104 protein-coding genes, 4 pseudogenes, 1 riboswitch and 1 other annotated feature (1 of these 110 running past the window's edge) are annotated in these 115,343 nt (G+C 45.3%); of the genes and pseudogenes, 68 read left to right on the top strand and 40 right to left on the bottom strand.

The window, feature by feature from the left end; genetic code table 11:
• The 4 genes in view from addB to BDD39_RS13995 are tightly spaced (at most 29 nt apart) and all read left to right on the top strand, a layout consistent with a single transcriptional unit that may run on beyond the window.
• Positions 1 to 1,634, top strand: partial view of a helicase-exonuclease AddAB subunit AddB gene (gene addB, locus BDD39_RS14010; RefSeq protein ID WP_166911591.1) — the 3' portion only. The gene continues 1,867 nt to the left of window position 1, outside the view; only the last 1,634 of its 3,501 coding nucleotides appear in the window; its start codon lies off the left edge, out of view; it ends in the stop codon at positions 1,632 to 1,634.
• Position 1,635: 1 nt separating this feature from the next.
• Positions 1,636 to 5,370, top strand: coding sequence for a helicase-exonuclease AddAB subunit AddA (addA, locus tag BDD39_RS14005; protein WP_166911589.1), 3,735 nt, complete (start codon positions 1,636 to 1,638; stop codon positions 5,368 to 5,370).
• 29 nt (positions 5,371 to 5,399) lie between these two features.
• Positions 5,400 to 6,581 (top strand): exonuclease SbcCD subunit D, encoded by a 1,182-nt coding sequence (locus tag BDD39_RS14000; RefSeq protein ID WP_166911587.1) that lies wholly within the window; start codon positions 5,400 to 5,402, stop codon positions 6,579 to 6,581.
• Entirely contained in the window at positions 6,578 to 9,925 is a 3,348-nt protein-coding gene (locus tag BDD39_RS13995; RefSeq protein WP_166911585.1) for an AAA family ATPase, read from the top strand. The genes BDD39_RS14000 and BDD39_RS13995 overlap by 4 nt, the downstream gene beginning before the upstream one ends.
• A gap of 50 nt (positions 9,926 to 9,975) precedes the next feature.
• On the opposite strand, the gene BDD39_RS13990 is transcribed toward BDD39_RS13995, so the two are convergent.
• The 7 genes from BDD39_RS13990 to BDD39_RS13960 form a co-directional block, all read right to left on the bottom strand.
• Complete coding sequence (locus tag BDD39_RS13990) at positions 9,976 to 10,197, bottom strand: spore germination protein (protein WP_166911583.1); 222 nt, start codon at positions 10,195 to 10,197, stop codon at positions 9,976 to 9,978.
• Positions 10,197 to 10,616: a spore germination protein GerPE gene (locus BDD39_RS13985; RefSeq protein WP_166911581.1), complete on the bottom strand. Its 420-nt coding sequence runs from the start codon at positions 10,614 to 10,616 to the stop codon at positions 10,197 to 10,199. Before BDD39_RS13985 ends, BDD39_RS13990 begins: the two co-directional genes overlap by 1 nt.
• On the bottom strand, positions 10,616 to 10,801 hold the full coding sequence (locus tag BDD39_RS13980) for a spore gernimation protein GerPD (protein WP_166911580.1): 186 nt from the start codon (positions 10,799 to 10,801) through the stop codon (positions 10,616 to 10,618). Before BDD39_RS13980 ends, BDD39_RS13985 begins: the two co-directional genes overlap by 1 nt.
• A complete protein-coding gene (gerPC, locus tag BDD39_RS13975; RefSeq protein ID WP_166912428.1) occupies positions 10,801 to 11,400 on the bottom strand; it encodes a spore germination protein GerPC in 600 nt (199 codons plus the stop codon). Before gerPC ends, BDD39_RS13980 begins: the two co-directional genes overlap by 1 nt.
• Positions 11,401 to 11,484: 84 nt before the next feature.
• A complete protein-coding gene (locus tag BDD39_RS13970) occupies positions 11,485 to 11,709 on the bottom strand; it encodes a spore germination protein GerPB (RefSeq protein ID WP_166911579.1) in 225 nt (74 codons plus the stop codon).
• Positions 11,710 to 11,723: 14 nt separating this feature from the next.
• On the bottom strand, positions 11,724 to 11,945 hold the full coding sequence (locus BDD39_RS13965; RefSeq protein WP_166911578.1) for a spore germination protein: 222 nt from the start codon (positions 11,943 to 11,945) through the stop codon (positions 11,724 to 11,726).
• 67 nt (positions 11,946 to 12,012) lie between these two features.
• On the bottom strand, positions 12,013 to 12,237 hold the full coding sequence (locus tag BDD39_RS13960; RefSeq protein WP_166911577.1) for a spore germination protein: 225 nt from the start codon (positions 12,235 to 12,237) through the stop codon (positions 12,013 to 12,015).
• A gap of 157 nt (positions 12,238 to 12,394) precedes the next feature.
• On the opposite strand from BDD39_RS13960, the gene BDD39_RS13955 reads away from it, so the two are divergent.
• The 3 genes from BDD39_RS13955 to BDD39_RS13945 all read left to right on the top strand — a co-directional run bounded on the left by BDD39_RS13955 (position 12,395) and on the right by BDD39_RS13945 (position 15,546).
• Positions 12,395 to 12,619, top strand: coding sequence for a spore germination protein (locus BDD39_RS13955; protein ID WP_166911576.1), 225 nt, complete (start codon positions 12,395 to 12,397; stop codon positions 12,617 to 12,619).
• 95 nt (positions 12,620 to 12,714) lie between these two features.
• Positions 12,715 to 14,307: a fatty acid--CoA ligase gene (locus BDD39_RS13950; protein ID WP_166911575.1), complete on the top strand. Its 1,593-nt coding sequence runs from the start codon at positions 12,715 to 12,717 to the stop codon at positions 14,305 to 14,307.
• A gap of 63 nt (positions 14,308 to 14,370) precedes the next feature.
• On the top strand, positions 14,371 to 15,546 hold the full coding sequence (locus tag BDD39_RS13945) for a DUF418 domain-containing protein (protein WP_166911574.1): 1,176 nt from the start codon (positions 14,371 to 14,373) through the stop codon (positions 15,544 to 15,546).
• A gap of 10 nt (positions 15,547 to 15,556) precedes the next feature.
• On the opposite strand, the gene BDD39_RS13940 is transcribed toward BDD39_RS13945, so the two are convergent.
• A complete protein-coding gene (locus BDD39_RS13940; RefSeq protein WP_166911572.1) occupies positions 15,557 to 15,730 on the bottom strand; it encodes a Spo0E family sporulation regulatory protein-aspartic acid phosphatase in 174 nt (57 codons plus the stop codon).
• Between the two features lie 319 nt (positions 15,731 to 16,049).
• Between BDD39_RS13940 and BDD39_RS13935 the strand changes: the two genes are divergently transcribed.
• Entirely contained in the window at positions 16,050 to 16,955 is a 906-nt protein-coding gene (locus BDD39_RS13935; protein WP_166911570.1) for a fumarylacetoacetate hydrolase family protein, read from the top strand.
• A 44-nt stretch (positions 16,956 to 16,999) separates the two neighbouring features.
• Here BDD39_RS13935 and BDD39_RS13930 read toward each other — a convergent pair whose 3' ends face one another.
• The gene (locus BDD39_RS13930) at positions 17,000 to 18,196 is read right to left on the bottom strand and encodes an ornithine--oxo-acid transaminase (protein WP_166911568.1); all 1,197 of its coding nucleotides are present in this window, start codon (positions 18,194 to 18,196) and stop codon (positions 17,000 to 17,002) included.
• Between the two features lie 268 nt (positions 18,197 to 18,464).
• Here BDD39_RS13930 and BDD39_RS13925 point away from each other — a divergent pair, with 268 nt between their 5' ends.
• Together BDD39_RS13925 and BDD39_RS13920 are read left to right on the top strand one after the other, a co-directional pair.
• On the top strand, positions 18,465 to 18,818 hold the full coding sequence (locus BDD39_RS13925; RefSeq protein WP_166911566.1) for a YisL family protein: 354 nt from the start codon (positions 18,465 to 18,467) through the stop codon (positions 18,816 to 18,818).
• 117 nt (positions 18,819 to 18,935) lie between these two features.
• Positions 18,936 to 21,812, top strand: a complete 2,877-nt coding sequence (locus tag BDD39_RS13920; protein WP_166911564.1) for an EAL domain-containing protein — start codon at positions 18,936 to 18,938, stop codon at positions 21,810 to 21,812.
• Positions 21,813 to 21,845: 33 nt separating this feature from the next.
• Here the strand turns inward: BDD39_RS13920 and BDD39_RS13915 are convergent, their stop codons facing one another.
• A complete protein-coding gene (locus BDD39_RS13915) occupies positions 21,846 to 22,394 on the bottom strand; it encodes a DUF2777 domain-containing protein (protein ID WP_166911562.1) in 549 nt (182 codons plus the stop codon).
• 295 nt (positions 22,395 to 22,689) lie between these two features.
• On the opposite strand from BDD39_RS13915, the gene asnB reads away from it, so the two are divergent.
• From asnB to BDD39_RS13900, 3 genes are all read left to right on the top strand, one after another.
• Entirely contained in the window at positions 22,690 to 24,537 is a 1,848-nt protein-coding gene (asnB, locus tag BDD39_RS13910; protein WP_166911560.1) for an asparagine synthase (glutamine-hydrolyzing), read from the top strand.
• 331 nt (positions 24,538 to 24,868) lie between these two features.
• Positions 24,869 to 26,401, top strand: a complete 1,533-nt coding sequence (locus BDD39_RS13905; RefSeq protein ID WP_166911558.1) for an alpha-amylase family glycosyl hydrolase — start codon at positions 24,869 to 24,871, stop codon at positions 26,399 to 26,401.
• Between the two features lie 94 nt (positions 26,402 to 26,495).
• Entirely contained in the window at positions 26,496 to 27,524 is a 1,029-nt protein-coding gene (locus tag BDD39_RS13900; RefSeq protein WP_166911556.1) for a LacI family DNA-binding transcriptional regulator, read from the top strand.
• A 266-nt stretch (positions 27,525 to 27,790) separates the two neighbouring features.
• Here BDD39_RS13900 and BDD39_RS13895 read toward each other — a convergent pair whose 3' ends face one another.
• From BDD39_RS13895 to BDD39_RS13880, 4 genes and pseudogenes are all read right to left on the bottom strand, one after another.
• Positions 27,791 to 29,128 (bottom strand): glucose-6-phosphate isomerase, encoded by a 1,338-nt coding sequence (locus BDD39_RS13895; RefSeq protein WP_166911553.1) that lies wholly within the window; start codon positions 29,126 to 29,128, stop codon positions 27,791 to 27,793.
• 133 nt (positions 29,129 to 29,261) lie between these two features.
• Positions 29,262 to 30,165: pseudogene (gene gnd / locus BDD39_RS13890) on the bottom strand (phosphogluconate dehydrogenase (NAD(+)-dependent, decarboxylating)).
• Between the two features lie 118 nt (positions 30,166 to 30,283).
• Entirely contained in the window at positions 30,284 to 31,741 is a 1,458-nt protein-coding gene (gene zwf, locus BDD39_RS13885) for a glucose-6-phosphate dehydrogenase (RefSeq protein WP_166911551.1), read from the bottom strand.
• A 337-nt stretch (positions 31,742 to 32,078) separates the two neighbouring features.
• Positions 32,079 to 33,245, bottom strand: coding sequence for an iron-containing alcohol dehydrogenase (locus tag BDD39_RS13880; RefSeq protein WP_033011684.1), 1,167 nt, complete (start codon positions 33,243 to 33,245; stop codon positions 32,079 to 32,081).
• Between the two features lie 331 nt (positions 33,246 to 33,576).
• Here BDD39_RS13880 and BDD39_RS13875 point away from each other — a divergent pair, with 331 nt between their 5' ends.
• From BDD39_RS13875 to BDD39_RS13850, 6 genes are all read left to right on the top strand, one after another.
• Positions 33,577 to 33,945, top strand: coding sequence for a winged helix-turn-helix transcriptional regulator (locus tag BDD39_RS13875; RefSeq protein ID WP_166911549.1), 369 nt, complete (start codon positions 33,577 to 33,579; stop codon positions 33,943 to 33,945).
• Positions 33,946 to 34,536: 591 nt separating this feature from the next.
• Positions 34,537 to 35,394: a carbon-nitrogen hydrolase family protein gene (locus BDD39_RS13870; protein ID WP_033024633.1), complete on the top strand. Its 858-nt coding sequence runs from the start codon at positions 34,537 to 34,539 to the stop codon at positions 35,392 to 35,394.
• Between the two features lie 34 nt (positions 35,395 to 35,428).
• Positions 35,429 to 36,103 carry a GNAT family N-acetyltransferase gene (locus BDD39_RS13865; protein WP_033010867.1) on the top strand — a complete coding sequence of 225 codons (675 nt, stop codon included), beginning with the start codon at positions 35,429 to 35,431 and terminating at the stop codon, positions 36,101 to 36,103.
• A 17-nt stretch (positions 36,104 to 36,120) separates the two neighbouring features.
• Complete coding sequence (locus BDD39_RS13860) at positions 36,121 to 36,792, top strand: hypothetical protein (protein WP_033010870.1); 672 nt, start codon at positions 36,121 to 36,123, stop codon at positions 36,790 to 36,792.
• Between the two features lie 200 nt (positions 36,793 to 36,992).
• Positions 36,993 to 37,832 (top strand): polyamine aminopropyltransferase, encoded by an 840-nt coding sequence (speE, locus tag BDD39_RS13855; RefSeq protein WP_033010880.1) that lies wholly within the window; start codon positions 36,993 to 36,995, stop codon positions 37,830 to 37,832.
• A gap of 303 nt (positions 37,833 to 38,135) precedes the next feature.
• Complete coding sequence (locus BDD39_RS13850; RefSeq protein WP_166911547.1) at positions 38,136 to 39,185, top strand: bis-aminopropyl spermidine synthase family protein; 1,050 nt, start codon at positions 38,136 to 38,138, stop codon at positions 39,183 to 39,185.
• Positions 39,186 to 40,024: 839 nt separating this feature from the next.
• Here the strand turns inward: BDD39_RS13850 and hxlB are convergent.
• The 4 genes from hxlB to BDD39_RS13830 form a co-directional block, all read right to left on the bottom strand.
• Positions 40,025 to 40,582: a 6-phospho-3-hexuloisomerase gene (gene hxlB, locus BDD39_RS13845; protein ID WP_033010876.1), complete on the bottom strand. Its 558-nt coding sequence runs from the start codon at positions 40,580 to 40,582 to the stop codon at positions 40,025 to 40,027.
• A 4-nt stretch (positions 40,583 to 40,586) separates the two neighbouring features.
• Positions 40,587 to 41,222 (bottom strand): 3-hexulose-6-phosphate synthase, encoded by a 636-nt coding sequence (gene hxlA, locus BDD39_RS13840; RefSeq protein ID WP_033010879.1) that lies wholly within the window; start codon positions 41,220 to 41,222, stop codon positions 40,587 to 40,589.
• Between the two features lie 476 nt (positions 41,223 to 41,698).
• Positions 41,699 to 42,718 (bottom strand): alcohol dehydrogenase AdhP, encoded by a 1,020-nt coding sequence (gene adhP, locus BDD39_RS13835; protein WP_166911545.1) that lies wholly within the window; start codon positions 42,716 to 42,718, stop codon positions 41,699 to 41,701.
• 448 nt (positions 42,719 to 43,166) lie between these two features.
• Positions 43,167 to 44,030: an SDR family oxidoreductase gene (locus BDD39_RS13830; protein WP_166911543.1), complete on the bottom strand. Its 864-nt coding sequence runs from the start codon at positions 44,028 to 44,030 to the stop codon at positions 43,167 to 43,169.
• Between the two features lie 155 nt (positions 44,031 to 44,185).
• Here BDD39_RS13830 and BDD39_RS13825 point away from each other — a divergent pair, with 155 nt between their 5' ends.
• The 4 genes and pseudogenes from BDD39_RS13825 to BDD39_RS13810 all read left to right on the top strand — a co-directional run bounded on the left by BDD39_RS13825 (position 44,186) and on the right by BDD39_RS13810 (position 46,163).
• Positions 44,186 to 44,500 carry an AbrB/MazE/SpoVT family DNA-binding domain-containing protein gene (locus BDD39_RS13825; RefSeq protein WP_243846039.1) on the top strand — a complete coding sequence of 105 codons (315 nt, stop codon included), beginning with the start codon at positions 44,186 to 44,188 and terminating at the stop codon, positions 44,498 to 44,500.
• Positions 44,488 to 44,652, top strand: coding sequence for a PIN domain-containing protein (locus BDD39_RS16495; protein ID WP_243846038.1), 165 nt, complete (start codon positions 44,488 to 44,490; stop codon positions 44,650 to 44,652). The genes BDD39_RS13825 and BDD39_RS16495 overlap by 13 nt, the downstream gene beginning before the upstream one ends.
• Before the next feature lie 67 nt (positions 44,653 to 44,719).
• A pseudogene (tnpA, locus tag BDD39_RS13815) lies at positions 44,720 to 45,085 on the top strand (IS200/IS605 family transposase).
• A gap of 31 nt (positions 45,086 to 45,116) precedes the next feature.
• Positions 45,117 to 46,163, top strand: a complete 1,047-nt coding sequence (locus BDD39_RS13810) for an RNA-guided endonuclease TnpB family protein (protein WP_166911541.1) — start codon at positions 45,117 to 45,119, stop codon at positions 46,161 to 46,163.
• A 238-nt stretch (positions 46,164 to 46,401) separates the two neighbouring features.
• Here the strand turns inward: BDD39_RS13810 and metH are convergent, their stop codons facing one another.
• The 3 genes from metH to BDD39_RS13795 all read right to left on the bottom strand — a co-directional run bounded on the left by metH (position 46,402) and on the right by BDD39_RS13795 (position 52,597).
• Positions 46,402 to 49,812 (bottom strand): methionine synthase, encoded by a 3,411-nt coding sequence (gene metH / locus BDD39_RS13805; RefSeq protein WP_166911539.1) that lies wholly within the window; start codon positions 49,810 to 49,812, stop codon positions 46,402 to 46,404.
• Positions 49,805 to 51,655 carry a bifunctional homocysteine S-methyltransferase/methylenetetrahydrofolate reductase gene (locus tag BDD39_RS13800; protein ID WP_166911537.1) on the bottom strand — a complete coding sequence of 617 codons (1,851 nt, stop codon included), beginning with the start codon at positions 51,653 to 51,655 and terminating at the stop codon, positions 49,805 to 49,807. The genes metH and BDD39_RS13800 overlap by 8 nt, the downstream gene beginning before the upstream one ends.
• A 76-nt stretch (positions 51,656 to 51,731) precedes the next feature.
• Positions 51,732 to 51,834: riboswitch (SAM riboswitch) on the bottom strand.
• 205 nt (positions 51,835 to 52,039) lie between these two features.
• Positions 52,040 to 52,597, bottom strand: coding sequence for a helix-turn-helix domain-containing protein (locus tag BDD39_RS13795; protein ID WP_166911535.1), 558 nt, complete (start codon positions 52,595 to 52,597; stop codon positions 52,040 to 52,042).
• 125 nt (positions 52,598 to 52,722) lie between these two features.
• On the opposite strand from BDD39_RS13795, the gene BDD39_RS13790 reads away from it, so the two are divergent.
• The gene (locus BDD39_RS13790; RefSeq protein ID WP_166911533.1) at positions 52,723 to 54,231 is read left to right on the top strand and encodes an L-lactate permease; all 1,509 of its coding nucleotides are present in this window, start codon (positions 52,723 to 52,725) and stop codon (positions 54,229 to 54,231) included.
• 82 nt (positions 54,232 to 54,313) lie between these two features.
• Here the strand turns inward: BDD39_RS13790 and BDD39_RS13785 are convergent, their stop codons facing one another.
• Positions 54,314 to 54,805 (bottom strand): YajQ family cyclic di-GMP-binding protein, encoded by a 492-nt coding sequence (locus BDD39_RS13785; RefSeq protein WP_166911531.1) that lies wholly within the window; start codon positions 54,803 to 54,805, stop codon positions 54,314 to 54,316.
• Positions 54,806 to 54,990: 185 nt separating this feature from the next.
• On the opposite strand from BDD39_RS13785, the gene BDD39_RS13780 reads away from it, so the two are divergent.
• The 3 genes from BDD39_RS13780 (at position 54,991) to BDD39_RS13770 (ending at position 58,611) form a co-directional block, all read left to right on the top strand.
• The gene (locus BDD39_RS13780; RefSeq protein ID WP_208404403.1) at positions 54,991 to 55,848 is read left to right on the top strand and encodes a CvfB family protein; all 858 of its coding nucleotides are present in this window, start codon (positions 54,991 to 54,993) and stop codon (positions 55,846 to 55,848) included.
• A 107-nt stretch (positions 55,849 to 55,955) separates the two neighbouring features.
• Entirely contained in the window at positions 55,956 to 56,942 is a 987-nt protein-coding gene (locus BDD39_RS13775; protein ID WP_166911529.1) for a BMP family lipoprotein, read from the top strand.
• A 16-nt stretch (positions 56,943 to 56,958) separates the two neighbouring features.
• The gene (locus BDD39_RS13770; RefSeq protein ID WP_166912421.1) at positions 56,959 to 58,611 is read left to right on the top strand and encodes a methyl-accepting chemotaxis protein; all 1,653 of its coding nucleotides are present in this window, start codon (positions 56,959 to 56,961) and stop codon (positions 58,609 to 58,611) included.
• Positions 58,612 to 58,648: 37 nt separating this feature from the next.
• Here BDD39_RS13770 and BDD39_RS13765 read toward each other — a convergent pair whose 3' ends face one another.
• From BDD39_RS13765 to BDD39_RS13745, 5 genes are all read right to left on the bottom strand, one after another.
• Positions 58,649 to 58,780, bottom strand: a complete 132-nt coding sequence (locus BDD39_RS13765) for a DUF3941 domain-containing protein (RefSeq protein WP_166911527.1) — start codon at positions 58,778 to 58,780, stop codon at positions 58,649 to 58,651.
• Between the two features lie 59 nt (positions 58,781 to 58,839).
• Positions 58,840 to 59,703 (bottom strand): DegV family protein, encoded by an 864-nt coding sequence (locus BDD39_RS13760; protein WP_166911525.1) that lies wholly within the window; start codon positions 59,701 to 59,703, stop codon positions 58,840 to 58,842.
• A 112-nt stretch (positions 59,704 to 59,815) separates the two neighbouring features.
• Complete coding sequence (locus BDD39_RS13755) at positions 59,816 to 60,016, bottom strand: DUF3813 domain-containing protein (RefSeq protein ID WP_166911523.1); 201 nt, start codon at positions 60,014 to 60,016, stop codon at positions 59,816 to 59,818.
• Positions 60,017 to 60,018: 2 nt separating this feature from the next.
• The gene (locus BDD39_RS13750; RefSeq protein WP_166911521.1) at positions 60,019 to 60,171 is read right to left on the bottom strand and encodes a hypothetical protein; all 153 of its coding nucleotides are present in this window, start codon (positions 60,169 to 60,171) and stop codon (positions 60,019 to 60,021) included.
• 88 nt (positions 60,172 to 60,259) lie between these two features.
• A complete protein-coding gene (locus tag BDD39_RS13745) occupies positions 60,260 to 61,066 on the bottom strand; it encodes a Cof-type HAD-IIB family hydrolase (protein WP_166911519.1) in 807 nt (268 codons plus the stop codon).
• Positions 61,067 to 61,228: 162 nt separating this feature from the next.
• Between BDD39_RS13745 and yjfP the strand changes: the two genes are divergently transcribed.
• Positions 61,229 to 61,996, top strand: coding sequence for an esterase (gene yjfP / locus BDD39_RS13740; protein ID WP_166911517.1), 768 nt, complete (start codon positions 61,229 to 61,231; stop codon positions 61,994 to 61,996).
• A gap of 65 nt (positions 61,997 to 62,061) precedes the next feature.
• On the opposite strand, the gene BDD39_RS13735 is transcribed toward yjfP, so the two are convergent.
• From BDD39_RS13735 to BDD39_RS13715, 5 genes are all read right to left on the bottom strand, one after another.
• Positions 62,062 to 62,364 (bottom strand): metal-sulfur cluster assembly factor, encoded by a 303-nt coding sequence (locus BDD39_RS13735; RefSeq protein WP_166912419.1) that lies wholly within the window; start codon positions 62,362 to 62,364, stop codon positions 62,062 to 62,064.
• A gap of 17 nt (positions 62,365 to 62,381) precedes the next feature.
• The gene (locus BDD39_RS13730; protein WP_166911515.1) at positions 62,382 to 63,623 is read right to left on the bottom strand and encodes a hypothetical protein; all 1,242 of its coding nucleotides are present in this window, start codon (positions 63,621 to 63,623) and stop codon (positions 62,382 to 62,384) included.
• 5 nt (positions 63,624 to 63,628) lie between these two features.
• The gene (locus BDD39_RS13725; RefSeq protein WP_166911513.1) at positions 63,629 to 63,838 is read right to left on the bottom strand and encodes a DUF2249 domain-containing protein; all 210 of its coding nucleotides are present in this window, start codon (positions 63,836 to 63,838) and stop codon (positions 63,629 to 63,631) included.
• 5 nt (positions 63,839 to 63,843) lie between these two features.
• Positions 63,844 to 64,077, bottom strand: coding sequence for a DUF2249 domain-containing protein (locus BDD39_RS13720; RefSeq protein WP_081159996.1), 234 nt, complete (start codon positions 64,075 to 64,077; stop codon positions 63,844 to 63,846).
• A 65-nt stretch (positions 64,078 to 64,142) separates the two neighbouring features.
• Positions 64,143 to 64,835, bottom strand: a complete 693-nt coding sequence (locus BDD39_RS13715; RefSeq protein ID WP_166911511.1) for a Crp/Fnr family transcriptional regulator — start codon at positions 64,833 to 64,835, stop codon at positions 64,143 to 64,145.
• Between the two features lie 235 nt (positions 64,836 to 65,070).
• Between BDD39_RS13715 and BDD39_RS13710 the strand changes: the two genes are divergently transcribed.
• Positions 65,071 to 67,434 (top strand): nitric-oxide reductase large subunit, encoded by a 2,364-nt coding sequence (locus BDD39_RS13710; protein WP_166911509.1) that lies wholly within the window; start codon positions 65,071 to 65,073, stop codon positions 67,432 to 67,434.
• Positions 67,435 to 67,500: 66 nt separating this feature from the next.
• On the opposite strand, the gene BDD39_RS13705 is transcribed toward BDD39_RS13710, so the two are convergent.
• Positions 67,501 to 67,656 (bottom strand): hypothetical protein, encoded by a 156-nt coding sequence (locus BDD39_RS13705; RefSeq protein WP_166911507.1) that lies wholly within the window; start codon positions 67,654 to 67,656, stop codon positions 67,501 to 67,503.
• A 129-nt stretch (positions 67,657 to 67,785) separates the two neighbouring features.
• Between BDD39_RS13705 and BDD39_RS13700 the strand changes: the two genes are divergently transcribed.
• The 12 genes from BDD39_RS13700 (at position 67,786) to narI (ending at position 81,136) form a co-directional block, all read left to right on the top strand.
• On the top strand, positions 67,786 to 68,019 hold the full coding sequence (locus BDD39_RS13700) for a DUF2249 domain-containing protein (protein ID WP_166911505.1): 234 nt from the start codon (positions 67,786 to 67,788) through the stop codon (positions 68,017 to 68,019).
• Positions 68,020 to 68,120: 101 nt separating this feature from the next.
• The gene (locus tag BDD39_RS13695) at positions 68,121 to 68,708 is read left to right on the top strand and encodes a molybdenum cofactor guanylyltransferase (protein WP_341801470.1); all 588 of its coding nucleotides are present in this window, start codon (positions 68,121 to 68,123) and stop codon (positions 68,706 to 68,708) included.
• Positions 68,709 to 68,779: 71 nt separating this feature from the next.
• Positions 68,780 to 69,898: a TIGR04053 family radical SAM/SPASM domain-containing protein gene (locus BDD39_RS13690; RefSeq protein WP_166911503.1), complete on the top strand. Its 1,119-nt coding sequence runs from the start codon at positions 68,780 to 68,782 to the stop codon at positions 69,896 to 69,898.
• Positions 69,899 to 70,147: 249 nt separating this feature from the next.
• Positions 70,148 to 71,323 (top strand): MFS transporter, encoded by a 1,176-nt coding sequence (locus BDD39_RS13685; RefSeq protein ID WP_166911501.1) that lies wholly within the window; start codon positions 70,148 to 70,150, stop codon positions 71,321 to 71,323.
• Between the two features lie 297 nt (positions 71,324 to 71,620).
• Positions 71,621 to 71,887, top strand: coding sequence for a hypothetical protein (locus BDD39_RS13680; RefSeq protein ID WP_208404401.1), 267 nt, complete (start codon positions 71,621 to 71,623; stop codon positions 71,885 to 71,887).
• A gap of 114 nt (positions 71,888 to 72,001) precedes the next feature.
• A complete protein-coding gene (locus tag BDD39_RS13675; RefSeq protein ID WP_166907872.1) occupies positions 72,002 to 73,183 on the top strand; it encodes an IS701 family transposase in 1,182 nt (393 codons plus the stop codon).
• Between the two features lie 47 nt (positions 73,184 to 73,230).
• Positions 73,231 to 74,052, top strand: a complete 822-nt coding sequence (locus BDD39_RS13670) for a multicopper oxidase domain-containing protein (protein WP_243846037.1) — start codon at positions 73,231 to 73,233, stop codon at positions 74,050 to 74,052.
• Between the two features lie 211 nt (positions 74,053 to 74,263).
• A complete protein-coding gene (locus BDD39_RS13665; RefSeq protein WP_166911499.1) occupies positions 74,264 to 74,671 on the top strand; it encodes a hemerythrin domain-containing protein in 408 nt (135 codons plus the stop codon).
• Between the two features lie 33 nt (positions 74,672 to 74,704).
• Complete coding sequence (locus BDD39_RS13660; protein ID WP_166911497.1) at positions 74,705 to 78,388, top strand: nitrate reductase subunit alpha; 3,684 nt, start codon at positions 74,705 to 74,707, stop codon at positions 78,386 to 78,388.
• Positions 78,378 to 79,910 (top strand): nitrate reductase subunit beta, encoded by a 1,533-nt coding sequence (gene narH, locus BDD39_RS13655; RefSeq protein WP_166911495.1) that lies wholly within the window; start codon positions 78,378 to 78,380, stop codon positions 79,908 to 79,910. The genes BDD39_RS13660 and narH overlap by 11 nt, the downstream gene beginning before the upstream one ends.
• Positions 79,885 to 80,415, top strand: a complete 531-nt coding sequence (gene narJ, locus BDD39_RS13650; protein WP_166911493.1) for a nitrate reductase molybdenum cofactor assembly chaperone — start codon at positions 79,885 to 79,887, stop codon at positions 80,413 to 80,415. Before narH ends, narJ begins: the two co-directional genes overlap by 26 nt.
• Positions 80,416 to 80,443: 28 nt before the next feature.
• Positions 80,444 to 81,136: a respiratory nitrate reductase subunit gamma gene (gene narI, locus BDD39_RS13645; protein WP_166911491.1), complete on the top strand. Its 693-nt coding sequence runs from the start codon at positions 80,444 to 80,446 to the stop codon at positions 81,134 to 81,136.
• A gap of 38 nt (positions 81,137 to 81,174) precedes the next feature.
• On the opposite strand, the gene BDD39_RS13640 is transcribed toward narI, so the two are convergent.
• Positions 81,175 to 81,885 carry a Crp/Fnr family transcriptional regulator gene (locus BDD39_RS13640; RefSeq protein ID WP_166911489.1) on the bottom strand — a complete coding sequence of 237 codons (711 nt, stop codon included), beginning with the start codon at positions 81,883 to 81,885 and terminating at the stop codon, positions 81,175 to 81,177.
• A 324-nt stretch (positions 81,886 to 82,209) separates the two neighbouring features.
• On the bottom strand, positions 82,210 to 83,376 hold the full coding sequence (locus BDD39_RS13635; protein ID WP_166907797.1) for an IS256 family transposase: 1,167 nt from the start codon (positions 83,374 to 83,376) through the stop codon (positions 82,210 to 82,212).
• 357 nt (positions 83,377 to 83,733) lie between these two features.
• Here BDD39_RS13635 and moaA point away from each other — a divergent pair, with 357 nt between their 5' ends.
• Positions 83,734 to 84,759, top strand: a complete 1,026-nt coding sequence (gene moaA / locus BDD39_RS13630; protein ID WP_166911487.1) for a GTP 3',8-cyclase MoaA — start codon at positions 83,734 to 83,736, stop codon at positions 84,757 to 84,759.
• 47 nt (positions 84,760 to 84,806) lie between these two features.
• Here moaA and ric read toward each other — a convergent pair whose 3' ends face one another.
• Positions 84,807 to 85,532 carry an iron-sulfur cluster repair di-iron protein gene (gene ric, locus BDD39_RS13625; RefSeq protein ID WP_166911485.1) on the bottom strand — a complete coding sequence of 242 codons (726 nt, stop codon included), beginning with the start codon at positions 85,530 to 85,532 and terminating at the stop codon, positions 84,807 to 84,809.
• A 208-nt stretch (positions 85,533 to 85,740) separates the two neighbouring features.
• Between ric and BDD39_RS13620 the strand changes: the two genes are divergently transcribed.
• The 15 genes and pseudogenes from BDD39_RS13620 to clpB all read left to right on the top strand — a co-directional run bounded on the left by BDD39_RS13620 (position 85,741) and on the right by clpB (position 101,528).
• Complete coding sequence (locus tag BDD39_RS13620; protein ID WP_166911483.1) at positions 85,741 to 86,025, top strand: hypothetical protein; 285 nt, start codon at positions 85,741 to 85,743, stop codon at positions 86,023 to 86,025.
• 108 nt (positions 86,026 to 86,133) lie between these two features.
• The gene (locus BDD39_RS13615) at positions 86,134 to 87,393 is read left to right on the top strand and encodes a molybdopterin molybdotransferase MoeA (protein ID WP_166911481.1); all 1,260 of its coding nucleotides are present in this window, start codon (positions 86,134 to 86,136) and stop codon (positions 87,391 to 87,393) included.
• Positions 87,390 to 87,899 (top strand): annotated as a pseudogene (gene mobB, locus BDD39_RS13610) (molybdopterin-guanine dinucleotide biosynthesis protein B). Before BDD39_RS13615 ends, mobB begins: the two are co-directional and overlap by 4 nt.
• The gene (locus tag BDD39_RS13605) at positions 87,896 to 88,366 is read left to right on the top strand and encodes a molybdenum cofactor biosynthesis protein MoaE (protein ID WP_166911479.1); all 471 of its coding nucleotides are present in this window, start codon (positions 87,896 to 87,898) and stop codon (positions 88,364 to 88,366) included. Before mobB ends, BDD39_RS13605 begins: the two are co-directional and overlap by 4 nt.
• Positions 88,363 to 88,593, top strand: a complete 231-nt coding sequence (gene moaD, locus BDD39_RS13600) for a molybdopterin converting factor subunit 1 (protein WP_166911477.1) — start codon at positions 88,363 to 88,365, stop codon at positions 88,591 to 88,593. The genes BDD39_RS13605 and moaD overlap by 4 nt, the downstream gene beginning before the upstream one ends.
• 37 nt (positions 88,594 to 88,630) lie before the next feature.
• Positions 88,631 to 88,763: pseudogene (locus BDD39_RS16490) on the top strand (YwiC-like family protein); the annotation flags it as partial.
• 251 nt (positions 88,764 to 89,014) lie between these two features.
• Positions 89,015 to 90,052: an N-acetyl-gamma-glutamyl-phosphate reductase gene (argC, locus tag BDD39_RS13590; RefSeq protein WP_166911473.1), complete on the top strand. Its 1,038-nt coding sequence runs from the start codon at positions 89,015 to 89,017 to the stop codon at positions 90,050 to 90,052.
• Between the two features lie 16 nt (positions 90,053 to 90,068).
• The gene (gene argJ, locus BDD39_RS13585; protein WP_166911471.1) at positions 90,069 to 91,301 is read left to right on the top strand and encodes a bifunctional ornithine acetyltransferase/N-acetylglutamate synthase; all 1,233 of its coding nucleotides are present in this window, start codon (positions 90,069 to 90,071) and stop codon (positions 91,299 to 91,301) included.
• 15 nt (positions 91,302 to 91,316) lie between these two features.
• On the top strand, positions 91,317 to 92,090 hold the full coding sequence (gene argB, locus BDD39_RS13580; protein ID WP_166911469.1) for an acetylglutamate kinase: 774 nt from the start codon (positions 91,317 to 91,319) through the stop codon (positions 92,088 to 92,090).
• On the top strand, positions 92,090 to 93,250 hold the full coding sequence (locus BDD39_RS13575) for an acetylornithine transaminase (protein ID WP_166911467.1): 1,161 nt from the start codon (positions 92,090 to 92,092) through the stop codon (positions 93,248 to 93,250). The genes argB and BDD39_RS13575 overlap by 1 nt, the downstream gene beginning before the upstream one ends.
• 79 nt (positions 93,251 to 93,329) lie before the next feature.
• Positions 93,330 to 94,397, top strand: coding sequence for a carbamoyl phosphate synthase small subunit (locus tag BDD39_RS13570; RefSeq protein WP_166911465.1), 1,068 nt, complete (start codon positions 93,330 to 93,332; stop codon positions 94,395 to 94,397).
• On the top strand, positions 94,390 to 97,515 hold the full coding sequence (locus BDD39_RS13565) for a carbamoyl phosphate synthase large subunit (RefSeq protein ID WP_166911463.1): 3,126 nt from the start codon (positions 94,390 to 94,392) through the stop codon (positions 97,513 to 97,515). The genes BDD39_RS13570 and BDD39_RS13565 overlap by 8 nt, the downstream gene beginning before the upstream one ends.
• On the top strand, positions 97,512 to 98,450 hold the full coding sequence (gene argF / locus BDD39_RS13560) for an ornithine carbamoyltransferase (RefSeq protein WP_166911461.1): 939 nt from the start codon (positions 97,512 to 97,514) through the stop codon (positions 98,448 to 98,450). The genes BDD39_RS13565 and argF overlap by 4 nt, the downstream gene beginning before the upstream one ends.
• 118 nt (positions 98,451 to 98,568) lie before the next feature.
• A complete protein-coding gene (locus BDD39_RS13555) occupies positions 98,569 to 98,748 on the top strand; it encodes a YjzC family protein (protein WP_166911459.1) in 180 nt (59 codons plus the stop codon).
• A 185-nt stretch (positions 98,749 to 98,933) separates the two neighbouring features.
• Positions 98,934 to 101,528: an ATP-dependent chaperone ClpB gene (clpB, locus tag BDD39_RS13550; protein ID WP_166911457.1), complete on the top strand. Its 2,595-nt coding sequence runs from the start codon at positions 98,934 to 98,936 to the stop codon at positions 101,526 to 101,528.
• Between the two features lie 48 nt (positions 101,529 to 101,576).
• Here clpB and BDD39_RS13545 read toward each other — a convergent pair whose 3' ends face one another.
• Positions 101,577 to 101,765: a YjzD family protein gene (locus BDD39_RS13545; protein WP_017436329.1), complete on the bottom strand. Its 189-nt coding sequence runs from the start codon at positions 101,763 to 101,765 to the stop codon at positions 101,577 to 101,579.
• A gap of 141 nt (positions 101,766 to 101,906) precedes the next feature.
• On the opposite strand from BDD39_RS13545, the gene BDD39_RS13540 reads away from it, so the two are divergent.
• Entirely contained in the window at positions 101,907 to 102,638 is a 732-nt protein-coding gene (locus tag BDD39_RS13540; RefSeq protein ID WP_166911455.1) for an alpha/beta hydrolase family protein, read from the top strand.
• Between the two features lie 80 nt (positions 102,639 to 102,718).
• On the opposite strand, the gene BDD39_RS13535 is transcribed toward BDD39_RS13540, so the two are convergent.
• Positions 102,719 to 102,967, bottom strand: coding sequence for a hypothetical protein (locus BDD39_RS13535; RefSeq protein ID WP_166911453.1), 249 nt, complete (start codon positions 102,965 to 102,967; stop codon positions 102,719 to 102,721).
• 164 nt (positions 102,968 to 103,131) lie between these two features.
• On the opposite strand from BDD39_RS13535, the gene BDD39_RS13530 reads away from it, so the two are divergent.
• The 5 genes from BDD39_RS13530 to BDD39_RS13510 all read left to right on the top strand — a co-directional run bounded on the left by BDD39_RS13530 (position 103,132) and on the right by BDD39_RS13510 (position 107,329).
• Complete coding sequence (locus BDD39_RS13530; protein ID WP_166911451.1) at positions 103,132 to 104,064, top strand: beta-ketoacyl-ACP synthase III; 933 nt, start codon at positions 103,132 to 103,134, stop codon at positions 104,062 to 104,064.
• Positions 104,065 to 104,097: 33 nt separating this feature from the next.
• Complete coding sequence (gene fabF, locus BDD39_RS13525; protein WP_166911449.1) at positions 104,098 to 105,339, top strand: beta-ketoacyl-ACP synthase II; 1,242 nt, start codon at positions 104,098 to 104,100, stop codon at positions 105,337 to 105,339.
• Positions 105,340 to 105,432: 93 nt separating this feature from the next.
• Positions 105,433 to 106,224: a DUF2268 domain-containing putative Zn-dependent protease gene (locus BDD39_RS13520; RefSeq protein ID WP_166911447.1), complete on the top strand. Its 792-nt coding sequence runs from the start codon at positions 105,433 to 105,435 to the stop codon at positions 106,222 to 106,224.
• A 72-nt stretch (positions 106,225 to 106,296) separates the two neighbouring features.
• Positions 106,297 to 106,503, top strand: a complete 207-nt coding sequence (locus BDD39_RS13515; RefSeq protein WP_166911445.1) for a YuzI family membrane protein — start codon at positions 106,297 to 106,299, stop codon at positions 106,501 to 106,503.
• Positions 106,504 to 106,588: 85 nt separating this feature from the next.
• Positions 106,589 to 107,329 (top strand): YjbA family protein, encoded by a 741-nt coding sequence (locus BDD39_RS13510; protein WP_166911443.1) that lies wholly within the window; start codon positions 106,589 to 106,591, stop codon positions 107,327 to 107,329.
• A gap of 146 nt (positions 107,330 to 107,475) precedes the next feature.
• Here BDD39_RS13510 and trpS read toward each other — a convergent pair whose 3' ends face one another.
• Positions 107,476 to 108,462, bottom strand: coding sequence for a tryptophan--tRNA ligase (trpS, locus tag BDD39_RS13505; RefSeq protein WP_166911441.1), 987 nt, complete (start codon positions 108,460 to 108,462; stop codon positions 107,476 to 107,478).
• A 53-nt stretch (positions 108,463 to 108,515) separates the two neighbouring features.
• Positions 108,516 to 108,751, bottom strand: a binding site (T-box leader).
• Between the two features lie 715 nt (positions 108,752 to 109,466).
• On the opposite strand from trpS, the gene BDD39_RS13500 reads away from it, so the two are divergent.
• The 5 genes from BDD39_RS13500 (at position 109,467) to BDD39_RS13480 (ending at position 115,088) form a co-directional block, all read left to right on the top strand.
• A complete protein-coding gene (locus BDD39_RS13500; RefSeq protein ID WP_166911439.1) occupies positions 109,467 to 111,113 on the top strand; it encodes a peptide ABC transporter substrate-binding protein in 1,647 nt (548 codons plus the stop codon).
• 100 nt (positions 111,114 to 111,213) lie between these two features.
• Complete coding sequence (locus BDD39_RS13495; protein ID WP_166911437.1) at positions 111,214 to 112,149, top strand: ABC transporter permease; 936 nt, start codon at positions 111,214 to 111,216, stop codon at positions 112,147 to 112,149.
• 2 nt (positions 112,150 to 112,151) lie between these two features.
• A complete protein-coding gene (locus tag BDD39_RS13490) occupies positions 112,152 to 113,069 on the top strand; it encodes an ABC transporter permease (RefSeq protein ID WP_166911435.1) in 918 nt (305 codons plus the stop codon).
• Between the two features lie 11 nt (positions 113,070 to 113,080).
• Positions 113,081 to 114,148 carry an ABC transporter ATP-binding protein gene (locus BDD39_RS13485; protein ID WP_166911432.1) on the top strand — a complete coding sequence of 356 codons (1,068 nt, stop codon included), beginning with the start codon at positions 113,081 to 113,083 and terminating at the stop codon, positions 114,146 to 114,148.
• Position 114,149: 1 nt separating this feature from the next.
• Positions 114,150 to 115,088, top strand: a complete 939-nt coding sequence (locus tag BDD39_RS13480) for an ABC transporter ATP-binding protein (protein ID WP_166911430.1) — start codon at positions 114,150 to 114,152, stop codon at positions 115,086 to 115,088.
• A gap of 24 nt (positions 115,089 to 115,112) precedes the next feature.
• Here the strand turns inward: BDD39_RS13480 and BDD39_RS13475 are convergent, their stop codons facing one another.
• A complete protein-coding gene (locus tag BDD39_RS13475) occupies positions 115,113 to 115,295 on the bottom strand; it encodes a hypothetical protein (protein ID WP_166911428.1) in 183 nt (60 codons plus the stop codon).
• Positions 115,296 to 115,343 lie beyond the last annotated feature (48 nt).

Raw genomic sequence — 115,343 nt, 5'->3', positions numbered from 1 at the left:
ATGGATTAATCGCTGAAGCGGAACGACAACTATTGCATGAGTTAGGAGCGAAAGTGGCTCCGGGAGGACGAGAGCAATTATTTTATGAACCTTTTTTCATCTATTTGGCATTAACGTGCCCAAGCGAACGCCTATATGTTACTTATCCGCTTGCCAATGAAGAAGGAAAAGCGCTTCCGCCTTCGATCGTCATCAAACAACTGGCTGATTTATTTCCACATTTGCAAAAGCGTGTATGCGGAAACGATCCGCTCGATGCAGCGCTTACGGAACAAGCATCGTTTGTGACCGCGCCACGCGCGACGCAAACTTATCTCGTCGCGCAGCTTCAGGCATGGAAGCGGAATTATTCGATCGCTCCGCTATGGTGGGACGTATACAACTTCTTCATCAGCCACCCAAACTGGAGCAAGCAGGTGCAAAAAGCGGTTTCCGGATTATTTTATACAAATGAAACGGCCCCGTTGAAAAAAGAAATCAGTAAGCGGCTGTATGGCAAAAAAATTCAGGCGAGCGTATCGCGCATGGAACAATTTCAAAAATGCCCGTTTTCCCATTTTGCTTCCCATGGTTTGCGCTTGAAGGAGCGAACCATTTTCCGGCTTGAAGCTCCTGACATCGGCCAGCTGTTCCATTCTGCGCTGAAAATGATATCTGATCGTCTGCGCGAAGCAAACAGCGATTGGCGCCATTTATCCAAACAGCAATGTGAACAGTTGTCCACAGAAGCGGTGGAGCAAATCGCGCCGCTCATTCAGCAACAAGTATTATTCAGTTCGAATCGCTACTACTATGTGAAAAGAAAGCTGAAAAATGTCATTGCCAGAACGGCGCATGTGCTAAGCGAACACGCTAGGGCAAGCGGCTTCGTGCCGGTCGGCCTCGAGCTTGAGTTTGGCCCTAATGGGGTGCTTCCGCCGCTGGCGTTCCGGCTTCCCGATGGCACCGTAATGGAGCTGGTCGGACGAATCGACCGCGTCGATAAGGCGGAAAGTTCAAGAGGGGTTTTATTGCGCGTGATTGACTATAAATCTAGCGCCAAAACGCTTGATTTAACAGAAGTATACTATGGTCTTGCCTTGCAGATGCTTACCTACCTGGATATTGTGCTTACGTATGCGGAACAGCTAGTCGGCCAAGAAGCTTTCCCTGCTGGCATTCTTTATTTCCATGTGCACAATCCGATGATAAAAAGCAATCAATTTCTTCAAGATGAAAAAGAAATTGAGAAAAAGCTACTCGAGCAGTTTAAAATGCGCGGCCTGTTGCTGGAAGATGTGGAGGCCATCCGCTTAATGGATATGCAAATCGAAGTAGGGAAATGGTCACTCGTCGTTCCTGCGCAAATTACAAAAAAAGGTGCGATTCATTCCAAATCATCGGTTGTCAGCGAAACGGATTTCGCCTATTTGCGCCGACATATTCGCCAGCTGTTCCAAATGATCGGCGTTCAAATTGTCGACGGGGTCGTTGACATCGCCCCGTACAAGCTAAAGGAACAAACTCCTTGCGAATTTTGCTCGTTTAAGTCAGTTTGCCAGTTTGACGAATCGTTCCTGGGCAATCATTACCGGCTGTTAACGCCACAAGACCATCAAGCGATCATGAAAAAATTATCGGAAGGGAAGGACTGAAATGAACGTCACGTTTCGCCCGAAGCCGGCAGGAAGCCGTTGGACCGATGAACAGTGGAAGGCGATTGCCGCCGACGGACAGGACATTCTCGTCGCGGCAGCGGCGGGATCTGGAAAGACCGCCGTGCTTGTCGAACGGATCATCCAAAAAATAACGGCGGAAGAAGATCCGATCGATGTAGACCGGCTGCTTGTTGTTACATTTACAAACGCGGCGGCGGCAGAAATGAAAGCAAGAATTGCTGAAGCGCTTGAACGCGAACTGGAGAAACAGCCAAGCTCGCTCCATTTGCGGCGGCAGCTTAGCTTATTGAACCGCGCTTCGATTTCGACGATCCACTCTTTCTGTCTGGACGTGATTCGCAAATATTACTATTTCATTGATTTAGATCCGGTATTCCGCATTGCCGATGATACGGAAATCGAATTGCTGAAAGAGGAAGTGATGGAAGAGCTGCTTGAGGAAGAGTACGGCAAGACCGATAATGAGCTGTTTTTCGATGTGGTAGACCGCTATACAGGAGACCGGAGCGATGCCGAGCTACAGGAAATGATTCTAGCCATCTATGAATTTTCCCGCTCGCATCCGGAACCACATCATTGGCTCGACCAGCTGGTTGCCATGTATGACATCGGGGAAAATGCATCGGTGACAGAGCTCCCATATTATTCTTATTTTAAAAAATATGTAACGATGGAGCTGTCAGCGGCAAAGCGGCTCATTACAAGGGCGCTCCAGTTGGCGAACTTGCCGGGGGGGCCGCTGCCGTACGCGGAAAATTATCGTAGTGATTTGCAGTTGATTCGTCATTTAGAAACATTGTTAGAGCAGTCATGGGACGGGCTGTACGAAGCGCTTCAGGCTTTGTCGTTATCGCGGTTGAATTCGTGCCGCGGCAACGAGTACGATCCGCAATTGATCGAGGAAGCAAAATCATTGCGCGAACAGGCGAAAAAGAAACTGGAGTCGCTGCGCGACAACGTCTTTTCCCTTCGTCCGGCCACATGGCTTCGGCATATGCGCGAGATGAAGCCGATTGTGGAAACGATCGTGCGGTTGGTCAAGCGTTTTGCGGAAATGTTCCAAGCATATAAGCGGGAAAAGGGGATTGTCGATTTTTCCGATTTGGAACATTATTGTTTGCAAATTTTACGCCATCCCGACTCCCCAGATGGACAGTGGCTTCCTTCCGACGCGGCTTTAGATTACCGCGTGCAGTTTGCCGAAGTGCTTGTGGATGAGTATCAAGATACGAATATGGTGCAGGAGGCCATCTTGCAGCTGGTCAAAAAAGGAAGTGAACGCACTGGAAATCTATTTATGGTCGGCGACGTCAAGCAGTCGATTTACCGTTTCCGTTTGGCGGAACCAATGTTATTTTTAAGCAAATATAAACGGTTTACGGCAGATGGCAGTCAAGCTGGGCTGAAAATCGACTTAGCGAATAATTTTCGCAGCCGTGCCGAAGTGCTGCATGGAACGAACTTTATTTTTCAACAAATCATGGATGAAGCGGTAGGCGAGATGGATTATGACGAAGCGGCGCAATTGAAATATGGAGCTACCGATTATCCTGATTATGAACAGGCGGTTCCAGAATTCATCATCGTAGACCGAAACAGCACGGATGGGGAAGAAACGGAAGAACTCAATGCCAGCGATCTGGCGCTGTCGGAGCTGGAAGCGCGTGTGATGGCGAAAAAAATAAAAGAAATTGTTTCTAAACCGTTTTATGTGTATGACCGCAACACCAAACAAATGCGCCGCGCGATGTATCGGGATATTGTCATTTTGCTCCGTTCGATGACAAACGCGCCGCAAATCATCGAACAATTTCGTGCGCAAGGCATTCCGGTGTATGCGGACTTATCTTCCGGCTATTTTCAAGCAACAGAAATATCGATCATGCTATCTCTGTTAAAAGTGATCGATAATCCGTACCAAGATATACCGCTTGCCGCCGTGCTGCGTTCGCCGCTTGTCGGTTTGAATGAAAATGAATTAGCGCTGATTCGCATTGGCGATAAAAAAGGGACGTTTTATGAAGCAATGAAGTCTTTTTTGCATAAACCGGCAGAAAGTGTGGAAGAAGAGATGCTGCAGGAAAAGGTGCGCACGTTTGTCGAACAGTTAAAGCAGTGGCGGACGATGGCGCGGCAGCGTTCGTTGGCCGATGTGATTTGGCAGCTGTATCGGGATACGCAGTTTTACGATTTTGTCGGCGCCTTGCCCGGGGGGAAACAGCGGCAGGCGAATTTGCGCGCCCTTTACGACCGCGCCCGTCAATATGAGACGACGTCATTTCGTGGATTGTTCCGCTTTTTGCGGTTCATCGAGCGCCTGCAAGACCGCGGGGACGATCTGGGCGCGGCACGCACCCTTGGCGAACAAGAAGATGTCGTGCGAATGATGACGATCCATAGCAGCAAAGGTCTTGAGTTTCCGATCGTGTTTGTGGCAGGGCTGGCCCGCCCGTTTCATACACGGGATTTACATGGGCCGTATTTGCTCGATAAAGAGCTTGGCTTTGCCTCGCGTTTTGTGGATCCGAAGCTGCGCATTAGCTATCCGACATTGCCGCAAATGGCGATCCGGGAGAAAAAACGGCTTGACTTTTTGGCGGAAGAAATGCGGATTTTATATGTGGCGTTAACAAGGGCGAAAGAAAAATTGTATTTAGTCGCAGCAGTAAAAGACGCAAAAAAAGAAATAGAAAAATGGAAAAGTATAGCAACAGAAGAAGAGTGGCTCTTGCCTGATGATGTCCGCGCATCTGCTCGCTGTTATTTAGACTGGATTGGAAGAGCGCTTATTCGTCATCGCGATGGAAAGCGGCTGACGGATGTGTCTGGTGTATGCGAAAAAATTGCTTCCCACCCATCCGTCTGGCATATGGAAGTCATTCCGGCGAGCCAGTTAAACGATGAAAATGCGGAAGCGGAACAGATAAATGAACAAATAATGTCTGCGTTGAAAAAAGGAGAGCCTGTCCCGAACATGGGGGAACGGAAAGAGGAAGTCAACCGCCTTCTTTCTTGGCAATACGTGTATGAAAAAGAAACGGCCGTGCGCGCCAAGCAAACGGTATCGGAGTTAAAGCGGCAGCGCGATATTTTCGGGGAAAACGCGGATCGCATGCTGCTTCAGCGCGCTTATTCGCCGATTTTTGAACGTCCGCTGTTTATGCAGGAGAAAAAATTGACACCGGCAGAAAAAGGGACGGCGATGCATGTTGTCATGCAGCACATCGATGTAACAGCACCGATTACCGAAGCGTCCGTCCGTGAGCAAATCGCCAAGCTTGTGCGGATGGAACTTTTGACGCACGAACAGGCGGAAGCGATTGATGTTTCCAGCGTTGTCGCGTTTTTCGCGACAGAAATCGGCAGGCGTTTATGTGCCGCAGACGAAGTGTACCGCGAAGTGCCGTTTAGCTTCGCGCTTCCGGCTAAGGAAATATACGGCGATGGCATTGGGGAAGAAAGACAGGTGCTGGTGCAAGGGGTAATTGACTGCCTGTTTGCCGATAAAAAAGGGCTTGTCTTAATCGACTTTAAAACAGATGCCATCACCAACCGTTTTGCTGGAGGATGGAGCGAAGCAAAGCAGGTAATTTTATCCCGCTACGAAACACAAATGAAAGTATACCGGCGCGCCGTCGAACAAATTTGGCGCACGCGTGTCGATGAATGCTATTTGTATTTATTTGATGGATCGCATCTTCTTTCCATTTAAAGAAAATTGTAAAAAGGGGAGGGGCAGCGATGCGCATTTTGCACACCGCGGACTGGCATTTAGGAAGAACGTTGGAAGGAAGAAGCAGGCTGCCGGAGCAGGAGCAGTTTTTAGATGAACTGGCGGATATCGTCGAGAAAGAAAACATTGATGTCATATTAATGGCAGGCGATGTGTTTGACTCGGTAAACCCCCCAGCGGCGGCGGAACAATTGTTTTACGAAAGCCTTGCTCGCCTTTCCGACAAAGGAAAACGCCCGATAGCGGTGATCGCCGGCAACCATGATCACCCCGAACGCATTAGCGCGGCGCGGACATTGCTCGATGATTACAATATCTTTTTGCTCGGCTGGCCGGATACGTCCGTCTATCGCATTGACGTGCCGGCGTGCGACGAGACGATGCTGCTTGCTCCGCTTGCCTATCCGTCTGAATCCCGCCTGGCGCAATTGCTGTCGAAAGAACATTCCGAAACCGCGCTGCGCGATCGGTATGATGAGCAAATTCGCCAGTTATTTGCCGCTATGGCTGCTTCTTTTACGGAAAAGACGGTTAATATCGCCATGAGCCACCTTTATGTGGCGGGAGGAAGCACATCGGATTCGGAGCGTCCGATCGAAGTTGGCGGCGCTTATACCGTGTCGGCTGCGAGCTTGCCAAAGCAAGCGCAATATGTTGCGCTCGGCCATTTGCACCGGCCGCAAGATGTGAAGCGGGCGGAAACGGCGGCCCGCTACTCAGGGTCCCCGCTTGCCTATAGCTTTTCCGAGGCGGGCTATGCTAAATCGGTAACGATCGTCGATGTAAAGCCGAGAGAAAAAGCCATCGTTTCGGAAATTCCACTTTCTTCTGGAAAGCCGCTTGTACGGTGGAAGGCGACGGACGGGCTTGCGCAAGTATATCGCTGGTGTGAGGAAGGAAAAGACGCGTCGAGTTGGATTGATTTAGAAATCCACCTTTCCGATCTGCTGACAATGGAAGAAATTTACCGTCTGCGCAAGCTGCATCCGGGTTTTGTGCATATTCGTCCGGTTTTCCCAGATAAAGAAGAGCATGTCACCGGTGTAAAACAAGAGCAATTATCATTAGAGGAAATGTTCCGCCGCTTTTATGAACGTCAAACGGGCGGGCATAAACCGGATGACGAGCTTGTCCGCCTCTTTTTAGAGCTGGTGGCGGACGAGGAAGAAGAGGGAGAGGTGGAGGAATGAAGCCAATTTCGTTGACGATCGCGGGGCTGCATAGCTTCCGCGAGAAGCAAACGATCGATTTTCAAACTTTATGCGAAGGCGGCGTTTTCGGCATTTTCGGCCCGACGGGAAGCGGTAAATCGACGATTTTAGATGCGATGACGCTCGCCTTATTTGGCAGTGTCGAACGGGCGCCAAACCACACACAGGGGATTATGAACCATGCCGAAAACGAGCTGTTTGTTTCTTTCACTTTTGAGCTAGAAAATGCCGTTTGCACGAAGCGATATACGGTAGAGCGCAGTTTTAAAAGAGGGGATGAATGGCGGACGAAAAGCGCCATTTGCCGTTTGATCGAGCATGGAGAGGAGCAGGTGGTGCTCGCTGATAAGTTAACGGACGTCAATCAAGCGATCGAGCGGCTGCTTGGGCTGACGATGAAAGATTTCACGCGCGCCGTCGTGCTACCGCAAGGAAAATTTGCCGAATTTTTATCGTTAAAAGGCGCCGAACGGCGGCAAATGTTGCAGCGTCTTTTCCATCTGGAACCGTATGGTGACCGGTTGAATAAAAAGCTAAAAGAAAAGTTGGCTGCGCTTTCGAATGAATGGAGCGAGGTCGCTGCCGAAAAAGCTGGGTTGGGCGATGCGTCCAAAGAAGCGTTGGAACAGGCGAAGCAGCAGTTCCACACGTTGCAGAAGCTGCTGCAAAAGCGGAAAAAAGAGTTGCATGATATGGAGAAAACGGTAGAACGGGCCAAACAGTTATGGACGTGGCAAAAGGAAAAAGAAGAGCTTGAAGCGGAGCTAGCGTACCTTACGGAACAAGAATCATACATTCGCTTGTTAGAAATGAAAAAAGACCGGGCGGAGCAGGCGGAACGGATATGGCCGTATTGGGAACAGTATATACAAGCGCTTCATTTTATCGACAGCGCCGCCGTCAAACAAAAAGAGCTGCAGCAGAAGCTCATGCAGGCGCAAGCGCTTTACGAACAGGCGGTGCGGCGTTATGAGAACATCCGCCAGGCGAAGTTTTCTCAAGAACCTCTTCTGCTTGCAAAAAGGGAGCAACTGACGCAAGCTCAGCAATTGGCACGGCAAATCCGCGCACTAGAAGCGGAAATTAGCGAACTCGAAAAACAAATTCACTTTATCGAATTAGAAGAACAAAAAATAGCAGAACAGCGACGGGAAGCAGAAAAATGGTACGAGCGCGGCTTGGCCAAACAGCAAACGCTAAAAGAAGAGCTGCAAAAGTACACACGTTTGCTCGAGCAAAAAGAACGGATCGAGCAGGCGTATGATGAAAAGCAAAAAATCGAAAGAGCGGCAGACGCACTCCGCGATACGCAGCAACAGCTGACACAAAAGCAGCAGACATGGGAGCAGGCAAACAAAGAATGGGAAAAAAGAAAGCGGTATGCGGAAACAGCAAAAGAGAAATTACATATTTTATTTCAACGCATCGAAAAAACGTATCACCTCGTATGCGAGCGTCAATGGCAGCTAGAAAAGCGCCTATACCGGTATGAACAACAGCTCGAGCAAGAGCGGAAAAAAGTTGAGGAGGCGAAAACGGCGGAATTGGCCGCCATGCTTGCGAAACAGCTCCGTCATGGGGAGCCGTGCCCTGTTTGCGGTTCCTGCGAACACCCGCATCCATATGTACACGCTGTCCCGGTTAGCGAGGAGAACATCGCGATCATCGAACAACATCGCAAACAAGGGCAAGTGGATATGCAAACGCTGCTTTCCCTCAAAGCCCAGCTGGAGCAGCTCGCGCAGTTTGTCAGCAATGAATGGACCTTTGAGCGCCTGGATGTTAGCCAATGGAAGGTAGAAGAGAATGTCGATATTACCGTGGAAGCAAGGGCGCTTCAACAAGACTGCCTGCAATTAAAAGAAGCCGCTCAGCAAACATTGCAGCAATGGCGCAACGCCGACTCGGCGCAGCAGGCAACCAAGCAGGAAATCCAACTGTTGGAAAAAGATATACAACAGCTGCAGAGCGAATGGCAGCACCGTGTGAACGAATATAATCAGCTAGAGACAAACTGGCGGGAAAAATATCCTGACTTTTCCCTGACAGCGATCGATGAACTGCGAAAACAAATGCGCGAGCATGAAGAGATGGTCCGCAATTTGCAAAAGCGGATTGATGACAGCGTTCCGTTTCTTGAAAATAAATTGCGGGAAAAAGAACGGCTGGCAGAGGAAGAACGGAAGCTGGAAACAGAAAAAGTGCGCCTCGTTTCGTTATGCCAAACGAAAAGAAAGCTAATGGAGGACTATCAGCAGCAATTAGTAGAAAAAGCAGGAACCAAACAGATTGAAGAGCAGCTTCGCCAAGTAGCAGAGCAACTGCGCCGTTTACAAGAAGAGGAAGAACAAGCTTATCAGGCATGGAGAGATGCGCAAAAACAATATCAAACATTAGAAGCGGAAGAAAAAGCGGCCGGGCAGTCGCTAGAGGAAGGAAAAGCGCGGTATGAAGAGGCGAAATCACGCTGGCTTCAAGAGTTGCAGAAAACGGCATTTGTCGATGAAAAAGAGGTAAAAGATGCAAAAGTTGCAGAGGAAGTATATGTCGAATGGAAGCAGGCGATCGACAACTATTGGCAGAAGGTGCAACAAGTACAGCATCGCCTCGGGCAGCTGGCGGAAGTGATGCAAGGGGAAACGATTGAGAAGGAACAATGGGAAGAGCTGCAGGCAGTATACACGGAGATCAAGCAGCAAGTGGATGATGCGATGCATCAATTAGGTGCCGCGCAAACGAAAGTAGAGGAGTTGGCGAAAAAACATCAGCGGTTTATCGAATTGGAGAAAAAGCAGGAGCAACTAACTGCGTTGATAGATCGCTATAAACATTTGCAATCGATTTTAAGAGGAAACAGCTTTGTCGAATTTATGGCGGAGGAGCAGCTTATTCAAGTAACAAGAATGGCATCGGAACGGTTGCGCTCGTTAACCAGACAGCGCTATTCGCTCGAAATCGACTCACAAGGGGGGTTTTTGATCCGCGATGACGCCAACGGCGGCGTCAAGCGGCCGGTGACCACTCTGTCAGGAGGAGAAACGTTTTTGACGTCATTGTCGCTTGCTTTGGCGTTATCGGCGCAAATTCAATTGCGCGGAGAATATCCGCTGCGGTTTTTCTTTTTGGATGAAGGATTTGGCACGCTCGATGCCGAGCTTCTTGACACCGTGATTTCTGCACTGGAGAAGCTTCACATGCAGCGGCTTTCCATTGGAGTCATTAGCCATGTGCAGGAAATTCGCGCCCGTTTGCCGAAACGGCTGATTGTCGAGCCGGCAGAGCCGGGCGGACGCGGAACGAGAGTGAGATTAGAAGTCATGTAACTGCTATATACATGCAAAGCCGCCTGCTTTTTTTTGAAACGGCGGCTTTGTTAGTTATTGGCAGCGACATTGCTGTCAAACGCGTCAGGGTCAAACGTGTTTGTTAAACTGATGCCGGTGTTTGTAATGACAAAATCGCCCGTATTGAATCCTCCCGAACCAGCCATTGTTTTGGTTGCTACTTTCGGCGCGATATACAGGCAATCTCCCATTTGGACAACCGCGCCACTGCTGACATTATTAATTTTAATGGGTCCGACGACAGAAGGCATTATTTCTCATCCTTTGGTGAGGTTGTTTGTGTATTTCCCATAGAAGGTGCTGAAGAATTCGGCGCAAGCTGGCGGATATGTTTAATTCTTGCTTCCGCATCAACGGTAGAGGTTGAACCGATATGCACCACACCGGCAGTGGAAGCCGCTAATACACGAATGGAACGGACGGAGATAACGGGAGATTGATGAAGTGTTTGCAGCGAAAGGTTTCGGCGGTCCGATTGAATTTTTGGAATCGGTTTTGTAAAAATAGGAAAGCTGCTTTCACCTTCGTTTCCAAAAAACAGCTCATATTGCCGCTGAACAGCTAAAACGCGAGCACGGGAAGCAATGTTTTGTGAGTCGCCAATCTGTAAAACGGAACTAAAGAGGAGCGTTTCCCCATGAAAGAATTGGACGATCGATGTTCGTTTCATCACTGCCCTCCTCTTTGGATGAGCGGAACGAACGGTCCGATGATTAATGATTCTGGAGGAGTGTCAAAAGCGGACGCGAGATTAATGACATCCGCATCGCCGATTAAAAAAATGGCGGAGCTTGTTACAGCTATTAAATGAATATCGCCAACATGAACATCACGGTTGATCACAATATAATTCATCATTCTCCCCCTTGTTTTGGCAGATGTTTCAGAAACATGTCAATCGATTGTTCAATATCCGCCTTTATTTTTTGAAAAATTTCGTTTACGACGGTCTCATCATTGTCGGATGTAGGAACGTATCCGTTATTCATTTTTTGATGCAAATAAAAACGAATTCGTTCGTCTACTTGTCGGGCAATGTCTTGCAAAATAAAATGCCGATACGTGTCATCAAGACGATGTGCGTACTGTTTTTCGAATCTTTTTATCGTCTCCTTTGCTTCCTTTTCTAAATAAGCATGAACTTTTTCTTGAATGTTGCGGAATAAGACGGGTTCCGGCTTCGGAACGACTGTTTGTTGTGGTTGAACGGCAAAATCTTCGATAGCGTTGCCAACCCCGTTAGGAGTAATGCCGATATTTAACGTTCCTTCCAATGTTTCCACTTTTAATTGATCAAATTTATATTCGATTCGTTCAATAGTAGTGCGTGGTTGCTGTTCCAGTTCTTTTAACTGGTTTTCTAGGAGGAGAAGCCGCTGTTCTAACGTCTGTATTTTTTTGGTTTGCCATGAGACATAGCGCCGTAGCTTTACCAAATAATCATATAGGAACATAATCGTGAACTCATCCTCTCCAAAGTCCCTTCTTATTTCAATATATGGACGACCAGTTGTTGTCATCACCATTTTTATGATTTTCTAGCGTCCTGCTGATTGAAGTGGGACGAGAGGACCGACTGCTTCTCCTACAAGCGGAGCGGTAACGGCCGCCTCTGGAGCAGGTTCCGTGTACCCTCCTGTGTTCATTAATGTAGAAAGCGCTTGGATGCTGCCTGCGCTGCCGATTTGCAGTACGGATGAGTTCGTGACAGAGCCAATTTTCAATTGGTAAATACATATACTTTGATTAATGTAAAAATTCAATTTCTTCTCCTCCTTTAAACGTTGGCTACCACATTTTCATCGGCAATATCCGCGTCATTGACATTTGTATTGCTATAATAGTTGTAAACATGCAGACCATCCCCCGTGTTAAACGAGCCGGCGCCGGCAAAGGTTTTGGCAACGCTTTGGGGCGAAATCGCAAACACGTCTCCAATATGAAACACGCCGCTGCTTGAAATGCTATTTAATTTGACAACTCCGACAAATGCTGGCATAAGGCATGCACCTTTCTTTTATGTCTTACCATTAGTGTATGGGCACAGCAGCAAAAAGGTGAGCGTTCTAGTTGTTTGCCACATTGTTAGAATCGGCGACGTCAGGATCTCCTGTATTTGTAAAACTGACAAACGTGTTGGTTTGTAAAAAATCGCCGTTATTGCTTCCGCCGGAGCCCGTGTTAGATTTTAGCGTGCTTTTCGGGGCAATTTGCAATACATCCCCAAAATTCACGGTACCATCTCCGCTCACAGTCGTAATTTTAATTGGACCGCTAACAAACGAAGGCATACGGCTCCCCCCTTTTGGTCATTGTTTACTGTCAGTGTATGAATAGGAAAGGAAAACGGTTCAATATAGGATGGATGTCCAAGCGAATCTATTTTTTGGTCATATATTAATAACTAAACTACTCTCTATAAGAAAAAAATGAGAAGGAGAATGAGTGATGCCGGCAATGATCATTGGCGGAATTAAAGTAACAAACGTGAGCGGAAATGGCACGGTCAATATGGGAGATGTGCTGCAAATCGCTCCGAAAAGTACAACGAAAACAAATTCGGGGGCAGGAGGAGCAAATTCAGGTGATTTTCTGCAGACGAATACGTTTTGCAGTGTAGTTAATCTATTCGATCCTGATGTGTCAGACGCAGGGGTGAAAGGAAATAATTAGATGGTCATGACGGACAAAGACCATCTTTTTCTTTTGTGAAAAATTATATATACTATAATTGTGAATTTTCTAAAATATAATTAGGAGATGGGAGAATGAATGTACCATTAGTGTTGACGCAGTTTTTAGACAGGGCCGTTTCCTTGTATGGAGACAAAACGGCGATGATTTGTTCCGGACGAAAAGTTACATACAGACAACTAGGCGAGCGCGTAAATCAACTTTCTCACGGCCTAAAACAGTTAGGGGTAGAAAAAGGGGACCGCGTGGCATATTTAGCGCCAAACACGCTTGAAATGCTAGAAGGATTTTACGGCATTTTTCAGCTCGGCGCGATTATGGTGCCGCTGAATACGCGCCTTAAGCCCGACGATTATTTGTTTATTTTAAATCATAGCGAAAGCAAAGTGTTGTTTGTCGATCAAGACTTATACCACTTAATTGTGCCGATTAAAGATCAGCTGCAAACGGTAAAGGCGATTATCGTTCATCAAAAAAATAAGGAAACAAATGAAATCGATTACGATGAATGGCTCGGGCAATATCCGGTTACATTGTTTGACCGTCCGGATATCGATGAGAACGATGTATGCAGTCTTTTATATACAAGCGGAACGACAGGAAATCCAAAAGGAGTGATGCTGACGCACCGCAACAATTACCTTCATGCGTTGATTGCGATGCATCATCTCCGTGTTTCCGATCAAGATACGCATTTGCATGTATTGCCGATGTTTCACGTCAACGGCTGGGGGGCGCCATTTTATTATACGGCAAACGGAGCGACGCAGATCGGCTTGCGCAAAGTTGATCCAAAAGTGATTTTTGATTATATTCAAACCTATCGGGTTAGCGTCATGCATATGGCACCGACGGTATTAAATATGCTTTTGCAGTACTATGATGAGCATAAGCCGACGATTAGCCACCCAGTCCGCGTCGTGATTGCCGGTTCAGCGCCGCCGCCAGCGTTTGTCACGCGTGTGGAACAAGAGCTTGGCTGGGAGTTTATCCAAGTGTATGGGATGACCGAGTCTTCACCGCTTAACACGATTTCCACGATCCGCTCCCATTTGCGCGATTTGCCGCTGAAAGAACAATATCGTATAAAAGCAAAAGCGGGGTATCCGATGATCGGTTGTGAAGTAAAGGTGGTGGATGAATACGGTGATGAAGTGCCGCATGATGGAAAAACGATCGGTGAAGTCATTATAAGAAGTAACAATGTCATGAAAGGGTATTGGAAAAATCCAGAGGCAACGATGGAGACAATTCGCAATGGCTGGTTATATACTGGTGATATGGCGACCGTCGATGAATATGGAAATATTGATATTGTCGACCGGAAAAAAGATATTATTATTAGCGGCGGGGAAAATATTTCTTCGATTGAAGTAGAAGGGGTGCTGTACGAGCATCCGGCGGTGCTGGAAGCAGCGGTGATCGCGGTTCCGCATGAAAAATGGGGAGAAACGCCGCATGCATTTGTGGTTGTGCGCCCGGGACATGAAGTGACAGAGCAGGAATTAATCGCTTTTTCACGAGAAAAGCTCGCCCATTTTAAAGCGATTACCGGCGTTACATTTGTTGAGGAATTGCCAAAAACGGCGTCCGGGAAAATTCAAAAAGTTCATTTGCGCAAACAATATTGGGATTCGCTCGGAAAAACTGGCCGTTACGTAAACTAAAAAATAACGTCCGCGATATGCGGACTTTTTTCTATGAAGCGAGGCAGGAAGAAAGGTGAAAACATGGCTGGACAATCAAATACAGAACGGATTATTGCCATCGATGTACTGCGCGGCTTTGCCCTGCTTGGCATTTTGCTTGTGAATATGCCGTATTTTTCTTCATCGGTACTATATGATAGGAAAGGATTCAACGGACTGGACCATTGGACAGCAACAGCCATCGACATTGCTTGTGAGGCGAGTTTTTATCCATTGTTTGCCTTTTTGTTTGGCTTTAGCATGATCATGTTTCGTGACCGTCTTCGTCAACGGCAGCTTCCATTTATCCGAATTTTTGCCCGCCGATTCATGTTTTTGCTTGTGGTCGGACTCATTCATGCTTTTTTGATTTGGTTTGGCGATATTTTAATTTCCTATGCTCTTGTGGGAGGAATATTGCTTCTTTTTGCACATGCCCGGCCGCGCGCATGGCTTGCCGGGGCGATCATTTGTTTTTCCGTTCTCCACTTTTCCGTGGTACTGCTATTGGGAATGACAAGCGGGCTAGAAGGGACGAAGGGAGCGGATCATGGCAACGCTGCGTTGGCGGTCAAAGCGTTGCATCATTACCAAAACGGGACGTTATCCGATATTTTTTGGCAACGATGGAATGATTGGATGTATGTCAACGGCTCGGGAGGGTTGTTGTTTACGGTGGCGACGATGCTGCCGCTTTGCTTGTTCGGCGGATATGTGGCGCAAAAACGATGGGTCGAGGAAGCGGATCGCTATACGGGGGTTATTCGCCAGGTAGCATTGCTATCGCTGATAGCGGGACTATTTTTAAAAACTCTTCCATACTTTACCATAGACAACGAGTTTACGGCGTATATTCAACATATATTTGGCGGAACATCATTAGCGTGTTTTTATGGGACGGTTATTTTGCTATTATTGCAAAAAAATTGGTGGAAACAAAAATTAATGATTTTCCAGTACATAGGAAAAATGTCGCTGACAAACTATTTGCTGCAATCGATCGTTTGCACGATGTTGTTTTACCATTATGGACTTGGCTGGTATGGCAAGATGAGTATGTTTGCGGGCACGCTGCTTGCGATTATCCTCTATAGCGTACAGTTAGTGATCAGCCGGCAGTGGCTACGGCATTTTCAATTTGGGCCAATGGAGTGGATATGGCGGTGTGTGAGTTATGGAAAAAGGTGGGCGATTTATAAACAAAAGCGTCCCTCCTGATCGGCATACATTACTGAGGGACGGACGAGGAAAGGGATTCAGTTAGTACAGATTTCCGCAAATACTGATTGATTAGTTCATCTAGTTCTTGGCTGCATTGGATGGTTTCCTCTGCGGTAAATCCATGCGTTAATGCTAATTCTATCATTTGTTGTCGTTTTTCCTCAATTAAGACAAGAACCATTGTGTTCACCATCAATCTTTTTTATTCTGAAGGAACTCTTTTCTTTATATTATGGAAGCCCTTGAGAATAAACCTCGTCCCACGCCGCATAAAAAGCGGCATCATGCTTTTGGTACGCGCAGAAAGTCATGATCATCGATGGGGAAAAGAAACTAAACATTATTATACATATAGCGACGAAAAAGGAAAGACATTCGCTAAAATAAGTGTCAAATTTGCCAATTTAGACAAAATTCAACAAACGGTAGGACTTTTCTTAAAAAGCACGAATATAAACAAAGATGTATAAATTTCCAATATCAAAAGGGGAGATGGGACAATGCGGTTTGTTACAGCGGAGTATAACGGCGAAGTGTTTGTCGGTGTCGTTGAACAAGGAGAGGGAAAAGTCGTTCATTTGCGTTTGGCCGAGCAAGCAGTCGATCAGCGCGCAACCATTCCTTCGTCGTTGCTTGAATGTATTCAGCAAGGAGACAATTTTCTGCGCAAGGTAGAGAAAATTGCCGCATGGGTAAAAGAAAATCCATCCGCACAATATGTATATGACTTAGCAGACGTGCGTCTGCTGGCACCGATTCCACGGCCTCCTAAAAATATTTTTTGTATTGGGAAAAACTATGCGGATCATGCGATGGAACTAGGCGGAAAGTCAGATATTCCTGAACATCTTATTGTGTTCTCCAAAGTGCCGACTACTGTGATTGGGCATGAAGAAACGATTTTGCGCCACGCTGAAGTAACCGATGAAGTGGATTATGAAGGCGAACTTGCCGTTGTCATCGGCAAACGGGGAAGAGCCATTCGCAAAGAAGAGGCTCTCGAGCACGTGTTTGGCTATACGATCATTAATGATGTGACGGCGCGTGATTTGCAAGAACGCCACGTGCAATATTTGCTTGGAAAAAGTTTAGATACATTCTGTCCGATGGGACCGTGGATTGTGCACCGGTCGCTCATTGAAAATCCAAATAAGCTGCAAATTGAAACGAAAGTAAATGGAGAAGTTCGCCAAAAAGCAAGTACTGAGCAATTGATCTTTAATATCGAGACAATTATTGAAACGATCTCCCGCGGCATTACGCTAGAACCAGGAGACATTATTGCCACTGGGACGCCTGCCGGGGTCGGCAAGGGAATGAAGCCGCCGCGCTTTTTGCAGGTTGGCGATGTCGTCGAGATTACCGTCGAAGGAATCGGAACATTAAGAAATAAGGTAGGAGAATAAGAAAAAACGGGGCGTTTTCCGTGCATGCCCCGTTTTTTCCTTATTTAAGCTTTGGCAAATACTTTTTTCACCCGCTCGATCGCCCAATCCAATTCTTCTTTTGTAATAACAAGCGGCGGAGCGAAACGGATGACCGTATCGTGCGTTTCTTTACACAGCAATCCTTCCTCTTTTAGTTTTTCACAATATGGGCGGGCGGAAGTATGAAGCTCTACGCCGATGAACAACCCTCTGCCGCGCACTTCTTTAATGTCCGGATGTTGAATTTCCCGCAATTTTTCAATGAAATAATTTCCTAATTCTAAGGAACGTTCCGGCAGTTTTTCTTCCATAATCACATCGAGCGCTGCGATCGATACCGCACATGCAAGCGGATTTCCGCCAAAAGTGGAGCCATGCGAGCCAGGATTAAACACGCCAAGTATGTCACGGTTGGCCGCGACACAAGAAATTGGGAATACACCGCCGCCTAATGCTTTGCCAAGGATGTACATATCCGGAACGACGTTTTCCCAGTCGCAAGCGAACATTTTTCCGGAACGGCCGAGACCGGATTGAATTTCGTCGGCAATATAAAGGACGTTATGTTCTTTGCATACTTCATATGCTTCTTTTAAGAAACCTTCCGGCGGGATGTTAATCCCTGCCTCGCCTTGAATCGGTTCGAAAATAAACGCTGCCGTATTCGGTGTAATCGCTTTTTTTAACGCTTCCACGTCACCGTACGGGATGATTTTAATGCCTGGAAGCATCGGCCCGAATCCGCGTTTATATTCTTCGCTCGAAGACATCGATACCGCTGCCATCGTTCGGCCGTGGAAGTTGTTTTCACAAACGATGATTTCTGCCTTATCTTTTTCCACTCCTTTTACGTCGTACGCCCAGCGCCGCGCCGCCTTAAACGCCGTTTCCACCGCTTCAGCGCCGGTATTCATCGGCAGCACCATGTCTTTTCCTGTCAGCTTTGCCACTTTTTCATACCAAGGACCAAGCTGGTCGTTATGGAAGGCGCGTGAAGTTAAGGTAATGCGGTCCGCCTGTTCTTTTAACGCTTGAATAATTTTCGGATGGCGATGCCCTTGGTTAACGGCTGAGTAAGCGCTTAACATATCCATATAGCGATTGCCTTCCGGGTCTTCCACCCATACCCCTTCCCCTTTGCTGAGAACGACTGGAAGCGGGTGATAGTTATTGGCGCCATATTGCTCGGTCAAACGAATCATTTCAGTTGTTTTGCTCATGAGTGTTCCTCCCTAAATAGATAATAAAATTATAATTTTTGCGCTATTTTTTATTATAGCAAAAAAAGAAATATCTTTGTTGGAAAATCGAGTTGGCTTCGTCGATATATGTAAGATCGATTTTCAGCAGTATGGTGACAAAAACATTGCGATCTCTGTCAAAATCCTTTTATGAGGAAAGTAATGGTTTTTTGATTGTATAAAGTTTGTTTTTTTCTGTATTTGCATGCTATGATGGAAATGAATGTGTGGAAATGGAGGTATCAATATGACACATGCGCATATTACGAGTTGGTTGATTGCTATTATATTGTTTTTGATCACGGTTTCATTGCAACGTTCAGGATCTTCGAAAGCAAAAATGGTGCAAATGGTGCTGCGCTTGTTTTACATCCTTACGATCATAACGGGTGTTCTTTTATTACATAGCATCGCCTCGATTTCTATATTATATGTGATGAAGGCGCTTGCTGGTTTATGGGTAATCGGAGCGATGGAAATGGTTTTAGCGGCGATGAAAAAAGGGAAAAGTAGCACCGTTGCCTGGGTGCAGTGGGTTGTTGCGCTCGTTCTCGCCATATTTTTAGGCTTAATGTTACCGCTCGGGATCGATCTTTTCTAAAAAAGGCGGCAATTCCGTATGGAATTGCCGCTTTTGCGTATGCATAAAATGTGGTATGTTAGTAGAAAGAATATTTTTATAATTTTTCTAATATTCGTGTAAGTGTGGTGGAGTATAATGAATGTGCATCAATTTCATTGTCATAATGCCAAGGAGTTATACCATTTGATCGAAAAGCACCACATTGCCCAATATGACCATCTTTTTGTGCAAATTGCCGCCAATAATGCCGATGAAGGGGACGTTCGCGAAATCGTCGAACTGCTTGAGCGGCATCTTCCGCACGCCCAATTATTAGGAATGATCACGCATCGTGAACATTTCGGTGACGATGGGCGATTTTTTATATGTTTTACTTCATTTGAAAAGACGAGTGTTCATTCGGTTTTATTGTCCTATGAAGAATTTGCCCATCCATCCGAGCTTGTAACGTATATATCGGATACTCTCATAACAGAAGAAACGAATCTTCTTCTTTTATTTACCGACCAAGCAAGACATCTTCAGCCGCTTGTCCGCCAGCTGCCGCTAGTGAACGAAAAAATGGTCATCATTGGCGGCTGTGTTCCTGAAGGCGGGTTGCTGTTTTCCCAGGAGGGAGTTGTCGTCGGCGGAGTGGTAGCAGTTAGTTTTAATGGCATTTCTTTGCGTATTCAATCATTGCATCCGTTTTTATGGGAGACGGTCGGCACCGCATTTCAAATTACGAAATGCCGTGAAAATATATTATATGAACTCGACGGAAAGAAAGCGGCCATATTGCTGCAACGTTATTTAGGAAAGGAATTTATCGAGCGGTTGCCTTTTTCCGGGACGGAATTTCCGTTGATTGTCGAAAGAAATGGCCATAAGGAATGTTTACCAATCATAAAGGTGAACGAAGACGGCTCTATTGAATTAAACGGCAGTGTCGAGCAAGGAGAGAAAGTCAAGTTTAGCTATGTTCATGTTCCGTCATTATATTGGAATATGCATGATACCTTTCATCAATTGATAAAAAAATGGCCGGAATCGATTTTTTTCTATCACGGCACCGCACTGCAAGGATACGCACGTCCTATGCTGCAACAGGTAACGGCAGCGTTAGAGCAAGTCGCTCCAACTCTTGCTCCGTTTGTCTTTGACGAGCTTGTGATCAAAGATCAATATTTTCCGATACGATTTGCAGCGTTTAGCATGATTGCTTTATCCGAAGGAAGCCCAAATCGCAACCATGACAATGTTTCTGCGTCTTTGACGGTTCCCAGGGAATTTCAAGGGATCATGACGCTCGCCCATTTAATGTCCACTTCTTCTCGTGACATGGAGCAGCTTCACGTTCACGCGCAAATATCAGAGCAGCGGTATAAATCGCTGTTTGAACATAATACCGATATCGTGTATTCCACCGATTTGCACGGCAATTTGACAAGCGTAAATCCCGCGTTCGAGCAAGTGCTTGGATACAAAAAAGAAGAAATTTTATACACGAACTCGCTAAAATATATCGATCCAAATGATATTCCCCGCGTCAGCCGCTATTTTTATCGGGCGCTGCGCGGAAAGGTACAAACTTACAATTTGGAGATTCCGACCAAGTCGGGAGAGAAGCTGTTGTTTCAAATTAAAAATGTCCCTATTGTTGTCGAAGGAAAAAAAGTAGGGATTTACGGAATCGGCAGAAATATTACGGAGCAGAAAAAGGCAGAAGAAAAGATTGCATATTTAGCATACTATGATCCGGATACCCATTTGCCGAACCGGACTAAATGGATGGAAATCATCGACGAACAGCTGGAAAAAGCAGAGCGAAAACATAGAAAGCTAGCGGTGATGCTGATCGACTTAGATCGCTTTAAATTGATTAATGACAGCGTCGGACATTTTGCGGGCGACGAAATTTTAAAGCAGGTCGTTCAGCGCATTCATCATGTGCTGCCAATCGGGGCGTGGCTAGGAAGATTTCATGGAGATAAGTTTTGTTTGCTGCTAACGGGACGGACGGATGCGGAAGCGGTGTTTGAAGTAGCAACGCGCATCACAAAAGAAGTGGCGAAGCCGATTTTATATGAAAACAAAGAGTTTTTTATTACGGCAAGTATCGGCATCTGTTTTTACCCGGATGATGGGGTAGATAAACACTCGTTGTTAAAAAATGCGGATATCGCCGTCAATATGGCGAAAAAAAGCGGCGGTAACCGAATTCAATTTTATGCCGCAAAAATGAACGAAGAAATGCTATACCGTTTAGAAATGGAAGGATATTTGCGGAAAGCATTGGAAAAACAGGAACTTTTTCTTTGTTACCAGCCGATCATTGATATACATACCGGCGCCATCATCGGCAATGAAGCGTTGATTCGTTGGCGCCATCCGCAGCTGGGGCTCGTAAGACCGGGCGAATTTATTCCGTTAGCGGAAGAAACGGGGCTCATTCACGACATTGGCCGATGGGTGCTAATGACTGCCTGCAAACAGACGAAGGAGTGGCAGCAGCTAGGGAATGAGCATCTCTCTGTTTTTGTCAACGTATCGGCAATGCAATTTCAGCATGAACAATTTATCGATGATGTCAAAGAGGCGTTAAGGCAATCGCAGCTTTCCCCGCACTGCTTGCATTTAGAGCTGACGGAAAATTCGATGCTTCGTCACCTTTCCAACAGCATTCAAGTGATGAACGAGCTGAAGCAGCTCGGTGTCGGCATTGCTGTCGATGATTTTGGGAGCGGATACGCTTCTTTTAGCTATTTGAAGAGGTTGCCGGCAACCACATTGAAAATCGACCGCTCATTTATCGAGCAGCTTCATACGAATCAGTCTGACACTGCGATCGTCAAGGCGATCATTACGATGGGCCATGGATTGGGGCTAAAAACGATCGCGGAAGGGGTAGAAACAGTGGAACAACTGGAGTTGTTAAAAATGCTTCATTGCCGCTACGCTCAAGGGTATGTGCTATATCCACCGTTAGCGGCGGAAGAATTAGTAGGGTATATGGCGGCACGAAAAAAATAAAAAGCGGGGAAAGTCTGCGCCTCTTTCCCCTGTTTATCCAAGCTGGGTGCAAATAAACCGCTCCCCGTTATTAAACGTGATTTCAAAGTGATCTTTATACGTATTCCCTCGCTCGTAGTAGTGCTGAACGTTGCTGATTAGTTCGGTGTTGTCGTAAATCATGAAATTCACACCTGTATATTTGGCGAACAACAATCCATTATAGCAGTATAAACAATCATATAACGAAAAACCAAGCTGATTGAGCCATTGTACGAACTGAAAAAACGTTTGGTCTGGAAGTGATGCCAGCCACTGCTGATAAGCATAGGAAAAGCGTTTACGAAAACGAACGCGGTCGCCGGTTCGAAGCGGCAACACGCCGGTGCTCGTGTCAACCATTCCGTTTTCTTGCAAATGGCCGCACAGCCAATGGCCGTAACGGAACACTTCTATTTTCCCTTCCGTCATTTCCTCTAGCAATGATGCTTCTTCCTCTTCCTCATCAAAAAAAACCCACTCATCGTTTACAAATTCAACCGTTCCTTGTATATAGGCCCGCTGTTGTTCGGCTATGCATTGCAGGCGTTGTTCGATATTCAAATTTCCTCCTCCTCCTTATATTTCTTGTTTTTCCATATTATCTTCGATTTATTCATGCTGCTGTTGCCATCGGACAATTCATCGAAATGGGGGGGATTGCATAAAATGGAATCATGCCAATACGGAGAAGGAGCATGTTGCTAACAGAAAAGGCAAGTGTTGGTCGCTAACGTTTGAACAAAGAGGATGTAAGATATCGTTAGCTTTGCCGAGGGAAAAGGAGAACGAAAAATTTTGTAGCATAGGATATCCAGCACACAACTTTTTCGTATTTATAAAGAAAGGATTGGTTCGTATGTGTGGCATCACCGGTTGGGTGGATTTTCAGCGAGATTTGCGAATAGAAAAAGAGATTATCTCGAAGATGACGGAGACACTAGCAAAACGCGGACCTGATGACACGAATGCATGGGTTGGCCAACATGCTGCGTTTGGACATAAACGGCTTGTCGTCGTGGACCCGGCAGGCGGGAAACAGCCGATGACAAGGCAAAAAAACGGTTACAGTTATACGGTTGTTTATAACGGGGAATTGTACAATACGGAGGATATTCGAAAAGAGCTATTGAAGAAAGGATATACTTTTCAAGGGCATTCGGATACCGAAGTGTTATTGAACGCCTATATCGAATGGAAAGAACGCTGTGTCGAGCTGTTCAACGGAATTTTTGCCTTTGCGGTTTGGGACGAACAGCGGGAACAGTTATTTTTAGCACGAGATCGTCTTGGCGTCAAACCGCTTTTTTATCGTCATAGCGATGATGGTTTCCTGTTTGGTTCGGAAATCAAGGCTATCTTGGCACATCCACACGTAAAGGCGGAAGTGGATTACGAAGGGTTGGCGGAAGTGTTTGGACTGGGTCCATCACGGACGCCAGGGCACGGGGTATTTTGCGGGATTAAAGAATTGCGCCCTGCGCACGCGTTAACGTTTTCCCGTGAAGGGGTAAGAGTATGGCGCTACTGGAATGTGCAAAGCGATGCCCATCGAGATTCGTTGGCGGAAACGGTGGAAAAATTGCGTTTTCTCCTTACGGATGCGGTAACGCGCCAGCTTGTTTCCGATGTGCCGGTATGCACCTTTTTATCCGGCGGGATCGACTCGAGTGCCATTACCGCCATTGCGGCGACGGTGTTTGCCAAAGAAGGAAAGGGGCAGCTGCATACGTATTCCATTGATTATGAAGGCAATGAACAATATTTTAAAGCGAATGATTTTCAGCCAAATGCGGACGCACCTTTTATTGAATTAATATCGGAAACGTTTCAAACCGTCCATCACCGCTGCGTCATTAGTCAAGAAGACTTGTTTGACCATTTACGGGAGGCAGTGATTGTCCGAGACGTTCCAGGCATGGCTGATGTGGACTCTTCCTTGCTATGGTTTTGCAAAAAAATTCGTAAAGATTTTGTCGTTAGTTTATCGGGAGAATGTGCCGATGAAATTTTTGGTGGTTACCCGTGGTTTCACCGCCCGGACGATTTGGCGCGGAGAGGATTTCCATGGATGCGTTCAACGGAAGCGCGCATCGATTTGCTAAAACAAGACTGGAGAAAGAAATTGAGGCTAGACGAATATGTACAAACACGCTTTTGCGAAACGATTGCCGAGGTCCCAAGACTTGAAGGGGAAAGCGCTGAGGAAGCAAAGCGGCGAGAGTTATTTTACTTAAATATGATTTGGTTTATGACGACGCTTCTTGATCGGAAAGACCGCATGAGCATGGGCGCGAGTCTGGAAGTCCGCGTGCCGTTTGCCGATCATCGGCTAGTCGAATATGTGTGGAACATTCCATGGGAAATGAAAATGTATGGCAATCGTGAAAAAGGGATTTTGCGCAAGGCGCTCGAGGGAATTTTGCCGGAAGATGTGCTCTATCGCAAAAAAAGTCCATATCCGAAAACGCATCATCCGCTTTATACAAAACTAGTGAAAAATTGGCTAAAAGAGTTGTTGAACGATCGCTCATCGGTGCTTTACGAATTTTTCGATGCCAAAAAATTAGAAGAGTTGGTGGAAACAGAAGGAAAATCATTCCAAGTACCTTGGTTCGGGCAGTTAATGACAGGACCGCAGTTGTTGGCGTATCTCGGCCAAGTGCACGTATGGTTCCAACACTACGGCATTACGATAAAGGAATAGAGAGGAGCTGCGACAAGCGCGGCTCTTTTTTACTTGATAAAGGAGAAAGCTATATGGGGGAATAGCAGCGTGCAATGTTTCGGTTTCCGCAGCAAAAGCTTTTAAAATAAAAAATGGGTGGTATAATGAAAATCGACAGTGCAACCGTTTTCCCAGACGAGTGCGGTTCGATTTTAATTGCCGCGCCGATTGGGATTGTATTTTTATTCTTGTTATTTCATTTCCGGTTTAACAGCGGGTGGCACAAAAAGGGAATAACCGTTATGATAAAAGTGGTATTACCCCTTTCCGATAAGGCAAGCGATATTACGATTAAAGGGGGGAAACGGAAATGGGGAATCGAGTGTTCGTTCTGTTTATACTTCCGTTTCTTCTTTTTTATGCGTTTCCGGTACAAGCCGCTGAAAAAGAAGAACGAAACTGGCAGGATGAAGCAATTTATTTCATCATGGTTGACCGCTTTAACAACATGGACCAAAGCAATGACTATGGTGTCAATGTCAATGATCCAAAAGGCTATTTCGGCGGAGATTTAAAAGGAGTAACCGCCAAACTGGATTACATTAAAGACATGGGGTTTACGGCGATCTGTCTGACGCCGATTTTCAAAAACGAATCGGGCGGCTATCATGGCTATTGGGTTGAAGATTTTTACAAAATCGATCCGCACTTTGGCACGATAAAAGATTTAAAAACATTAGTCAAAGAAGCGCATAAACGCGGGATGAAGGTCATTTTAGACTTTGTCGCCAACTATACGGGCTATCATCATCCATGGCTGAATGATCCGACAAAAAAGGATTGGTTCCATGAGAAAAAGGAAATTTTCGACTGGAATGATCAAAAACAAGTGGAAAACGGCTGGGTGTACGGCCAGCCTGATCTGGCGCAGGAAAATCCGAAAGTGAAGCGCTATTTGATTGATGCGGCGAAATGGTGGATCAAACAGGCCGACATCGACGGCTACCGCCTAGATGCAGTTCGCCATGTGCCAAAGTCGTTTTGGCGGGAATTTTCTAAGGAAGTGAAGTCTGTAAAAAAAGACTTCTTCCTTCTTGGCGAAGTACGGAGCGATGATCCGCGCTATATCGCCGATTACGGCAAATATGGCATTGACGGATTCGTCGATTATCCGTTTTATAACGCGGTAACGAAAACATTGACGAAGCGCGATCAATCGTTGCGCCCGCTTTATGACGTATGGGAATATAATAAAACACTTTATGGCCGTCCGTACTTGCTTGGCACGTTTTTAGACGACCATAACACGGTCCGGTTTACGAAGTTGGCTATTGACAATCGGCAAAATCCGATTTCACGAATCAAGCTGGCCATGTCTTATTTGTTCTCCGCTCCTGGCATTCCGATGATGTATTACGGAACGGAAATCGCCATGAACGGGGGACAAGATCCGGATAACCGCCGCTTAATGGATTTCCGCGCTAATCAGGAAATCATTGATTACATTAAAAAACTTGGCGAATTGCGCAAAGAACTTCCTTCTTTACGGCGCGGCGATTTTACCCTGTTATACGAAAAGAATGGCATGGCGGTGTTCAAGCGGCATTATAAAAAGGAAACAACGGTAATCGCGATTAACAATACGGGAAAAACGCAAAAGGTGCATATCACGAATGACCAGCTGACGCCAGGAAAAGAATTGCGCGGGCTGCTTGCTGGGGATTTAGTGCGGAGCGACCGCGACGGCTATGACATCATTCTCAACCGCGAGACAGCGGAAATTTACGCGCTTGCCGATAAAACAGGCATAAATATTCCATTTATTGCTACACTTGTTGCTATTTATGTATTATTCGTCCTGTTTTTATATTTCGCCAAAAAGCGGTCGAAACAGGCGACGTAAGCCCAGCGTTTCCAAACAGCAAAAATGATGACTATGCGCGGCATAGCATGATAAAAACGTATACTATGGATAAAAAGCGAATGGGGGAGTGAAGATGACCGTCACGATCAAAGATGTCGCGAAACGAGCAAACGTGGCTCCCTCCACGGTTTCCCGCGTTATTGCCGACAGTCCGCGCATCAGCGAGAAAACGAAGCGGAAAGTGCGCGAAGCGATGAAAGAACTTGGATATCACCCAAATTTTATTGCGCGCAGCTTGGCAAACCAAGCGACGCAAGTCATCGGCATCGTCATGCCGAGCGCGGCGGAACGGGCGCTGCAAAATCCGTTCTTTCCAGAAGTCATCCGCGGCATCAGCAAGGCAGCGTATGAGAAAAAATACGCGCTGCAAATGTCCACGGGCGAAAAAGAAGAGGAAATTTACGAAGGGGTCGTGGACATGCTTCAAGGCCGCCGCGTAGACGGGGTGATTTTGTTATACTCGCGCATGGATGATAAACTGATGAAATACTTGCAAAAAAATAAATTTCCCTTTGTCGTCATCGGGAAGCCGCATCAAAAAGCGGAACAAATCACCCATGTCGATAACGACAACTATCTGGCTGCAAAAGAAGCAACCCAGCATTTAATCGCACGCGGCCATGAGCGAATCGCTTTTGTCGGCGGAAGCAAAAAATATTTAGTGACCGTTGACCGCCTGAGTGGGTATGAGGCGGCGTTGAAAGAAGCTGGCCTTCCTTACCGGGAAGACTATATTATGCACGAAGAATTTTTGCAAGAAGGCGGCCAGGAAGCGATGAAAGGGCTGCTTTCGCTCGCAGACCCGCCGACCGCGCTTGTCGTCGCCGATGATTTAATGGCGTTAGGCGTGCTGAAAACGTTGGATGAAATGAGCCTGCGCGTTCCCGATGACATTTCGATTGTCAGCTTCAACAACACGCTGTTAGCCGAAATGTCGCGCCCGCCGCTGACATCGGTCGACATTCATATTTTCCAGCTCGGCTATGAAGCGACGAAAAGTTTAATTGAAAAAATCAGCAATCCAAACGAACCAGTCAAGCGCATTATTATTCCGCATCGGATTGTCGAACGGTTTTCGTGTGATTACTATCGGAAGAAATAAAAAGCTGACACAAGCGATCACCCTACACGTGATCGTTTGGAGTCGGCTTTTTTAAATTGGAAAGTACATGTACCTACACTCTATCGATCTGTATTAGACATAGACATACTGATTTTACTTGTTGAAAACGATCTGCATACGAAAAAGGATTATAATCAAATTCAGGAAAAATGAAACTACCTGTCTCCTGTAGAGTTCAGGAAAACAGGTAGTTTAGATGTAGAGCCTCATTTCAAGATAGCTGCTCGATAACAGGTAAGAAAACGTTATTTAGATAACCGTTTCATGAGAGACGCTTTTTCATCTTCAAAACCCGGTTTGCCAAGTAAGGCAAACATATTCTTCTTGTAAGCTTCCACTCCCGGCTGATCAAACGGATTCACACCCAGTAAATGACCGCTGATGCCGCAAGCTTTTTCGAAGAAGTATACCATTTCACCAAAGGTGTATTCATTCATTTCATCCAGTTCAACAATTAAGTTAGGTACTCCGCCGTCTACATGTGCTAATAGCGTGCCTTGGAAAGCTTTTTTGTTTACTTCATCCAGTGTCTTACCGGCCAAGAAATTTAATCCGTCGGTATTTTCTGGATCTTCTTGAATCGTCAGTTCGATTCGCGGTTTCTTGACTTGCAGCACTGTTTCGATCAGATTGCGGCGGCCTTCCTGAACGTATTGTCCCATGGAATGTAAATCCGTTGTAAAGTCAACGGACGCAGGAAAGAGTCCTTTCTGATCTTTCCCTTCACTTTCTCCAAACAGCTGTTTCCACCACTCAGATACATAATGAAGGGATGGCTCATAGTTCACCAATAATTCAATCGCTTTGCCTTTGCGGTACAGAATATTTCGCACAGCGGCATACTGATAACTCTCATTGGTTAAAAGATCAGGATTGTTATATTTATGATATGCTGATGCTGCCCCTTCCATCATTTGATCAATATTCAGTCCAGCTACGGCGATTGGCAATAGGCCAACTGCTGTCAGCACAGAATATCTTCCGCCTATGTCATCCGGAATAACGAAAGTTTCATATCTTTCTTGATCGGCGAGCTTTTTTAAAGCTCCTTTTGCTCGGCCGGTAGTAACGTAAATCCGTTTTCTTGCTTCCTCTTTTCCATATTTTTTCTCCATGTAGTCACGGAAAATCCGGAAAGCAATGGCAGGTTCTGTCGTTGTTCCAGATTTAGAAATGACATTGATAGACAGATCTTTGCCTTCTAACACATCTAATAAATGAGAGATATAAGTGGAACTGATATTCTGACCAGCGAAATAAATTTGTGTCGTATTGTTCATTTGGTTATGAAATGTATGGGATAATGCTTCAATAGCCGCCCTTGCACCTAAATAAGACCCGCCAATGCCGATAACCACAAGAGCGTCTGAATGATTCCGGATTCTTTCAGCAGCTTGTTTGATTCGCGCAAATTCGTCTTTATCATAGCGGATCGGCCAATCAACCCAGCCAAGAAAATCGGATCCTGGACCTTTCTTTTCATGAAGCATATGATGAGCTACTTTTACAAATTCGCTTAAATAATCTAGTTCATTCTCTTGCATAAATGGTAACGCATTAGAGTAATCAAAAGAGATAGCCATATAATACTTCTCCTTTCTCTTCTAATTTTGCTGTGCACGTCCATTGATCATTTTTGACCTTACATATGAAAAGGACTTTTATGTTATTTCCTTAAAGGTTTTTTCTGGAGATGCTTCTAATGCTTATAACGGTTTATTTCTTCACATTTTTCTCTACAGCATGTCCACCAAATTCGTTGCGTAGAGCGGCTACCACTTTGCCTGTAAATGTATCGTTTTCTAATGAACGATACCGCATCAATAAGGCCATGGCGATGACAGGAGTGGCAGTTTGCAGATCTAATGCTGTTTCTACTGTCCATTTCCCTTCACCGGAAGAATGCATAATTCCTTTGATTTCCTCTAATTTTGCATCTTTTGAAAATGCGCGTTCTGTTAATTCCATGAGCCATGAACGAATAACCGAACCATTATTCCACACTCTTGCAACTTTTTCATAGTCATAATCGAATTCGCTTTTCTCTAATATTTCGAATCCTTCGCCAATGGCAGCCATCATTCCATATTCAATCCCATTGTGGACCATTTTTAAGAAGTGGCCACTACCTGCTTTTCCTGTATATAAATACCCATTTTCTACAGCGGTATCTCGGAAAAGAGGCTCGACAATGTTCCAAGCTTCAGGATCCCCTCCAATCATGTAACACGCTCCGTTGCGAGCACCTTCCACCCCACCAGAGGTTCCAGCATCCATAAAGTGAATTCCAATCTCCTTTAGCTCGTTATAACGACGAATCGATTCCTTATAGTTAGAATTACCTCCATCAATCACAATGTCTCCTTTGCTTAAAAATGGTGTAATCTCACTAATCACTGAATCAACAACTGTATGTGGAACCATCACCCAAAGAATTCTTGGGTTTTCTAATGATAAAACGAGCTCCTTTAAACTGGATACGCCTTTGGCCCCGTATTTTTTTTATTTCTTCAACCGCATTTGCATTTACATCGAACGCCACTACTTCGTGCTTATGGTCAATGAGGTTTTTACCTAAGTTTAATCCCATTTTTCCTAAACCGATTAACCCGACTCTCATGCCGATTACCTCCTAAAAATAAAATATCTTGATCAAAGGAGATTGGCTGGTAGAATAATGTACTTCCCATTTCACATTTCAGAAATTATGTTTTCAAGTTTGCTCCGAAAGTGATTACCTACCGCCAATAAAATCCGTCTTCTTTCAATAATTGATAAGAAGCCGCCGGTCCCATCGAACCTGAACGATATGAGTGGAGTGGAAGGAGATTTTCCTCAAATGCCTCTAAAACAGGTTGTATCCATTTCCAAGATAGTTCAACTTCTTTCCAATGAGCAAAGAAAGTCGAATCGCCATGTAAAGCGTCAAAAATTAAGAGTTCATAGGCTTCGGGTACCTCTTTCTGATTAGTTGTAAAGTGCATATGAACGGGTTCCATCTTTCCATTGTTGAATATATTTTTACTATTGAATTGCAACGAAACACCTTCGTTCGGATTGATTTGAATCACCAAAAGATTAGGAGTTGTTTCCTCATTTTTCGGTAAGTACCATTCCTTTAATGGATTTTTAAATTCAATCACAATACGTGTGGACTTTTCCTTCATTCTTTTACCTGTACGAATATAGAATGGTACCCCGCTCCAATTTTCATCATCAATCCACAAACGAGCAGCAACAAATGTCTCCGTTGTTGAAGAAGCATTGATTCCAGGTTCTTCTTTATATCCAACAACTGGTTTACCATGGATTTCTCCAGGACCGTATTGACCACGAACGACGTGTAAACCTACTTCTTCTTTCTGTATTGGTCGAAGAGATTCCATGATTTTTCTTTTCTCATTACGGATTTCTTTTGCGCTAATCTGTTTTGGCAGGTGCATGGCTGTCATCATTAACAATTGCAGCATATGATTTTGAAACATATCGCGAATGGCTCCTGCCTGATCATAATAGCTTGCTCTTTGTTCTACTCCAACCGTTTCACTTGCCGTAATTTGCACATTGGCTATATATTGATTGTTCCATATCGCTTGAAACACAGGATTGGCAAATTTTAAAGCTTCAAGGTTTTGGACCATCGGCTTTCCAAGGTAATGATCTACCCGATAAATTTCTTCTTCTTCAAAAGCTTGACTTAACTTTTCGTTTAAATCTTGGGCCGATTTTATATCGTGACCAAATGGTTTTTCGATAATCAGACGTCTCCAACCATTGGTGGATCCTAATCCGCTTTCCTTGATGTTCGACGCAATCACATCAAACAATTCCGGCGCAACAGATAAATAAAACATACGGTTTTCAGGAATATTCAATTCTTTTTCACGTTGTTGAACAATTTCAAGCAACTTTTTATACCCTTGTGCATTCGTTACATCTAAAGAAGTATAACGAAACGCACGGAGAAACTCTTCCATTTTGGAACGGTCATTTGTTAAACGTCTGGAAAAGGTTTTTATCGAATTTTCCACATATATTTGAAATTCATCATCGGATAATTCTCTTCTGCCTACGCCAATAATGGAAAACGACTGAGGCATTTTTTGATCGAGAAATAAATTATATAATGCAGGGAAAATTTTTCGTTTAGCTAAATCACCTGTTGCCCCAAACAGGACAAAGGTCATCGAATCCAATGTTATCCCCCCTGTCTTTTTGAAACATTTTTCAAAAAGAATAAAGCTGATAGAGCAGATGTAACGAGGTTTACTACATTGCACGAATTGGTATTTTTATGAATAATGCCCATTTCAGGGAGAAAATCTTGTCCATGTATTTGTCGTTCATGAACGTTTAAACAAAATACATCCGCTAAAAGGCAATGATTAAAATAACCTAGTACCTTTTTTAAGGCATCTATGGTAATATAAATATAAAAGCAAACGGTGGGATAAAAAGATCAGATTCAATGGAATCCGATCTTTTTATCGCTGGTAAGAATGTTAGTGACAGGCTTTGCTTTTTTTTATTTGTTTAGAAGTTGACATCTAGACCATAAAACGCTGCGATATATAATTTTTTCATTTCTTCTACAGAAGTTTCACGCGGATTTGTGCTTGTACAAGGATCTTTTACGGCATTGGCCGCCATTTCATCCACGTGTGCGGTGAACGTTTCTTCGGACACTCCGTATTCTTGAAGTGTATTTGGAATATTCATCTTATTATTCAAGTCACGAATCCAAGCAATGAGTGAATCCACCAATTCTTTGTTGTTTTCCCCATTCAGACCGAGCCGTTTGGCAATTGCTGCATAACGTTCCTCGACTACCGTGCGATTAAATTGGATTACATATGGTAAATAAATCGCATTGGCACATCCATGCGGAATGTTAAATATTGGGCCGCTTTTGTGTGAAAGACTGTGCACATTTCCTAGCACCGCGTTAGCAAATGCCATTCCAGCCATCGCCTGAGCGTAATGAACTTGTTCGCGGGCTTTAGCATCTCCGTGGTAAGAAGCAAGAAGATTTTCTTTCAGTACTTGAGCTGCTTCAATAGCCAAGGAATCTGTGAAAATCGTACGAGGCTTTGCTACGTATGCTTCAATACTATGTGTGATTGCGTCCATCCCGCTGTAGGCTGTAACGTGCTTCGGCATGGATTGGACCATAATCGGATCAATAATCGCCATGTCTGGCGTCAGTTCAAAATCAGCCAGTGGATATTTGACCCCTGTTTCTGCATCAGTAATAACCGATAAATTGGATATTTCTGATGCACTTCCGCTTGTCGTTGGGATCCCCACGAACTTTGCCCTTGTGCGTAAGCGTGGCAGGCTAAATGGACGTGTCGCTTCTTCAAATGTCAATTCTGGATGTTCGTAGAACAACCACATCGCTTTTGCCGCATCCATTACTGACCCGCCGCCAATCCCGATCACCCAATCTGGCTGAAAATCATTAAGAATGCGCACTCCTTTTTTTACCATTTGGGTTGTTGGTTCTGTCGTAATTCCATCAATCACTTTTGTTTCTATATTGGCCTCTGAAAGAAGTTGCTGAATTTTATCAAGATTTCCGTTTTTCTTGACGGAGCTGCCGCCAATGACGAGGGCAGCTTTTGTTCCTTCCAGTGTTTTTAAAACATCGAGAGCATTCTCTCCAAAATAAATATCGCGAGGAATAGTAAAACGATTCATGCTGCTCCCTCCAGTACTCGTGATTGTTTACAGATGCTAGTATAATGTGTATAAAACTTATTGAGAAGTACGCACTTTATTATCATGTAGTGATAAAAATATAATATAGTGTAAAAAAATATACTTAATGATATAAAAGGTATAAAGGTATATAGATACAATGAACGGGATGTATCATGAAAAGACTGTTACCATCCAGAAGGAATGAATGCGGTCTGCAATGAGTGTAAATGAATATGTATAACATTTATTTGTGAGTAGGTGCTTTATTATCATAAAGTGACAAAGAGTATACTATAGGTTATAATAAACAACATAGGGGGGTGAAACGATGGGACACGTTTGTGGCAAAACGTATAACTGTGAAAAAGAATTAACGCTCGCTGTTATTAGCGGTAAATGGAAAATGCTTATTTTATGGCATCTAGGAAAAGGGGGAAAGAAGCGGTTTAGTGAACTAAAAGCTCTCATGCCGGGGATCACCCAAAGAATGCTTGTTAACCAGTTGCGAGAGCTGGAGGAAGATCAAATTGTTCATCGTGAAGTCTATCCTGTTGTTCCACCAAAAGTGGAATATTCACTGACCGAGCATGGAAAAAGTCTGATGCCAATTCTTGATGCTATGTATGAATGGGGCAGAAACTATATGGAGACTGTCGTAAAGGGTCAAGTAAAAATCAATGATGAGGCCGCCAAATAGAAAAAAACACTTCCTCCTTTAAAGCTTCGAAAACTCCCTGCTTGCATTCTTTTTTAATTATTATGTACTTTTACTGGCAGACAAAATTTCATAGAAAATACACGCTCATCAAGATAGAGATGAAGAAAGCAATAAGTTATGTTATATTAGACGCTAAAAACCAACGGACAACAATCTTTTATGAAAGATCCGCTGTCCGTTGGTTTTTCTGTATGTACGTTGATGACTGTTTGGATGTGAGACCGGTCTGACAGAAACTCTCCTGAAATTTCGTCAGTAGGGGATTCATTTACATAAGTTAAGGAGAGAAGACTCCTGCTTCTAATGTGCGGGGGATTCCCATAGAAGCGGCAGTAGGTTAAGAGTGGTTGCAGCTCACAAAACATTATCTCCATCATTAGATCCCTCATCGTTTCTGCAGACTTCTTTTTTTATTCTCCTTTTTCGTTTATCCTCTTTTAGTATACTTTTTCACACTATGTAACAAGAAAGTGTGTACTTGTTAAATTGAATGATGTGTCTAATAATATCAGTAACGCCACATGACTGAGGCGAAACGTTACTAGATGGATAACAAGAGAGGGGGATACTATGAGACTGAGGGTTTCAGCGGTTCAATATCATCTCCATACCATCCAATCGTTTGAGGAATTTGCCAAACAAGTAGAACATTATATTAAAACAGCGGAAGAGTTTGGAGCGGATTTTGTCTTGTTTCCAGAATTTTTTACCACCCAGCTAATGTCTATTGGCAACCAGCAAGGGCAGCCTTTGACCATTCAAGATCTTCCTGATTTTACAGAACAATATCGGTCTTTATTTATTAATTTGGCTAAACAAACAAAGATGCATATTATTGGAGGAACCCATGTCATCCGTAAAGGCGGACGATTATACAACGTGGCTCATTTATTCTATCCAGACGGAAGAGTCGCCGAACAGCCAAAGCTTCATATCACTCCGACGGAAGTAAAAGAATGGAACATGTCTCCTGGAGAAAGCCTGCAGGTGTTCGAGACCGACAAAGGAACCATTGCGATGTTGACTTGCTATGACATCGAATTTCCAGAAATTGTTCGAATGGCAAAGGCCAAGGGTGCTGATGTCATTTTCTGTCCTTCTTGCACCGATGATCGTCACGGATTTCATCGTGTCCGTTACACCAGTCATGCGAGAGCAATCGAAAATCAAGTCTATGTCGTCACCACTGGTACGGTAGGTTCCCTTCCTACGGTTGATTTTATGCGGGCAAATTTTGGGCAAGCGGCGGTGATTACACCGAACGACATCCCGTTTCCTCCACGCGGCATCTTGGTAGAAGGGGAAATCAACCATGATATGATTGTAACCGCTGATCTCGATTTAGAGCTGTTATATCAGGTTCGCGAAAGTGGTTCCGTCACTACGTGGCGTGATCGGCGCACGGATCTTTATCCGGACTGGAAATAAGATGTGACTAGCTGCTCTATGAGGAGGGTGAAGAATGTATCGAAAGGAGTTTTACGTCTTTGACCAAGATCGTCCTGTCCCAGCGGTAATCCGAAATTATGAAGAAAAGGACTTCCCTGGCTTAATCCGCATTCAACAGGAAAGTTTTCCTCCACCATTCCCGTCTGAATTATGGTGGAATACGGAACAGCTGAAAAATCATGTTACACTGTTTCCAGAGGGAGCCTTATGTGTTGAGGTGAATGGTGAAATTGCGGGGTCGATGACGGGACTTATTGTTGACTTTGATCCCAGCCATCCGGATCATACATGGGAAGAGATCACGGATAATGGATATATCCGTAACCATAACCCAAACGGGAATACGCTCTATGTTGTTGATATTGGCGTGCGTCCTGCCTACCGCAAATTAGGGCTGGGAAAATGGCTGATGTTATCCATGTATGAAGTGGTTGTTCATTTGGGATTAGAACGGCTGTTAGGCGGAGGGAGAATGCCTGGCTATCATAAAAAAGCTCATGAGATGACAGCGGAACAATATCTCGAAGCTGTAGTAAAAGGCGAATTGAAGGACCCTGTTATTACCTTCCTGCTCCGTTGCGGCCGTACACCTGTTAAAGTGGTGGCGAACTATTTAGAGGATGAAGAATCGTGCAATTATGCAGCACTGATGGAATGGAAAAATCCTTTTTATAGACCAAAATCTTAACAAGGAGAATGATGAAGATGGAATATCGCAGAATTACGAGTATTGAAGACCCTTTGTTTAAAAAAATGCACCAATTGATGCAAAATGTATTTCCTCCTGAAGAAGTATTAGCATTCGATTTATGGAAAGAGCCTCTGGAAGATCCGGGAATTCGTGTGTGTGTTGCTGTTCACGAAGGAGAGGTAGTAGGTGCGACAGAGTATCGCTATTATGAAGATTTAAATGTCGCAATGACAGATTTTACCATTATCGGCCAAGCAGGACTAGGGATCGGTCGATTTTTAGCCAAAAAGCGGTTAGAAGATTTGAACAACTGGGCTGCAGCAAATGGAAAGCAGTTATATGGCATGTTCGCCGAAATTTATGATCCTTATCGGGTAGAGCATTATGAATTTGGCGGGATTAAGCCGATGGATCCATATGTTCGTCGTGAGGTATTATCTCATTTGGGATATAAGCGGCTTGACTTCCCTTATGTCCATCCATCTTGGAACAATGATGGAGAAGCCGTAACTGGTCTTGATCTTTGTTTTCTTCCGATGGACGATAGCGTGAATGAACTTCCAGCAGATCTTGTTGTGAAGTTTTTGAAACGTTATTATTCTGTCTTATCGAATAAACCGAATTCTTGGTATGAAATGATTGAAAATCTGGAAGCGAAAGATACCGTCACACTATTACCGATTTAAACCCTATAGAAACGCAATGCTCATGAAACCTTAAAAAATTTTTCCGGATTTAGCGGCATCCTTTATTGTTTCTCTATCGAAAGCAGCAAGAATGCTATTCGGTATCTGAAAGATGAAGGATGCTTTATCTTAATAGCACATTACAACTAGAACTTATTTCAAAATTCGAATAAAGGAGAGAGGACTTTTACAGGATGGAGATGGAACTGTGGTATACAGAAAAACAAACTCTCGATCATGGAATCACAACCAAGATTCGTCGTACTTTACACCATGAAAAAACGGAATTTCAAACCCTTGATGTAATTGAAACAGTCCAATTTGGCAACATGCTTGTTTTAGATGGCATGGTAATGACTACCGATGTTGATGAGTTTGTATACCATGAAATGATTACCCATGTGGCGATGAATACCCATCCTAATCCGGAACATGTGCTTGTTGTTGGCGGTGGAGATGGGGGAGCCATTCGTGAGATTTTAAAATATCCTTCGGTAAAAACAGCTACTTTGGCAGAGATTGATGGCAAAGTGATCGAAGCTTCCAAAACTTATTTCCCCAAAATCGCGGGTGCTTTAGATGATCCACGCGTCAAAATTGAAGTAGTTGACGGAATTAAACATGTTGAAGAAAACAAAGGAAAATATGATGTGATTTTGGTGGATTCCACCGAGCCTGTGGGACCAGCTGTTGGCTTGTTCCAAAAGCCGTTTTATCAATCGATTTTTGAAGCACTAAAAGAAGACGGAATCATGGTTGCACAAACGGAATCTCCTTGGTTTAACCGTGATCTGATTCGTCGAGTATTTAAGGATATCTCTTCGCTCTTCCCAATTACGCGCCTTTATACTGCGAGCATTCCTACCTATCCAAGCGGGTTGTGGAGCTTTACGATTGGTTCTAAAAAGTATGATCCTATGGAAGTGGATGAGACGAGGTTCCATCAAGTTGATACCCGCTATTATCATCCGAGAATGCACAAAGCCCTTTTCCAGTTGCCTGTGTTCGTGCAAGAGTTGATCACTGTGGAGAGAAAATAAGTGCGCTTTGATGAGACATGCTCGGGAAACGTATATATTGATGCTAGCAGCGACTTAGAGCGGTCGCAAGCAGTTTTATGGAAAAATGATCTGAATGGGAATCGTGATGGTCACGAAGAAAAAAACCATTGAAGACATGTAGCCGGATGCTTGTTAGACCCACACTAAGAAGACAACAGACAAACATTCCAAAAACGTTTGAACCACCACGTATGTTTTCTCGGCGATCGCTGAAAACTAAGGAAGTCGTGGCGAAATGCGTCTCTACTCTTTTACTCTTTTAGAGCGAAAGGAGTGGTACCTATGTCGACAATAGGTATTGCTGCGGAAAACCGTCGGATCGACGCGCTTCTGCTTCGTGCACTCTACTTCGGTCCCAAATCTTACTGGGAGCTGATGCGGGCAGCGCAAGCCCAGACCCACCAGGTGCTGAAGGCCCTGCAGTCGCTCCTGGAGGGCGAACTGGTGGTCTACGACGGCGATCGCTTCGTGATCACCGAGGCGGGGCGTCAGCAGGCGGAAACTCTGAGTCTGGAACGGGTGGCCGAACAGCGTTGTGAGGCTTGCGCGGGTCGCGGCATCGTTCTGCGACCACCTTTCGACCGCGTCCTTGCGGCTTTCCAGGATATCGTGGCCGTGCGGCCCAAGGCGACGCCCGACTTTGACCAGGGATACGTGACGCCCGAGACCACCGTGCGACGGCTGGCCCTGATGGCCCAGCGGGGAGATCTGGTGGGGCGCGACATTCTGCTGCTGGGAGACGACGACCTCACGGGCATTGCGGCCGCGCTCTCGGGGCTGCCGCGGCGCATCTGCGTCCTGGATGTGGACGAGCGCATCATCACCTTCATTCGCGACGTGGCTCGGGACCGTGGTTGGGACCACGTTCACGCCGAAGTTTACGACGCGCGGGATGGACTGCCGTCCCACTTCCGTGGCCAGTTTGATGTGTTCTTCACGGACCCGGTCGACACCATCAAGGGCCTCCTGCTCTTCCTGAGCCGTTGCACAGAGGGGCTGCGTGGGCCCGGTGCCGCGGGCTACTTTGGCCTCTCTTACCTGGAGGCCTCTTGGCGGAAGTGGCGGCATATCCAGCAGGGCATTCTCGACATGGGCTATGCCATCACTGACATGCTGGGCGCCTTCCAGGACTACCTGTTGGAGGACATTGTGGCCCTAGACTGGGCACGCATGGCACCGGTGCCGGTCAAGGAGCCCGATATCCCCTTCTACGTCAGCACCGTCTACCGCCTGGAGCTGGTCGAGGAGCCTCAGCCCCTCTTTTTCGGCCGAGTGGAGCTTGGGCAGGACCTCTACTACGACGAAGAGTTCTGCGTTCCCCTGCAAGAATAGCCTCCAAAGGCTGCGCGCCCCCGGTAGCGGGTGTTCCCGCCGCCGGGGGCGCTTGCGTTCGGGCGCCGTTTTCCGACACCCACAACAAGGAGCTGCGTTCTTCAAGGTTAATGAATGAACCTTATCACAGGCTTTTACTGATGTATTATGGCAGGCAACAGACTTTTTAAAGTACTTGGATGAAAGGTTAATCTCCGCTGACTAATTGGGAGAGAGATCCTAAAAGTTATTCCCGGGATGAGCTCCTTCTTTTTACAGGTGAGTTCGTACTTGCTGTTGTACAATGTCCCTTAGTTTCTGCGTATACGTTGTAGGTTAGTGTTAACAACATAATATGTTTTACTATCCCATTTCCAAAAGTATGACTTCAAAGATAAGATGTTTATGGATACAACTTCACACATGAAGATATGATCATCTCCATTCTAAACCTCTCTCGTTGTGTAATTCCATAGTTACTTAAGGGAGTGATCATCGATTTTGAAAGAGTTCTGACAAAAGATCGTTCCAACTGTAACCGATTTTATTTGCATCCTTTAAGAATGCAGGTGATGATGGAGGTACCGCTGATCGAGGGAGAGCGATCTTATGTATACGCAGAGAATGATGATGATCAAACTGTTGGAAATGGTTGATACTATATGATCACACATGGTTGGCATTGGCATGAATCCAATCTCCCGCTCAAAAATCAGTTCATAAAAAGACCGCAAAGCGTTTTTTAAGGAAAGCTCTGCGGTCTTTTCCCCTTTCCCCCGTGGTTTTTAAGTTGAAAATTCAGTTTGAATAGTTTAAAATTTTAAATGGTTTAAGATTGTCTGCGCAAGAGTCCTTATACTCTATTCCAGATTGGCATGTCTTTTAAACATGGTATTGGAGTCCAATCCTTTTTTCTCCATACATCTTAATATGATAGCATCATAGAATAGTAAGAGGGTTTGCTCAAATAGTGATCCCATCGGCTGTATGGTTTTGTATCCATTGTCTGATTGGTCTTTAGGTGAGCCAGGTAATTTGACCGTGATATCAGCTAATTGTCCAATGGTCGATTCAGGGGAAATGGTCACTAACGCTATTGTTGCACCTAATCTTTTGGCTTTTTCGGCCATGGAAACTAAACTTCTCGTTTCCCCTGAACCCGATCCGATGATCAAAATGTCATCTTGTTCTAGGTTAGGGGTTATGGTTTCGCCTACTACATAAGCGTCTAACCCCATGTGCATCATTCGCATCGCAAAAGATTTGGACATAAATCCAGATCTACCTGCGCCGGCTACAAAAATTTTCTTTGATTCGAGAATCGCATTTACCAATTTTTCAGCTTCTTCATCAGCGATGAAATCGACTGTCCGATTTAACTCTTTTATGATTTCACCTAAATATTGCGTAGTCTGCATAATTTCATTCACCTTGTTGGATCATTTTTTTCATTTCAGCAGCTACAGCTCGTTTATCTTCTTGACCAGTAATACCGCCACCTACAATGATAAGATCAGGTTTTGCTTTAATGACTTCAGGCAATGTGTTTAATTTAATGCCGCCTGCGATCGCAGTTTTTGCGTTTTTCACGACACGTTTGATTGTTGCAAGGTCTTCAAGAGAGTTTTTTCCGACTGCTTGAAGATCATAACCTGTGTGTACACAAATATAGTCGACTCCAAACTCATCTACTTCTTTCGCTCGTTCTTCTAAATTCTTCACCCCGATCATGTCCACCAAGATTTTTTTGCCTTGTTTTTTAGCTTCTTCCACGGCGCCTTTGATGGACAAATCTTCAGCAACTCCAAGTATAGTGATAATGTCAGCACCAGCTTCGGATGCTTTCATGACTTCATATGCGGCTGCATCCATGATTTTTAAGTCTGCCAATACTTTTAAGTGAGGGAATTCTTGTTTGATTTCCTTTACGGCTCTAAGACCTTCATTAATAATAACTGGAGTGCCGATTTCTACAATATCAACATACTCCTCGACCTCTTTTACCAGCTCTTTCGCTTCTGGAATGTTTACAAGATCCAATGCTAATTGTAATTCCATGAATTCTTCACCCCTCAAAAAATTTATTGTTGGTTGTATAAGTAGTAGTATTTTTTGTGTTTTTATCTCTTACACACTGATGAGTATACTATGTATGATTTATCTTTAGAAGTACGCACTTTATTTTTACATAGTGTCAAAAAATATACTATTGGTTATGATTTATACTCTTTTACTTTTTCATGTAACTTGGAAGAGAGTCTCCCGTTTCTAACCAAAACGAAAGCGAGAGAAGAATGCCGATGAGGCGGGATTTTACTTGAGTTGATGTAACCTTATTTGAAATGGCCAAAAATACATAAAAAAAGTAAGGGGATGGGGGAAGAGGATTGGACATGTTATCAATTGCGGTTGTATCTAACAAAAGAACAAGAACAGTTCATTATATAAAAAAGAGCTATCTCATCTTTAAGAGACAGCCCCAGAACGCCGAATGTAAAATTATATTAATTGTTGAAAAAAAGAGTTTTATTATTTTATTGATCTTCTAACGTTAAAACAACCCGTCCGTTAATTTCACCTTTTAGCATTCTGTCAAATACTTCATTAATTTTTTCAAGAGGTTGCACTTCAATAATGGTTTTTACTTTACCTTCCGCAGCGAATTGGAGAGCTTCTTGCAAGTCCTTCCGTGTACCGACAATAGAGCCAATAATTTTAATTCCGTTTAGTACGGTATCAAAAATTGGAATAGGCATTTCTTCCGGCGGCAATCCGACAAGAACGCACGTACCGCCTCTGCGAATAGAATTGTACGCAGATTTAAAGGCTGGTTTAGATACAGCTGTTACAACTGCCGCGTGAACTCCGCCAACTTTCTCTTTCATAAATTGCGCCGCATCTTCTTTCATAGGGTTTACAACAAGATCAGCGCCAAGCTCTTTTGCAAGTTTAAGTTTTTCATCGCCGATATCCACTGCAACGACATTAAGTCCCATCGCTTTAGCGTATTGAACGGCAACGTGCCCAAGGCCGCCGATACCGTAGATCGCTACCCATTCTCCAGGTTTTGTACCTGTTACTTTTAACGCTTTATAGGTAGTAACTCCGGCACAGAAAATTGGAGCAGCTTCTTCAAACGATAAGTTGTCAGGAATTTTGACCACATAGTCTGCCGCAGCTCTACAATATTCTGCATACCCCCCATCGACTGAGTAGCCAGCGTTTTCTTGGTGCTCGCATAATGTTTCTTGTCCGCTTAAACAATATTCACAATGTCCGCAAGCAGAATATAACCAAGGAATTCCAACGCGGTCGCCCACTTTTAAATGGGTAACACCCGGACCTACTTCTTCGATAATCCCAACTCCTTCATGACCAGGGATTAAAGGAAGTTTTGGTTTTACTGGCCAATCACCGTGAGCGGCATGCAAGTCCGTATGGCATACACCGCATGCTTTAATGCGGACTAATACTTCTCCATATGAAATGGTTGTTTTTTTCACCTCTTTTATTTTTAATGGTTCCTTAAATTGTTCCACTACAGCAGCTTTCATAACTATTCCCCTCCCATGTGCTTTCCAACAGGAAATCCTTCGTAAATTATCATAAGAGATTTGGCTTTTTGCATAAAGCTACAGTACGACAAGTTCAAAAAGCTTTCGAAAATGTTTGTCTAAAATATTAATATTTATATAAAGTATCAACAGTAGTGAAATAATATATTATTCTCCAATAGCTTTAAAACGTGTTTTAATAATGCGGCATTTCATTTATGTGATAATTGGAGTCATCGCCATACACAAAAAAACTTGCAACAAATTGTTGCAAGTCAAGGAAAGAGAGGGCACCTTTTGCTATACGTGCAAAAGGTTGAGGAACTTGGATCAGAAGCAGCATGTATTTTTATCATAGCGGCTATATACAGACAGCTCAACAAATATGTCAGAAAATATTACATGGAATTTACATAGTGATGAAGAATGCTCTGTTTTCCGCAGTTTTCTACCCGTTGACAATCTTTCCGCCATTTACATGTATCATTTGCCCCGTAATATAGGATGACTCCTCGCTTGCTAAAAAGACGTAGCTTGGGGCGACTTCGCCCGGCTGTCCCGGCCGTTTCATCGGGGTGTTGGAGCCGAAGGTGGCGACTTGGTCGCTTGTGAATGTCGATGGAATCAGCGGCGTCCAAATCGGTCCCGGCGCGACGCCATTGACGCGGATGCCTTGCCCGGCAAGCGATTTTGCCAGCGAACGCGTAAAGGCGACGATCGCGCCTTTTGTGGCCGAATAGTCAATCAACTGCTCATTGCCTTCGTAAGCGGTGATCGACGCCGTATTAATAATAGAGCTGCCCTTTTGCAAGTACGGAAGCGCCGCTTTTGTCAAATAAAAATAGCCGAAGACGTTCGTGCGGAATGTTTTTTCCAGCTGCTGTGACGTGATGTTGAGCAGACTTTTTTGCGGATGCTGCTCGGCGGCGTTGTTGACAACGATGTCTAGTTTGCCAAATTGGTCGATCGTTTGTTTGACCGCCTGCTTGCAAAAGTTTTCATCGCCGACATCGCCAGCGATCAGCAAGCATGTTTTTCCTTCCTGCTCGACAAGCCGTTTTGTCTCTTCCGCGTCTTCATGTTCGTTTAAATAAATAATCGCTACATCCGCGCCTTCTTTGGCGAAGTGAATCGCGACCGCCCGGCCGATGCCGCTGTCGCCGCCGCTAATGATGGCGACTTTATTCTGCAGCTTCCCGCTTCCTTTATACGTTTCGCTGATCGAGACCGGCTGCGGGTTCATTTCCGTTTGCAGTCCGGGCTGGCGGTTTTGGTGCTGCGGCGGCAGCGTTGCTTGTTGTTTTGTGACCATCTTTCATTCCTCCCTGCGCATCATTTGTCACCGTTAGTATGGGATGAGGGGAGGGAAATATGTAATGTGAATTAACAGTCATCAAAATACTGTTTTCTTTACTTGTTTATATGGTAAAGATATAATAATAAGTAAAGGAAATGGGAGGGGATAGGATGACATCAACCCCAGATAAAATGAAGACATATGTTTATTCCTCGACGCTGTCTTCAAAAAACCAAGTAACGATTCCGATGAAAGTGCGGGAAGTACTTGGTGCAGAACCGGGTGATCAAGTAATGTTTGTTTATGGAGAAAATCGAGAGGTGACGTTGAAGGTTAGAAAGAAAAATTCGCTGCTATCATTATTTGGCAGCATGCCGCCAAAAGGAGATAAAAGTGCACTGGATTGGGACAAGATTCGGAAACAGGCGAGGAAAGAACGGATTTCTAGCAGATGGAAGAAAGAAGATGACACATGTACATTTTAGATGCAAACGTCATTGTTCGATTTTTGGCTAATGATGATGAAATACAATCACCGATTGCCTACCGAATATTTGAAAAAGCTGTAAATGAAGAATTGACGCTTGTATTACAAAAGAGAAGGCGTGAAAGCCCCACTTCTTTAGAGGTGGGATGAAACGCCTTTATTTTTTCAATCATTCATTTTTGTTGGATTTTGTTGATACAATTGATACAATCAACGTATGAGACAAGAATACCGCAAAACCATCCTTTCTCTCCTCAACTACCACTTTGTTTTCTGCCCGCGCTATCGAAGAAAGATATGAACAGGTCCAGTGGAAATTCGGTTTAAAGAACTTGTCCAAGAGATTGGTTCCGAACATCATTGGAACATCCTTGCCATGGAAGTGATGCCAGACCATTGCCATTTGTTCTTCAACTGCCTTCCTACGGATTCTCCATCAGGCATCATGTTCAAAGTGAAAGGAGTGACTTCTCAGATTTTAAGGCAAGAATTCCCCCATCTCGCTCATTTGCCTAGTCTATGGACACGTTCCTTCTTTGTTAGCACCGCAGGAAATGTATCCATTGAAACCATCCAACGATAGGTGGAAGAACAAAAAAGAAGGGGGTGAAACGGTGCAGGTATTAACGATTAAAATTCGATTCTTTCCAGATACCCCTAAACTTCTTCGTCAGTTGTGCAGAGAATATATCCATACCGTAAATGCTTTAATCGAACGAGCCGAGAAAGAAGGTTCTTTCCCGAAAGTAACGACAAAAGATGTGGACGCCCATCTTCCTTCGGCTGTTCTGAATCAAGCGATTCGTGATGCGAAAAGTGTATCAAAGAAGATGAAAAAAGAAGGGAAGCGCCCCATCCTCAAAAAACCTGTATATTTCGTCAATAATCAAAACTATACCATTGGCGAGCAAATGATCGCATTTCCGATTATGTTGGATGGAAAAACGAAAAAAACAAGATTTCAAGCGATCGTGACAGAGCGGGATAAAAACCTGATCCAACATGCCAAACTTGGGCTGATGCGCATTGTGGAAAAGGCAGGAAAGTGGTATGCACAAGTTTCGTTAAGCATCCCTGTGACCGAAAAGAAAAATGAAAAGGTCATGGGTGTGGATCTCGGACTAAAAGTTCCTGCGGTAGCGGTGACTTCGAATGGAAAAACTCGTTTCTTCGGAAATGGAAGGCAAAACAAATATATTCGCCGTAAATATCAGCAAAGAAGAAGAAAGTTAGGGAAACTCAAGAAGTTGTCCGCTATTCGCAAAATGAACAATAAAGAGCAGCGCATAATGAAAGACATCAACCACAAAATCAGCCGCCAGATTGTCAACATGGCCATCAAGGAAGAGGTTTCGGTTATGAAACTGGAAAAGCTGACGAACATTCGTCAGACGGCAAGAACAAGCCGTAAAAACGAAAAGCACTTGCATACATGGAGTTTTTATCAGCTTTCCAAGTTTATTGAATACAAAGCTAAGTTAGCTGGAATTTCGGTCGTGTATGTGGACCCGAAATACACCTCTCAACATTGTCCGCAATGCGGAACAAAAAATAAAGCCAGAGACCGCAAGTATGTATGTAGGTGTGGGTACGTCACGCATCGGGATCGAGTGGGTGCGTGGAATATCATGAAAGCACCTGTGGCAGATGGAGTAGCGTAAGCGAAAGTCTGCCAGCCTACGGAGCTATAGGCTCTGCCGTAGGACGGGGCGATGGCACACCCCTGAACTTGGGGGAACTACGGATACCAGAAATGGACTTCCGACTACCACCCAAGAATCCCACGACTTTAGTCGTGCGGAGTGTCAAATGGAATGAAAAAGATTTCAAAAAGTTAGAAGGAGAATATTATTTACCTGATCACATTGCATAAAAAGCTGGCCGTTTTGGCCAGCTTTTTTACAACACGTTGAAATAGCGCGCTTCTGGATGGGCGAAGACGATCGCGGAGACGGAGGCTTCCGGCTCCATCATATATCCGTCCGTTAAATGGATGCCGATTTCTTCCGGACGCAGAAGACGAAACAGCTTTTCTTGGTCTTCTAAGTTCGGACAGGCCGGGTAGCCGAACGAGTAGCGCTGCCCTTGGTATTTGGCGGCAAAGCGCTCTTCCATCGTAAAATCCGGGTCATCCGGAAAGCCCCAGCGGTCGCGCATAATTTGGTGAATGCGTTCCGCAAATCCTTCCGCGATTTCGAGCGCCAATGCCTGAATCGCATGGCTTTTTAAAAATTCGCCGCTTTCTTTCCACTGTTGCGCCAGTTCGCGGATGCCTTTGCCGGCGGTGACGGCGAAAAAGCCGACGTAGTCGATTTGCCCGCTGTCTATTGGTTTTACGTAATCGGCGAGGCAAAGATACGGGGCCCGCGGCTGTCTCGGAAATTCAAATGTTTCGATCACCGTCTTCTTGTCTTCCGGAGAATAAATGTAAATGCGGTTTCCATCGCTTTGCGCCGGGAAAAATTGATAGACAGCCGCTGGCGTGATCCATTGTTCTTGCTGGGCTTGTTGAAGCAGGTCATCGACGACTTGCTTTAACATAAGCGCTTTTTCATCTTTTTCTTCCAAAAGCCGCTTCACTTTTCCTTTTAATCCGAGATGGTGTCCGAGCACCATTTGCCAATTGACATACGGAATAATATGAGACAGCGGAATCTCTTTTAAGATGTGGCGCTCCAAATCGGTTGGGACAAATACCGGCACGTCCATAGAAACATTGGATTTCGCTGCCGTGGCGGCAGGTGCGGCTTGTTCCCGTTCTACTTCCCGTTTTTCTGTCTTTGTATATTCGATTTCGTGCTGCTGGATCTGGTTGGCGAGCGCCAGCCCTTCCATGGCGTCTTTGGCGTATAGGACAATCCCATCGTATTCCGGAGCGATTTTGTTTTCCGTAAATTTGCGCGTCAGCGCCGCGCCGCCGACTAAAATCGGCGTCGAAATGCCCGCCTGCCGCAAATCTTGCGCGGTGACGACCATTTGCTGCGCCGATTTGACGAGCAGTCCGGATAAGCCGATGATATCCGGCTTTTCCGCCTGAACGGCTGCAATGAGCTGCTGCGGCGCCACTTTAATGCCTAAGTCAATGACGTGAAAGCCGTTGTTGCTTAAAATAATGTCGACCAAGTTTTTGCCGATGTCATGTACATCGCCTTTCACGGTGGCGAGAAGCACTTTTCCTTTTGTGCTGCTTTCTTTTTTCTCCATGTATGGCTCTAAAAAGGCGACCGCCGCTTTCATCACTTCCGCGCTTTGCAATACTTCGGCGACGATGAGCTGGTTGTTGTTAAAGAGCCGGCCGACTTCGTCCATTCCGGCCATCAGCGGGCCGTTAATAATGGCAAGCGGGTCGGGATAAACTTGCAGTGCCTGTTCCAAATCGGCAAACAATCCTTCTTTCGTGCCTTCGACGACATAGTTGGCGAGCCGCTCTTCTAAGCTAAGCTCTGTTTTTGCTTTTTTTGGCTCCTTTGTTTTGTCGCGGTAAAATTGGATAAACGTATTTAATGTTTCATCGTTGGTGTTAAACAGCAGTTCTTCCGCTAAACGGACTTCTTCTTCCGGAATCGAGGCGAAGCGCTCCAATTTTTCCGTGTTGACGATCGCGTAATCAAGCCCAGCCTGTGTGCAATGATATAAAAAGACAGAGTTTAAAATTTCGCGTCCGACCGGCGGAAGCCCGAACGAGACGTTGCTAATGCCGAGCATCGTTAGACAGTGGGGCAGCCGCTCTTTAATAAGGCGGATGCCTTCGATCGTTTCTTTAGCGGAGCCGATGTATTGTTCATCGCCGGTGCCGACCGGGAACACAAGCGGGTCGAAAATAATGTCATGCGGGGACACCCCGTATTTGTTGACAAGCAGGTCATACGAGCGCAAAGCGATTTCCAGCTTCCGTTCGGCACGAATCGCCATTCCTTGTTCATCAATCGTGCCGACGACAACGGCGGCGCCGTATTTGTGAATGAGCGGAACGACTTTTTCAAACCGTTCTTCGCCGTCTTCCAAGTTAATCGAGTTAATGATTGCTTTCCCTTGCGAATAGGTGAGCGCCCGTTCAATCACGCGTTCATCGGTCGAATCAATGACAAGCGGCACTTTTACTTTTTTGATCACTTGTTGGATAAACTTTTCCATATCTTCTTGTTCGTTTCTGTCTGGGTCAGCTAAGCAAATGTCGATGACGTGTGCGCCGTTTTTCACTTGCGCGCGGGCGATTTCCGCGGCTTCTTCGTATTTTCCTTCGGCGATGAGCCGTTTAAATTTGCGCGAGCCGATTACGTTCGTCCGCTCTCCGACAAACAAAGGACGCATTGTTTCGTCATAAATAAGCGGATCGATGCCGGAGACGGCATGAACGCCAAAAGACTTCGGAATCGGCCGTGGCGGAATATCCCGGACCGCTTCGGCGATGGCGCGAATATGTTCCGGCGTTGTCCCGCAGCAGCCGCCGACGATGTTGATCCAGCCTTTTTCGGCAAAACGCTGGATTTTTTTCGCCAGCATTTCCGGCGTCTCATGGTAATGTCCTTCCTCATCAGGAAGCCCGGCGTTCGGATAGCAGCTGACAGCGGTATTCGCTAAGGAAGCGAGCGAGCGCAAATGGTCGGTCATAAACTCCGGACCGGTCGCGCAGTTTAATCCGACCGCAAACGGCTTCATATGCTGAACGGAGATGAAAAACGATTCAATCGTCTGTCCGGCCAGCGTCGTTCCCATCGGTTCAATCGTTCCGGAAATCATAATCGGGACTTTTTTTCCGACGCGTTCGAACGCTCTCGTAATCCCGATAAAGCCGGCCTTGACGTTTAACGTGTCTTGGCACGTTTCTAACAAAAGCAAGTCGACGCCGCCAAGCAATAGCCCGCGTGCTTGTTCTTCATAGGCGGCGACTAATTGTTCAAACGTCACACCGCCGGTGACGGACAACGTTTTTGTCGTCGGCCCCATCGAACCGGCGACAAAGCGCGGCCATTCGGGAGTCGAGTAGGCATCGGCGGCTTTGCGGGCAAGCCTAGCCGCTTCGATATTTAATTCGAGCGCTAAATGGCCAAGCTGATATTCATCCAACACGATGCTTGTCGCACCGAACGTGTTTGTTTCGATAATATCCGCTCCAGCCTGCAAGTACGCTTCATGAATGCGCTCGATCACATGAGGGGCGGTGAGCGTCAAATATTCGTTGCATCCTTCGTATGGTTCGCCGCCGAAATCATCGGACGAGAGCTTTGCGCTTTGAATCATCGTTCCCATTGCGCCGTCAATGACGAGAATCTTTTTTTTAAGCTGTTGCTCGAGTGTTGCGTTAGCCATGGAGCACCTTCCTTTCTTGCGCGGCTTTTTCTTTTTCGTGAATATAGCGGACGAGTTCGGCCGTCATTTCATAGCGTAAAAACGGCGTAATGAGGTAGATGCCGTTAAATAAGTCAAAAGCGGCGTCAATGAGCGATTTGGCGATCGCAATTCCTTCGCGAGCCGATTGTACCGGGTCGTTGGCGCATGCCGCCATGCGCAAGCGGATTTCTTCCGACAGCGTGATGCCCGGCACTTCATGGTGAAGGAAATCGGCGTTGCGCGCGCTCACTAGCGGCATAATGCCGATGTAAATCGGCGTCTCAAGATGCTTCGTCGCTTCGTACACTTCCTCGATTTGCCGTTCGGAATAAAGCGGCTGGGTAATAAAATAGTGGGCGCCGCATTGAATTTTTTTCTCTAAGCGTTCTACGGCCTTATCCAAATGGCGGACGTTCGGGTTAAAGGCCGCGGCGATCGAAAAATTCGTTTTTTGACCGAGCGGTTTTCCTGAATACGACAGCCCTTCATTAAACTGGCGAATGAGCCGAATCAAGTCAAAAGACGATAAGTCGTAGACCGATGTCGCTCCAGGAAAATCGCCGATTTTCGATGGATCGCCGGTAATGGCGAGCACATCGGTGATGCCAAGCGTATGCAAGCCCATCAGGTGCGACTGCAGCCCGATCAAGTTGCGGTCGCGGCAGGTGATATGAATAAGCGGGCGGATGCCAAGATGCTCTTTGACGATGGAGCCGAGCGCCATGTTGCTGATCCGTGGTGTAGCCAGCGAGTTGTCAGCCAGTGTCAGCGCATCAATATTCGCTTCTTTCAGCGCTTTGGCACCTTCTAAAAATTTGGCGATTCCTAATTTTTTCGGCGGATCGAGCTCGACGATTACCGAACGCCGCTTGCGTACGATGTCTTGCAGCGGCGGGACGGCATTTGGTTCGTTCGATTGAAGGGAAATGGAAATATGGCGCCGCTTCACCGTTTTCGTTTGCACCGGCGTCCGATCGGTTAAGGCGCCCGCCATCGCTTCGATATGTTTCGGCGTCGTGCCGCAGCAGCCGCCAATCAGGCGCACGCCTTGCTCACGGAAGGCGAGCGCTGTTTCTTTAAAATAATCGGTGTTTGTTTCATAGACAAGCCGTCCGTCGCGATAATCCGGCAGGCTCGCGTTCGGATACGCGGAAAGAAACGCTCTGTTTGGCAGCGGCACTTCCTCCAGCGAGCGGATCATATGGTACGGGCCGAGGCGGCAGTTCAGCCCGACGACATCGGCTCCCAGCTGCTCCAAGCGCGCCAACGCTTCAGCAAGCGGAGTGCCGTCTTGCAAAACGCCGACTTCGTGGAGGGAGACGTGCGCGATAATCGGTTTATCCGTTTCTTTGCGCGCGATCGCAAGAACCGTCTCTAATTCTTCTAAATCGTAATACGTCTCGAGCAACAAGCCGTCGACGTCTTCATTTAACAGCACAAACAATTGCTCGCGAAACGTCCGCTTTACCTCTTCGATGGAAACGGCGCTTTTATTGATGCTGCGCAATCCGCCGATCGTTCCAAGCACGTAGGCTTTATTTCCCGCCGCCTGTTTGGCGAGCCTTGCCGCCGCGCGGTTTATCGCCGGCACTTCGTCTTCGAGTCCATAGCGGGCGAGTTTGACGTAGTTGGCGCCGTATGTATTCGTTTGAATGACCTCGGCACCCGCGGCGATATATGCTTCATGAATATGAAGGATGTCTTCCGGTTTCGATAAGTTTAGTTCTTCAAAACATCGGTCGACGCCGTGCGAGTATAATAGCGTTCCCATCGCGCCATCGGCGATAAGGATGCGTTCTTTTAAGTCTTGCAAAAGCCCCACGCTCATTCCCCCGTTCTATGAAAATGGTAAAAGAAAAAAGCCTTCTATAAGAAGAAGACTTTTTATGTATCGTCTCTTCTTATCTTCCAGGCGTTTTGCCTGTCTGGATTTAGCACCTTGACATCCGTCAGGTTGCTGAGGGTTCACCGGGCCAGTCCCTCCCCCTCTCTTGATAAGAAATTCGCTATGAAGTTGTAGCCAAACGTTTATAGTTAATATATAATGTAAAGCATTTTCTGAAAATATTCAATATAATAAAATCGTTTTCAAGAAAATATTCCATCCTCAATAGAAAAAAGCATTAATGCATGAACCTCTCCCACCTACACTCTGTTTAGAGGTGGGAGACTTCTCGGTGGACATGTTAAAAAGCAGTGTTGTTCACTATAGTGAATGTATATAATTGGAATCAATGACTAGGTAGTAGTGGCATTCTTCCTCCCCGATATTGATGAAACGATGTTCTATATCGGCTTCGTAGTATATCGAATCTCCTTCTTCCAAGTCATATGATTGGGTTCCCAGCACGACTCTTAACTTTCCTTTAGCTACAGAGATATACTCTTTTACTCCTTTTTTATGCTTTGGAAAAACACCCGACTCTTGTTTTGGCGGGATCCGGTTGAAAACAAACTCAATCCCTTTTGACGGAAAAGAAGGGGACAAAAGATGGCGTTCAAAGCCGCTCCGTTCGTCTTTATATACGTATCGCTCATCTTTTCTAATGATAATGACTTCGCTTTGATCATCTTCCCCTAATAATTGTGAAAGAGTCATATCTAACCCTTCAGCGATCTGGCAAGCTACCTGAATGGTCGGGTTTTTTTCTCCTCTCTCGATTTGCGACAGCATGGAGCGGCTAACTCCGCAGCGCTCTGATAACGCCTGTAGCGAAAGAGATTTACGCTTTCTAGCTTCTCGTACGTTTTTTCCAAAATTCATGACTGTCTTCCTCCTTTCTTCATATATTACACTATAGTGGAAATTTTGTCTTGACTTACAGTTTTTTGTAGAGAATAATTATATATATCCACTATAGTGGATAAAAGGGGAGAGGGGGATGTTTTATGCATGATGCGATTCATTTCTTATTAGCAGGATTGCCTATTTTATTCGCTCTCATTTGCTTGGTTTGGCTGAAAATGCCGGCGCTGTATACCGCTGTCTGTTCGTATGGATTGGCTTTCGCATTGGCCTTTTTTTCTTTTGATGCGTCGGTGCAGGATTTGCTTCATTCCTCGATTCACGGAATGTTGTTGTCGGTGACGGTCATTTATGTATTAGTGTTTGGGCTGCTTTTGTACAACTTGCTGAATGAAAGCGGAGCGATGAATATTATTGCTTATGGTTTATTCCGCTTTTGCCATTCACCGGCAGAGCAAGGACTGCTTATTTCTGCCGCTTTAGGTCCTTTCCTGGAAGCGGTCAGCGGATTTGGCATTGCTGTCGTGATCGCTGCCCCATTATATCTTTCGCTCGGATTTTCAGCGAAGAAGACAATGATGTTATCGTTATTGACGCAGTCGGCTGTGCCGTGGGGAGCGCTTGCCATCGGTACGGTCATTAATGCGGAGTTGTCTCGAGTTCCATTGCATCAACTGGGGGAGTATAGCGCGATGGCAAGCATCCCGCTTTATATATTTTATACATTCATTGTCGTGGCGGTTAGCGGCGGAAAAAAGTCGGTCAAACAGCATCTCGATTCCATTTTTCTCGTTTCTTCTGTGTTATCGCTCGTTACATGGGCGACAAGCGCGTATGTATCTACAGAGCTGGCTGGTGTATTGGCAGGGGGTGCCGCTGGTTGTGTGCTCATTGCCTATTGGAAATTAAAGTCGTTTATAAGCAACAGGGAGATCGAGACTTTTGCGAGCCATGTACAGATGTTGAAAGGAAACTTTTATAAGGCGGTAGTACCGTACGCTGTTTTGACAGTGTATATATTTGTTTCTCATTTTTCTGCTGCGTGCAAGCGGATTGTTACGGATGCGCTAGTTATTCAATTGCCGGAATATCGTTTTCATCTGGAGCTTTTGTATAGTCCTGGATTTGCCTTGTTTATTGCTTCGCTCATAGCAGTGTGGCTATATCAAATCAATGTTGCGCGGTTGGCAGTCTGCATCAAGAAAACGTTGAGGCAAGTGTATCCAGCGGGAATGGCGACGATGGGCTTTATCGCAATGTCGAGCGTGATGGAAGGATCGGGAATGACTCATTTCCTGGCCGCCCATATTGCCGCGTTAGTAGGTTCGTGGTTTATCATCGCCTCTCCGCTCATCGGCGCGATCGGCGGATTCATGAGTGGCAGCAACAGCGCGGCGAACGCCATGTTTTCCCATTTTCAAAGCACGATGGCCGAGCAGCTGCATCATCCAGCGCTATTATATGCCACCGCACAAAACGTCTCCGCCTCGAACATGACCATGGCATCTCCATCGAGAATCGCTTTAGCGGCCTCCATCACGAACCGGTCTGGACAGGAAGGGCAATTTGTGCGGGACATTCTTCCGATTGCTTTTGCTGCTTTGCTGATCATTATGTCTAGTATTGTTGGGTTAGGTTTTTTCTTTGAATAATTGCTTCTAAAACTTAATGTGAAAATAGAGGAAAAGAGCATGAAAAAAGATGCAACGGGCGCTTAGTGCCCGTTGCATCTTTTTATCGGTAGTTGACAAATTGCACATCAATCGGCAGGTCAGCTTCGCGAATTGCGGCGATGACCTTTTGCAAGTCATCTTTGCTTTTGCCGCTGACGCGGATTTGATCGTCCTGTACTTGGCTTTTCACTTTCAGGCCGGTGTTTTTAATGATCGTGTTGATTTTTTTCGCGTTTTCCTTGTCGATGCCTTGCACAAGTTTGGCGCGTTGGCGCACCGTCCCCCCAGAAGCCGGCTCAATTTTGCCGTATTGAATGTTTTTCGTCGGCACGCCTCGTCTAATGAGCTTGCCAATTAGCACGTCCTTGAGCTGTTCCAATTTAAACTCATCGTCGGAAATGAGAACGAGTTCATCTTTGTCTAGCGAAATGTCGCTTTTGCTGCCTTTAAAGTCATAGCGGTTTTTAATTTCTTTCAGTGCGATGTTGATCGCATTGGTGACTTCCGATAAGTCGACTTTCGATACAATATCAAAGGAACTTTCTTTCGACATACACGACCTCCAGCATTCTTCGTTATTTAGTTTTATTATAGTAAAATGTGGCAAGGGGCACAACAAGAAAAGGAGGGATGGAGCCGAGTATCCTTGTGATGCAGGGAAAATGATGTTTTGCGCGGAGCTGTCAATTGGAGTGGGGAATAATAAGCGTGAAAATATAGATAAAGGAAGAGGTTGCAATGAAACGATTAATCGCTGGAGAAATCATGACATTAATGGTAAAACGGAAAACGCCGTTTGGCTACTTTTTAACGAACGGCACGGAAGAAGTGCTGCTGCATAAAAGCGAAGCGAACGAAACGCTTGCGGTGGACGACGAGGCAACGGTATTTTTATATCATGATCACGACGGGCGGCTGTGCGCCACCATGAAAATGCCGAAAATCACGAACAATCGCTACGACTGGGTCGAAGTGGTGGACGTCGTTCCGAAATTGGGTGTCTTTGTCGATATTGGCATCTCCAAAGATGTGCTTGTGTCCATCGATGATTTGCCGTCGCTCCGCTCGCTATGGCCGCAGCGCGGGGATCAATTATATTGTTCGCTAAAAACGGATAAACGCGGACGGCTGCTTGCTAAACTAGCGGATGATGAAACGATGAAACAAATCGCCGTGAAAGCGCCGGAATCAGCGTTCAATCAAAACATTCGCGGCCGCGTCTACCGTGTGATTAAGGTCGGAGCGTTTCTTATCTCCGATGTCGGCTATCTCGGTTTTGTCCATGAATCGCAGTGGCGCCGCGAACCACGCCTTGGTGAAGCGGTGGAAGGGAGAATCATCGCCGTGAAAGAGGACGGGACGGTCAATGTCTCCTTACTGCCGCGCAAGCATGAAAGCATCGACGAAGACGCGGCGGCCATTTATGCGTACTTAGAAAGCCGCGGCGGAGCGATGCCATATCACGACAAAAGCGATCCCGATGATATCCAAGCGCGCTTTCATATGAGCAAAGCTGCATTTAAACGGGCATTAGGCCGTTTGATGAAGGAAGGAAAAGTATATCAAGAAAATGGTTGGACGTATAAGAAGGAATAAAGAGGGCAGAGCCAGTCCGGCTTTGCTTTTTTTCTGCCAAAAAACTTAACAAATACCGAACCGTGCCGATAAACAATAATGGACACCATGAAAGAAGGAGACGAACCATGAAACAGCAAAGACGTATATGGCATCTTGTTATCGCGCTATTGGCTATGTTTACGATGATGTCTGGCTGTTCGACGGAAGAGGCAATAACGAAAAAGGATAGAATCAAAGTTGGGATTATGTTGTCGGACGTCGGACTAGGAGATCAATCGTTTAGCGACTCCGCGTTTCACGGATTAATGAAAGCGCGAGATGAACTAGGCATTATTTTTGATTACCGGGAATTGAAAGATACGAAAACGTATGAACAAGGCTTAAAGGAGCTTATTGAAGACGGCAATGATATCGTCATCGGCCTTGGCTTCATGGTACAAAAAGATTTGGAAAAAGTGGCGAAACAATATCCGAAGCAGCGTTTTATTTTAGTTGACGCTGTTTCTGATTTGCCAAACGTGACGTCCATTACGTTTAAAGAAGATGAAGGAAGCTTTCTTGCCGGAGTGGTGGCGGCGCTGGCGACGAAAACAAACCATCTCGGGTTTATCGGTGGGGCGGATGTACCGTTGATTCATAAATTTGCGACGGGGTTCGAAAAAGGGGTTCACGCCGTAAAGCCGTCCGCTTCTGTTCAAATTGTCTATGCCGGCGATTTTGGCAATGACAAGCTTGGCGCTAATATCGCCAAAGACATGTTTGCCAAAAAGTGCGACGTCGTGTATACGGCGGCTGGATTTACCGGAGTCGGCGCGCTTCGGGAAGCGGAAGCGCGCGGCGCGTATGCCATTGGTGTAGACAGCGACCAATATTTTTACGCGGAAAAGGCAGTCGTGACATCGATGGTCAAAAATGTGGATGTCGCGTTGTTCAACGTGTTGAAGGAATATGTACAAAACGGAAAGCTGCCGGAGGGAACGGTGGAGCTTGGCCTTGCGGAAAATGGCGTCGGACTGGCTCCAATCCGCGTCATTCCTTGGGACGAGCAAAAGCAGAAGCTTGTAGAACAATGGAAACAAAAAGTGATTGATGGTGAAGTGGCAACAAGATAGAGAAAAGGGGATTACGATGACGATTCGCAACAAACTATGGCTTCATTCATTTCTTTCACTTCTTGCATCGATCATATTGATGGGATTTATTATTGTCAATATGTTGTCGATTCAGGCGACGAACAAAGATATGGTACCGGTGTTGCTGACGGTCGAGCGGCTCGAATCAAGCATGAAATCGGCAAAGCAGAGCCTAAACAACGCCGCCTACAATATGACGGAAGGAAATAAACAGGAAGTGCTAACGCAAATCGAAGCGACAGAAAAACTGATTAGCAAGTTGGAAAAATCATTGAAACAAAAGGAATTTCGCGCTCTATTAGCGAAAGCGAAACAAAAATTTGCCGAAGTGCATACGGAGTCGCTTACCGCGCTTGACCGCCGCGACGCATCAGAGGCAAGACGGCAGGCGATGCGGATTGAAGGCGCGATTAATGACATCTATACGCTGCAATTGTATACAAACGATTACTACAACGAGCTTCAGCACAATTTGCAAGGGCAAATTCGTTTTATCATTTGGACGGCGATCATCGGCAGCATTGCCCTCATCGTGCTGTCGGGAGTGATAAGCCTGCGCCTGACGCGCTCGATTACGAATCCGCTCAAGCGGCTTGCCAACAATGCGGTTGAAATTGCAGGAGGCAATTTGCTTGTCGAGCGCATTGATTATAAACAAAACGATGAGCTAGGCGCACTAAATGTGGCATTTGATACAATGGTCGAGGAGTTGAAACGGTTGCTTCGCTCCGTAGAGGTGGTTAGTCAACAAGTCGAAATATTTGCTAAAGAAATTGAAGCAGATGACCAAATGCTTATGGAGATTAACCGGCAAGTCGCGGTATCGACGAATGAACTGTCCGCGGGGGCGCAAAGCATTTCTGAAGATCTGCAGCAAGCCGTCCAGCTCATTGAACAAATGGACGATACGTTTATGAAAACCGCCGAACGAACCGAACAGACGGCGCGCTACAGCGAAGCGGCGGTCGAAGCGATTCAACATGGCCAGCAGGCGATGGAGAAGCAGCTGCACGCGATCCGGGAAAGCAATGCAGCGATGTTGTCCATTGAAGAGGCGACGAATAAATTTATGAGCTATGCGGCCAACATTGAACAAATGGCAAAAGCGGTATCCGATATAGCCAAACAAACGAATTTGCTGGCGTTAAATGCGGCGATTGAAGCAGCAAGAGCGGGAGAAGCAGGGAAAGGATTTGCCGTTGTCGCAGACGAAGTGCGCAAGCTTGCTGAACAATCCGCGCAGGCGACAAAGCAAATTTTTGAAACCGTTTCGCTGATTAAGCACGGCATTTCCTCGGTTTCCGCAGCTGTCGCCCAAGGAGTAACAATCGCCGAGCAGCAATCGCAGTCGATTGAAACAACGACAAAGGCGTTTGCCGAAATCGAGGACAAAGTCGCTGGCATTTCCGCCGATATTCAAGCACTTGTCGTCAATATGGCAACATCCAAACAGCTAGAAGAAAAAGTATTACAAAATGTGGAAAGCATTAGCGCAGTTGTCGAACAGTCGGCGGCCGGCAGCGAAGAAATCGCCGCTTCGATGTCGGAACAGCTGACGGCGTTTGAAAAAATGGTGGAGAAAGTGACGAAACTAAGACAATTGACCGATGAGCTGCATGAGGTGATGGCGAAGTTTCGGATGGAATGAAATAAAGGCTGTCCTGCATAAAAGGACAGCCTGTTTTTTACAAATGATCCGTCTTCTTCGAGTACGCAAATTTCCCCGCCTGGCGGTTTTTTTCGCGAAGCATGTTTTTTTCGTGGTGTTTCGCGTTGTTGTCACGCGCTTTTTTATCGTTATCGCTTGTATGTGACATAGCGTTGTGCACTCCTTTATCCACGGTGTACACCATTAGTATGCGTGGAAAAGAAAGACTTATACGTCGATATATTTGTTCAAGAAAAAAAGCGCCAATGTGCCAGGACCGGAGTGGGCGCCGATCGCGCCGCCGATTTCGGAGATAAAGAAGCGCGTGCAGCCAAATGCTTTTTCGATAAGCTGTTTTAACTCCAATGCGGCTTCTTCGTCGTCGCCGTGGCTGATACCGATGACTTGTTTTTGCAGGTCGTCGCCGCGTTCGCCCATGATTTCAACCATGCGCTTTAACACTTTTTTGCGGCCGCGTAATTTCTCCAGCGGAATGAGTTTGCCGTCTTCGACATGAAGAAGCGGCTTAATGTTCAAAAGGCCGCCGACCATTGCTGCGGTTTTGCTAATGCGGCCGCCGCGCGCCAAGTACTCGAGATTGTCGACCGTAAAAATATGTTCCATATGATGGCAGTAAGAAGCAATCGTTTCACATAGCAAATTGTACGGTGTGCCTTTTTTGGCAAGCTCTGCCGCTTTTATGACCGCCAGCCCTTGGCCAAGCGAAGCGCACTTCGAATCGATGATCGTGAGCTGAAACTCAGGATATTCCTCGAGCACTTCGCTGCGAATCGCCATCGCGGTTTGATATGTATCGGATAATTGCGAAGAAAACGCGATATATAGGCAAGGGCGGTTTTCTTTTGCGTATTTGGTAAACAGTTCTTTCATTTTCAGCGGATTCGCTTGCGCGGTTTTCACGATTTGTTCGTTGCGCATCGCATCATATACTTGTTTTGGTTCAATGGTGATAAAGTCTTCGTATTCTTCGCCATTGAAATGGACAAGAAGCGGCAGAAACGCGATGTCGTGCTTCTGCAAATAAGAATATGGAAGATCACAGCCGCTGTCCGTAATAATTTGAATTGACACTGCATCCACCTCTTGCAAAGTTAAGATAAGAACATATTTTAGTGTAGCGATGATGAGGAAAAAAGACAATTTTTCTGTCATATAAAAGGGTTGCGGGCGAGCGCCGCAACCGTTATTGAGTGAGTTGATCAAGTTCTTCTTGAAATTGACGCAACTGTGCTTTTTCCGCCGTATTGGAATGCGCATAGGCCGACGATAAGGCGTTTTTGGCGATGGCAATCGCGAGGTCTAAGTGTATATCGGCCTGGCCGCTTGCCGCTTGTTTCGCCTGCATTACCGCTTTGCGTGCTTCCTGAAACAATCGGTTGCCCATCATTATTCGCCTCCAAGCGATATTTCCACCGCTTTTTGTGCCTTGCGCTCTTCTGCTTCCGCGTATGTCATATGATAAGGGATTCGTTCGTCATGTTTTTCTACCGCATCGACGCTTTGCTGGATGAAGCGTTTCGATTTGTTCCGTTTGCCCAAGACGTATTCCCCCTTTGGAAAAGTAAAGACGCAGCGTTGCGTCATGGATAGTGTAACCGCATAAGGGGAATTGTAATAAGGCAATTCGTTACAGCTTTAACATCGATTTTAAGTACACGCCGATGCCGTCTTCCTCATTGGTGGCTGTTACATCGTTAGCGATTTGTTTCAGCGGCTCAATAGCGTTGCCCATCGCGATGCCATGACCTGCCCATTCGATCATCTCTAAATCGTTATCTTCGTCGCCAAAGGCGATGACTCGTTCCTGTGGAATTTGGAAATAATCAGCGATTTGTTTCAGACCGAACGCTTTATGGACGCCGTTGCGGACAATTTCAATGATATGCCACGGCTCATTCCAGCGTCTGTGGTGCAATACGTTCGCATGCACGTTCGATAAATACGATTGAATTTGTTCGATATGTTGTTTGTCCGTATGAATGAGAATGCTTGTTGGGTCTTTTGTTAAGGAATAGCGCAAGTCGCCGATTTTGATGGTCGGGTTGCCAAGTCGGACAATATCAAGCAGCACTTCATCATGTTCATGAAAGTATACGTCATCCATCACTTCAGCTAAAATATTTTTAATCGCGTACGTTTCGCTGGCTTCGATAATGTCTTTCACCGTAGGGAGAGGGAGCGGAAAATGGCGGATTCCCCATGAATGGTTGCGGGGATGGTGCACAAACGCGCCGTTAAAGTTGACGATCGGTGTTGTCAGTCCAAGCTCTTCGTAATACATTTTGCTGGCGCGGTACGGTCTTCCCGTGGCGATCACGACAAGATGCCCTTCATCTTTGGCGCGCAAAATCATTTCCTTCGTAAACGGGGAAATCGTTTTGTCGTCTTTTAACAATGTACCGTCTAAATCTAAGGCAATTAAATATTGTTCCATAATGACTCCTTTACTTTCATTTTTTAATGAATGACCGTATGATTGGCGATATTGTTGCGGTGGTTTTAGTTTTTGTTACATTATAGTGTAACTCTTTTCCAAAATTTTTGTCTACATGTTACTATACATTATGAGAAAAAGAAAAAAGGGGTTTTGCCAATCATGGTGATTATTGAAAAAGAGGAGATCGCCCAAGTGCCTGTGCTGCATGTCGTAAAAAAAGAAAAGAGAAAAGAACGATTGCCGTTCATTTTGTTTATTCATGGATTTACAAGCGCGAAAGAACATAATTTGCATTTTGGGTATTTGCTTGCTGAAGAAGGATACCGTGTTATTTTACCGGATGCCCTTTATCACGGTGAACGAGATCGGTCTTTATCCGAACGCGAGTTGCAATTGAGGTTTTGGCATATCGTCCAACAGACGATTACGGAAGTGAAATTAATAAAAGAAGAGATGGGGCAACGTCAATTAATTGATCCTGACCGAGTCGGGCTTGCCGGCACCTCGATGGGCGGAATTGTCACATTTGGGGCGCTTGCTGTGTATCCATGGATTAAAGCGGCCGTTTCGCTGATGGGAAATCCAATGTATGAAGCGTTTTTTGACGCCTTAATTGAAACAGGCAAAAAAATGGGAGTGACGATTCCGCTTTCCGATGAACAGCTGGAGCGGGAAAAAGCGCGATTAATGAAATATGACCTTTCCAAACAGCCGGAGAAATTAGCCGATCGCCCGCTTCTGATTTGGCATGGGAAGTGTGACCAAGTTGTGCCTTATTCTTATACATATGAGTTTTATAAGCAGATAAAACCGCTTTATCAAGGAAAAGAAGAAAATTTAAAATTTATTTCCGACGATACGGCCGGGCATAAGGTGACAAGGGAAGCGTTTTTAGAAACGGTGAAATGGTTTACGAAACACGTGTAAAAAAAGAGGCTATGCTTAGGGCATAGCCGTTAACACATGTTTTCAAAGAAAAGCTCAATATATTTTTATAAAAAATGTCCTAATTGCCGCAGCGCCTCTTCGCTCATTCGTTCCGGTGTCCAAGGCGGGTTCCATGTAATTTGCACTTGTACATCGCGGATTCCGTCGATATGTTCCAGCGCCCGTTTCACACCGCCGACGATCGAGTCGTGCAGCGGACATCCCGGTGTCGTAAGCGTCATTAAAATATATATGTTGCCATCGTTAATTTGCAAATCATAAATTAATCCTAAATCAACGACATTGATCCCTAATTCCGGGTCAATCACCGTTCGCAGTTGCTTGAGTACTAATTCGCGAATATCCATCATTGATAGCCTCCTTGTTATTTCCATAAAACAGAGATGATTGTACCGGCAAAGAAAAGTGAAAATGATGTCATGGCACATTGGGCAGCGTAAAAGAGCGGCAGGCTGGAAACCGTTAACGCTATGACCACCCCGGCGAGACTAACGGTAAATAATAGGCATTGGACGATTGTCCATTTTTCATTGATCATTTGCTTAAGCGTCGGCACATTTTCTTGTCCGATTTTTTTGCTGTAGCGGTGCGTCCACCATAAAAACGGGACGATTTTATATAGATAGCCGATAATGCTGAACATAATCCAGCCGAGCACATAAGCGTAAATGACGGTCGCCATGCCGTGATCGCTGCCGGAAAGCGACAAGAGGAATGCCGCCGCGTGCAACGTTAAGCCAATGCCGATCGCCAGTAAAGCAAATTGAAACGGCCGGTCCAGTTTTTTCTTTACCCGTTTTTGCAAAATAGACCATATATGGTAAGCGAACAAGGCAAATCCAGCCAATAAAAGACCGGCACCAGCGGCAAACAGGCCGCGCCCATTTTGGAAAAAGCTGATGAAAGTGACGATCAGTCCCGTTACATAAACAGCGTACACATATCGCGCCAGCTTCATCGAAAATCCGTGCGCAAGGGAAAACATCGGCACCATTTTATATGAAAATCCCATAATCAGTAGGGAAAACCATCCACACACACCAAGTAAAATGTGTGTTTTCAGGATGAAAAGGTGATCGGTCGCATCGCTGCCGCTCCAAAAATGAAGGGCAAGCGTCAGCCCAAACAGGATGGTCAATAGTAAAAACGCAAGTGCGGAACCGACGAACAATGTCATGATATTTTTTTTCGCCTGTTTCCGCAGCGTCATTCCCATTTGGAAAAGGAAAAGAACGATGCCGAGTACAAGCAGTATCCCAGGGAACAATGCCACATGTGCATAAAATGCCAAGCTCACGGAAAATGCGATGATTCCGGCTGCTGTGATAAAAAACTGCACAAATCCTAGCTGCTCGCTCCAAATCGGCGTCAAAAACGCAACTGGGACGAGCTGGTACATCGCTCCCATCGCGATCATTAACGCAAAGCCAAGCACTGCCAAATGAGCTGCCGCCCAGATGTTCGGCAAGCGAAACACGCCGCTTACCACCGCCGGCCCGGCGGCAAGCAATATCGCCTGTGCCGCAACAAAGGCAACGACGCCGAACACGATGAACAAAAGGGGAAGACGGATATTCGTTTCATATGCCGTATTGGTTGGAATCATGGCTGTCATCCTTTTGTAATCGTAATTTGATAGCTGCCGTCTTGTCGCTCCACTGTTTCATATTTATAGCCAAGTTCGTCAAGCTGTTCGTATAAAAACATTGGACGGCGGTCGTTAATAATCGTTAATGTTTCTCCAGGCTGGAGTTTCGAAAGCGCGGTTAATGTCCGCATCATCGGCTGTGGCGGCTCTAGTCCGCGATTATCAAGAATCATCATTCTCACCCCTGTTTGACGAACGTGACTTTCCAATGTTTTTTCTCGATCTGTTCCGCTTCATACGTAAAGCCTTTTGCCTTCATAATCGGAAACAGCGGGATCGGTTTAAATGGCGCATGCAAAATAAAGATGTCTCCGGGCTGCAACGGCTTAACGGCATTCATAATTTTTTCAAATGGTTCGATTTTCTTTTGTAAATCCTCACGGACATCTAACTCTACGATCGTTCCCACCATTATCCCTCCTTTACTGTTATGATAGTAATTTTCATTTTCATATGTTGTGATTTGCGTCACATTGATTAGAAAAAGATTTCCTTTTCTAATCCTTCTTTATCAATAAGATAAAATCCATCTTCATTAATATCGATCAATCCTTTTCGCTTTAATTGGCTGAGTGTTCGGCTTACTGTTTCTCGCGAGGTGCCGATCATATTGGCAAGCTCCCGGTTCGTCACATGAGCAGTCAAACGGTAAAGCTTACCTTGACGCACCGCATTTGTTTTCGTTAAGCGCAACAGAAGCATAATAATTTGTTCATACGTGTTACGAAGAATTTGTTCTTCTAAACGATTTTGCAAGTCAACGATTTTTTCGCCCATGACGCGAAATAATTTAATGCATAACTCGGGATAGCAAATTAACGTTTGTTCGAAGTCAGCGATTGGAATCGCAATTAACGTTGCTTCGTCGATGACTTCCGCGTGCGCAGGGTACGTACCTTTTAAGAAAAAACCGGTATGCGGAAACATTTCACCTGTCTGCAAAATCGAAACAATTTGTTCTTTTCCGCTCATATCGGTTTTGTAAATTTTTACTGTTCCGGAATGGATGAAATAGACGCGTTCTAACGGATCTCCTTGCATAAAAACAAATGTCCGCGGTTTATAAACGCGTACGTGGGAAATCGATACGAGTGATTCCAGTTCATGATCGGATAACTCGCGAAAAAGCGGAACATTTTTTAGCCTTTCTTTCATCCAATCATTTGTCATTATTCCATCTCCTTACATAAATTTTACGAAAATGTGTCTTTCGCCAAGTGAAGTTCCTTTTGACAAGGATAAAGAAGCTGCAAGGCTTTCCGCTATTTCTATACTACCATTTTATGAGTTTCTTCATATGCGAGCTGTGACATAAATCATAGTATGCGTTTGTCATGACTCACATTTTTTTTATTTTTGCAGCGTTACAATGAGGTTGAATTCAAAGATAGGAGGTTGAAGATAGATGGAAGTGAATCCATCAGTTGGTCCGTCTTTACGTCCTGAACGGAGGACACAAAATAGTTTCCTTAAATCAATATTAATTTTTACGATTTTAATCAGTTTTACCGTCCTGCTTGCCGGCGGATACTGGATTTTTAAAGAAATGGCACCGCGGCCGAAAGAAGTGCGGAGCGAAAGCGGCAAGGTGTTGATGACAAAAGAAACGATTATCGGCGGGCAGGCAGTATTGCAAAAATATGGCTTGATGGATTACGGTACCGTACTTGGGTACGGATCTTACATGGGTCCAGATTATACAGCAGAGGCATTGAAGATTTACACGGAAGGAATGCAAGACTATAAAGCAAAAGAACTTTATCATAAGCCATTCTCGCAACTATCCAATGATGAAAAAATGATCATTCGTGATAAAGTAATGAAAGAAATACGGAAAAACCGCTACAACCCTGTTACTGATGTGCTTGTGCTAACCGATGCACAAGTGTATGGACTAGAAAAAGTCCATGACTATTACCATAAAGTATTTACAAATGGTGATGGTTGGGGCTTGTCAAAAGGGTTGATTAAAGAGTCGGATATGCCAAAAACAAACCGCGCTTGGGTAGCTAAGGGCGACCAAATTAAACAAATTGCCGATTTCTTCTTCTGGACGGCTTGGTTATCAAGCACTCCAAGAATTGGGGACCACATTACGTATACAAACAACTGGCCATATTATAAAGACGCAGGAAATACAATGTCGTTTTCCGCTATGTGGTGGAGCGGAGCAAGTGTGACCATCTTAGTTTTATTCGTTGGGATCATTTTGTTCTTCTTCTACCGTTATCAATTGAGCATGCAGGAAGCATATAAAGAAGGACAATTTCCGGTTATCGATTTGCGTAAGCAGCCATTAACTCCTTCGCAAGTGAAATCAGGAAAATACTTTACGATCGTTGCTGTGCTGTTTTTCGTTCAATCGATGTTTGGCGCGTTGCTTGCCCATTACTATGTAGAGCCGGACAGCTTTTTCGGCATCAAATGGATTCATGATTTATTGCCGTTTAACATTGCGAAAGGCTACCATTTACAGTTAGCGATTTTCTGGATTGCGACATCATGGCTCGGCATGGGGATTTTTATCGCACCGCTTGTTGGCGGACATGAGCCGAAAAAACAAGGGCTTCTCGTTGACATTTTGTTCTGGGCGCTTGTTGTTCTTGTCGGCGGCAGTATGATCGGCGAATGGCTCGGTGTGAAAGGGTATTTAGGAAACAACTGGTTCTTGCTTGGTGACCAAGGATGGGAGTACATTGAGCTTGGCCGCATTTGGCAAATTATCTTAGTAGTAGGTATGCTTATTTGGCTGTTTATCGTCTTCCGCGGCATTAAGAGCGGATTAAAGAAAGAAAGCGATAAAGGCGGATTGATTCACTTATTGTTCTACTCGGCGATTGCAGTTCCGTTCTTTTATATTTTTGCGTTCTTTATAAAACCGGATACGAACTTTACGATGGCTGATTACTGGCGTTGGTGGATCATCCACTTGTGGGTAGAAGGAATTTTTGAAGTGTTTGCGGTTGTTGTTATCGGCTTTTTGTTAGTGCAAATGAAACTTGTCACAAAAAATTCTACAGTAAGAGCGTTATATTTCCAATTTACGATCTTGCTTGGCAGCGGGGTCATTGGTATCGGTCACCACTACTATTACAACGGTGCGCCGGAAATATGGATTGCGCTTGGTGCCGTCTTCTCGGCGCTTGAAGTCATTCCGCTTACATTGCTTATTTTAGAAGCATATGAACAATACAAAATGATGCGCGACGGCGGGGTTAACTTTCCTTATAAGTCAACGTTTTGGTTTTTGATTTCTACAGCGATCTGGAACTTAGTCGGCGCGGGTGTGCTCGGATTCTTAATTAACTTGCCAGCAGTCAGCTACTTCGAACACGGACAATTTTTAACGCCGGCTCACGGCCATGGGTCAATGATGGGAGTATACGGCATGTTCGGCATTGCGGTGTTGCTGTATTCACTGCGCAATATCGTCAAGCCGGAAGCATGGAACGATAAATGGTTAAAATTTGCGTGCTGGATGCTCAATATCGGGCTTGCGGGGATGATTGCGGTGACGCTGCTGCCGATCGGTATTTTGCAAATGAAAGAAGCGTTTGAACATGGTTATTGGGCATCGCGTTCTCCGGCATTTTTACAACAGAATCTTGTACGAACCTTGCTTACGCTCCGTGCTGTTCCAGATACGATTTTCTTAATAGGTGTCATTATAATCATGGTGTTCAGCGTCAAATCGCTATTCCATTTGCGTAAACCGACACACGGCGAGGAAGAAGCGCTTCCGGTGGTCGATTTGGCAAAAGAAGAATAAATAAAAAAGAATCACAGCACAATGGCTGTGATTCTTTTTTATCGTTATATGATAGCGCTTTCTATCTTATTTATTGTTAGCTACCTTTCGCTTCTTCTTTTTTTCGTAACATTGAAAACAATACAACGTTTCTTTTTCGTCGCTAATGATGCCGTTTAAAAACCCATGCAAACAATGAATTGGTTTGCCGCACTGCGAACAAAAGCCAACAAGCTCTTCCAATCATCATTTCTCCTTTCATAAACGATTGAAAATTATCATTTGTAAGTTGTGATGTGCATCACTACGACAAACGACAAAAGCGGTTATGATGTGTATATAATTTATTATACTATAAAGGAGGCGACAATTATGAGCAAATTTGCCGCAAAAATTCATGCGCCTGATTATGAACCGAGAGAAAGACATCCTGCGATTTTTCGTTTATTCGATAGCTTGAAACCAGGTGAAGTAATGGAATTAACAAACGATCATGATCCGCGTCCGTTGCATTATCAGTTTATGATGGAACGTCCAGATCAATTTACTTGGGAGTACTTAGAAGAAGGACCGGAAATTTGGCGAGTTGCCATCGGCAAAAAATAAATCAGATTTTTAGAAAAGATTCCCGAAAAATTACGGGAATCTTTTCTTTTTGTTGCCTTCATGATACAGTGAAACAGAGAGTTGGAGAAAGGGGACAGACGGTGAAAGGAATGACAGGGGTTGTTCTTGCAGGAGGGCAGTCACGGCGTTTTGGCAGCCCGAAAGCGCTTGCCAAGTTTAGCGGAAAATATTTTTTTGAAATTGCTGTGGAAACGTTGCGCGCAGTAGTAGACGATGTTTATATTGTTAGCCATCCTTCACTAGTAGATTGTTTTCGGCAAAAGACAGTGGAAAAAGTGATCATGGACGATGAACGGTATCGTGGCCAAGGACCGCTGGCGGGAATCTATACGGTTATGAAAGAAAGCGAAGCGAAATGGATCTTTGTGCTTCCGTGCGATATGCCGTATATGCGACCGGAAGTAGCGGTAAAACTTGCTAAATATGCGAACGAGGAGTTTGATGCGATTATATGTGCGCATTTCGGCCGAATTCAACCGTTAGTTGGCATGTATCATCGACGGACATTCGGGCAAATCAAAAAGCTGCTGCAAGCAAAGGATAACAGGATGAAGTCGTTGCTTCATCGTTGTCATGTTCGCTATGTGACGGAGCAAGATTTTTGGGAAAATGAGGTCGTGTTTCGCAATGTAAATAAACCGAATGAGTGTGACGATATTGTGACATAAATCGCTTTGTGATATATGTCACATGAGTGTTTCCCCCTATGCAGTACAATGAAAGCGAGGAGGGGAACATAGTGAGAGACTTTAACGAAAATCCGTTTATTGTGATTTGGGAATTAACAAGGGCATGTCAGTTAAAATGTCTTCATTGCCGGGCCGAGGCGCAATATCATCGCGATCCACGCGAATTGACATTTGAAGAAGGGAAAAAGTTAATTGATGATATATATGAGATGGATCAGCCGCTTCTCGTGTTTACCGGCGGAGATCCGCTCATGCGCCCGGATGTATATGATCTTGCGAAATATGCGATTGACAAAGGCTTGCGTGTCTCGATGACGCCAAGCGCAACGCCAAACGTGACAAAAGAGGCGATTCGCAAGGCGAAGGAAATCGGCCTTTCCCGCTGGGCGATTAGTTTGGACGGGCCAAATGCGGAAATTCATGACCATTTTCGCGGAACGCCTGGCTCCTTCGATTTAACGATCAAGGTGATTGAATATTTGCATGAGCTTGATATCCCAGTGCAAATTAACACCGTTATTTCCCGTTACAATGTTCATGTCCTTGATGAAATGGTAAAGTTGATTGAAAAACTAAAATGTGTGCTTTGGAGCGTCTTTTTCCTTGTACCGACCGGGCGGGGAAAAGAATCGGACATGATTTCCCCAGTAGAGCATGAAAAAGTGTTTCGCTGGCTTTATGAAACGAGCAAGCGCGTCCCATTTGACATAAAAACAACGGCAGGGCAGCATTACCGTCGTGTTGTTTTGCAAGCGAAAATGCGGGAAAATCAAATAACCGGCGACGGAATCCGCTATGAAGACGTGCTGATGAAAGGACTGACTGGACAAGTCGACGGTCTTGGCCGTGCGCCAAAAGGAGTCAACGACGGCAATGGATTTGTTTTTATTTCTCATATTGGCGATGTCTACCCGAGCGGACTGCTTCCGGTAAAAGCCGGAAACGTCCGTGAAACGCCGCTCGCGGAAATTTATCGGAATTCGCCGATTTTCCAAGACTTGCGTAACCCTGATAAATATAAAGGAAAATGTGGCGTATGCGAATTTCGCTACGTTTGCGGCGGCTCACGCTCGCGGGCGTATGCTGTTACCGGCGATTACTTAGAAAGTGAACCGTATTGCGTATACATTCCAAAAGCATTGCGGCAAAAAGGAAAGCGCTTATCTTAATCATAATCTTCACTGGCTCTCTTTTATTAGGGAGCCAGTTTTTTATTTACGCATTTATGGAAATGGTTTTCTAGACATGTTTATAAATAAACAAGAAATAATAAAGATGGAAATCCACTTTTTACAATTATGTGACACTATAAAAAAATGTGATAAAGTTCACAAACATTCTTTTTTCATTTCCGTATGATGGACACAAAAGCAGATAAATTTAGTTATATAGATGTGGTCAAAAAGGAGGATTTTTGGATGAATAAGCAAAAAGCACTTTTACCAATCACAACATTGGCGATGACGTTTGCGTTTGCCGTATGGGCTGTATTTTCTCCGTTGGCGAATACATTCCAAGAAATGTACGGACTAACATCGACACAAAAAAGCATTTTAGTTGCGATCCCGGTGCTGCTTGGTTCTGTCATGCGCATTCCGCTTGGAATTTGGACGGATCGGATTGGTGGTAGACGATTGTTTTCGCTGTTGTTATTGTTTTTGATTATTCCGCTAATTGGAGCGGGTTTTGCTAATTCGTATGCCATGTTAATGTTTTGGGCGTTCTTCATCGGAATGGCAGGGACGTCGTTTGCCATTTCTGTTACGTTCGTATCGCGCTTAACACCGCCAGAAAAACAAGGAACAGCGCTCGGTATTAACGCGATGGGCAATATTGGAACAGCGGTGGCAAGCTTTTCGGTTCCTTCGATCGCGGCAGCGTTTGGAGTGAAATGGGCGTTTTGGGGAATGATTATCCCAGTTGTCATCATGCTCCTTCTTGTTTGGTTCTTTACTCCGGATATGCCAAAGCCTAAGCAGCAAAAAACGATGCTCGATTCGTTATCTGTGTTGAAATATAAACATACGTGGACTTTATCGCTCTTTTATTTCGTTACATTCGGAGCATTCGTCGCATTCGGCATTTATTTGCCATCGCTGCTCATTGATTTATATGGTTTAACTCCGGTTGATGCGGGTCTTCGCGCTGCTGGTTTCACTGTTATTGCGACACTGGCAAGACCAATTGGCGGAAACCTTGGCGATAAAATCGGTGCCGAACGGGTATTGACTTTCGTTTATGCCGGAATTACGATTGGAGCGCTTGTCATTGCGTTTGGAATGGAAAATATGTTTGTGATGACAGCTGCTTGCCTGTTTATTGCAATTATGGCTGGTTTAGGAAACGGTGCGGTGTTTAAACTCGTCCCGCAGCTGTTCCCGGCGGAAACAGGTGCCGTCACCGGTATCGTTGGCGCATGGGGCGGACTTGGCGGCTTTTTCCCACCGATTTTGATGGGAATGGTGAAAGATGCTACTGGTTCTTACATGCTCGGGTTTATTCTGCTCAGTTTGTTTGCTCTCATTTGCTTCCTGCTCAACCGCATGGTTTTCGGGAAAAAAGTGGGCGAACCGGCAAATCCATATATATCGTAACGGTGGTGAAACAGCGGATCGTTTGCAGCGGTCCGCTTTTTGTTTTTGAGAAGCATTTCCTTCCTGATTCAGCATAGTGAAATGTTTTTCCGATGTTTACGGAACGAAACCAGGCTGTGACTCCATTTATCATTTTCTCTACGGAAATAATTGTTACCGTAAATATAAGTAATATTGCTCACTATTTCACAAACAATTCAAACATTGGTGATGATTCGTGATACAAATCACTAGGGAGAACGAATGCACTCGGTACTCTGAAAGTGTAATAAATCAATAAATACGGAGGGAGAAAAAATGGGGCGTAAGTTTTATACGCTTATGTCGATCGCCGCGGCTATTTCTCTTTTAGCCGCCTGTGGAAATGCTAGGGCAGGAGAGAAAGAAACTGCCAAGGAAACGGTGAAGATAGAAAGCCATCACGCAAGTTCGGATGTCATTGCTGCTCACGAAGGTCTTAACCAAAAACCGGTTCCGTTGAAAATGGAACGCATCGGTCCGCATGATGTCAAAATCGAGATGACTGCACAAGTAACTAACATCGAAATTGATAAAGGACTGTAGATGAGCAAATTCGCTAACATAAATTTACAACCAAACAAAAAAAGAGACATGAACCCGATTCCTTGATTAGAATAGATGTGTCACCAAAACTATTCACAAGGAGGTTCATGTCTCATGAATAGATTAGCACATCATCAAGGAATCCACAAGTTTTTCACGATGTTGGGGTTGGCCCTTTATTTTTCAAAACCTGTCATGAAGCATCTCGTTCATATCGTGGATGCGCTGACCACCAAAGGATTTGCGGGAACATTGACCGATCTTCATCATTGGAGCTTTCATCCGAACCACCGCACGACACTCAGCCATTTTTTCACGAAAAGCCCTTGGGATGAAGAGACGCTGCTTCGCAAACTTCAACAGTGGATGCTTCGTCGTGTCGAACGCATCGCCAAACAGGAGAGTCAACCCCTTTTTGTTTCGATCGATGATACGATTTGCCAAAAAACCAAGCCTTCGTCACAGGCAACGCACGCCATTCAAGGGTGTGATTGGCACTATTCTCACACAGAGAAAAAGTCGATCTGGGGACATTCTCTCGTTTGGCTCATGGTTCATACGATGACCCAGGCTTTTCCCTTTGCGTTCCGCCTCTACGACAAGGCGGCTGGGAAAAGCAAGGGGGAACTCGCGATCGAGATGCTTTCTTCTTTGGATGTACACCGTCCTGTTTATGTGCTGATGGACTCTTGGTATCCATCGCAAACGCTCGTGGAAGCTTGTCTGAAAAAGGGATTCCACGTAATCGCAATGCTCAAGGCCAATCGGCTTCTTTATCCAAAAGGCATTGCGGTTCAGGTGAGGGAGTTTGCCCGCTACATCGAACCGAAAGACACTCACCTCGTCACGGTGGGAGAAGAGCGTTATCGGGTTTATCGCTACGAAGGCTCTCTCAAAGGTCTCGATGATGCCGTGGTGCTGCTCGCTTGGAAAGCCGATCAGCCGATGACATCGGAACATCTTCACTGCGTCTTGAGCACCGACCGGGATCTAAGCGATGAAGAGATCTTGCGCTACTATGCCCAGCGTTGGTCGATCGAATGTTTTTTCCGTCAAGCGAAAGACCAGCTGAAACTCGATGGATACCGCGTTCGCGGACGTCGGGCGGTGAAACGCTACTGGATCTTGGTGCAGCTTGCTTACGTGTACAGCATGTTCGAGTCGAACAGCGATTTTTCTGATGGGCTCGATCTTCTGCGCAAGAGAAAAGGACATAGCCTCGTGGAGTTCATTTACCGTGCAGCGAAACAAAATATTCCCATTGATACCGTGAAAAAACAGCTCCACGTGGCATAAGGGGTACCCTGTTTGTCTCTTTTACATGGTAATTATTGTAATTAAAATTGCTCAACTACAGTAAAGGAAAAATCTATAAAGCATGGACGTTCAACGGTCAAGCACCTGGACCGCTCATTGTTGTCAATGAAGGAGATACGCTCCATTTTACGTTAAAAAATATGGACCCAGCGATGCCCCATAGCATGGATTTCCACGCCGTCCACGCTTCGCCGTCGAAAGATTTTGCCGACGTCATGCCGAATAAATCGGGAACGTTTACGTACCCAGCGAATAACCCAGGCGTATTTATGTACCATTGCGGCACGAAGCCGGTGCTCGCCCATATCGCCAACGGCATGCACGGGATGATTATCGTCAAGCCGAAAAGCGGCTATCCGACCGATAAAGAAGTGGACCGCGAATTTGTCTTAATCCAAAACGAGTGGTACAAGTATAATGACATGGATGATTTCCAAAACGGGGTACCAAGCTATGTTGTTTTTTCGACAAAAGCGTTAAAAGCAGGCGATCGAAATACGAACGGAGATACATTTACGCTAAAAGAGAAGCCGCTCGTTGCCAAAGTTGGCGACAAAGTCAGAATTTATATCGAAAATGTTGGTCCGAACGAAGTCAGCTCATTCCATGTCGTTGGAACCGTTTTGGATGATGTCTATATCGATGGTAATCCAAACAACCATCTAAAAGGTTTGCAGACAGTGATGCTTCCGGCGAGCGGCGGCGCAGTCGTTGAGTTTACCGTTACACGTCCAGGCAGCTACTCGATCGTCTCCCACCAGTTCAACCAAGCGCAAAAAGGAGCGGTAGCGATATTAAAAGTAACGGAAACAGGTGAAGATGACGGCGCAGAAACAAATGGACATTAATCATTGTACTGCCAAACAAAGAAATGATATGCCGTCCACCAAAATTTCCTCTTTTCTATAAAAATGTAAGTGATGCGCATCATAGGTATAGTTTTAGATGGACAAAGGAGAGAAATCACTCTCCTTTTTTGTTTCTTTTGCATAATACTAGAAAATTATAGAAAAAATATATGAATAAATGATGCTGTATTAGGAAGAAAGAGGTGATTAAATGAGTGGCCCTTCCTTAAAGAAATTAGAGGCTCATCGTTCCATTCATAACGGCGCATTTATCGAGGCAAAACATCTGACTGAGTTGCTTGAGAAGCTATATAACGATGGGCGTCAGGAGCATCTTGGCGAGGTTGCCGACGCGCTTGTGGAACATTGGGAAAAGAGAGTCATTGCCCATGCGCAAGCAGAGGAAGAAGGATTTTATCAAGAAAAAGTAGAGGAAGACCATCATTTGTTTGAAAAAGTGGCGATGTTAAAGCGTGACCATGACTTAATGAGATATTTGATTGAAGAAGTGAAACAATTATTAGCGCAACGAATTGATCAAGACGTACTCACCCGATTTCATGCGCTTTTGCATATTAACCGTATGCATAGTGACGACGAAGAAAAATTTTTATTTTAGCTAATAAAGCAAAGGAAGGAGCTTCATGCTGACATGAATAAGAAACCTTCACCGCTGTTAAGAAAGCTAAAGTATTTTGGCAAATCCGAAAAAACCGCTGGTCATGCCGAGGTATCGCCGTATGGACGCGATTCGGAAAAAGTGTACCGCCGTCGTTGGCAGCATGACAAAGTAGTTCGTACAACCCATGGAGTGAATTGTACCGGTTCCTGCAGCTGGAGGGTGCATGTGAAAGACGGCATTATTGCTTGGGAAACACAACAAACAGACTATCCGACAACAGGTCCGGATATGCCGGAATATGAACCGCGAGGCTGTCCAAGAGGAGCAAGTTTTTCTTGGTATACATATAGCCCGCTAAGAGTTCGCTATCCGTATGTGCGCGGACCGCTTTTAAAGCTATGGAGGGAAGCGTTAAAACAAGAAGGCGACCCTGTTTCTGCCTGGAAATCGATCGTGGAAGACCGTGAGAAGGCAAAACGGTATAAAAGCGCACGTGGAAAAGGCGGATTTATCCGCGCAAATTGGGATGAAGTCAACACGATGATCGCCGCTTCGCTGATTTACACCATTCAAAAGCACGGTCCGGACCGTATTTTCGGCTTTTCTCCTATCCCGGCGATGTCGATGGTGAGCTATGCCGCCGGTGCGAGATTTTTGAATTTAATCGGCGGGGCTATGCTTAGTTTTTATGATTGGTATGCCGATCTTCCGCCTGCTTCCCCGCAAATATGGGGAGAACAGACGGATGTTCCTGAGAGCTCCGATTGGTTCAACTCTAGCTATATGATTGTGTGGGGATCGAACTTGCCGCAGACGCGTACTCCGGATGCCCATTTTTACGTAGAGGCGCGCTATCGGGGAACGAAAGTGGTAGCTGTGAGCCCGGATTATGCGGAGTTTGTTAAATTTGCCGACAACTGGCTTCCTGTTCAGCCGGGAATGGACGGGGCGCTGGCGATGGCCATGACGCACGTCATTTTAAAAGAATTTTATGTCGATCGGCAAACGGATTACTTTACAAATTATGTGAAAAGATATACGGATTTGCCGTTTTTAGTTACGCTTAAAAAACATGGAGACGATTATGTGGCAGACCGCTTTTTACGGGCAAGCGACATTGGCATGCCGCTGCGTTACGCACAATGGAAGGCGGTCGTATGGGATGAAAAGTCAAAGACTTTTGCCGTGCCAAACGGAACGATGGGGCATCGGTGGGAAAATAACGGGAATTGGAATTTGCAGCTCAATGACATGGACAATAAACGAATCGGCCTCGATCCGGCATTAACGTTTTTAGGAAAAGAAGATGATATTGTTACGATTAAAATTCCGCATTTTGAAGTAGAAAAAAAGACGGTGCTGGAACGCGGCGTTCCTGTAAAAGCAATCAAGAAAAACGGAAATACGCTGTATGTAACGACCGTTTTTGATTTATTGCTGGCCAAAACCGGTGTTTTCCGCGGACTGCCGGGTGATTATCCTGTCGATTATAATGATCCGAAACCGTATACACCGGCATGGCAGGAAGCGATTACTGGCATTGATCGAAACACGGCGGCGCAAATCGCGCGCGAATTTGCGCAAAACGCGATCGATTCGAAAGGTCGTTCGATGATTGTCATGGGCTCGGGCATCAACCATTGGTATCATTCTGATGCCATCTACCGTGCGATTTTAAACCTTGTTTTGTTAACGGGTTCGCAAGGAGTAAATGGTGGTGGATGGGCGCATTATGTCGGACAGGAAAAAGTGCGGCCGCTGGAAGGCTGGCAGACGATTGCGATGGCGCGCGACTGGGGAGGACCGCCGCGTCTGCAAAACGGAACATCGTTTTTCTATTTTGTAACAGAGCAGTGGAAATACGAAGATCAAAAGATGGACGAACATATTTCTCCGTTGTTTGATCAGCCGCGTTATCAGCATGGCGGCGACTATAACTATTTAGCGGTTCGTTTAGGCTGGCTTCCGTCTTACCCGCAGTTTAATACGAACAGCATCACGCTAGTGGAAAAGGCGAACGCAAAGACAAACGAAGAAGTGATTCAATATGTGGTCAATGAAATCAAACAAGGAAATATCACGTTTGCGATCGAAAATCCGTCCGACCCGATCAACTTTCCGAGAGTGATGTTTGTTTGGCGCGCCAATTTGATCGGCAGCTCGGCAAAAGGCCATGAATACTTTTTAAAACATTTGTTAGGGACGCATCACGCAAATTTAAGCGGGCAAAACGACGAGCTAAAGACGAGCGAAATCGTTTGGGATGAGGATGCGCCCGAAGGAAAGCTCGATTTAATGGTAAACATCGATTTTCGCATGAACGGAACAGGGCTGTATTCCGATATCGTCCTCCCGGCAGCCACCTGGTATGAAAAATATGATATCAGCAGCACCGATATGCATCCGTTTGTGCATCCGTTTAATCCAGCGATTGCCCCGCCGTGGGAAGCGAAATCAGATTGGGATTTCTTTAAAGGATTAGCGAAAACATTTTCGGAAATGGCGAAACACTATTTTTCCGCGCCAGTCCAAGATGTCGTTGCAACGCCGCTTTTGCATGATACACCAGATGAAATCGCCCAGCCGTTTGGAATCGTGAACGATTGGAAAGAAGGAGCGGGCGACCCGGTTCCGGGGGTGAATTTTCCGCGTCTTCACATCGTGGAAAGGGATTATGCCGAAGTGTACAACAAATTTGTGGCTCTCGGCCCGGTGGTTCGGGAACGAATCGGAGCGAAAGGGCTCAGCTGGAACGCCAATGAAGAATACAAATGGCTGCTTGATACAGCCGGTTCTTCCTCGCTGACAGGGCCGTATAAAGATTGTCCAAGCCTGTTGACCGACCGTGACGCCGCGGAGGCGATATTGGCGTTATCGAGCGCGACAAACGGTTCGCTGGCGCTGAAAGCTTGGGGAGAGATGGAAAGAAAGACGATGCAAAAGCTAAAAGATTTAGTGGAAGAACGGGCGGAAGAGCACATTACGTTCCAAGCGATTACATCACAGCCGCGTCAAGTGTTGACGACTCCTGTATTTAGCGGGAGCGAAACAGGAAACCGGCGGTACTCCCCGTTTACAACCAATGTCGAGCGGCTTATTCCATGGCGGACGTTAACGGGAAGGCAGCATTTTTACCTTGACCATGAGTTAATGCTGGAGTTTGGTGAGGAATTGCCGACGTTTAAAGCACCATTGCGAAAACTGGCTTTCTATGAACAAGACCATCGTCCGAAGGCAAGCGGCAAAGAAATTGCGCTTCGCTATTTAACGCCGCACTTTAAATGGTCGTACCACAGCACTTACTGGGATAACCTGCTGATGTTAACGATGTTTCGCGGCGGACCGCATGTATGGATGAATAAAGATGACGCGGAAGAAGCAGGCATTGCTGATAACGATTGGATTGAAATGTATAACCGCAACGGTGTTGTCGTCGCACGGGCGGTTGTCAGCCACCGGCTGCCGCGCGGAGTCGCGTTTATGTATCACGTGCAAGACCGTTATATGAATGTTCCGGGTTCGCCAATCAGCAAACTTCGCGGCGGAACGTTTAACAGCCCGACGCGCATTCATGTAAAACCGACACAAATGATTGGCGGTTATGCGCAATTAAGCTATGGCTTCAACTATTATGGTCCAACAGGAAACCAACGGGATGAACAAGTCATTATTCGCAAACTTAAAAAAGAGGAAGTGAACTGGCTTGAGGATTAGGGCACAATTTGGGATGGTGATGAATTTAGATAAATGCATCGGCTGCCATACGTGCAGCATTACCTGCAATAATACGTGGACGAATCGTCCCGGAGCGGAGTACATGTGGTGGAATAACGTAGAAACAAAACCGGGAATCGGTTACCCGAAAGAGTGGGAAAATCAAGATTTACGTAAAGGCGGCTGGGTGCTCAAAGACGGGAAGCTCGAGCTGCGTGCCGGCGGCCGGGTGAATAAACTGTTAAATATTTTCTACAATCCGGACATGACCCCGATTGACGATTATTATGAGCCTTGGACATATGACTATGAAAATTTAATTAACAGCCCGGAAAAACAACATCAGCCTGTCGCCAGACCAAAATCGCAGCTGACAGGCGAATATATGGAAATTACGTGGGGGCCGAACTGGGAAGACGATTTGGCGGGAGTATATGAAACAGGAAAACGCGATCCGAACATAAAAGGCATTGAAGAGAAAGTAAAGTTCGAATTTGAGCAAACGTTTATGATGTATTTGCCGCGTATTTGCGAGCATTGCTTAAACCCGCCTTGTGTTTCCTCCTGTCCATCGGGAGCCATTTATAAACGGGATGAAGACGGCATTGTGCTCGTTGACCATGATGCGTGCCGAAGCTGGCGTTTTTGTATGACGGGCTGTCCGTATAAAAAAGTGTATTTTAATTGGAAAACACATAAAGCGGAAAAATGTACATTTTGTTTTCCGCGCATTGAGACCGGTCAGCCGACGATCTGTTCAGAAACATGCGTCGGGCGGCTCCGCTATATCGGCATTGTTTTTTATGACTTAGATAAAGTGGAGGCTGCTGCTTCGGTTAAGGATGAAAAAGATTTATATCAAGCCCACTTAGATGTATTTCTTAATCCGTATGATCCGGAAGTGATCAAAGCGGCGCGTGAAGCAGGATATACCGATGATTGGATTGAAGCGGCACAGCGCTCCCCGGTTTATAAATTGGCGGTGGAACAAAAAATTGCGCTTCCGCTTCATCCTGAGTATCGCACATTGCCAATGGTTTGGTATATTCCGCCGCTAAGCCCAATCATGGGAGCATTTGACGGCGGATTGGACGACATTAATGCTCACGTCATTTTTCCAGCGATTGATCAAATGCGCATTCCGATTGAATATTTGGCGAACTTGCTTGCAGCAGGAGATACGGAAGTGATTCGCACGGTGTTGAAAAAAATGGTGGCGATGCGAAGTTATATGCGCGCCGTGAACTTAGGGAAAGAACCGGATAAGAGCATATTAGATAAAGTGGGAATGGATGAACATACGGTGAAAGAAATGTATAAGCTTTCCGCTGTTGCGAAATATTCCGACCGCTATGTGATTCCATCTTCGCATCGCGAGAAGGCAGACAATATGTTTTACGGACAAGGAGCAGCCGGTTATGAATTTATGGAATCTTGTTCCGGCTGTTCGGGATATGACGCGGAAAACTTTCATCAATTTTATTGGAGTGATGTCGATGGAAGAGCACCGGAAAATTTTTAAAATCGCTTCGATTTTGCTGCAGTACCCGGAACAAGATTGGATGGAAGATAAGCAATTGTTCCATGAAATTTCTTCATTAGGCAATGAAAGCGTCCGGAAACTGTTTCTGCAGTTTCTGGACTACTTAACAACAAACGAAATAGAGACGTTATGCGAAACATATGTGAATACGTTTGATTTTAGCGATAAAACCACAATGTATTTAACATACCATCTATTTGGCGATCAGAAAGAGCGCGGCCAAGCCTTTTTAAAACTAAAAGAGGAGTTTCGCAACGCCGGTTTTGATCTTTTGGACGAGGAGCTGCCAGACTATTTGCCAGTCGTTTTAGAATTTGCGTCTGTCGCTCCCGAAGAGCAGGCAAAGAAGATGCTTCTCATTCATAAAACAACCATTGATAAAATTGCGGAGGAACTAAAGTTAGCGAATAATCCGTATTATCTTGTCATGGATGGCTGTGTAACCGGGATCGTTTCATTTTTAGAGGAGAAAAAAGCCTCTTAACAATACGAACACGAATGGAGGACGGCTGATGAGTTTACTTGATCAATTTCTTTGGGTAATCTATCCGTATCTCATGCTTACGTTATTTGTCGTCGGTCATATTTACCGTTATAATACCGATCAATTTGGCTGGTCGGCGAAATCAAGCGAGTTTCTCGAAAGCAAACGGCTGCGATGGGGAAGCATTCTTTTTCATTGGGGAATTATATTTGTTTTTTTCGGGCACGTAGCTGGGATATTGGTGCCAAAACCATTTTATGAAGCAATCGGAATTACGGATGAGATGTATCACTTCGGGGCGGTTTGGTTCGGCGGCGCAGCCGGGGCCGCGACGGTCATTGGCGTTCTTTTGCTGCTATGGCGAAGATTAAGCGTTCGCCGTATTTTCCGCAACAGCAGCAAAAGTGATTTCCTTGCACTGTTTCTGTTAACCATCGTCATTTTAACGGGATTTACCAATACAGTAGGATATACTGCTACGGGCGGAACGTTTGACTATCGCGATACGATTGGCCCATGGTTCCGGGGCATTTTAACGTTTCGGCCGCTGCCGCAACTAGTAAGCGATGCCCCGTTAGGATTCCAAATTCATATTATTACCGCCTTATTGCTGTTTGGCATCTGGCCGTTTACCCGTCTTGTCCATGTTTGGAGCGTTCCGCTGACGTATTTAAATAGACATTATGTTGTATATCGCCGCATGCGTGCAAAGAAGATTTAAAAACATCCCTCCTTTTCCATCGAAAAGGAGGGATGTTTTTATTCAATGCAACAAATATCCACCGGACAGTTTTCACATTGAATTTCCTTTTTTAAATAGTCAAGGTCATGGATTGTAATTTTTCCTTTTTTAATGGAAAGAACACCTTGCTGCTTTAACGCGTTTAACATACGGTTGACGCTTTCGCGGGTGGTGCCGCAAAAGTTGGCTAAGTCTTGGTTTTTCAGCGTTAAGTCGATGAGGATGCTTCCGCTATCCAACTTGACGCCGTAGCTGTTGCACATGCGGATGAGCGTAGAATACAGCGCTCCTTTTTTGCCGTACATAATTAAATCGCGAAATTTTGTTTGTGTCCGTCGCGCATGCGTGCTGACCCATTGCATATATTCATAGGTAAGGGAAGGATTGGTTAAGAGTTGTTTCTCTAAATCATCTTTTTTAATGGCTGCTACTTCGCCATCTTCCATTACTTTTGCCGTTAGCAAATAACGCGGTTCGGATGTAAACAATGTTAGCTCTCCGATAATTTCTCCAGGACCGCAAATACGGAAACACATCTCTTTCCCGTCAGCGCCAATTTTACTCATCTGCACTTTCCCCGAAAGAATAAGATATAGTTCAGCGGCGGCCATTCCTTCTTGGAATAAAAACGTTCCTTTTCGTATTTTGATGGTACTTTTGGCGGAACGAAGCAATTCGCATAAATGGTCAAAGCGGTCCCGACGGTTGAACGTTTTGGCTGCAAGCATCTGTTTCACCCCAATGGATCGTCGTTACTTCCATTGTAGAGGATAACTGATTGACATTGTTGTGACGAAAATCACAATTTTTTATATTTGTGATGATTGTCACGATAATGCCGCAAATTTTTTTGAAACTGTTTTCATGTTTACTATGTTACAATGTGAGTAACGGTACCGTCAAGAATTTTGTGTAATATAATGGGGGTAGGGTTTCTCTGAAATGGATTTGGAATGAATAGGGAACTAGTTTCCTCCACACAGGAGACTGAATATTCAGTCTCCTGTGTGGAAAGGGAGAATCCCCCTATTTTGTTTATTTACAGTATTTGGTTAATGATAACGTTCTTCAAACATTCGCTCGAGGGCTTCCTGTGCTTCGGCAAATCCTCGCAACTTTCGCCCTGCCCATTTCTCATTAAAATCTTGAATGGTCAAATATACGATTTTTTCAGCGGCTTCTAAACTATTCAAACTGTTCATCGGCTTTAGACGTTTCCGAATCTCCTTGATCGTTCGTTCAATGGCATTCGTCGTGTAAATCACACTTCGAATACTGCTTGGATAATCCATAAATGTAAGGAGGACATCCAACTCATTGGCCCAAGATTGAACTTCTCTCGGATACTTGCTTGACCATTTCGACTCAAACTGTTGAAACATCTGTAACGCCATCTCCTTATTCGGCGCGCGATAAATCAGCCTGAGATCCTCGGCCACTTCAAATTGGTCTTTTTTCCGAACACGATGGAGCGTGTTACGGACTTTGTGAACGACACAACGCTGCACATCGGCTTTCGGATAAACCGCCTTAAAGGCTTCCTCCAACCCTGGTAGTCCATCGAATATGCCCAGAAGCACTTCCTTGGCGCCTCTTTGGTAGAGGTGTTGAAGAATTTCCTGCCATACATAGGCGCTTTCTTGTCCTCCCACAAAGAAATCAAGAATTTCGCGATATCCTTCTTCGTTCACCCCTAACACCACATAAATGACTTCTTTCTCCACGGTTTCGCGACGAAGTTTTACGTATAAACCATCCAAATATAAGACGGAATAACGCTTGTGCAGTGGACGAGTGTGCCATTTCTCGATGTCTTCCTTCACGACATCGGTAATACGGCTGATCGTCGCAGGAGAATAGGTGCTTCCTAGAATTCGTTCGATAAACTTGCCAATTTCCCGTGTACTCATGCCACTTTGGTACATCCTAATGATTGCTTCCTCCAGCCAGCCGGTGTGCCGTTGGTAAGGGGCAAACAACTGTGTTTGAAATTCTCCGTTTCGGTCTCTAGGGACCAAAAGACCTTCAATCCGGCCATATTGCGTATCTAGATTTCGTTGATAGTAGCCGTTTCTCATATTTGATGTTCCGGCCTGTTCTATTTCGAGGAAATTCTTGATTTCTTCCCGCATGATCAGTTCTAATTTTTCCTTTACAAACTGACGAATGACACTTTCCAGTTGATTTGCCCAGTCGACATTCGGTATACTTTTAGACATAGGTAGGGTTCTCCTTTCTCTGGAATGTTTGGGTTCAATCAGAGAATACCCTACCTTTTTTATTTTGATCTAGTAAAATGCTTTACACAAAATTTTATACATCATCTGAGTAACGTCACAACATTTTTCTTCTTTTTTTTATATAGTGGAACAGAAAGGTGTTGTTGAAAGAGGTTTTATGATGATGGAATTTTGATCACCGGTTTGGTTATTATCGATAAAGGTCTCGTTTGTTTCTGGAGTAATGGTTGTGCTTCTTGGCATCATCACGGCTAAGTGGATGGCGCGCCGCCATTTAAAGGAAAAATCGTCATTGTGTGCGACAGTGTTTAAATCTTATTGAAAGGAGAAAGCGGAATGGAGGAAAAAAAACCGTCGACCGTTGTCGACCGCTGGAACCGTCCGCTTCGCGATTTGCGCATTTCGGTAACGGACCAGTGCAATTTCCGCTGCGTATATTGCATGCCGGCGGAAATATTCGGACCCAATTTTCGCTTTTTGCGTGAAGACGAATTATTAACGATCGAGGAAATGGTGCTGCTTGCCGAAAGTTTTGCGGAACTTGGGGTGGAAAAAATTCGTATCACAGGGGGAGAACCGCTGTTAAGACGCGATTTGGACTTATTCGTAGAACGGTTGACGCACATTCCCGGCATTCACGATATCGCTCTTACGACGAATGGGATTCATTTAGTGAAATGGGCGAAACGTTTGAAAGAAGCGGGACTAAAGCGCGTCAATGTCAGCTTGGATGCGTTAGATGACGAAGTATTTAAAAAGATGAACGGTGTTGGGGTCGGGGTCAAGCCGGTGCTAAAAGGGATCGAAGCAGCGCGGGAAGCCGGGCTTGGCGTTAAAGTGAACATGGTCGTCAAAAAAGGAATGAACGACTCGCAAATCATTCCGATGGCAAACTATTTTAAAGAACAAGGCATTACCCTCCGCTTTATTGAATATATGGACGTCGGCACGACAAACGGTTGGGATTTTTCCCATGTCGTTACGAAAAAAGAAATGTATGAACTCCTGCAGCAAATGCATCCGCTTGAGCCGGTGGAAAAAGCCTACTTCGGCGAGGTGGCAAACCGCTACCGCTATGTTGGCACGAACGTGGAAGTCGGTTTTATCTCCTCGGTGACGGAATCGTTTTGCAGCAGCTGCACCCGGGCGCGCATTTCCGCCGATGGTACGCTGTATACGTGCTTGTTTGCGACAAGCGGTGTTTCGTTAAAAGAAAAACTGCGTTCTGGGGCAGATAAAGAGGAAATCAAGAAAGTGATTTCATCCACATGGAACATGCGGACAGACCGTTACTCGGATGAACGGACGGAGCAAACGGCAAAAACGCGGAAGAAAATTGAAATGTCTTATATTGGCGGATAAGTAAACTGGACCGTTTCCTTCGAGTGGAACGGTCCAGTGTTTTTAGTTTATTGAGACGTTTCGGCCGATGGCTCTGCTTCCGCGAGGACGCGCGGGAATAACACGTTATTTTCCAAATGGATATGTTTAAATAAATCTTCTTCAAGCGCTTCTAATCGGTTGTAGACAAGACGGTACGTCCGGCATGCATCTTCCGGCGGGGTAAAGTCATTCGTAATCTCACGAATCGTTTTGATGATGTCGCCAGCAACGTCATGTTCATTGACAAGTTCGCGAATCACTTGTTTCATCGTTTCTCTGTTTTCTGGAGTCGGAGTTTCTTCAAATTGCAAAATAAGCGGAAAAGCGTAAGTTTCTTCTTTCACCGTATGCTGTTCCAGTTCGGTTTTCAGCTCGTTAAACAGCTTATGAACTTGCGCAAGATGCGGATGGTGCATTCCGTGGACGCGCAGCACTTTTGTGACGTAAGGGCTGAGCTGCGGCAGTTCTTCCGCCAAGTAACGATGATGTTTTCCGATAATATGATCGATCAGCTCGCGATAAGAAGCTTCCTTCCAATTTCTATCGACTTTTTCGTGCGATTGGGCATAAAGCGCGTTCAGCTCTTCTAAAATCGCTTCTCCGTCCAAACCGCGCTCTTTTATTGCTTCCTGCAATGGGCGCTGCCCGCCGCAGCAAAAATCAATTCTATATGATTTGAAAAGATCGCTTGCTTTTGGAAATTGTGCTACGATGTCCCCGATGAGCGATTGTTCTGTAAACCATTTTTCCATGGCTGATACCTCCATCTTAATCAATCGTTACAACTTAAGCATATTTCTTTTCTCTTTTGCATGTCGTGATGTACATCACATAAGGGAAGAAATTTTGAACAAATTGTGTTAGGAAAGAAATGAAACGGATAAATGTGATGAACATCACGACTAGCTTTGATTCATTTCCGTACAATGAAAATAAGAAAAAAGGAAAGAAGGGATGGGGATGTTTCGGCTGTTGAAGGCTGAACAGTTGGAAAGCGAAAATCGACAGTTAAAAAGCCGTTTGGAAGAAGCAAAGAAGCAGCTTGCCGAAAAGGAAGAAATGATGCAGGAGTTGATTGATGATTTGTTTGCAGAACTCGGCGCAGCGATTCAGCAGCATGAGTTCGTCAACAGCCAGCATCATGCTTTAGGCGAATTAGTTGAAAGAATAAAGGAAAAGGTTGATAATGTCAATGCATTAAGCAAATCTTCACGCGAAACTTCCGATCATCAGCAGTACGGATGAACCAATAAAAACTTGCTTTCTTTGGCAGTCTGCTTGCTCTTCTAAATATAAAAAAGTAAAATAATGGATATTATGGGTAGCTATTAAATGAGAAAGGGAGAGAAAAGCATGTTGGAAAAGCGAACTCCGATTCCGGTAACGGAAGCGATCAAAAGGGTCATGAAATATGCGCGGGAAGGGGAAGCGGAAACGGTTCGGCTTGAGGAAGCATACGGTCGGTATTTGGCCGAAGAATTGCGCGCCGATCATGACGTTCCACCGTTTGACCGCTCTCCATATGACGGTTTTGCCATCCGCGCTGCGGACTCCGCGCAGGCGAAGCTGGACAATCCGGTGGAATTTGAAGTGATTGAGACAATTGGAGCGGGACAGATGGCGACAAAAGCGGTGAAACCGTTTCAGGCGGTGCGCATCATGACAGGGGCGCCAATTCCCGATGGATGCGACGCGGTTGTCATGTTGGAGCTAGCCAAACAATATGAGCGGGATGGCAAAACGTATATGTCGATCAAACGTCCGTTTCGTCCGGGAGATAATATTTCATTTCAAGGGGAGGATGCGAAAAAGGGCGATGCGCTTGTTCCAAAAGGCACGCGGATCAACCCCGGCGTGCAGGCGCTATTAGCGACATTTGGATATGCCGAGGTAAAAGTGGCACGTAAGCCGCGCATCGGCATTTTTGCGACAGGAAGCGAGCTTTTGGATGTATCCGATCCGCCTGTGCCAGGAAAAATCCGCAACAGCAACGCGTATATGATTCAGGCGCAAGTGGTCCGCAACGGCGCGGAGCCAGTTTATTTCGGCAAATTAATGGACGATCTGGATGCTTGTTTTGCCGCGATCCAATCCGCGCTCGATCAAGTGGATATGTTGATTACAACAGGAGGAGTTTCTGTCGGGGATTATGATTATTTGCCGATCATTTATGAACGTCTCGGCGCTGAAGTGCTGTTCAATAAAGTGGCGATGCGCCCGGGCAGCGTAACGACGGTTGCGCATCTTGACGGCAAGCTATTATTCGGGCTGTCGGGCAATCCGTCCGCCTGCTATGTCGGCTATGAACTGTTTGTACGCCCGGTCGTACGGACGCGGCTATTTTCCGCGAAACCGTATTTGAAAAAAGCAACGGCTACGTTAATGGCAGACTTTCCAAAGCCAAATCCGTTTACCCGCTTTGTCAGAAGTTACGTAGCGGTCGAAGACGGACGGTTAACGGTGGTGCCGGTTGGCATGGATAAATCGAATATTGTCACATCATTGGCGAAAGCGAACGCGCTGATGGTGCTTCCAAGGGGGACGCGCGGGTTTGCCAAAGGAAATACCGTCGAGGTGTGGTTGCTAGAAGACGAAGAAGGGAGCGACATATGAACGTCTGGCAAGTAGTCGGCTATAAAAACAGCGGCAAAACGACGCTGATGGAAAAATGGGTAAAAATCGCTTCTTCCGAAGGATACCGTGTTGGAACGATCAAACATCACGGGCACGGCGGCGAGCCGGAAAGACGATATGCGACTACTGACTCAGAGCGCCACGAACGGGCCGGGGCGGTTTGCGTGTCGGTAGAGGGAGGCGGATTGCTACAGATTCACGCCCGGCAGTCATCATGGTCGCTCGCGCAAATTTTATCGTTCTATCAGCTGTTGCCGCTTGATTTTGTCCTTGTCGAGGGTTACAAAAGCGAACGATATCCAAAAGTAGTAATGGTGCGAAACGAAGAGGACTGAGATTCGCTTTCCCAGCTGGCGAACATTATTGCCGTTATTACGTGGCAACCTTTTTTGCAGCCATCCTTTCTTTCCTATCCTTTCTTTTCTATTGATAACGAAGAAAGTTATTTACGTTGGTTGATGGATGAGGTGAGAAAGCACGAATGAATGAACGGCTTTTTGTCATTACGGACAAGCCGATTTCCGTGGAAGAAGTGATCCAAAAAGTGATGCGTCCAGAAGCCGGCGCGGTGGCCACATTCATTGGCACGGTGCGCGAATGGACGAAGGGAAAGCGGACGTTATTTTTGCAATATGAGGCATATGTGTCGATGGCAGAAAAAATGCTCGCACAAATCGGTGCGGAAATTCGTGAAAAGTGGCCGGAAGCAAAAGTCGCGATTATCCATCGAATCGGCAGGCTGGATATCGGAGAGGCCGCAGTCGTCATCGCCATATCATCGCCGCACCGCAATGACGCATATGAGGCGAATCGGTATGCGATTGAGCGCATTAAACAAATTGTTCCGATTTGGAAAAAGGAACACTGGGAAGATGGAACGGAGTGGGTCGGCAATCAATTAGAGACAAAATCGTATCCGGCAGGAAAGCCGGAAGAGGAGGATTTGCGATGATTACACTGCTCTTTTTCGCCCACTTGCAGGAGGCGGTTGGCGAAGAACGCGTCTTCTTGCCTCATTTTCCGAAAACGGTAAAAGAATTAAAGGAAGAAGTAAAGCAACGTTACCATATTAGCCTAAAACAAGTGATGGTCGCGGTCAATGAGGAATATGCCCGCGATGAGCAAACGCTTCAGCCTGGCGATATTGTCGCCTTTATTCCACCGGTAAGCGGAGGATGAGAAATGGATAGTTCCGAAACAACACGGTGCCTGGGCGATGTTGATTGTCCCATTTTTGTTAGGCACCTATGCAGGAAGATTTACATGGCTTCATGTCCCGCTATTTGTCGACTGTTTTTTTCTGTACTTAGCGACATACCAGTTAATTAATGGCGATCAAATCAAAGCGCTGCTTTTTTTTCTTTTTGCGATGATTGTTCTTTACTCATAAAAACGAGGTGCGCATGTTGACGCACCTCGTTTTTTAATAGCTTATAGCGATGATGACTCCTTTCTCCCTTTCCCTTCATTTCGAGGAGGGAGGCTTTTTAAAAAATATCAAAAAATATTCTAAAAATAATTAAATATACATTTGATTTTATTTTTATACAGTATTATAATGGTTACTACACAAAGTACAATTTGTCTGAGGAGGAGCGTCATGAATATCGCCATTATTGGTGCAACCGGATACGGTGGCGCGGAATTGCTAAGGTTTTTACGCAACCATCCTCATGTGCGCCGTTGTTATCTTTATTCATCTTCGCAAGAAGGAATTCATCTTTCGGAAAGCTTCGCGCACGTCGGTGAAATCGACGATGCGATTTTGAAAAAGATAGATGTCGAGCAAATTGCCGATGAATGCGAGGTCGTCTTTTTCGCCACTCCGCCGGGAGTTTCTAGTACACTCGCGCCCGCGTTCATCGACCAAGGAGCGAAAGTAATTGACTTATCGGGTGATTTTCGCTTAAAAGACGGGGCGGTATACGAAGCGTGGTACAAGCGGCAGGCGTCTTCCGATCATTATTTACAGCAGGCGGTATACGGGCTAACAGAGTGGAATAAGCCAAACATCCGAAAGGCACGGCTTCTTTCCAACCCGGGATGCTACCCAACGGCGACATTGCTTGGCTTGGCGCCGATCGTCAAAGAACAGCTCATCGAAGAAGATTCGATTATCGTCGATGCAAAATCGGGAGTATCGGGAGCGGGACGAAAGGCGTCATTGAACACCCATTTTTCCGAAGTGAACGAAAACGTCAAAATTTATAAAGTAAATTCGCATCAGCATATTCCAGAAATCGAGCAAATGTTGCAAGCGTGGAATGAACGCATTCAACCAATTACGTTCAGCACGCATTTAATTCCGATGACAAGGGGAATTATGGCGACGATTTACGCAAAAGCAAAGCACCCCCTGTCGGTAGATAGGTTGGTAGATTTATATAAAACGAGTTATAAAGATTCCATGTTTGTCCGCATTCGTAAGCCTGGGCAATTTCCATCGACGAAAGAAGTATATGGTTCCAACTATTGCGATATTGGCGTTGCTTATGATGAACGGACAGGAAGAATTACCGTCGTTTCCGTCATTGACAACCTTGTCAAAGGGGCGGCGGGGCAGGCGATTCAAAATTTGAACGTGATGATGGGCTGGAACGAAGAAAGCGGACTTACGTACATGCCGATTTATCCGTAAGGAAGGAGAGCAAGCGATGGAGATTGCAAAACAAGAAGCAAAGGTGGTTTTCATAGGCGAAGGCACGGTAGTAACACCAAAGGGATTTAAAGCGGCTGGGGTACATGCCGGCTTGCGTTATACGAAAAAAGATTTGGGCGTTATTTTATGCGAAGTGCCGGCATCTTGCGCCGCCGTTTATACGCAGAACCATTTTCAAGCGGCGCCGCTCAAAGTGACGCAGCAAAGCATCTCCGTAGAGCAAAAGCTGCAGGCGGTGGTTGTCAATAGCGCTTGCGCCAATGCGTGCACGGGTCAGCAAGGATTAAAAGATGCTTATGAAATGAGAGAACTATGCGCTCGGCAATTCGGCATTGCCCCGCATCATGTCGCTGTCGCTTCCACTGGCGTTATCGGGGAATTGTTGCCGATGGAAAAAATCCGCGAAGGAATTAAAAAGTTGCAGCCAGGAGATTCGCTTGGCCATGCCGAGGCGTTTCAAACCGCGATTTTAACAACGGATACGGTGATGAAAAAAGCGTGCTACCAAACGGCGATCGACGGGAAAATCGTAACGATCGCCGGAGCGGCAAAAGGATCGGGAATGATCCATCCGAACATGGCGACGATGCTGGCGTTTATCACCACCGATGCCAATATTTCTTCGCCGCTATTGCAAGAAGCGCTTCGTTCGGTTACGGATGTGTCATTCAATCAAATTACGGTAGATGGCGATACGTCCACGAACGATATGGTCATTGTGATGGCGAGCAGGCTTGCCGGAAATAAGGAATTAACGCTGAATCATCCAGAATGGAAAAATTTTTATGAAGCGCTGAAAAAAACATGCGAGGATTTAGCGAAGCAAATCGCCAAAGACGGCGAAGGGGCGACGAAGTTAATTGAAGTGCGTGTGAACGGGGCGAAAACGGATGAGGATGCGAAAAAAATCGCTAAACAAATCGTTGGCTCCAATTTAGTAAAAACGGCGGTTTACGGCGCTGACGCAAACTGGGGAAGAATTATTTGTGCGATCGGCTACGCAGGAGCAATGGTGAATCCGGACAATGTTGATATTGCGATTGGACCGATTTTGATGCTAAAAGGAAGCGAACCGCAGCCGTTTTCCGAGGAAGAAGCGAGCGCCTATTTGCAAAATGATATGATTGTTATTGAGGTGGATCTGCATCTAGGCAGCGGCAAAGGAGTTGCCTGGGGATGCGATTTAACGTATGACTACGTGAAAATTAATGCAAGCTATCGCACTTGACAAGGGGAGAGAAAGATGGGAAAGACGGTTGTCATTAAATGCGGCGGCAGCGTATTAAGTGATTTGTCTTCAGCGTTTTTTGCTAGTTTGCAAGCGATGTATGCACAAGGCATGAATATTGTTCTCGTTCATGGCGGCGGACCAGAGATCGGGCAGATGTTAAAGCGGCTCCAAGTTCATAGTGAATTTGTGAACGGCTTGCGCAAAACGACAAAGGAAGTATTGGAAGTTGTGGAAATGGTTTTGGCGGGAAAAGTGAATAAACAGCTTGTCGCACTCTTGCAGCAACATGGCTTGCCGGCCGTCGGTGTTTCCGGCGTCGATGCCGGGCTGCTCGAAGCGGCGCCAATCGATTTCATGAAGCTTGGCTACGTTGGCGAAGTGGTCGATGTTAACGCCACTTTTATTCATCACTTGTTGCAGTTGCGTTATATTCCGGTTATTTCGCCGCTTGGCGCGGATAAGGACGGACAAAAATACAATATTAACGCCGATACGGCGGCGGGAGCGGTGGCAAAGGCGATCAAAGCAACACAGCTTTTGTTCGTGACAGACGTTCCAGGAATATTGCGGGACGGTGCAGTCGTCGAGAGGGCGACGGTCGAGGCGATTGAACAGATGATCAAAGACGGCGTGATCACAGGCGGGATGATTCCGAAGGTAAAAGCAGCGCTAGCCGCGCTATCAGAATCGCTGCATGAAGTGATGATCGTCAGCGGGAAAGCATCTTTTTATAAAAATGGAAATTGGTACGGAACGACGATTCAAAGCGAAGTGGGGGTATATTAATGGGAGCGCTATTTCCGACATATAACCGTTGGAACATTTGTGTACAATCGGCCGAAGGAACAACGATTACCGATATAAATGGGAAGCAATATTTAGATTTTGTTTCCGGAATTGCGGTTTGCAACCTCGGGCATCGCCATCCGGCCGTACAAAAAGCGATCGAAGCGCAGCTGAATCAATTTTGGCATGTATCGAATTTATTTACGATTCCACTGCAAGAAGAAGTGGCGCAGCTTCTTACGGCAAACAGCTGCGGCGACTATGTATTTTTCTGCAATAGCGGCGCGGAGGCGAACGAAGCAGCGCTGAAGCTGGCGCGCAAACACACGGGGCGCCATAAAGTCATCACCTTTCAGCAGTCGTTTCACGGACGGACGTTCGCCACGATGGCGGCTACCGGCCAGGAAAAAGTGCATAAAGGATTCGGCCCGCTTTTGCCGGAATTTGTTCATCTGCCGTTTAACGATGTGGAGGCACTCGAAAGAGAAATGAACGAAGAGGTCGCCGCGGTCCTAGTGGAAATCGTGCAAGGAGAAGGCGGAGTCAGACCGGCGGATCCATCGTTTCTCCAAAAAGCGGCTGAACTTTGCCAGCAATACGGCACCTTATTCATTGTCGATGAAGTGCAAACCGGCATCGGCCGCACCGGCAAACCGTTTGCCTATCAATATTTTGATATCGAACCGGATATTATTACGACCGCGAAAGGGTTAGGCAGCGGCATCCCGGTCGGCGCGATGATCGGCAAAGCGTTTTTGAAAGATACGTTCAGTGCCGGGGTGCACGGTTCGACGTTTGGCGGCAATCCGATTGCGATGGCAGCCGCGAAAGCAACGTTAGAAATCATTTTCCAGCCGGACTTTTTGCAAGATGTCCATGAAAAGGGAACATACTTTTTAGCGCAGCTTCAAGAAGCGCTCGGGGAATTGGAGTTCGTGAAAGAAGTGCGGGGGCTTGGTTTATTAGTTGGCATTGAATGCCATGGGGAGATTGCGAATTTGCTTCCAGCCATTCATGAAAACGGGCTGCTTGTCCTATCAGCAGGACCAAATGTCATCCGCTTGCTGCCACCGTTGATCGTGACAAAGGAACAATTGGATCAAGCGGTGCAGATCGTGAAACAAACAATACAAAAAGCGGGAGTCGCAGCGGCGAAATGATCGCCAGCTGCATCTTTCTCTCTATAAATGAATAAAAATTCCATCATATAAATAAAAATTCGATTATGAGGTGTCATGAATGAAAGCGTATTTGCATTTAGCAAACGGAAAGACGTTTACCGGACAATTGGAATCTCCGCTGCCCAATGGGGAAGTAAGCGGGGAGATCGTCTTTTTCACCGGCATGACCGGCTATCAAGAAGTATTGACCGATCCTTCTTATAAAAATCAAATCATTGTGTTTACGTACCCGCTCATCGGAAATTACGGAATTAATGCCGGCGATTTTGAAAGCAAGCGGCCGCATGTGCAGGCGGTTGTGGTCTATGAAGCGAGCAGCCAAGGATATCATTACGAAGCGAAGTATAGCTTAAAAGAATATTTGCAACAATGGAATATCCCGTTATTCACCCATGTCGATACGCGCGCATTAGTGAAAGAAATCCGCAATGAAGGAACGATGATGGCAAAGTTGACGGTATCACCGTCGTGCACGTTAATGCCTGCTGAAAATTTATTTCCGGTCCGCGATGTATCGACGCCAAACATCGAAACGTACGGAGACGGCCAGCCGCATCTCGTGTTAATCGATTTCGGCTACAAAAAATCGATTTTACAGTCTCTTGTCACACGCGGATGCAAAGTAACGGTCGTTCCTTACCATACTTCGCCGCAAGCAGTCGAATCGCTAAAGCCGGACGGCATCGTTTTATCCAACGGCCCGGGCGACCCGAAACAGCTTTCTCATCATTTAGCCAACATCCGGCAACTCATCGACCGTTATCCGACGCTGGCGATTTGTCTTGGCCACCAGCTAGTGGCGCTTTCCTACGGGGCGGACACGGAAAAGCTCCGCTTCGGGCATCGGGGGGCCAATCAGCCTGTCTTTGATGCGGTGAAACAAAAAGTGTTTATGACTTCGCAAAACCATAGTTATGTCGTCAACAAAGATAGTTTGGCGAACACCCCGTTTCATATTCGCTTTACCAATGTCAATGACGGTTCTGTCGAAGGCATGGTGCACCGCCATAAACCGATTTTATCGGTGCAATACCATCCGGAGGCGCACCCAGGCCCTGGCGATACGGATCATATTTTTGACGAGTTTCTACAAACGGTGGTAAAGGGAGAGAAAGTCTATGCCTAAAGATACATCACTGCAGTCGATTCTTATCATCGGATCCGGTCCGATTGTCATTGGCCAGGCCGCGGAGTTTGATTATTCCGGCACGCAAGCGTGCATTGCCTTAAAAGAAGAAGGATACCGCGTCATTTTAGTAAATAATAATCCGGCGACGATTATGACCGATGACGTCCATGCTGATGCCGTTTACTTTGAGCCGCTGACAGTCGACAGCGTCGAGGCGGTAATCGCCAAAGAACGTCCTGACGGGCTGCTTGCGACGTTCGGCGGACAGACGGGATTAAACTTAGCGTTTCAGCTTCATGAAGCAGGAATTTTAGAAAAATATGGGGTGAAGCTGCTCGGAACGCCGATTGAAGCGATTAAAAGAGGGGAAGACCGCGAAGCGTTTCGCTCCTTGATGTATGAATTAGGCGAACCTGTTCCGGAAAGCGAAATTATAACCAATATCGACGAAGCGGTCGCATTTGCCGAAAAAATCGGATTTCCGATCATTATTCGTCCTGCGTACACGCTCGGCGGAACTGGCGGCGGCATTGCCGAAAATATGGAGCAATTTGTGGCGCTCGTTGAAAAAGGGCTGGCGGAAAGTCCGATTACGCAATGTTTGATTGAGCGGAGCGTCTCCGGGTTTAAAGAAATCGAATATGAAGTGATGCGTGATCATACCGATACGTGCATTACTGTCTGCAATATGGAAAATGTCGATCCTGTCGGCATCCATACGGGAGATTCGATCGTCGTCGCCCCATCGCAGACGCTGACGGACGAGGAATATCAAATGCTTCGCTCCGCGGCGATTAAAATTATTTCCGCGCTTGGCATTATTGGAGGCTGTAACATTCAATTTGCCCTCGACCCGTTCAGCAAGCGCTATTACTTGATTGAAGTCAATCCGCGCGTCAGCCGTTCCTCGGCGCTTGCTTCCAAGGCGACCGGATACCCGATCGCCCGCATTGCCGCCAAATTGGCCGTCGGCTATACGTTGGCGGAGCTGTTGAACCCGGTAACAAAAACGACATACGCCAGCTTTGAACCAGCGCTCGATTACGTCGTCGTAAAATTTCCGCGCCTGCCGTTTGACAAATTTCCGCTTGCGGACCGCCAGCTCGGCACGCAGATGAAAGCGACCGGAGAAGTGATGGCGATCGACCGCAACATGGAACGCGCATTTCAAAAAGCGGTTTATTCGCTAGAAGGCAAAAATAACGGCCTGTATTTGCCGGAGCTTGCCGAAAAAACAGAGGCGGAACTGAAACAGCTGCTTGTAAACAGGGATGACCGCCGTTTCTTTGCCATCTTGGAGCTGTTCCGACGCGGGGAAACGATCGATGCCGTCTATGCGCTAACGAAAATCGACCGCTTCTTTTTGCATTCGTTTTATCAGCTCATCGAATTGGAAAAGAAAGCGAAAGAGACAAATCTTGACGAAATTGACGAAGCGACGTTCCGCCTTTTGAAGGAAAAAGGCTTTGCGGATGCGTTTTTAGCGGAAGCGTGGGGCGTGAAGGAGCAAGACGTGAGGGAAAAGCGAAAACAGCTCGGCATCCTTCCAGCCTATAAAATGGTTGATACGTGTGCCGCCGAATTTCGTTCGGAAACGGATTATTATTATTCCACTTATTTCGGCGAGGACGAACGGAAAAAAAGCGATAGGGAAAAGGTGCTGATTATTGGCGCCGGACCGATTCGCATCGGCCAAGGAATCGAGTTTGACTACAGCTCTGTCCACAGCGTCTATGCGCTTCAAGAAGAAGGATATGAAACGGTGCTAATGAACAACAATCCGGAAACGGTCAGCACCGATTTTGCGGTGGCGGACCGGCTTTATTTCGAACCACTGACGCTAGAAGACGTGTTAAACGTCATTGAAGCGGAACAAATCAATAAAGTGATCGTTCAATTTGGCGGACAGACGGCCATCAATTTGGTGAAAGGGTTGGAGGAAGCCAATGTCTCGCTTCTTGGCGTTACGTACGATGTCATTGACCAGTTGGAAGATCGTGACCGTTTTTATCAGCTGTTAGAAGAACTCGACATTCCGCACGTGCCGGGGATGATGGCCAATAACGAAACAGAGCTGCTTGCCAATGCGGAAAAAATTGGCTATCCGATCCTGCTTCGTCCTTCCTATGTTATTGGCGGCAGAGGAATGTTTATTGTCAAAGACGAACAGCAGTTAGCAACGCTGTTAGCGCAAGGGATGATTGCGTATCCGTTGCTGATTGATGCGTATTTAGATGGAAAAGAAGCGGAAGTCGATGTGGTGACCGATGGTAATGATATTTTGCTGCCAACTATTATAGAACATGTCGAAAAAGCAGGGGTGCATTCCGGAGACAGCTATGCATGGCTGCCGGCCCAAACGCTGACAAAAGAAGAGCAGAACAACATGATCACTTATGCGGCAAAAATCGCGAAAAAGCTGCAATTTAAAGGGATTATGAACATCCAATATGTCATTGCCAACGGGCAAGTCTATGTTCTCGAAGTCAATCCGCGCGCAAGCCGGACCGTACCGATTGTCAGCAAGGCAACGGGGATTCCGCTCGCGCAAATTGCGACAAAATTATTGCTTGGGAAATGTTTAAACGATGTTGTTGGCGAAAAACAGCGGCGTTTGGCGAACTTGCCGTATATCGTTTTGAAGTATCCGGTATTTTCAACATATAAATTACCAGGGGTTGACCCTCTTGTCGGTCCGGAAATGAAATCGACCGGTGAAGGAATCAGCATTGCAGCGACAAAAGAGGAAGCAGCGGCAAAAGCTTTTTATTCGTATTTAGTGAAAAAGCGCGAGGCGCGAGAAATTTATGTAAATGGACAAATAGACGAACCATTGCTTGAGCAGATAAAAGGAAAACAATTAACCATTGTTTCTGACGTGCCGTTTTCCGAATGGGTAAAACGAAAAGAAGCACTGGCGTTTTTCGATTTGCAAAAAGATGAAACAAGTTTTGAACATCGAACGATTGCGTTGTCCCGCCAAATCATGGTGTTTACTGAAAAAGAAACATTTGCTCTCTTTTTGCAAGCGATCGGCGTGAATTCGTTTACGGTTTCGTCGATTCAAGAGTGGCTTGAAAAGAAAAAACAAATGGAGAAAGCGGTGATCATATGAACAAAGTCGTTTCCCTAAAAGGAAAAGATTTTTTAACATTGATGGATATTTCGACAGAAGATATTCATTATTTACTGACGCTTGCAGCGCAATTAAAAGAAAAGCAGCTTGTCGGACAATCTTATACTCCGCTTGTCGGAAAAACGTTGGCGATGATTTTTGAAAAGCCATCGACGCGCACGAGAGTATCGTTTGAAGTCGGCATGATTCAGCTTGGCGGAAGCGCGCTTTATTTAAACAGCAATGATTTGCAGCTCGGACGCGGCGAAACGATCGCCGACACTGCAAGAGTGCTGTCACAATATGTGGATGCGATTATGATTCGTACGTTTGCCCATAGTAAAATAGAGGAGCTCGCTCAATACGCGACGATTCCGGTGATTAACGGATTGACAGACGATGATCATCCGTGCCAGGCGCTTGCCGACTTATTGACGATTTATGAAGTAAAGAAGATGTTCAAAGGATTGAAACTTGCTTATGTCGGCGACGGAAACAATGTCGCTCACGCGCTGATGATAGCCGCTGCCAAAGTCGGCATGGACTGCACCATCGCTTGTCCGTCTGGCTATGAACCGAAAGAAGAGTATGTGAATGCGGCCGTGCAAATTGGAAAACAAAGCGGGGCAACCATCGCGGTGACACACGATCCAATCGAAGCCGTTGCCGATGCCGACGTTATTTATACGGACGTATGGACGAGCATGGGGCAGGAACAAGAAAGCGAGCAGCGTCTTACTGTTTTCCAGCCGTTTCAGGTAAATGATGAATTATTGAAACATGCGAAACCGGATTATATGTTTTTGCATTGCCTGCCGGCCCATCGCGGGGAAGAAGTGGCCGCGGATGTGATTGACGGGCCGAATTCATACGTATTTCAGCAGGCGGGCAATCGCCTCCATGTACAAAAAGCGATTTTAGTTTCTTTATTATAAAGAAACAGCACCGGGAATATACTCGGTGTTTTTTATGTCACCATTATTTGCCTGGTTATGAATAAACGAGGAAGAGGGAATGATAAAAATGCACTCTGAATAAAGGGGGAATACGACAATGGGTCAACCACGCCATTTTAAACCAGGCGATAAAGCGCCAAACAACGGAGTATACATCGAAATTGGCGAAACAGGAGATAATGTCAAAAATCCGAAAAAGGTCAAGCTCAACGCAGGAGATGCGTTTCCAGAAACATCGAATCAAAATCGTCATTGGACATATGCGCGAAAACCGTAACGGCGATAAGCCAAGAAAGCTACTGGCTGCCAAACGTGAAAAGGATATAAAATGGGGGGGAAGATGGATTTTATGCCCTCCACAAAGCCATTCCGGTCAAGGAGTGGCTTTCTATTTGAAAAAACAAGGAGGCATTCGCTATAATATACATAAAGGTCAAAAAAGGTCAAAAAGGAGGGAAGTAGGTGAATATTCAAAAATTTACTGAAAAAGTGCAAGAGGCATTGATGACGGCCCAGTCGACCGCTGTGAAACACCATCATCAGCAACTTGATGTCGAACATTTGCTGCTGGCCTTATTGCAGCAAGAAGAAGGGCTTGCCAAAAGAATATTCACACTGTTGCGTGTTCATATAGACGCATTCACTCATGAACTGCAAGTGTTGTTAAAGAAAAAGCCAGAAGTGATAGGAGCAGGTGCGGAAAACGTTTATTTGTCTTCGCGGCTGCAGCGGGTGTTGACGAATGCGGAAAAAGAAGCGAAAGAGATGCAAGACGAATATATTTCCGTCGAACATTTGCTTCTTGCCATGGCGTCAGAAACGGGGGATATCGGCGAGCTTTTTCGCCGTTACGGCATTCAACGCTCTTCATTATGGAAAGTATTGATGGAAATAAGGGGGAATCAGCGCGTGACAAGTCCAACGCCGGAAGCTACATACGAAGCGTTAAAAAAATATGGGCGTGATTTAGTCGCGGAAGTGAAAGCGGGAAAAATCGACCCAGTAATCGGCCGCGACAGCGAAATTTGCCGCGTTATTCGCATTTTATCGCGGAAAACGAAAAACAACCCGGTATTAATCGGTGAGCCCGGGGTTGGAAAAACGGCGATTGTTGAAGGTTTAGCGCAGCGCATTGTCCGCAAAGACGTTCCCGAAGGATTAAAGGACAAAACGATTTTTGCGCTGGATATGAGCTCGCTTGTCGCGGGCGCGAAATTCCGCGGCGAATTTGAAGAGCGTTTAAAAGCGGTGTTAAACGAAATAAAGAAAAGCGAAGGACGGATTATTTTATTTATTGATGAATTGCATACGATTGTCGGCGCCGGCAGGGCGGAAGGCGCGATGGATGCGGGCAATATGCTGAAGCCGATGCTGGCGCGCGGGGAGCTGCACTGCATCGGTGCGACGACATTGGATGAATACCGGCAATATATTGAAAAAGATCCAGCGCTTGAACGCCGCTTCCAGCAAGTGCTTGTCGAAGAGCCGAGCGTGGAAGATACGATTTCGATTTTGCGCGGCTTAAAAGAGCGGTTTGAGGTCCATCATGGCGTAAAAATTCATGACCGTGCCCTCGTTGCCGCCGCGACATTGGCGGACCGCTACATTTCCGACCGCTTTTTGCCGGATAAAGCGATTGATTTAGTCGATGAGGCGTGTGCGACGATTCGTACGGAAATGGACTCGATGCCGTCGGAGTTGGATGAAGTGATGCGCCGCGTTATGCAGCTCGAAATCGAAGAAGCGGCGCTGCGAAAAGAAACGGATGAGGCGAGCAAAGAACGTCTTGAAGCGCTCACGAAGGAACTTGCGGATTTACGGGAAAAAGCAAACAGCATGAAAGCGCAATGGCAGCAAGAAAAAGAAGCGATTGGGCGTGTGCGCGACGTGCGCGAGGCGCTGGAAAAAGCCAAACGTGAGTTAGAAGAAGCAGAAAATGAATATGATTTGAACAAAGCGGCGGAACTCCGGCATGGCCGCATCCCGCAACTCGAGAAGCAATTAAAGCAATTAGAACAAGAAATGAACGAAAATAATGAAGGAAGACTGCTTCGCGAGGAAGTAACGGAAGAGGAAATCGCTGAAATCGTTTCGCGCTGGACGGGAATTCCGCTGACAAGGCTTGTCGAAGGAGAACGGGAAAAGCTGCTGCGTTTGCATGAGCTGTTGCATGAACGGGTCATCGGCCAGGACGAAGCGGTGGAACTGGTGGCCGATGCGGTGCTGCGGGCGCGTGCCGGCATTAAAGACCCAAACCGCCCGATCGGTTCGTTTATCTTTTTAGGGCCGACCGGCGTCGGAAAGACAGAATTGGCGAAAACATTGGCACAAGCATTATTTGACAGCGAAGAACAAATGATTCGCATCGATATGTCGGAGTATATGGAAAAACATGCCGTTTCCCGTTTAATCGGCGCTCCTCCAGGCTATGTCGGCTATGAAGAAGGCGGGCAGCTGACCGAAGCGGTGCGGCGCAAACCGTATTCCGTTATCTTATTAGACGAAATCGAAAAAGCGCATCCAGAAGTGTTCAATATTTTGCTGCAAATGCTCGATGACGGGCGGATCACCGATTCGCAAGGACGCACCGTTGACTTTAAAAACACGGTCGTGATTATGACGTCCAATATCGGCTCCCATTTGCTGTTAGAAGGGGTGACAGAAGGCGGAGAAATTAAAGAGGAAACGCGCGAACAAGTTTTGCAGCAGCTGCGCGCCCATTTCCGCCCAGAATTTTTAAACCGCATCGATGATATTGTTTTGTTTAAGCCGCTGACGATGAACGAAATAAAAGGAATTGTCACGAAATTTGCCAACGAATTATCCAAACGTCTCAGCGACCGCCATATTTCGCTTTCTTTGACGGATAAGGCAAAAGAATATATCGCCGAATCTGGATTTGACCCGGTCTATGGAGCGCGGCCATTGAAACGGTTTATGCAAAAGCAAATTGAAACCCCGCTCGCAAAAGAAATCATCGCCGGACGGGTGAAAGATTACAGTACGGTAGTGGTCGATTACGAAAACGGGCAAATTGTGATAAAAACGCAATCATAGCACAAGGCTGTCCTCGTTTTGGACAGCCTTGTTGTATGATGCAAGTGATTAATGATGGTGATGTTCTACCGGCTCATCCGGAATCAGGCTGGCGACAATAAAGATGAGAACGGTCACAATGACGCCCAACAATGCTCCGGTAGAAAAATTATAGGTGATTCCCTGCATGGACCCCATCACATAGGTAGCCATCTGCACTAATAGAAACGTCCAGAAAAACGTCCAAAACAGCCGCATCTTCTTTCCTCCCATCATTTCAAATTCCTTTTCTTATCTTACCACAACTTGATCACTTAGGCATATACCCATACGTTTTTTTATGTACCGCATATGGTATACTGTACAATTATGCAGCGTAAAACAAGGGTGAATATCGATATGACGGTTCAACAACGGTTTTTTCAGCTCGATGACCAATGGTGCATTCTGCATCTGCCGGAACGCCCGAATGGATTTGCTCTCTTTATTATTGGTGATACGAACCATTTTGTTAACGAACATACAAGTTTTTGGATCGAGCATCAAGGCCGCCGCTATCTTCTTGATCAGATGCTCGAATATGGTTACACGGTATTTTACTCTCATCTGTATGGCCGGCATTGGGGAAGTCCAAAAGCGGTGCGTCTGGCGAAGCAACTGATTTACTATGTATTGAAAAGTGAAATTTTAAACAATCGCATTTACATTCTTGCCGAAGGAATGGGAGCGCTCGTAGCTTTGCAGCTTCTTGAAGCGATGCCGAAACAAATCCGTGCGGTTGTGATGCTGACCCCTTGTCTCGATTTGCGCGCCCAGCTCGAATATGAGAAGGAAAATCAATTTTTTTATAAACGCATGGTAAAGGAGATTGCGCATGCCTACGACATAGAAGAAACAAACGTCGAAAAAGCGGTTCCTTCGCTGCTTCTCATCCCGCACCAAGTTCCGGTTAAAATATGGCAATTATCAGGAGTGACCCATTATCCATCGTCGCTTCATTGCCGCAAGTATGAGCAATGGATGAAAGCGACGAACGATCATGTTCTTGTTGTTTATTACTTGCCGGAAAAGAAGTACCAATTGGTACAGGCAATTGCTCAATTTTTTCATAAATATAACGAACTTCCATAAATTCCTCTATCTTCGCCAGAAGCGATAGAGGAATTATTTTAATAGATAAAAAAATAAAAGGCGCTTGCAGGCGGCGCCTTTTATTTTTTTAGCATGTCAACAATGGAAGTAATTTTTTTCATTAATGGCTTTAATTGATCAAACGAGGCGACGAGCGTATCGATATTTTGGAAAAGCTGCATAAAATCAGGACCTTGCTGTGAAGGAGCATCATGTTGCATAGATGGGCTATCGTTTGACTGGCGGGACGGTGGAAAGGAACCGAACATTAAGCGGGAAAAACGGTCTAGCGGTTTGTCCTGCTGCTTTTGCTCTTCGTGATCTGCCATCGTACTGCCCTCCCTTTTCGTTTTCCTTATTAACACTGTATGGCGGAGGCAGAGAAAGTGACTAGACAAATTACCATGTTTTTATTGCGCGCTTTTCATTTTTTCGATAAAATTAGTACCAAGTAATAATAATTGGTTATATAATTCTAAAGGAGATGTTCGGCGTGGGAGCAGGTATTATTGGAATCGGTCGGTATGTGCCGGAAAAAGTGCTAACCAACTTCGATTTAGAGAAAATGATGGATACGTCCGATGAATGGATTCGGACGCGAACGGGGATTGAAGAACGGAGAATTGCTGCAGACGACATGGACACTTCCGATATGGCCTATTTGGCGGCGAAAAAGGCATTGGAAGACGCAGGAATTGCTCCGCAAGACCTTGATTTAATTTTAGTAGCGACAGTAACTCCTGACAGAGCGTTTCCATCTGTCGCCTGCATGCTGCAGGAACGGCTTGGAGCCGTAAAAGCGGCGGCATTGGATATTAGCGCGGCGTGTGCTGGTTTTATTTATGGCATGGTCACTGCAAGCCAATTTATTGACAATGGAACGTATCGTTATATATTGATAGTTGGGGCAGAAAAACTATCCAAAATCATGGATTGGACCGATCGCAATACAGCAGTGTTATTTGGCGATGGTGCCGGAGCGGTCGTCATGGGACCTGTTTCGCAAGGCCGCGGAATTTTGTCATTTGAACTAGGAGCCGATGGAACAGGAGGAAAACATTTATATAAAGACGAATATATCGTGATGAACGGCAGGGAAGTATTTAAATTTGCCGTTCGGCAAATGGGGGAATCATGCATTAACGTTTTAGAAAAAGCAGGCCTATCGAAAAACGATGTCGATTTTCTTGTTCCGCATCAGGCGAACATTCGCATTGTTGAAGCAGCAAGACAACGCCTTGAACTGCCGGAAGAGAAAATGTCGACAACGATCCGCAAATACGGCAATACATCGGCCGCCTCGATTCCGATTTCGCTTGTGGAAGAGTTGGAAGCAGGGAAAATCAAAGAAGATGATCTTATTATTATGGTTGGATTTGGTGGAGGACTGACGTGGGGCGCAATTGCCTTGCGTTGGGGCCGATAATAGTTCAAGGATGAAAAAGGAGAGAACGAAACGATGGAAAAAAGACGAGTCGTTGTTACAGGTCTTGGGGCAGTAACCCCGCTTGGAAACGATGTGGAAACAACATGGAAAAACATCGTGGCCGGCCAGTCCGGAATCGGAATTGTTACCCGCGTCAATCCCGATGATTTTCCAGCGAAAGTAGCAGCGGAAGTAAAAGATTTTGATCCGGAAAGCTTTATAGACCGCCGCGAAGCGCGGAAAATGGACCGCTTTACGCAATATGCAGTCGCCGCTTCGTTAATGGCGGTAAAAGACGCAAAGCTCGAAATTACGGAAGAAAACGCGGCGAGAGTCGGCGTTTGGATCGGCTCAGGAATCGGCGGCATGGAAACGTTTGAGCAGCAGTTTGAAATTTTCCAAAAGCGCGGTTACCGCCGGGTCAGCCCGTTTTTTGTGCCGATGATGATCCCAGATATGGCAGCGGGGCAAGTATCTATTATTTTAGGTGCAAAAGGCATCAATTCTTGCACGGTCACCGCTTGCGCGACAGGAGCCAATTCGATCGGCGACGCGTTTAAAGTGATTCAGCGCGGCGATGCCGATGTGATGATTACCGGTGGTACGGAAGCGCCAATTACGAAAATGGCGTTTGCCGGATTTTGCGCCAACACTGCTTTATCGACGAATCCGGACCCGAAAACGGCAAGCCGCCCGTTTGATAAAAACCGGGATGGGTTTGTCATGGGCGAAGGCGCCGGCATTCTCGTATTAGAAGAACTAGAGCATGCGTTGCGCCGCGGCGCAACGATTTATGCGGAAATTGTCGGGTACGGGGCAACCGGGGATGCGTATCACATTACCGCGCCGGCCCCGGGCGGGGAAGGCGGCGTGCGTGCGATGCGCCAGGCATTGCAAGATGCGGGAATGAAGCCGGAAGATATCGATTATATTAACGCCCACGGCACAAGCACGGAATACAATGACAAATATGAAACGATGGCGATTAAAGAAGTGTTCGGCGACTATGCTTACAAACTCCCTGTCAGCTCAACGAAATCGATGACCGGCCATTTGCTTGGAGCGACCGGCGCCGTCGAGGCGATCTTTTCGATCTTGGCAATCAGAGACGGAATCATTCCGCCGACGATTAACTATGAAACTCCGGATCCAGAATGCGATTTGGACTATGTGCCAAATGTGGCAAGAAAACAGGAAGTAAACGCGGTGTTAAGCAATTCGTTTGGATTTGGCGGACATAATGCAACATTGATTTTTAGAAAATATGTAAAATGACAGTCAGGCTATCTCTCCAAACGGTGAGATAGCCTCTTTTTTCACCTCTTTTTCCGCTGCGTCATACGATAGTGAAAAAAGAGGTGAGAGAACGTGGCCGTTTTCCGAACAGACCAATGGCTCGAGAAAGATGGTAGCCAGCCAATTCGCTTATGCGAGCGCCTTACTCGTTATTTCCCTGACGCGAACGCCCGGGACATTTATCATTATTTGCTTCCTTACGGTATGTATCGACCAGCGAAAAATATAAAAGAGATGGTGGAACAAATGAAACAAAATGATATGTGGGAACGGGTCGAGGCGGTTTACGAGAAACGAAAAAAAGATTGGAACGGTCCGGACGTCCCCGTTTTCCTGTTTCCAGCGGATGTCTATAACCGGAAATTAACGCGTGAATTTAATGGGAAAGGCGGCGTCGCTTTTCATGACAAGTTGATTCTTTTTCTATTGCCGCATCACACCGATAAAGAAATCGAAGCATTGATGACACATGAATATAATCATGTTTGCCGCTTAAACAAACAAAAAAAGAAATATGAAGAGATGACGCTTTTAGATGCGGTCGTGTTAGAAGGGCTTGCCGAAAACGCCGTCGACTGCTATGTCGGAAGCGATCACCGGGCAAGCTGGACTTCTTATTACTCGGATGAACAGCTTCATCGTTTTTGGCAACGCTATGTAGCTCCGCTTCAATCGATTTCCACGCAACATCCGTTATATTCCCGCATTCTTTACGGACTTGGTTTTTATCCGGATATGGTTGGGTATGCGGTTGGGTATGCGATTGTCCGCCGCTGTCTAGAGCGGAAAGTCCGTTTTTCCGAGTTGATGGACATGGACTCGGGGCGGATATTGCGGCTTGCCGCCTTCGAAGACGGCGAATAGTCATGATTACCATCGGGTGTTCATATATGTAAAACTAGGATGGACAAGTTGAAAAGAAAGAAGTGGGACCCGATGGTTCGCATATTTCTTTACTTAGTTGGGTTTGGCTTTTCCGTTGTCGGCGGAATGATGATTATCACTTATTTAAACATCATCACGCCAGAGCGGGGATGGAGTGAATATTTTTTCTATATTTGCATGAGAGGCGAGTGTTATTTATTTCCCATTGGCGTATTGCTTATGTGGGGAAGTTTATATTTTCCCGGTCGAGAATCATGATGGTGAAAAGAGGATCGCATGGAATAAAATTCTTCCCCTCTGCCTATACTGATGGACAAACAGGTTTGGAAGTGAGGGGTATCGTATGCTGTATCTGCATGACATTTGGGTGAACTGGTTTGAAGGGGAAGAGAACGGATACAACGTATGTCATTTCCATGAGTGGCGAAAGGACGATCAAGTCGAATTGCTCGATCAAGTGCCGTTGTTAAAAGTTTCTTCCGCTTTATTTGACTATATTGAAAACAGCTTGTCAGAGATTCCAAAACCACTTTTGGAGGATGTATATCAAAAGGCGTATGTGCGCAAAAATCATGAACGCATTCAGCTCGATTATTGTTTTGTGGTGACAGATGGCTTTGGCATTCTTGCCGTCGATACCATTGGCTACAACATTCCAATTCGGAAAAGCCGTCTCATTCCAAGACAGGAACAGCTTGTGTATGAAATGGTAGCCGATCAGCAGGAAGAACCATATCCGCTGCCGACATACGAAAAAGAGTATCATATTTTATCTCCGGCCCCTGAGCTAATGCACGGGTTGACGCGAAAAGAGCGGCAGTTGAAGCAAATTTTATTTATGGCGCTTGATCAGCTGCATTCGACGAAAAATGTGGCAGAGATGCGCTACTGGTATACGGAATGGGCGCCGCAAAAATATCCTGACATTCAAAAAATGTCATTTGAAGAGGCGTGGCAGAACTTGTACGAGGAGACGAAATACGGATGGTCGGAGCGGCATGAGCAGCTTTGCGAAAGATTAATCAAAGGGCAGCCGTTTTTTGAAAAGCTTTGGGAAATAGAACAAGAACCAAAAGTGAACTAAAAAACAGCACAAGCAATGATGAGATGTTTTCACTTTTTATTAGCTAATTCCGTGGACGATTGATTTTATTAAGTTCCATCAACCTGCCTGATAGGATTAAATAAGAAAAAGTGGCTGACACGAGTTTACGTCAGCCACTTTTTCTTTTAACGTCTTCTGCCAAGCCCCATCGCCTGTTCCATTTGTTCGAGCGTTTTTGTTGCCACCTTATTGGCTTTTTCCGCACCTTCATCGAGCACTTGATCGAGCATGCTGCTTTCCAGCAAATCGTAATATTTTTCTTGAATTGGCGTAAGGGTATCGATAATGACTTGGGCCAAATCGGCTTTAAAGACGCCGTACCCTTTTCCGGCATATTCTTGTTCGAGCTCTTCAATCGTTTTATTCGCTAAAATGGAATAAATGTTGAGAAGGTTAGAGATTCCCGGTTTCTTTTCTTTATCATAGCGGATGACGCCTTCCGAATCGGTGACCGCGCTTTTGATTTTCTTTTCGACCGTTTTCGCGTCATCCAAAAGGGTGATAAAAGCTTTTTTATTTGCATCAGATTTGCTCATTTTTTTCGTTGGGTCCGCCAGCGACATAATGCGCGCCCCGATTTTCGGAATGCGCGGTTCCGGAATTGTAAAAATTTCGCCATACCGCTTATTAAAACGCTCCGCCAAGTCGCGCGTCAATTCAATATGCTGCTTTTGGTCCTCACCAACAGGCACGATGTCGGTTTTATACAGGAGGATATCGGCCGCCATCAACGGCGGATAGGTGAGCAGCCCGGCGCTGACCGCTTCCTTGCCTGCCGATTTATCTTTAAACTGCGTCATTCTTTCTAGCTCCCCAATATAGGCAATGCATTGAAGCATCCATCCCGCTTGCGCATGCGCAGGAACTTCCGATTGAATAAACAGCGTCGCTTTATTTGGATCAATGCCGACCGCTAAGTAGAGGGCGGCTAGACTACGGATATTTTTTTGCAGTTCTTTTGGATCTTGCGGAACGGTAATTGCGTGCTGATCGACAATGCAAAAGTAACAGTTGTACTCGTGCTGCAGTTCCAAAAACTGACGCATCGCACCGATATAGTTGCCGAGCGTAATAACGCCGCTCGGCTGGATGCCGGAAAAGCTTGTTTTCATACGACCACTCCTTTAAGATAGTTGTAATATAAAAAGGTCCTACCCCCTTAAACGTTAGGGACGGTAGGACCGCGTTGCCACCCTAGTTATTGCACGTTGCGTGCAATCACTTTGCCCATGTGCGCTTGCACATGGCGCCTTGATAACGCAAGGCAAACGTCCAAGCCTACTACTTGCGGTTCAGCCGGATGCTCGAAAGCCCATTCCATATTGCTAGCCGCTTGTTCGCACCAGCCACAAGCTCTCTGAAGGCATCGCAATATGTACTCTTCTTTCTCATCGCATATTCCGTTCCAGTTTTGTTGATTCTTATTGTAAAATATCTAGTTGCTATGTGCAAGTTTCTTTTTATACTATGGCAACGAAAGAAAAAAGTTAAATATAATAATGTATAAAAAGCGGGCAGAGAGAAATTTACAAAGATTTTTTGAAGCGCATGAATCCTTCCCTTAACATTTTAAATGTATTTCCTCTATTTGTCATGCCTTACACCAATTTTTTTGACACTACCAAAAATATTGTTAGAAAGTATTTATTCTTATTTCAAAATGTTATTTAATAATTTTTTTTATCTATAAGTTATTTTTAAAATTATTTCAAAATAAAATTATCTTTTTATTAGCGAATAAAAAAGATAAAAACATGCTAAAGTTGTCTCAATGAACTCGACACAAAAAATTAACGTGTAAGCGCTTTAAAATTTATAAAAAATAAATTTTTTATTTACAATTGTCGAAAAAAAGTATAAAATTACAGATAGTAAAAATAAATGATTAAATATATAAAATATAATAAAAATATAAGAAAAATTCGGAAAAGTAAAATACCAATTCCTTTTTTAAATATACTAATAACTTTATAAAAGTCAAAATAAATATTCTGCTGAATAAAGGAGATTGAAAAATTTTGTTTTGTTTAGAAAAATTATTTAATTCATAAACAAAAGTTCCACGTTTTTACGTAGAACTTTTGAAAATACAAAAATATTTTTAGGGGGGAAATCTATGAAGAAAAGGCTTTCTATCCTTTTTAGCTTAATGCTAGTATTGAGCCTTTTCCTTTCCGCGTGCGGTGGTTTCAAAAAGGGCGATGAATCCACCGGTGAGAAAGGAAAAAGCGGGAGCAAAACCGCTAATGTTCCGCAAGAGTTGCATATTAACATTAAAACGGAACCATTCTCATTAAACCCAGGCCTAGCAAATGATAGTGTTTCCGGTAACGTTTTATACCAAACATTTGAAGGGCTAACCCGTATTAAAGACGGTAAACCTCAGTTAGCGATGGCTGAAAGTTATCAAGTTTCCAAAGATTTAAAAACATACACATTCAAATTGCGTGATGCAAAATGGTCCAATGGCGATCCAGTTACCGCAAAAGATTTTGAATATGCGTGGAAATGGGCGCTAGATCCGAAAAATCAATCGCAATATGCATATCAGCTTTATTACATTAAAAATGGTCAAGCATTTAACGAAGGAAAAGCAAAAGCAGAAGATGTTGGTGTAAAAGCAATTGATGATAAAACGTTACAAGTTACGCTTGAGAATCCAACACCTTATTTCTTACAATTAACAGCGTTCTATACGTATTTTCCAGTAAATAGCAAAATTGCTGCAAAAAATCCAAAATGGTATACAAACGCCGGTCCTGACTACACTTCTAACGGACCATTCAAGATGGTCACTTGGGATCACAATAACAAAATCGTTCTTGAAAAGAACGAAAATTACTGGGATGCGAAAAGCGTAAAATTAACAAAAATTGAAATGGTTATGGTGAATGATACCAATACAGAACTTTCAATGTTTAATAATGGAGAACTAGATTGGGCTGGTATGCCTACTGGTCAATTGCCACCAGACTCTTTATCACAATTAAAAGCGGAAGGTAAATTACACGTTCAACCAATTGCTGGTGTTTACTGGTATAAATTTAATACGGAAAAACCGCCGTTGAACAACGTCAATATTCGTAAAGCGCTGGCGTACGCAATCAATCGCAAAGCGATCGTTGAAAATATAGCTAAAGGCGAACAAATTCCAGCTATGGCTGCTGTACCACCGACGATGTTCCCTGAAAACAAAAAAGGATATTTTAAAGACAACGATGTAGAAAAAGCAAAAGAATATTTGAAAAAAGGCCTTCAAGAGCTTGGTTTAAAAGATGTGAAAGATTTGCCGCCTATTACCCTATCGTATAACACCGATGATCTTCATGCAAAAATTGCCCAGGCGATTCAAGATATGTGGAAGAAAAACTTAGGTATTGAAGTAAAACTTGATAATTCTGAATGGGCAGTTTACATTGATAAACTACATTCTGGCGATTATCAAATCGGCCGTATGGGTTGGTTAGGCGACTTTAACGATCCGATCAACTTCCTAGAGTTGTTCCGCGATAAAAAGGGCGGAAATAACGATACAAACTGGGAAAATCCGAAATATAAACAGTTATTAATCGATTCTCAAAAGGAAACGGATCCTGAAAAACGCAAAGAAATGCTAAAACAGGCAGAAGCCATTTTAATGGATGAAATGCCAGTTGCTCCAATCTATTTCTACACGAATACGTGGGTTCAAAAAGATAACTTAAAAGGTGTGGAAATGTCGGGGCTTGGCGATGTCCAATTTAAATGGGCATATTTTGAATAAAATCATACGTAATGAAAGGAAAGAAGGTATATGAGAGCAATCTCTCATATACCTTCGTTTCCTGTTAAGGTATTTGCAAGAAAATGGAGGTGTAGGAAATTTGTTGAGATATATAAGCAAACGTCTGTTCTATATGCTCATGTCTTTGTTTTTAATTGTAACGGCGACATTCTTTTTAATGCGAGCTGCTCCGGGAGGACCGTTCTCAAGTGAAAAACAAGTTCCGCCAGAGATCGAGAAAAACTTGAATGAATATTATGGACTAGACCGCCCTTGGTACATCCAATATTTTGATTATTTGGTCTCTGTTGCTAAATGGGATTTTGGGCCTTCATTTAAATATAAAGGACAGACTGTTAACGATTTAATTGATGAAGGATTTCCTGTTTCCTTTTTCCTCGGCATGGAATCGTTATTAATAGCCGTAAGTATTGGAATTTTATTAGGAGTTATTGCGGCTTTGAAGCACAATAAATGGCAAGATTATGCAGCGATGGTTTTCGCGGTTATAGGAATTTCTGTTCCAAACTTTATTATGGCGTCCATTTTGCAGTATTTTTTAGCGATCAAACTAGGTTGGTTTCCAGTTGCGCGTTGGGAATCGTTACAACATACTGTTTTGCCTGCACTTGCTCTTGCAGCAACGCCAATGGCATTTATTGCTCGTTTAACCCGCTCCAGTATGTTAGAAGTATTAAGCAATGATTATATTCGCACGGCGAAAGCGAAAGGACTCTCACAAGGGCAAATTACAGTGAAACACGCCATTCGCAATGCGATACTTCCGGTTGTAACCTATTTAGGTCCTTTGTCGGCACAAATTTTAACAGGTAGTTTTGTGATTGAAAAAATTTTTGGTATTCCCGGACTTGGAGGACATTTTGTAACAAGTATTACCAACCGTGACTATACGGTGATTATGGGTGTCACGGTGTTTTACAGCATTCTACTATTATTGTCTGTGTTGCTCGTTGATATCGCTTATGGCTTTATTGATCCACGCATTAAGTTAGCCGGTGGTAAGAAAGGGGAGTAATCATGCAGCAGATTTCGAAAGAGATGTTCCAGCCAGCGGTAGCCGATGTTGGAGAAGCGGAGAAATTATCAAGACCGAGCCTTTCGTTTTGGAAAGATGTTTCGATACGTTTTCGGAAAAATAAATTAGCCATGTTTGGATTAATTTTATTAATTCTTTTAGTGATCATGGCCATTTTTGGGCCGTATATGACCAAATACGATTACGCGACAAATGATTTAATGAATACGAACCAGCCGCCTTCTTCCAAACATTGGTTTGGAACCGATGAACTTGGACGTGATATATTTACTCGCACATGGTATGGTGCTCGTATCTCTTTATTTATCGGGGTAGCAGCTGCACTTATCGATTTGTTGATCGGAGTGCTCTGGGGAGGAATTGCCGGTTACCGTGGCGGAAAAACGGATGAAATCATGATGCGTATCGCTGATATTTTATACGGGGTTCCTTATTTGCTTTTAGTCATCATATTGATGGTTATTTTGGGACAAGGGTTAGGAACAATGATCCTGGCAATGACGATTACTGGATGGGTAAATATGGCTCGCATTGTTCGAGGACAAGTGTTGCAGCTGAAAAACCAAGAATATGTATTGGCAGCGCGAACACTTGGCGCGAGTACATCAAGGATTATGTTTAAACATTTGATTCCTAATGCCATGGGCGCGATTCTTGTTACGATGACGTTAACGATTCCTAATGCTATTTTCACAGAAGCATTTTTAAGCTATTTAGGCTTAGGTGTTCCACAACCGTTAGCAAGTTGGGGAACAATGGCTTCAGAAGGGGTACAAGCATTACAGTATTATCCATGGCGTCTGTTTTTCCCTGCTACATTTATTTGCTTAACTATTTTTGCTTTTAATGTAGTGGGAGATGGGTTACGTGATGCATTAGATCCAAGATTACGCAAGTAGGGTGTGAGAATATGGGAAAACTGTTAGAAGTAAAAAATTTAGAGGTATCGTTTCAAACATATGGTGGAGAAGTACAAGCTGTTCGTGGAGTGAGCTTCTATTTAAATAAAGGCGAAACATTAGCGATTGTAGGGGAATCAGGTTCCGGAAAAAGCGTCACTTCGCAAACGATTATGCGTCTTATTCCTACTCCGCCTGGAAAAATAAAAAATGGCCAAATCATATTTGATGGAGAAGATCTTGTTAAAAAAACGGATAAAGAAATGGAACAAATTCGTGGAAAAGATATCGGAATGATTTTTCAAGATCCGATGACATCACTCAATCCAACGATGAAAGTCGGGCATCAAATTATGGAAGTGGTAATGAAACATCAAAAAATGTCTAAATCAGCGGCAAAAGAGCGGGCAATTGAATTGTTGCGATTGGTTGGAATCCCAATGCCAGAAAAACGCGTAAATCAATATCCACATGAGTTTTCTGGGGGAATGAGACAACGTGCAATGATTGCCATTGCTTTGGCTTCCAATCCAAAGTTATTAATTGCCGACGAACCAACCACTGCTCTTGATGTAACCATTCAAGCGCAAATTTTAGAATTAATGAAAGATTTACAGAAAAAAACAGGGACAGCCATTATTTTTATTACCCATGATTTAGGAGTAGTAGCCAACGTGGCTGATCGCGTCGCTGTGATGTATGCAGGGAAAATCGTTGAAATGGGAACGGTTGATGAAATTTTTTACGATCCGAGACATCCTTATACGTGGGGCTTGCTTGCTTCCATGCCGAGCCTTGATAGCGATGATAAGGCAGAGTTGGCGTCGATTCCAGGATCGCCACCAGATTTAACGAATCCTCCAAAAGGCGATGCGTTTGCGCCGCGTAATCCATATGCAATGAAAATTGATTTTGAAATGGAACCGCCGTTGTTCCAAATTTCTGATACCCATTATGCGGCAACATGGCTGCTTCATCCAGATGCACCAAAAGTAGAGCCACCCGAAGCGGTAAAACGTCGATTACGCAAGCTCTCCACTAACTATCCTCAACCAATTATTGTAAGGGAGAGTGAGTAATATGTCTGAAAAACAAAAGCTCATTGAAGTAAAAAATTTAAAACAGTATTTTCCAGTGGGTGGCGGAAATGTCGTTAGAGCCGTAGATGGAGTTACCTTTGACATTTATAAAGGCGAAACGTTTGGCCTTGTAGGGGAATCAGGTTGTGGCAAATCAACGACGGGACGAACAATTATTGGGTTATATAAGGCTACGGATGGAGAAGTTTTTTTTAATGGTATAAATGTCCATGGCAAACACTCAGCCAAAGAGTTAAAAGTATTAAAACGAAAAATGCAAATGATTTTCCAAGATCCGTACTCATCGCTTAATCCGCGCATGACCGTTGCAGACATTATTGCTGAAGGCATCGATATTCACGGCCTGGCGAAAACGAAAGAAGAACGGATGCAGCGTGTATACGAACTGCTCGAGACGGTTGGCTTAAACCGTGAACATGCGAACCGCTATCCGCATGAATTCTCCGGCGGCCAGCGCCAACGGATCGGGATTGCCCGCGCTCTGGCGGTAGAACCAGAGTTTATTATTGCCGATGAGCCGATTTCTGCGCTCGATGTGTCCATTCAGGCGCAAGTGGTTAACTTAATGAAAAAATTGCAACGAGAAAAAGGATTGACGTATTTGTTTATCGCGCACGATTTGTCGATGGTCAAATACATTAGCGACCGTATTGGCGTGATGTATTTTGGCAAAATGGTCGAGCTTGCCGATGCGGAAGAATTGTACCGCAATCCAATTCATCCTTATACAAAATCGCTCTTATCGGCAATCCCGCTTCCTGACCCGGAAACGGAGCGGACGCGGAAACGGATTATTTACGACCCGTCGCAGCACAATTATAAAGAAGGAGAAGAACTGGAGTTCCGCGAAATCACCCCGGGCCATTTCGTGTTATGCTCGGAGGCGGAATATAAAACATATCAAGCAATGTACAAATAAAACGATCTCAACTGCGAGATCGTTTTATTTTTTGCCGCCGACCAGCTTCCAGCCAGTTTGGATATGTTTTGATTCATTGACGTGTTCTTTTCGCTTCGAACCGCCAAAGATGTGTTCGCCAATGCCGTTGGCGATTACTCCCATTAACGCCGTAAGTCCAACGATGAATGCGGAAACGATGAGGAAATCGGTAAAATATTGCGCCATGATCCTGCCCCCTTATTATCGTTCTAATGTTATTGTAGATGTTTTTTC

The sequence above is a fragment of the Saccharococcus thermophilus genome (genome assembly GCF_011761475.1).
GTDB lineage: Bacteria > Bacillota > Bacilli > Bacillales > Anoxybacillaceae > Saccharococcus > Saccharococcus thermophilus.
Note: the sequence above shows the minus strand (reverse complement) of the source record. Positions and strands in the feature narration are given on the sequence as shown.

Bases quoted from the DNA above. Each gene is read 5' to 3' on its own strand.
- BDD39_RS13925 (WP_166911566.1), top strand. From the start codon at position 18,465: ATGACACATGCGCATATTACGAGTTGGTTGATTGCTATTATATTGTTT.
- BDD39_RS13570 (WP_166911465.1), top strand. From the start codon at position 93,330: ATGAAAGCGTATTTGCATTTAGCAAACGGAAAGACGTTTACCGGACAA.
- BDD39_RS13825 (WP_243846039.1), top strand. From the start codon at position 44,186: ATGACATCAACCCCAGATAAAATGAAGACATATGTTTATTCCTCGACG.
- yjfP (WP_166911517.1), top strand. From the start codon at position 61,229: ATGGTGATTATTGAAAAAGAGGAGATCGCCCAAGTGCCTGTGCTGCAT.
- addA (WP_166911589.1), top strand. From the start codon at position 1,636: ATGAACGTCACGTTTCGCCCGAAGCCGGCAGGAAGCCGTTGGACCGAT.
- BDD39_RS13775 (WP_166911529.1), top strand. From the start codon at position 55,956: ATGAAACAGCAAAGACGTATATGGCATCTTGTTATCGCGCTATTGGCT.
- BDD39_RS13770 (WP_166912421.1), top strand. From the start codon at position 56,959: ATGACGATTCGCAACAAACTATGGCTTCATTCATTTCTTTCACTTCTT.
- BDD39_RS13960 (WP_166911577.1), bottom strand. From the start codon at position 12,237: ATGCCTTCGTTTGTTAGCGGTCCAATTAAAATTACGACTGTGAGCGGA.
- BDD39_RS13995 (WP_166911585.1), top strand. From the start codon at position 6,578: ATGAAGCCAATTTCGTTGACGATCGCGGGGCTGCATAGCTTCCGCGAG.
- BDD39_RS13565 (WP_166911463.1), top strand. From the start codon at position 94,390: ATGCCTAAAGATACATCACTGCAGTCGATTCTTATCATCGGATCCGGT.
- BDD39_RS13860 (WP_033010870.1), top strand. From the start codon at position 36,121: ATGGAATATCGCAGAATTACGAGTATTGAAGACCCTTTGTTTAAAAAA.
- BDD39_RS13715 (WP_166911511.1), bottom strand. From the start codon at position 64,835: ATGACAAATGATTGGATGAAAGAAAGGCTAAAAAATGTTCCGCTTTTT.
- BDD39_RS13635 (WP_166907797.1), bottom strand. From the start codon at position 83,376: ATGTCTAAAAGTATACCGAATGTCGACTGGGCAAATCAACTGGAAAGT.
- BDD39_RS13900 (WP_166911556.1), top strand. From the start codon at position 26,496: ATGACCGTCACGATCAAAGATGTCGCGAAACGAGCAAACGTGGCTCCC.
- BDD39_RS13905 (WP_166911558.1), top strand. From the start codon at position 24,869: ATGGGGAATCGAGTGTTCGTTCTGTTTATACTTCCGTTTCTTCTTTTT.
- BDD39_RS13540 (WP_166911455.1), top strand. From the start codon at position 101,907: ATGACGGTTCAACAACGGTTTTTTCAGCTCGATGACCAATGGTGCATT.
- BDD39_RS13640 (WP_166911489.1), bottom strand. From the start codon at position 81,885: ATGCTTGCAGCCAAAACGTTCAACCGTCGGGACCGCTTTGACCATTTA.
- BDD39_RS13475 (WP_166911428.1), bottom strand. From the start codon at position 115,295: ATGGCGCAATATTTTACCGATTTCCTCATCGTTTCCGCATTCATCGTT.
- narJ (WP_166911493.1), top strand. From the start codon at position 79,885: ATGGAAGAGCACCGGAAAATTTTTAAAATCGCTTCGATTTTGCTGCAG.
- BDD39_RS13940 (WP_166911572.1), bottom strand. From the start codon at position 15,730: ATGGTTCTTGTCTTAATTGAGGAAAAACGACAACAAATGATAGAATTA.
- BDD39_RS13990 (WP_166911583.1), bottom strand. From the start codon at position 10,197: ATGCCTTCTGTCGTCGGACCCATTAAAATTAATAATGTCAGCAGTGGC.
- BDD39_RS13710 (WP_166911509.1), top strand. From the start codon at position 65,071: ATGGAAGTGAATCCATCAGTTGGTCCGTCTTTACGTCCTGAACGGAGG.
- BDD39_RS13880 (WP_033011684.1), bottom strand. From the start codon at position 33,245: ATGAATCGTTTTACTATTCCTCGCGATATTTATTTTGGAGAGAATGCT.
- BDD39_RS13720 (WP_081159996.1), bottom strand. From the start codon at position 64,077: ATGGTGGGAACGATCGTAGAGTTAGATGTCCGTGAGGATTTACAAAAG.
- BDD39_RS13680 (WP_208404401.1), top strand. From the start codon at position 71,621: ATGGGGCGTAAGTTTTATACGCTTATGTCGATCGCCGCGGCTATTTCT.
- trpS (WP_166911441.1), bottom strand. From the start codon at position 108,462: ATGAAAACAAGCTTTTCCGGCATCCAGCCGAGCGGCGTTATTACGCTC.
- BDD39_RS13620 (WP_166911483.1), top strand. From the start codon at position 85,741: ATGTTTCGGCTGTTGAAGGCTGAACAGTTGGAAAGCGAAAATCGACAG.
- BDD39_RS13510 (WP_166911443.1), top strand. From the start codon at position 106,589: ATGCTGTATCTGCATGACATTTGGGTGAACTGGTTTGAAGGGGAAGAG.
- BDD39_RS13615 (WP_166911481.1), top strand. From the start codon at position 86,134: ATGTTGGAAAAGCGAACTCCGATTCCGGTAACGGAAGCGATCAAAAGG.
- BDD39_RS13930 (WP_166911568.1), bottom strand. From the start codon at position 18,196: ATGAGCAAAACAACTGAAATGATTCGTTTGACCGAGCAATATGGCGCC.
- BDD39_RS13755 (WP_166911523.1), bottom strand. From the start codon at position 60,016: ATGGGCAACCGATTGTTTCAGGAAGCACGCAAAGCGGTAATGCAGGCG.
- BDD39_RS13735 (WP_166912419.1), bottom strand. From the start codon at position 62,364: ATGGATATTCGCGAATTAGTACTCAAGCAACTGCGAACGGTGATTGAC.
- BDD39_RS13895 (WP_166911553.1), bottom strand. From the start codon at position 29,128: ATGGCTATCTCTTTTGATTACTCTAATGCGTTACCATTTATGCAAGAG.
- BDD39_RS13745 (WP_166911519.1), bottom strand. From the start codon at position 61,066: ATGGAACAATATTTAATTGCCTTAGATTTAGACGGTACATTGTTAAAA.
- metH (WP_166911539.1), bottom strand. From the start codon at position 49,812: ATGGCTAACGCAACACTCGAGCAACAGCTTAAAAAAAAGATTCTCGTC.
- BDD39_RS13850 (WP_166911547.1), top strand. From the start codon at position 38,136: ATGTCGACAATAGGTATTGCTGCGGAAAACCGTCGGATCGACGCGCTT.
- BDD39_RS13875 (WP_166911549.1), top strand. From the start codon at position 33,577: ATGGGACACGTTTGTGGCAAAACGTATAACTGTGAAAAAGAATTAACG.
- narI (WP_166911491.1), top strand. From the start codon at position 80,444: ATGAGTTTACTTGATCAATTTCTTTGGGTAATCTATCCGTATCTCATG.
- BDD39_RS13725 (WP_166911513.1), bottom strand. From the start codon at position 63,838: ATGATTCTTGATAATCGCGGACTAGAGCCGCCACAGCCGATGATGCGG.
- BDD39_RS13700 (WP_166911505.1), top strand. From the start codon at position 67,786: ATGAGCAAATTTGCCGCAAAAATTCATGCGCCTGATTATGAACCGAGA.
- BDD39_RS13780 (WP_208404403.1), top strand. From the start codon at position 54,991: ATGAAACGATTAATCGCTGGAGAAATCATGACATTAATGGTAAAACGG.
- BDD39_RS13765 (WP_166911527.1), bottom strand. From the start codon at position 58,780: ATGTCACATACAAGCGATAACGATAAAAAAGCGCGTGACAACAACGCG.
- BDD39_RS13685 (WP_166911501.1), top strand. From the start codon at position 70,148: ATGAATAAGCAAAAAGCACTTTTACCAATCACAACATTGGCGATGACG.
- argC (WP_166911473.1), top strand. From the start codon at position 89,015: ATGAATATCGCCATTATTGGTGCAACCGGATACGGTGGCGCGGAATTG.
- BDD39_RS13515 (WP_166911445.1), top strand. From the start codon at position 106,297: ATGGTTCGCATATTTCTTTACTTAGTTGGGTTTGGCTTTTCCGTTGTC.
- BDD39_RS14000 (WP_166911587.1), top strand. From the start codon at position 5,400: ATGCGCATTTTGCACACCGCGGACTGGCATTTAGGAAGAACGTTGGAA.
- BDD39_RS13955 (WP_166911576.1), top strand. From the start codon at position 12,395: ATGCCGGCAATGATCATTGGCGGAATTAAAGTAACAAACGTGAGCGGA.
- BDD39_RS16495 (WP_243846038.1), top strand. From the start codon at position 44,488: ATGTACATTTTAGATGCAAACGTCATTGTTCGATTTTTGGCTAATGAT.
- asnB (WP_166911560.1), top strand. From the start codon at position 22,690: ATGTGTGGCATCACCGGTTGGGTGGATTTTCAGCGAGATTTGCGAATA.
- BDD39_RS13795 (WP_166911535.1), bottom strand. From the start codon at position 52,597: ATGAATTTTGGAAAAAACGTACGAGAAGCTAGAAAGCGTAAATCTCTT.
- BDD39_RS13555 (WP_166911459.1), top strand. From the start codon at position 98,569: ATGGGTCAACCACGCCATTTTAAACCAGGCGATAAAGCGCCAAACAAC.
- BDD39_RS13980 (WP_166911580.1), bottom strand. From the start codon at position 10,801: ATGAATTATATTGTGATCAACCGTGATGTTCATGTTGGCGATATTCAT.
- BDD39_RS13535 (WP_166911453.1), bottom strand. From the start codon at position 102,967: ATGGCAGATCACGAAGAGCAAAAGCAGCAGGACAAACCGCTAGACCGT.
- BDD39_RS13545 (WP_017436329.1), bottom strand. From the start codon at position 101,765: ATGCGGCTGTTTTGGACGTTTTTCTGGACGTTTCTATTAGTGCAGATG.
- BDD39_RS13865 (WP_033010867.1), top strand. From the start codon at position 35,429: ATGTATCGAAAGGAGTTTTACGTCTTTGACCAAGATCGTCCTGTCCCA.
- argB (WP_166911469.1), top strand. From the start codon at position 91,317: ATGGGAAAGACGGTTGTCATTAAATGCGGCGGCAGCGTATTAAGTGAT.
- moaD (WP_166911477.1), top strand. From the start codon at position 88,363: ATGATTACACTGCTCTTTTTCGCCCACTTGCAGGAGGCGGTTGGCGAA.
- BDD39_RS13675 (WP_166907872.1), top strand. From the start codon at position 72,002: ATGAATAGATTAGCACATCATCAAGGAATCCACAAGTTTTTCACGATG.
- BDD39_RS13490 (WP_166911435.1), top strand. From the start codon at position 112,152: ATGCAGCAGATTTCGAAAGAGATGTTCCAGCCAGCGGTAGCCGATGTT.
- hxlA (WP_033010879.1), bottom strand. From the start codon at position 41,222: ATGGAATTACAATTAGCATTGGATCTTGTAAACATTCCAGAAGCGAAA.
- BDD39_RS13605 (WP_166911479.1), top strand. From the start codon at position 87,896: ATGAATGAACGGCTTTTTGTCATTACGGACAAGCCGATTTCCGTGGAA.
- BDD39_RS13785 (WP_166911531.1), bottom strand. From the start codon at position 54,805: ATGTCGAAAGAAAGTTCCTTTGATATTGTATCGAAAGTCGACTTATCG.
- BDD39_RS13920 (WP_166911564.1), top strand. From the start codon at position 18,936: ATGAATGTGCATCAATTTCATTGTCATAATGCCAAGGAGTTATACCAT.
- ric (WP_166911485.1), bottom strand. From the start codon at position 85,532: ATGGAAAAATGGTTTACAGAACAATCGCTCATCGGGGACATCGTAGCA.
- argJ (WP_166911471.1), top strand. From the start codon at position 90,069: ATGGAGATTGCAAAACAAGAAGCAAAGGTGGTTTTCATAGGCGAAGGC.
- BDD39_RS13965 (WP_166911578.1), bottom strand. From the start codon at position 11,945: ATGCCAGCATTTGTCGGAGTTGTCAAATTAAATAGCATTTCAAGCAGC.
- BDD39_RS13500 (WP_166911439.1), top strand. From the start codon at position 109,467: ATGAAGAAAAGGCTTTCTATCCTTTTTAGCTTAATGCTAGTATTGAGC.
- BDD39_RS13945 (WP_166911574.1), top strand. From the start codon at position 14,371: ATGGCTGGACAATCAAATACAGAACGGATTATTGCCATCGATGTACTG.
- BDD39_RS13870 (WP_033024633.1), top strand. From the start codon at position 34,537: ATGAGACTGAGGGTTTCAGCGGTTCAATATCATCTCCATACCATCCAA.
- BDD39_RS13790 (WP_166911533.1), top strand. From the start codon at position 52,723: ATGCATGATGCGATTCATTTCTTATTAGCAGGATTGCCTATTTTATTC.
- BDD39_RS13830 (WP_166911543.1), bottom strand. From the start codon at position 44,030: ATGGTCACAAAACAACAAGCAACGCTGCCGCCGCAGCACCAAAACCGC.
- BDD39_RS13985 (WP_166911581.1), bottom strand. From the start codon at position 10,616: ATGAAACGAACATCGATCGTCCAATTCTTTCATGGGGAAACGCTCCTC.
- hxlB (WP_033010876.1), bottom strand. From the start codon at position 40,582: ATGCAGACTACGCAATATTTAGGTGAAATCATAAAAGAGTTAAATCGG.
- gerPC (WP_166912428.1), bottom strand. From the start codon at position 11,400: ATGTTCCTATATGATTATTTGGTAAAGCTACGGCGCTATGTCTCATGG.
- moaA (WP_166911487.1), top strand. From the start codon at position 83,734: ATGGAGGAAAAAAAACCGTCGACCGTTGTCGACCGCTGGAACCGTCCG.
- BDD39_RS13480 (WP_166911430.1), top strand. From the start codon at position 114,150: ATGTCTGAAAAACAAAAGCTCATTGAAGTAAAAAATTTAAAACAGTAT.
- BDD39_RS13950 (WP_166911575.1), top strand. From the start codon at position 12,715: ATGAATGTACCATTAGTGTTGACGCAGTTTTTAGACAGGGCCGTTTCC.
- BDD39_RS13730 (WP_166911515.1), bottom strand. From the start codon at position 63,623: ATGATTCCAACCAATACGGCATATGAAACGAATATCCGTCTTCCCCTT.
- argF (WP_166911461.1), top strand. From the start codon at position 97,512: ATGAACAAAGTCGTTTCCCTAAAAGGAAAAGATTTTTTAACATTGATG.
- BDD39_RS13935 (WP_166911570.1), top strand. From the start codon at position 16,050: ATGCGGTTTGTTACAGCGGAGTATAACGGCGAAGTGTTTGTCGGTGTC.
- BDD39_RS13575 (WP_166911467.1), top strand. From the start codon at position 92,090: ATGGGAGCGCTATTTCCGACATATAACCGTTGGAACATTTGTGTACAA.
- fabF (WP_166911449.1), top strand. From the start codon at position 104,098: ATGGAAAAAAGACGAGTCGTTGTTACAGGTCTTGGGGCAGTAACCCCG.
- BDD39_RS13660 (WP_166911497.1), top strand. From the start codon at position 74,705: ATGAATAAGAAACCTTCACCGCTGTTAAGAAAGCTAAAGTATTTTGGC.
- BDD39_RS13665 (WP_166911499.1), top strand. From the start codon at position 74,264: ATGAGTGGCCCTTCCTTAAAGAAATTAGAGGCTCATCGTTCCATTCAT.
- BDD39_RS13485 (WP_166911432.1), top strand. From the start codon at position 113,081: ATGGGAAAACTGTTAGAAGTAAAAAATTTAGAGGTATCGTTTCAAACA.
- speE (WP_033010880.1), top strand. From the start codon at position 36,993: ATGGAACTGTGGTATACAGAAAAACAAACTCTCGATCATGGAATCACA.
- adhP (WP_166911545.1), bottom strand. From the start codon at position 42,718: ATGAAAGCTGCTGTAGTGGAACAATTTAAGGAACCATTAAAAATAAAA.